Origin of the sequence: Flavobacterium sp. Leaf82, from assembly GCF_001422725.1 — a bacterium.
Taxonomy (GTDB): Bacteria; Bacteroidota; Bacteroidia; order Flavobacteriales; family Flavobacteriaceae; genus Flavobacterium.
In genome coordinates, this window is the sequence record NZ_LMMA01000001.1 from 576,712 (window position 1) to 692,054 (window position 115,343).

Consider the following 115,343-nt stretch of genomic DNA (forward strand, 5'->3'; position numbering starts at 1 on the left):
GAAAGGGAAAGAAAGAGATTATGAGTGCGATTATACAATCATTATTAGATAAAACAAAAGATTTTTCGCTGCAGGAAACATTGGTTTTTTTAGCAAATGAATATCCGGAAAAAGTAATTTTTTCAACTTCTTTTGGTCAGGAAGATCAGGTAATTACAGATTTTATTGCAAAAAGTAATACTGATATTACCATTTTTACCTTAGACACAGGAAGATTATTTCAGGAAACGTATGATGTTTTTCATAAGACATTAAAAAAGTATAAAAAACCAATCGAAGTTTATTTTCCGGAAGCAACTGCAGTAGAAAGTTTACTACAACAAAAAGGGCCAAACAGCTTTTATGATTCGGTAGAAAATAGAAAAGAGTGCTGTTTTATTCGAAAAGTAGTTCCGTTACGAAAAGCTTTGGCAGGAAATTCAGTTTGGATTACAGGTTTAAGAGCCGAACAATCTGAAAATAGAAACGATTTACAATTGTTTGAATACGATGGAGGTTTCGAAATTATAAAGTTCAACCCTTTATTGAAGTGGACCTTAGAAGAAGTTGAAACGTATTTGTCAGAAAATAATGTTCCTCAAAATGCCCTACACAAACAAGGTTTCGTAAGTATAGGATGTGCACCATGTACAAGAGCAATTTTCCCTGGTGAAGATATTAGAGCTGGAAGATGGTGGTGGGAATCAAGCCATAAAGAATGTGGTTTGCATAGTGCGAAGAAAGACTAGAGAAGCTAGAGTATAGAGAATAGAATAAAGAGGCAAGAACAAAGAATATAGATTCAAGACAATAGATTAAAGTTCCGGAGGAACGATTTATATTGTAGCGTCGGGTTTTAACCCGATGGACGAGGATGAACGATTTATATTGTAGCGCCGGATTTTAATCCGGGGATAATGAAGATTCATATTTTAGGATAGGGTTTTAACCCGATGGAGATTGAAGAATCTAGCGTCTCGAAACAACGAATTGAAATTCGTTGAAAAAAACAAAACAAAAAACACAGAATAACGATAGTTTATAGGTTTTAGATTAAACTCACAACAATCTAAAATTGAAAAACTATCAAGCATTAAACAAAATATCAAATGAGTTCAAGTTCAGTATTAAAAACAAACGCTTTAGAGAGTGAAGCGATATACATTTTCAGAGAAGTAATTTCACAATTTGACAAACCTGTTTTACTTTTTTCTGGAGGAAAAGATTCTATAACATTAGTGCGTTTGGCACAGAAAGCATTTTTTCCTGCTAAGATTCCGTTTCCTCTATTGCACGTTGATACAGGACACAATTTTCCTGAAACAATTGCTTTCAGAGATAAATTGGTAGAAGAATTAGGATTGGAATTAATCGTTCGCAATGTTCAGGATGCTATTGATGAAGGAAAAGTAGTTGAAGAAACTGGAAAATATTCTAGTAGAAACAGCTTACAGACAATCACACTTTTAGATGCAATCGAAGAATTTAAATTCGATGCTTGTATTGGTGGAGCGCGTCGTGATGAAGAAAAAGCAAGAGCTAAGGAACGTATTTTTTCAGTTCGTGATGATTTCGGTCAATGGGATGAAAAAAATCAAAGACCTGAGTTATTTGATATTTTGAACGGAAAAATAGAAAACGGACAAAACGTTCGTGTTTTCCCAATTTCAAACTGGACAGAATTAGATGTTTGGAGTTATATCGAAAAAGAACACATCGAAATTCCATCGATCTATTTTTCACATAAAAGAAAAGTTTTTTTGAGAGACGGTTTAATTTGGTCGCATTCTCCTTTTGTGTATCAGGAAGAAGACGAACAAATCGAAGAAAGAATTGTTCGTTTTAGAACCGTTGGAGATATGAGTTGTACAGCCGCTGTTGAATCTTATGCAGCAACAATCCAGGAAGTAGTTGGAGAAATTAGAGAATCTACTATTTCTGAAAGAGGAGCCAGAATCGATGACAAACGTTCTGAAGCCGCAATGGAGAAAAGAAAACAACAAGGATATTTTTAATTATTAATTGTGAATTATAAATTATTAATTAAAAACACGGTAAAGTAAAATTCAAAAAAACATACAGATTTAAACTTTAGTAAAAGCATTTCAAAAACTTGAAACATTAAACTTGAAACTAAATTTTTTAAACCTGAAACAAAATAAGAAATGGAAGTTTTAAAAATAGCAACAGCAGGAAGTGTAGATGACGGAAAAAGTACTTTGATCGGGAGATTATTGTATGATACAAAATCATTGACGACTGACAAAATAGAAGCAATCGAAAAAAGCAGCAAACAAAAAGGATATGATTATCTTGATTTTTCATTGGCAACTGACGGTTTAGTGGCCGAAAGAGAACAGGGAATCACGATTGATGTGGCGCACATTTATTTTTCTACGGCAAAGAAAAGTTACATTATTGCTGATACTCCGGGACACGTAGAATATACCAGAAACATGGTTACAGGAGCTTCGACTTCTCAGGTTTCTATTATTTTAATTGATGCCAGAAAAGGAGTAATTGAGCAAACATACCGTCACTTTTTTATCAATAATTTATTGAGAGTAAAAGAGGTAATTGTTGCGATTAACAAAATGGATTTAGTAGATTATTCTGAAGAAGTTTTCAATAAAATCAAAGCCGATTTTCAGGCATTAAACGCTAAAAGTACATTCAAGGAACAAAACGTAAGTTACATTCCGTTAAGTGCAATCAATGGCGGAAATGTTGTAGATCAGTCAAAAGATATGCCTTGGTACACTGGTCAAACCGTTCTGGAACATTTAGAAGGATTACATTCTTCAGATGTTTTTGAAGAAGGAAAAGCACGTTTTCCGGTTCAGACTGTTATTCGTCCAAAGACAGAAGAATATCATGATTTTAGAGGATACGCTGGAAAATTATACGGAAACTCTATTAAAGTTGGAGATGCGGTTACGGTTCTTCCTTCTTTAACGGAATCAAAAGTTTCTAAAATTCACTTTTTCGATAAACAATACGATGAAGCCGTTGCTGGTTCTTCGATTACAATCGAATTAGAAAACGACATCAATGTTACAAGAGGAGATATGATTGTAAAATCATCAGAACTTCCAAAAATTGAAAAAGAAATCACAACAACAGTTTGTTGGATGGACAGTAAAAAGCTGGTTGCAGGAACAAAATATATCGTTCAGCATAATACAAACTCCGTTTTAGCAAAAGTAGAAAGTATCAAAAATACAATCTCTACAGACTATTCTGGAACAAAAGAAGCGTCACAATTAGCGATAAACGAAATTGGAGAAGTAAGCATTAAATTAAGCAAACCATTATATTTTGATGCCTACAATGATAATAAATCAAACGGTGCTTTTATCTTAATTGATACAGCAACAAATACAACAGCAGGAGTAGCATTCATTAGGTAAACCTGCTATAAGCTTTAGGCGGTAAGCTTTAAGCGAAAATGTGTAACAAATTATTTTAAAAGCTTATGGCATATAGCCTAAAGCTTAAAGCTAAAAAAAAGCCTAAAGCGTAAAAAGAATGGAAAGTTTTAGAACAGAAATAGAAAATCCGATTGTTCAGAAAGAGATCATCGATTTAGAAAAAAAGATTCATTTATTCCGTGGAGGGAAAATTGATGATGAGCGTTTTCGTAGTCTTCGTTTAGCGCGTGGAATTTACGGACAACGTCAGGAAGGTGTTCAAATGATTCGTATCAAATTGCCTTACGGTAAAGTTACGAGCGAACAATTAGTGCGTATTACTAAGGTTTCTGATGAATATTCTACAGGACGTTTGCACATTACAACACGTCAGGATATCCAGATTCACTACGTAAGTTTAGACAGAACTCCGGAACTTTGGGCAAATTTGGCTAAAGACGATATTACATTGCGTGAAGCTTGCGGAAATACTGTTCGAAATATTACCGGAAGCGAATTGGCTGGTGTTGATGTAAACGAACCTTTTGATGTTTCGCCTTATGCACACGGACTTTTTCAATATTTGTTAAGAAACCCAATTTGTCAGGAAATGGGACGTAAATTCAAAATTTCGTTCTCTTCTTCAGACGAAGATACTGCTTTGAGTTATTTACACGATTTAGGATTTATTCCGAAAATTAAAGACGGACAAAAAGGTTTCAAAATTATGTTTGGAGGAGGTTTAGGATCTCAGCCAGCACATGCAGAATTGCTTTCGGAATTTGTTCCGGTTAACGAAATCATTCCAACGGCAGAAGGAATCATCCGTATTTTTGACAGATATGGTGAACGTGCAAAAAGAATGAAAGCGCGTATGAAATTCCTAATCAAAGAAATGGGAAGAGATGTTTTCCTTGATTTGGTTGAAAAAGAGAAAAAAGCAATCGCTTTCGAAACATACGAAATAGACACAACTGCTTTTGAAGGTTCAATTCCGGAACCATTATTAGAAGTGCCGCAAGTTACAATCGAAGATACAAAAGCTTATGAAGCGTGGAAAAAATCGAATGTAATTGCACAAAAACAAGAAGGATATTATGCTATTGGAATTAAAGTTTTATTAGGAGATTTTTATACTGATAAAGCTAGATTATTAGCCAATTTAATTAAAAATTACGCAGCAAATGAATTACGTTTTTCATTGCGTCAAAATATTGTAATACGTCATGTAAAAGAGGCAAATTTGCCTTTCTTTTATCAGGAATTAGCCAAACTGAACTTTGTTGATTTAGGTTATAATTCTACTGCAGATATTACAGCATGTCCGGGTACTGATACTTGTAATTTGGGGATTGCAAGTAGTACCGGAATTGCAGAAGAACTTGAAAAAGTGCTGAATGCAGAATATCCACAATATTTAAACAATCAGGAAATTGAGATTAAAATTTCGGGTTGTATGAATGCTTGCGGACAACACAATATGTCGGCAATTGGATTTCAGGGAATGTCTATAAACTCAGGAAAATTAGTTGCTCCGGCTTTACAAGTTTTATTAGGCGGAGGAAGATTAGGAAACGGATCAGGACGTTTTGCTGATAAAGTAATTAAAATTCCAAGCCGTAGAGGACCAGATGCTTTGCGTACGATCTTAAATGATTTTGATGCGAATGCAAATGGAGAAAAATTTCTAAACTATTATGATCTGAAAGGAGAGAAATATTTCTATGAAATTTTAAAACCTTTTGCAGACGTAACCAATTTAACCGAAGCTGATTTTATAGACTGGGGTAACGCAGATAACTACGTAAAAGCCGTTGGAGTTGGAGAATGTGCCGGAGTTGTGATCGATTTAGTTGCTACTTTATTATTAGAGGCAAAAGACAAATTAACTTTCGCTCAGGAATCATTCGACGAAGGAAAATGGTCAGATGCAATTTATCATGCTTATGCTGGATTTGTAAATGGAGCAAAAGCATTATTGCTTGCAGAAAATGAAAAAACTAATAATCACGCTGGAATTGTAGACTTATTTGATACTGTTTTTGTAACAACTTCTAAAATAGAATTACCAACAACATTTAGAGAATTAGTATATCAAATCAATCAAAATGAACCGTTAGAAGCATTTGCCAAAGCATATATTCAACAAGGGATTTCATTTTTTGATACAATAGAAAAATACAGAGCTCAAGAATTAGCAAATGCTTAATATTAAACCAAAAGTAACTTTAGTTGGCGCTGGTCCAGGCGATCCGGATTTGCTTACGCTCAAAGGTGTAAAAGCACTGGCTGAAGCAAATGTGGTTTTGTATGATGCATTGGCAAATGACAAAATATTAGCACATGCACCTAAAAATGCCATCAAAATTTTTGTTGGAAAAAAGATAGGAAATCACGCTTACACGCAAGACCAAATCAATCAGTTAGTTGTAGATAATGCATTAACGTACGGAAATGTAGTGCGTTTAAAAGGTGGAGATCCGTTTATTTTTGGGCGCGGAAGCGAAGAAATCGAGTTTGCAGAAAGCTTCGGAATCGAGACAATTGTAGTTCCGGGAATCTCTTCGGTAGTTGCTGTTCCTGCAAGTCAGGGAATTTCGATCACTAAAAGAGGTGTTTCAGAAAGTTTTTGGGCGATTACCGGAACAACTTCTGATAGAAAATTATCTTCAGATGTAGCATTGGCGGCTCAATCCTCTGCAACAGTTGTTATTTTGATGGGAATGCACAAATTGCCTCAAATTATCGATTTGTTTCAAAAAGAAGACAAAGGAAATCTACCCGTAGCGATCATTCAAAATGGAACAACTTCTGATGAAAAAGTAGGAGTTGGAACGGTAGATTCGATTTTGCAAATTGTAAAAGAGCAACAATTAAGTTCACCAGCAATTATTGTTCTGGGAAACGTTGTTCGCGAAAGCAATAAACTAAAAGGATTTTACGAAGAGTTTCTATCAAAAGAAGTTGTACGATAAAGTTCCGAAGGAACGATTCATATTGTAGCGTCGGGTTTTAACCCGATGTACGCATGAAAATAACGGAGTTGATCAACCCAATGTTACCAAACAAAAATGCTCCGTTAGGAACATTTCATTGGTAAATCATCTAATTTTGTTTAGATGAAATTAAATTAAAATGGAACAAAATGAATTATATCCAATATTCTTAAAACTTCACAATTTGAACGTTTTGATTGTTGGAGGAGGAAATGTAGGATTAGAAAAGCTTTCTTTTTTACTAAAGTCGAGTCCTAATGCAAATGTTGAGATCGTAGCGCCAAATTTCCATTTAGAAATAAAGGTTTTGGCAGAGAAACATCCTTCGATTACATTAACAAAATCGAAGTTTAAAAAGAAAATGCTCAAAAAGCGTCATATGGTAATCGCTTGTACCGATGATTTAGAAGTTAATAAAAAGGTATACGATTTATCCCGAAAGCGTTATTTGATTTGCAATATTGCCGATACGCCAGATTTATGTGATTACTATTTAGGCGGAATCGTAACAAAAGGAAATGTAAAAATCGCGATTTCAACTAACGGAAAATCACCAACAACAGCCAAAAGATTACGGGAGTTTTTCGAAGAAGTTATTCCGGAGGATATCAACAAAATGGTTGAGAATCTTAATGAATACAGAAGAACCTTGAAAGGCGATTTTGAAGATAAGGTAAAAAGAATGAACGAGATTACAGCTTCATTAAAAAATAAGCAATAGTAAGAGTTCCGAAGGAACGACAAATTTTGTAGCGTCGGGTTTTAACCCGATGATTCCGAAGGAACGGTTGATATTGTAGCTTCGGGATTAACCCGATGGATGAACGAAATTACCGCTTCGTTAAAAAACAGAGAGTAAAAAATCCCCCAAAGAAATCAATGATAAAAATCATTGAAATTAGAATAAATTATTCGTTTCTTTGTGTTATTAAGAATGATTATAAACAAATACCATAATGATTAAAACAGATATACTTATAATTGGAGCAGGACCAACAGGTTTATTTGCCGTTTTCGAGGCAGGATTATTAAAATTAAAATGTCATATTTTAGATGCTTTACCACAAGCAGGAGGACAACTTTCTGAATTGTATCCTAAAAAGCCTATTTATGATATTCCTGGTTTCCCGGAAGTTTTAGCAGGAGATTTAATAGATAACTTACAAGAACAAATTAAGCAATTTGAACCAGGTTATACATTAGGAGAACGCGCTGAAACAATCGAAAAACAAGAAGACGGAAGTTTCATTGTAACATCAAATAAAGGAACTAAATTTCACGCGCCGGTTATTGCTATCGCTGGAGGTCTAGGAAGTTTTGAGCCTCGTAAACCACTTATAGAAGATATCGATTTTTATGAAGATAAAGGGGTAAAATACTTTATCAAAAATCCGGAGAAATTCAGAGATAAAAGAGTTGTAATTGCCGGAGGAGGAGATTCAGCATTAGACTGGAGTATTTTCTTAGCAAATGTAGCTTCAGAAGTAACCTTAATTCACCGTAGAAATGAATTTAGAGGAGCTCTGGATTCTGTAGAAAAAGTGCAGGAATTAAAAACAGCCGGAAAAATTAAATTAATTACTCCTGCAGAAGTAATCGGAATCAATGGTGCTGAGCACGTTGAATCATTAGATATCGAAGAAAACGGAGCACACCGTAAAATCGAAACCGATTTCTTTATTCCGCTTTTTGGATTAACACCAAAATTAGGTCCAATTGGAGATTGGGGATTAGATATCGAGAAGAATGCTATTAAAGTAAACAACGCATTAGATTACCAAACCAATATTCCTGGAATCTTTGCTATTGGAGACGTAAATACATATCCTGGAAAATTAAAATTGATTCTTTGCGGATTCCACGAAGCGACTTTAATGTGTCAGGCAGCATACGCAATCATCAATCCGGGTAAAAAATACGTATTGAAATATACAACAGTTTCTGGTGTAGACGGTTTCGACGGAACTCGTAAAGAAGCTCCAAAAGCAGTTGTTAAGGCGATAGTTTAGTCTAAGATGCTAAGGTTCTAAGTAACTAAGACTCTAAGATTTTTATATATAAAGCTCAAACTTTTAGTTTGGGCTTTTTTATTCACTATTATGTAAGATATGTAAGAATCCCAGAGGGATGGAATATTTATAGAATTACGATATTTGTTAGTAGCAGCCTCAGCGGGGTGACATATCAATAATTACGATAAAAATCAAGATGTCGCTCCGCTGGAGCTTTATTTTGCGGGGAATAATTTTTCTGTAAATATTACGCTCCGATGGAGCTTGCTATAGAATGATGTTTTTTTTGCTATAAACATTACGCTCCGCTGGAGCTTTTAATTAGGAAAGCATTAAACTTAAACTCTTAGTATCTTAGGCACTCAGCATCTTTTTAAAAAAACTTAGACCCTCAGAATCTTAGCCACTTAGAAACTTTAAAAAACACTTGCAATTGTTCAGGTTATGTCTTTACTTTGCACTGTTCTTAAAATTACTGAAAGTTATCACGAAAGGCGGAGGGAAAGACCCAATGAAACCTTAGCAACCCTTTATCATAAAGAAGGTGCTACATTCTACTTTATACTAATTCTTAGTATTAAAGATAGATAACACAAATACATAAAAGTATTTCTCAAAACTCTTCCTGACAACTTACAATATAATTTTACCGAATTCACTTTGGTATCATGAGCGAATCATTGGCGCATTTTTGCCATCAATCGTTCCCGCTTTTCGTTGCAATCTTTTACTTTTTAAAGAAAAAAGCAAAAGGATTTCCACTTCAATCGGGGCTAATGAGCCAACAAAGTGAATTTTTGGAATTAATGTGAATCAAAATATCGTGCTAAACCTCGTGAGGTTTATTAAACGTTAGAATTATAATTAAATAAAAACTTAGCAACTAGAACCTTAGTGTCTTAGTAGCTAAAAGCCAAAAGCTATGTCAATAACAATTCAGGAAGCAATAAAAAAAAATATCCTAATCCTTGATGGAGCAATGGGAACAATGTTGCAGCGCTATAATTTCTCCGAAGAGGATTTTCGTGGAGAGCGTTTCAAAGATTTTCCGCATCCATTAAAAGGAAACAACGATTTACTATCCATAACACAACCACAAGCAATTCGCGATGTCCACGCCGCTTATTACGAAGCTGGCGCAGACATCGTAGAAACCAACACTTTTTCAGGAACGACAATTGGTATGGCCGATTACTTCCTGGAAGATTTGGTTTACGAATTAAACTACGAATCGGCTAAACTTGCCCGAGAAGTAGCTGATGAATTTACAGCCAAAAATCCGAACAAACCACGTTTTGTAGCCGGTTCAATTGGACCAACAAACCGTACAGCAAGTATGTCACCAGATGTAAACGATCCGGGTTACAGAGCCGTAACTTTTGATGATTTGCGTATTGCGTACAAACAACAAGTAGAAGCGTTAATGGATGGAGGTTGCGACTTACTTTTGGTAGAAACAATCTTCGATACTTTAAATGCTAAAGCGGCGCTTTTTGCTATTGAAGAAGTAAAAGACGAACGTAATCTGGATATTCCAATCATGGTTTCAGGAACGATTACAGATGCGTCTGGAAGAACACTTTCCGGGCAAACGGTAGAAGCATTTTTGATTTCAGTATCGCATATTCCGTTATTGAGTGTAGGATTCAATTGCGCTCTTGGTGCCGATTTGTTGAAACCATATTTAAAAACATTAGCACAACATACAAGTTTTAATGTTTCGGCACATCCAAATGCAGGTTTACCAAATGCTTTCGGACAATATGATGAAACACCAGAACAAACTCAGGCATTAATTAAAGAATATTTAGACGATAATTTAATCAATATCATTGGCGGTTGTTGCGGAACAACTCCGGATCACATCAGATTAATTGCTGAAGTTGCGAAGGATTATAAGCCACGTATAGCGCCTGTATTGGTCTAAAAATTTTATATAATAAAAATATAGTTGTCTTTGAAGTTAATTAATATGAAATTAAAATATTTAGGTTTATTAGTCTTTCTTTCAATTTTTCTTACGCAATGTGCTTCGTCAGCAAGTATTGAAGGGATGACGGTTAAAGATTATAAAGCAGAAAAGAAAATTGGAGATAAAATTTACATAAAATCTGTTACAGGCGGAAAAAAAACAAATCCATTATGGACGTCTAAGATTTCTAATGAAAATTTTGGAGAGGCATTTAAAAAGTCTGTTATTGAATCTGAAGTATTTTCGAAAATAGATTCTATTACAAATGATGACGACTGGGTTCTTGAAATTAATTTAATCTCTGTAGATCAACCTTTTTTTGGTACGACTTTTACGGTCAAAACTACAATAGAGTATAAGTTGTATTACAAAAATGAATTAAAGTTTAGTAAGAATATTAAACAATCGGGTAGCGCTAAAATGTCAGATGCACTTATTGGGGCAAAAAGGTTACGATTAGCTAATGAAGTTTCGGCAAAAAATAATATAAATGAGTTACTTCGATCATTAAACGAAATAGCTTTGGATATTACAGCTAGCGCAAGCATCTCACCAGTGCCTGCAAAATAAAGTTTTTTTTGAAAATTTATTTTTAATATAGATTTCTATAAATACAAGCAATATCAAAAATGGATGGAGACCATATTGTTTATTCAGAAGATGGAGAGGTTTTTAAAGCATTTCTAAATTCAAATTGGTACGATACAACGAGTCCATATTTGTATTGTGTTTCTGAACTAAAAAGTATTAGAAGCAAGATTAATAATAACGAAAAATTCAAAATAGAAAGTAACGGTAAAATATATCACATTACGACAAATTTAGAATTTAAGACATGGATAGAAAATGTGTTTTACGGAGGATTCGAAAAACATGTTTTTATTGATTAAGAGTTTAATTGGAAATAAATGTTCCGTAGGAACAAGAGATTGGTAGCAACGGAATTTATTCCGTTGAAATAATAAAAGCCCAAAAAAACAATAGTTCCGTAGGAACAACAGATCGGTAGTAAAAGAGAAATTGTTTCAAAAACGATAATTGAAATCGTGAGGAATATAAAGTTATTTTGAAACCGAGATTTGCGTGAGGGATAGAAGTGGCTAGCCCAAAGCCTGACGAAGGAAGTGCGAGGACTAATAGCGGATAGCCCGACCCAGAGGGACACGCCCAAAATAAGATATTGAAAAGTAGAATGAGATTGCTTCGTTCCTCGCAAAGACAAGCAAGACGTTGAAATAAAAGTTCCAGAGGAACGAAACATATTGTAGCAATGGAATTTATTCCGTTGAAAATTGAAAAAAAGAAATGGCAGAAAATAGAAGAGACCTTGTATTAGCAGGATTAGAACCGTTGATTATTACGCCAACCAGTGTTTTTGTAAACATTGGGGAACGTACGAATGTTACGGGTTCAAGAAAATTCCTTCGCTTAATCAAGGAAGAGAAGTATGACGAGGCACTTGATATTGCAAGACAACAGGTAGAAGGAGGAGCGCAAATCATCGATATTAATATGGATGAGGGAATGCTTGATGGGGTTCAGGCAATGACTAAATTTTTGAATTTAATTGCATCTGAACCAGATATTTCGAGAGTGCCGATTATGATCGACAGTTCGAAATGGGAAATCATTGAAGCAGGTCTAAAAGTAGTACAAGGAAAAAGCGTTGTAAACTCCATTTCGTTGAAAGAAGGCGAGGAAGCCTTTATTCACCACGCTAAATTAATCAAACGATATGGAGCGGCAGCTATTATTATGGCTTTTGACGAAGTTGGTCAGGCAGATAATTTTGACCGAAGAGTGGAGATCTGTCAGCGTTCGTATGATATTTTGGTTAACAAAGTTGGTTTTCCGCCACAGGATATTATTTTCGATTTGAATATTTTCCCAGTTGCAACCGGAATGGAAGAACATCGCTTAAATGCTTTGGACTTTTTTAGAGGGACAAAATGGGTTCGTGATAACTTGCCTCACGCGCATATTAGTGGTGGTGTAAGTAACGTTTCGTTTTCTTTTAGAGGAAACGATACGGTTCGTGAAGCGATGCACTCGGTGTTTTTATACCACGCGATCAAGAACGGAATGACAATGGGAATTGTAAATCCGGAGATGCTTTCGATTTATGATGATATTCCTAAAGATTTATTAGAACACGTTGAAGATGTAATTCTTGACCGACGCGACGACGCAACAGAAAGACTTTTGGATTTTGCTGAGAACGTAAAAGGTGAAGTAAAAAGTGATGAAAAAGCGATTCAGGAATGGCGTTTAGGAACGGTTCAGGAACGTATTACGCATTCATTGGTAAAAGGAGTTGATGCTTTTATTGAAGAAGATGTTGAAGAAGCTCGTTTGGCAGCAACAAAACCTATTGAAGTTATCGAAATCAATTTGATGACGGGAATGAATGTCGTTGGAGATTTATTCGGAAGCGGAAAAATGTTCTTGCCTCAGGTAGTAAAATCGGCACGTGTAATGAAAAAAGCCGTTGCATATTTATTGCCTTATATCGAAGCAAGTAAACAAGCGGGAGACAAACAAGGAAACGGAAAAATATTGATGGCAACCGTAAAAGGTGACGTTCACGATATTGGTAAAAATATTGTTTCGGTGGTTTTGGCGTGTAACAACTACGAGATTGTAGATCTTGGTGTTATGGTGCCTCCGGAAAAAATTATTGCTGCGGCGATTGAACATAATGTTGATATTATTGGTTTAAGCGGATTGATTACTCCTTCGCTTGACGAAATGGTGTACTTGGCAAAAGAATTAGACAAACAAGGAATTAAAATTCCGATTATGATTGGTGGAGCAACGACTTCGCGCGCGCACACAGCCGTGAAAATCGCTCCGCAATATAGAGAAACTGTAATTCACGTAAACGATGCTTCGAGAGCTGTTACCGTTGCAGGAAATCTATTAGATCATAACCGTAAAATATATGCAAGCGATATTCGTGCAGATTATGATGCGTTTAGAGAAACGTTTTTGAATCGTTCGAGAGACAAAAACTTCCTGACGATTGAACAAGCACGTAAAAATAAATTACAACTAGATTGGGCAGAATATACGCCAACCAAACCAAAAGTAATTGGAAAACAAATTGTCGAAGTAGAACTAGATGTCTTGGTTCCGTATATCGACTGGACACCATTTTTTAGAACATGGGAATTGTTTGGGAAATATCCTGCGATTTTAACGGATGAGGTTGTAGGAGTAGAAGCAACTTCTCTTTTTGCAGATGCTCAGGCAATGCTGAAAGTAATTCTGGCTGAGAAAAAATTATCAGCAAAAGGAATTTATGGAATTTACCCTGCGAATCAAATTGACGATGACGATATCGAATTGCGTGATGAAAACGGAAAAATTCTGGAAAAATTCTTAACGCTTCGTCAGCAATCACAAAAAACCAAAGGTGCACCAAACATCGCTTTGTCTGATTTTATATTGCCAAAAGATTCAGGAATTACAGATTATATAGGAGCTTTTTGTGTAACAACCGGTTTTGGTGTTGACGAATGGGCAGCCGAATTTGAAAAAGATCTGGATGATTATAATTCGATTATGGTAAAAGCATTAGCGGATCGTTTTGCTGAGGCTTTCGCCGAATATCTTCACGAAAAAGTACGTCAGGATTTCTGGGGTTATGATGCTGAAGAATCACTTTCGACAGAAGATTTGATCGAAGAAAATTATAAAGGTATTCGTCCTGCACCAGGATATCCGGCTTGTCCGGATCACTTAGAGAAACCAACAATCTGGAAACTCTTAAACGTAGCCGACGAAATTGGAGTAACCTTAACCGAAAGTATGGCAATGTGGCCAGCTTCATCAGTATCCGGATATTACTTTGGGAATCCGAAAAGTAAATACTTCGGACTCGGAAAAATAAAAGAAGATCAGGTAGTAGATTACGCCAAACGACGCAATGTACCAACAGATTACGCAATGAAATGGTTAAACCCTAATATAGCAGATTAAATTAGTCTAAAGTCAAAAGTCTTAAAGTCCGAAAGGAAAGACTTTTGACTTTAGACTTTACAACTTTAAGACTTAATAATGAAAGTAACAGAACATATAGAAAACGCCAAAGGAAATACATTATTCTCATTTGAAATTATTCCGCCTCAAAAGGGGAAAAGCATTCAGGAATTATACGATAATATTGATCCGTTGATGGAATTTAATCCACCATTTATTGATGTAACAACTTCTCGCGAAGAGTATATTTATATTGATAAAGGCAACGGACTTTTAGACAAAAAACTGACTCGTATGCGTCCGGGAACGCTTGGAATTTGCGCTTCTATAAAACATAAATATAATGTCGATACCGTTCCTCACGTACTTTGCGGAGGATTTACAAAAGAAGAAACCGAATATCTTTTGGTAGATTGTAACTATTTAGGAATCGACAATGTGATGGCTTTGCGTGGTGATGCCATGAAAGACGAGCAATATTTTATGCCAAAAGCAGGAGGAAACGATTACGCAATTGATTTAGTAAAACAAATTAGTTTACTTAATCAGGGAAAATACCTTCATGAAGTAATGGATGCTGATAACAGAGCCAATTTCTGTATTGGAGTTGCTGGTTATCCGGAGAAACATTTAGAATCTCCATCATTGCAATCTGACTTAAAAAGACTAAAAGAAAAGGTAGATGCCGGAGCTGATTATGTGGTAACACAGATGTTTTTTGACAACTCAAAATATTTCAGTTTTGTAGAAAAAGCCAGAGAAATGGGAATCACAATTCCTATTATTCCGGGAATCAAACCAATTGCTGTACAAAGACATTTACAGGTTTTACCACAGATTTTTCGTATTGATTTGCCTGAAGATTTAATTCATGCCGTCGATTCATGCAAGAACAATGCAGAAATCAGACAAGTAGGTATCGAATGGGCAATTCAGCAATCGTTAGAATTAAAAGCTGCGGGAGTTCCTGTTTTGCATTACTATTCTATGGGGAAATCTGAGAATATTCGCCAGATTGCGAGTCATCTTTTTTAATGTCATTGCGAGGAACGAAGCAATCTCATGTTGCTTATTTTTTGTGCTTTTGTTAGTGTGGTTGCTTCGTTCCTCGCAATGACCCAGCGGCTTGGAATTTGGAATTTTTAAATTTGGATTTTAATCTTTACCATTATGAAACAAGAAGAATTACAGGCAATAGCTTCTCAGCTTAAACATCCAACAGGAGAAAAAGGGATCGAAATGGGCAACATGATGAATGAAACTAACATTAACATGACGCGCCATTCGATTCAAAATCTACATATAGAATCGGGAAATGCAATTCTTGAATTAGGTCACGGAAATGCGGGACATGTAGAATTCATCTTTGAGCAAGCTGAAAACCTTAAATATTATGGACTTGAAATGTCTGAATTAATGTTTCAGGAAGCACGCCAGATCAACAGAAATTATGTTTATCAGAAACAAGCTTTTTTTTCGGTTTATGACGGAAATGTAATTCCGTTTCAAGATCTGTTTTTCAATAAAGTATTTACAGTAAATACAATTTATTTCTGGCAGGAACCTGAAAAATTGCTTTTAGAAATTTACAGGGTTTTACAGCCAAAAGGAATTCTGTGCATTACTTTTGCCGAAGAAAGTTTTATGAAACAACTTCCTTTTACTCAATTCGAATTTGACCTTTACAGTACTGAAAAGGCCGAAAAATTAGTTCAGAAATCACCTTTTAAAATCATAAACAAAGAGACTTTAACAGAGAAAGTAAAAAGTAAGACTGGCGAATTGGTCGACAGAGCTTTTACTACTTTAGTTTTAGAAAAATAAGAAAAATAGGTATTCTATATTTCGAGTTCTTTTTTTGATTACTTTAATTGATTTTTATTTCATGTTTCTTTTTTGAATCGTAATACTTTAAATTTATGGAGGTTAAAAAAATCAATTTTCTCAAAAGTTACAGTAGTATTCTTTTACTTCTTGGCGGGATTATACTTGGAAGTATTCTGGGTTTAATTTTCGGAAAAGATGTTGAGGTTATTAAACCACTTGGCGATATTTTCCTGAACTTACTTTTTACAGCAATTATTCCGCTTATTTTCTTTACGATTGCTTCGTCTATTGCTAATTTAGAAAAGACAGAAAAACTAGGAAAGCTTTTTCTGATTATGCTCGCCGTTTTTTTAGGTACAATTCTTATTTCGGCTATTGTAATGATAGTGGCTGTTTATATATTTCCAATTCATCAGAGTATTATAATTTCTAAAGTTCCTATAGAAAATATTCAATCCGGAAGTATTGGAGATCAAATAGCAAGATTGGTTACAGTAAATGATTTTTTCGAATTATTGTCCAGAAAGAGTATGTTAGCGCTTATTATCTTTTCGTTTTTGCTAGGATTTGCCAGTTTACAATCTGGGGAAAAAGGAGCTGGTTTTAGAAATTTTCTCGATTCTGGAAACGAAGTCATGAAGCAGCTTCTGACAATGATTATGAAATTGGCACCAATTGGTTTGGGCGCTTATTTTGCTTATCAGGTTGGCGTTTTTGGACCTCAACTGTTTGGTGCTTATGCAAAACCATTAGGCGTTTATTATGCAGCATGTACTTTTTATTTCTTTGTGTTTTTTAGCTTATACGCTTTATTAGCCGGAGGTAAACGAGCATTTAAGGTGTTTTGGAGTAACAATATTACGCCGTCTTTAACCGCAATAGGAACCTGCAGCAGCATTGCTACAATTCCGGCAAATCTTGATGCTGCCGAAAAAATGAATATTCCAAAACATGTCAGGAATCTCGTTATTCCAATAGGTGGTCCTTTGCATAAAGATGGTTCGAGTATGTCGTCGATTTTAAAAATTACGGTTCTTTTTGCCATGTTTGGAAAAGATTTTACAGATCCGTTAACGATACTTTTAGCTTTAGGAATCACAGTTATTGTATCGATTGTAGAAGGCGGAATTCCAAATGGTGGATATATAGGAGAAGTTTTGGCCATTACAGTTTATGGATTGCCAATGGAACAAGCTTTGCCTGTAGCAATGATATTAGGAACGCTCGTTGACCCAATTGCAACTTTGCTAAATGCAAATGGTGATGTAATTTGTTCTATGATGGTGTCGCGTTTCTCTGAAAAAACCAAGTGGTAATACAAAACTTTCAAGACAAATCCTTTTTATAATAATCAATATTAATCAGCTTAATCTAAAAAGTCTGCGTGTTATTTAATGCAAGATAATTAGAGATAAGTACATAAGTAATATATAATGAATACCATACTGCAACATGATCTCAATGATCTGGAAAACATACTTAATCAGGTAAAACAACAAGGAATAGATTTTTTAAATAACATTGATACTATTCCAACTTCTAATAAAAATACAATCAATCCTACGCGGGATTTAAACGAATTAGGTTTAGGATCATTAGGTGCTCTAAAAGAATTTAAAGAAAGATTAGCGCCTTTGATGGTTGCGTCGCCTGGACCAAGATATTTAGGTTTTGTAACCGGAGGTTCGACACCGGCTTCAATTGCAGGAGATTGGCTGTCTACTGTGTATGATCAAAATACTCAGGCTATAAAGGCACAAGGCGGAACATCTGCTTTAATAGAATTTGAAACGATCAATTTGTTGTTGCAATTGCTAAACTTGCCTAAATCATTTTCAGGCGGATTTGTTACTGGAGCAACAATGTCAAATTTTACTTGTTTGGGAGTTGCAAGACAATGGTTTGGAGCGCAATCCGGAAAAGACTTTGCCAAAAACGGAATATCAGAAACGATCAATATCCTGACGGCTACGCCACATTCTTCGTCAATAAAAACATTATCGATGTTAGGGGTTGGAAGTAGTAATTACACCCCAATTAAAACAATAGAAGGTAATCGTGAAGCAATTGATATTGATGATTTAGAACAGCATATTCAAAATTTAAACGGAAAACCTTTTATTTTAATTTCTAGTGCGGGAACGGTAAATACAGCAGATTTTGATGATTTTGAAGCTATTTCAAAACTAAAAGGAAAGCATAAATTCTGGTGGCACATTGATGCTGCTTTTGGTGGTTTTGCTGCTGTTTCAGATAGATATAAACATCTTACAGAAGGTTGGGAAAGTGCTGATAGTATTACAATTGATTGCCACAAATGGCTGAATGTTCCTTATGAAAGTGCTTTTTATTTAATTAAAAAAGAGCATATGAATCTTCAGGTAGAAACTTTTCAGAATTCTAATGCGCCTTATTTAGGAAATCCGCTGGATAATTTTAATTATCTTAATGTATTGCCTGAAAATTCACGTCGTTTAAGAGCTTTGCCGGTTTGGTTTTCTTTGGTAGCTTATGGAAAAGAAGGTTTTCAGGATATTATAGAAAATAGTGCTGCTTTGGCTTTGCATTTTGCAAATGCACTTATCGAAAATGATAATTTTGAACTTTTGGCTCCAATTCGTCTTAATAATGTTTGTTTTACTTTGAAGGGAGAAAATAATCAGGAAAAAGTTTCTGCTTTTTTGACTCAATTAAACGATAAGGGAAAAGTATTTATGACGCCAACTGTTTATCAAAATAAAAAAGGTATAAGGGCTTCTTTTGTAAATTGGAGAACAACTGAAAAAGATATAAAAATAATTATAGAAGAATTAATCGCAACACTTTCTGATCTGGATTTGTAGTATAATTTTTAAACTTTCTAAAAGCCTGCTGACAGTGTTAGCGGGCTTTTTTATGTTTAAAATCTAAATTTTAGTTGAATTTTACCTTTAATTTTTAACTTTTTAAATACTGTTTCTTAAGCAAATCTTAAGATAGAATTAATTTAATCTTAAAAATCATTTCTTTTTTTACTAATAAAGCATTTAAAAAGTTAATTAGTATTCTTATTTAGAATAATTAAATATAAGTTGCAAAAACTGTTAATAGAAGTTAATTTTGTGCCAAATTAATTTCAACTTCAGGTAATGCAAATCAAAAGAATATTTCTCTTACTCTTAGTTCTTGTAACTTCAATTCAAGGTTTTTCTTAAAATAAAAAATTAATCTTATCGGGAATCATTTTAGAAAATAATGGTAAACCTGCTGAAGGTGTTTCTGTAGCATTAAAAGGAACGGCATATTCTACTTTAACAAATGAAAAAGGAGAATATGAAATAGCAGCAGAACCAGGAAATTATGTGTTATCTGTTAGTTCAGTTGGTTTTAAATCCAGACAAACAAAGATTAATCTTCAGTCAGACCAAACTGCACCAAGTATAACTATAGAAGAAGATATGGCTGCTCTGAATGAAGTTCAGGTAACAGGAAAGTCTAAAGTAGAACGTGTTCGTGAACAAGCTTTTAATGTTGCTGCTGTTGATTTGAAAATGGTTCATAATAGTTCTCAGGATTTAAATCAGGTATTAAACAGAACTACCGGTGTTCGTGTTAGGGAATCGGGTGGAATGGGATCTGATTTTAAATTTTCATTAAATGGATTTTCAGGTAATCAGGTTAAGTTTTTTATGGATGGAATTCCAATAGACAGTTACGGATCTTCTTTTACACTAAACAATATTCCGGTTAATCTGGCAGAACGTATTGAGGTTTACAAAGGCGTTGTTCCGGTAGAATTAGGTAGTGATGCTCTTGGAGGAGCTGTAAATATAATTACAAACCAATCTGTAAAACGTTATGTTGATGCATCTTATAGTTTTGGTTCATTTAATACACATAAGTTAGCAATTAACACTCGTTTTAGTGGTAAAAATGGTTTGGTTGCCAATATAAATGCTTTTGGTAATTATTCTGACAACAGTTATAAGGTTTATGCCAGTGTAGCGGATAAAAACGGAAATTTTGGTCCTGAACAGGCTTATAAACAGTTTCATGATGGTTATCAATCAGCAGGAATTATGGCTGAAATAGGAGTGAAGAATAAATCATATGCTGATTATCTTTTATTTGGAATGATGGTGTCTGGCAATAAAAAAGAAATACAAACCGGAAGCACAATGCAAAGGGTTGTAGGTGATGCTTTTAAGGATAGTAAGGCCTTTGTTCCTTCTGTTAAATATAAAAAAGACAGTCTTTTTACTAAAAACTTGTCTGTTAATTTAGCAGCATCTTACAGTATCGTAAATAGCCGATCTGTAGATACGTCTTCTTACAGATACAAATGGGATGGAAGCCGTACTATAGAAAACTTAAACAGTGGGGGAGAAATAACCCGTGAAAAAACACTTTATGTTTATGACAATCATTCGCTTCAGACAAATACCAATTTTAAATATGATTTAAATGAACAGCAGTATTTTGTGTTGAATCACTCTCTTGTTGATTTAACGCGTAAAGAAGACGATGAGTACAGAACAATTACTAAACCTGGTTCTCCTACTTTAAATAAAAACATTTTAGGTCTTTCTTATAATCTGGCAGCATTTGATCGAAAATTATCTTTTATAGCTTTTACTAAAAAATACTTCTTAAAAAGCAGTATGATGGTCGTAAAAGATGACTATGCAGAAACCAAGCAATACGACGTCTTAAAAAATTCATTTGATGATTTGGGTTATGGATCAGCTTTAGGTTATTTTATTACGGGCGACATACAGGTAAAAGCATCTTATGAACATGCTTTTCGTTTACCTGCAGCCGAAGAAATGTTAGGTGATGGTTTGCTTGTTTTGCCAACACCGGGATTAAAACCAGAGTCCAGTGATAATTTTAATGCAGGATTTGCTTTTAAGAAAGCATATGAAAAACACTCGTTTGGCTTTCAGGGGAATTTTATTTATAGAAATGCAAAAGATTACATACGAATAAAAGCACAAGGAGCTCAATCTCAGTTTGAAAACATTGCAGACGTAAGAGTTACCGGTTTCGACGGCGCTTTTCAATATGGTTATATGAACTGGTTGACTTTTGAAATAAACGCTACGCATCAAAAAACTATTGATACCAGAAAATTTGATCCGGCGGGATCTAATATCCCAAATGCTTTAAAAGGTGCTCAAATAGCAAATGAACCAATTTTTTATGGTAATGCTAATTTAGGGTTCAACTTTAGAAAAATCAGAACTTCTGATGATAATCTAACGGTTAATTTATTCTCTAACTATATAGCTGAATACTATTTAGTATCAACAAAAAACGGATCGCCAGACAGTAGAAGAACAATACCGGAACAATTTACACAAAGTATTGCTACGGCTTATGTGTTTGGGCAAGGAAAATACAATGTGGGTTTAGAATGCAATAATATTACCGACACAAAAGTATATGACTACTTCAAAGTACAAAAACCAGGAAGGTCATTTACAATCAAATTCAGATACTTTATAAACTAATTAATAATTTTTTAAATTTAAAACAATGATAACCAGAACTAAAACACTTTTAGCTTTATTCATACTATCAGCAGTTACATTTTCATGTAGCAATGATGATTCAGCACCTGTAGAAGATCCGGCTGACGTAAGTTATGTACTTGCCTACCAAACAACTGATTTTGACACCTACATTTGGCAGTTTGAATCTACAGATGAACTTTTGACCGGAACAATCAATATGGTTGGAAAAGGAATCGAGCAACCAGCGAGTGCAGGTGTACCTGTAGCGAATACATTTTTTGCCCTTTCTGGAGAAAATGAAGGTTCTGTTGGTTATTTCCTAAATACTGATGGTAAATTAGCAACAAGTAATCATGTTTTTACAGGAGATACTTATGCTTACGGAACTACAGATGATAATAAATTAATTTTGGTAAATTCTCCTTGGGATGCCAGTTCAACACAAAACGAATTAATTTTATATGATCCGGCTACAACAAGTATTACAAATCGTGTATTTGATGATTTCGTTTTACCTAACGGGCATTTTTTATGGCCTACAAGTGTAAATGTATCAGGAAACAGAGTTTTTGTATCTACATTTGAGCGTGATGCCAACTGGAAATTGTATCAGGAAAATGCAGTTGTAAAAGTTTATGAATATCCTTCTTTAAAATATGTAAAAACTATTACAGATACTCGTACAACCGCTATTGGGCAATATTATACTAATACAGGAATGGTTCAGACAGAATCTGGAGACATTTATACATTCTCTTCAAATTCACGTACGGCAGGTTATACTGCAACAGCTTCTCACTCTGGAGTTCTTAGAATTAAAAAAGGACAATCAGAATTTGATACTACTTATTTCCTAGATATGGAAGTAAGCAGTCTTAAAGGAAAAGTTGTATCTGCTTATCCTGTAGGAGGCGAAAAAGTATTAATCAATTACATTCCTTCGGATATTGATGCGGCACAAGGAAACTGGAGTTTCTTAAACTATGGTACCTTCAAATTTAAATCTGCTATAGTAGATCTTAGTACAAAAGCAATTACGGCAGTTACAGGATTGCCTGATCATGCGGGAGATAACTATTATGGTTTTGGAAGTGCTTTTACAGAAAACGGAAAAACATACAAAAGTTTTGTAACAAACGATGAAGGACGTGTTTACCAAATCGATGTTAACTCAGGTGTTGCTGTAAAAGGAGCTCTTATTACCGGAGGTGTAAACTTACCTGCAATTACAAAATTAACGAAGAAAAAATAAGAAGATAACTTCTGATTTTTCTATCAAAAACTACCATATAGTCAGTGCTGTTAAGACGCTGATTATATGGTTTTTTAATAACAGCTGGATTTGTCAGCACGCCATTAATTCGAAATAAATATGAGCCTAATCAAAAAACAAAATCCCAAACCTCCAAACAAACAAAAATCACGTTTTAGTAAAATCAATGCCTGGCTGCATTTATGGCTTGGACTTGCTTCTGGGATAATTGTATTTATCATGGGAATTACAGGCTGTCTTTTGGTTTTTGAACAAGAGATCAAAACGTTGACAGCACCGTATTTGAACGTCGAAGCACAAAGTCCGGATAAATTATTGCCACCTTCTCAAATTTACGCAGCTGTTCATAAAGCATTACCCAATAAAGAAATTCACGGTGTTTGGTATAATGGTTTAGATAAATCAATTAAAGTCGATATCGAATCGGATTCGTTGATTTATGTAAATCCGTATAATGGTAAAATTACCGGAATGGTACATCATGAAGATTTCTTTCATTTTATGGATGAAGGTCATCGCAATCTTTGGCTGGATCGCGAGATTGGTTCACAAATAACGGCTTGGGCAACTTTTATTTTCTTCTTTTTACTGATAAGCGGACTTATACTCTGGTTTCCTAAAAAATGGAATAAGACGACAAAAAACGCAAGTTTTAAAATAAAATGGGATGCGAAGTTCAAACGTCTCAATTATGATTTGCATAATGTCATGGGCTTTTATACGCTTATTTTAGCAATGCTTATTGCTTTTACAGGAATGTTAATGAGTTTTCACTGGTTACGCGAAAGCACATACTGGATAAGCGGCGGCTGGGCAGATGAAAAAGACAAAAAAGAACAAGTTGTATCGATCAAGGATACTTTATCTAAACCGCAATTAGAGAAGTTGGCTGCTGCCGATTTTATCTGGAAAAAGGTTCGTAGAGAAATTGCAAAGGAAAATAAAGAAGCCGTTATTATTCATTTTCCTGATGATCCCAAAGAAGATTTTTATGCCTGTACAGATATGAATAAGGGAGTTTGGAGAGATTTATACTTTGATTCTAAATCACTTGAATTACTTTCTAAATCTCAAAACTATATCAATGACGAACGTTTTTCAAAATGGTTAATGCGATCTAATTATAGTCTTCATATTGGCGCAATAGGAGGATTGCCTACAAAGATCATTTATTTTACAGCCAGTTTAATATGCGCCAGTTTACCCATTACTGGATTTTATATCTGGTGGGGAAGAAAGAAAAAGCAAAAAACGAGAGTTTAAAACCTCGTTTAATTTTACTCATTTATTATTAGTTAGTTTCTTAAAGTCTTTTGTGAGAAGTAATATTCTTCAAAAGACTTTTTCGTTTTTAAAAACTAAAGAAAGACTTCTAAATTATTACGTTTGTGAAACTGAGTGAAACTCAATTGTCAGACTGAGCGAAGTAAAAGTCCCGTATGCTGAATCACTTTTCTGGACTTCGACTTCGCTTAGTCTGACATATGCTCAGTCTGACATTGTATAAACATTAGAATAAAATAAAAGACAGCGTAAATCTGTTTAAATCTGTGTTATCCGCGTGCAATTCAACCAAAAACAGAAAGAGCCTGCTAACTACAAACAGACTCTTTTCCATCAAAAAAAAAACAAAAAACAAGGAAACTAAAGATCCAAATATTATATTCTATACGTAAAGGCTATGGTGGCAATTCGGTTATCAAGATCATATCTTTTATTGATACTGGTTTGAGCAATAACTGAATTGATCTGGAAATTATTAGTATTGAAAATATCAGTAACATTCAGTTTGATATTCCCTTTTTTAGCAAGCACTTGTTTCGATATTCCGATACTAAAATCAAAGAAAGCATCTCGTTCATAAATACCAAGATTTGATTTAGATTGGTATTGCGCATTTGCTTCGGCCTTCCAGCTTTCGGTTATTGTAAAGGAGTTTTGAACACTTAAATTCAAAGTAACAATTGGATCAATTTTGTCAGCATTCACAACATTTCCCATAAATTTATTTTCGAAAATATTAAAAAGCGTATTTACAGACCACCATTTATAAATTTCATTTGTATTGGTAATGTTTGCTCCGTAATTGTATGATTTGTCAACATTAATCTGTGAAGTTACTGTTGTATTATTGTCAGGATTATAGACGTAGACTTCCGTAAAAACATCTTTGGTTTTGCTGAAATATAACGAAGCCATAAAAGCACTTTTCCACGAATATCCAATTTCTGCAGAATGTGTGATTTCAGGAACTAAATTTGGATTTCCCTGAGAGTAATTAAAAGAGTCATCATAAAAGCGGAACGGATTTAAATCGAACTGACTTGGCCTGTTGATTCTTTTACTATATGAGGCGTGTAAGGAGTGATTGCTGCTCAATTCATATTTCATAGAAACACTTGGAAACCATTTTAAATAATCATCTTTATGCTCTTCGTTTAAGGTTTTCTGCAAAATGTTTATCGCCGTATATTCGGAACGTAAACCACCCTGAATATTTAATTTTTCCAGTTGATATTTATAGTTGGCATAAGCAGCATAAATTTGCTCTTTGTACTCAAAATGATTCGTCGAGTTCCCGTCAACAATCCACTGGTTATTATCATTATATTCATAAACCGATGGATTATCATTGTTTTTTAGACTGGCTTTAAATCCCCACTCAATAGATTGTTTTTCTTTTAATGGGTTTGTGAAATCAACTTTTCCGGTAAAAACCCTTAATTGAGACGGGATAAAACCTCTTCTGTCATTGATGTTATTTGTACTTAAAGGATCTATATTTCGGGCACTTTGAAACTGATTCGATCTGAATTTTGAAGTCTCGTATTCAAAGTCAAAAGACATATTTTTTCCCTCTGTATTAAATTTATGAACGCCGGAAAGAGCATAGGTATAATCATTCCAGTTCTCTTTGCTATCATTGTAGGTAAAAGCATCAAATTGCACCTGATCTAAAGCATTAAGTAAGGTATTTCTACCGTTGGCAATATTTTGATAGCGACCAATTTTTGCATCAACATAAAGCTCTAAATTAGTTTTGGGAGAAACCTCATAAGTTGTTCCTATCTTAAAATTATTAGATGTCAATGGTTCATCAGTAGTTGCCGTTTGATGATTTTTTGTAGAAATGGTTTGACGTGTTGCATCTGTATATTGATTTTGATCAAATTCTTTACGCTCTTCTTCGCCTCTAAAAGTATAACTGTAGTTTCCGTAAACCCCAAACTTTTCTTTGTTGTAACTTAAGTTTACACCAGAGTTGGTCCTGTTTTTTCTACCTCTGGCATAGTTTGTAAAAATAGTTCCTTTAAGTCCGCCTGCATTTGGTTTTTTTAAAACAATATTAATAATTCCGGCTTTTCCGGTTGCATCATATTTAGAAGATGGATTTGTGATTACTTCTATTTGTTTGATATTAGATGAGGTTGTCGATTTTAAATAATTCGCCAGTTCTTTTTGCGAAAGCTGGGTTAGTTTTCCATTAATCATAACGCCAACACCTTGTTGTCCTCTAATAGACAATTCGCCGTCCTGAGAAACAACAACTCCCGGAGCACGCGATAAAACATCTAAAGCAGTTCCACCTTCAGAAACAATACTGTTTTCGACATTAAAAACCAATCTGTCTGATTTTTGAGTATATAAAACTTTCTTTTTTGTGATTACTATCTCATCTAAAACATTGATAGAAGTTTCGACAATACTGTCGGTTTCTTTTTCAGTCTGCGAATACCCGTAGACCGAAAATGCAAGCATAATAGATGTTATAAAATTCTTCATGATATTTGGATTTGATTTTTTTTGGAGTGGAGGATTTAACTTAAAACAGAATTCTAACTTATTAAGATGCTGAATTTTATTTTAAAACAATATTTTCCAGTTTATCAGAAAGTCTTTTTCGAAGAAGTAAAAAGCGGTTTAATAGCTTAGAAAGATAGAGTTTGATAATGCTTAGTGCGGAAAACATTGCAATGGTATTTGAAGTTTCAGTTTTCAAATATAACACTATTTATATCAAGTCTAAATAAAAATAGTTAAAAATTACAAAGAGAAATTATAACGAATTGATAATTAACCTTTCGCGATTTAGTAAAAAATAGAAAATTGAATATTAAAGCAAGATTTTGAAGTTAAAACTCAAAGAAGGCAAGGTTTGCATTTCCAAAAGAAATAAAGGTATTAAATAAAAAAACCAATTCTTTCCAGAGAAACGAATTGGTTTTTTTATTGAGACTATAAACTGAGACTGTAAACTTATTTAGTAATTTCTCTAAAAACAGCTTCCAGATTTTTATTCTTTTGGTTTAACTGTAATGTCTTTAAACCATTTTCGTTGGCAAAATCAAAAATTGCCGGACGCATATCTTTTTCAGCAACAAAAGTTAATTCCCAAGTCATATCATGAATGTTTCTATAAGAAGTAATGTTTTCAAGTCTTGCTAAAAGTTGTTCTTCGATTTGATAGTCAAATTCTACCTCGATTACTTGTTCTTTATCTTCAGATACCAAATGGTCTAATTTTTTGTCAGCAACAATTTGCCCTTTGTCAATAATTATGACACGATCACAAATTGCTTCTACTTCCTGCATAATGTGAGTCGATAAAAAGACCGTTTTATCTTTCCCTACATTTTTAATTACATTTCGAATTTCCATTAACTGGTTAGGATCCAATCCGGTAGTTGGTTCATCCAGAATCAAAACATCAGGATTGTGCAATAAAGCATTCGCAAGTCCCACACGCTGGCGATAACCTTTCGACAACTGTCCAATTTTTTTATGACTTTCCGGTGTCAGTCCTGTCAGTTGGATAACTTCTTCAATTCTTGATTTGGCAACCTTATAAACATCGGCATTAAAAGCCAAATACTCACGAACATACAAATCCAAATACAACGGATTATGCTCCGGTAAATAACCAATAGAACGTTGTACTGATTTTGCATTTGTCATGACATCGTGACTATTTACAAGGGCTGAGCCACTATCTGCCAATAAATATGTGGTCAAAATTTTCATCAAAGTAGATTTTCCTGCTCCGTTTGGACCAAGAAATCCAACGATTTCTCCTTTTTGAATAGAGAAAGAAATTGAATTTAGAGCTTTTTGAGTTCCGTAACTTTTTGATATGTTGTTTACTTCTATCGACATGACTATTTATTTGTTACAAAAGTAAACAGAAATAAGCTTGATAACTAAATTTTTTATCTTTTAAGAAATCATAAAAAAAACTTAAAAGCCAGTAGCTACGGCACCGTTATTGTTAAAGGAGTATTAAATTAAAAAATAATTTATAATGAAAAAAATTTTACTTATTCTTGCTTTAGCTACTTTTGGCTTTGCAAATGCACAAAAAGGAACAATCTTAGTTGGTGGTAACATCGCATTTACTTCTGAAAAATCTGAATTTAGATTTAGTGAAGAAAAAACAAATACATTTAGCTTTTCTCCTAAAGTTGGTTACCAATTTACTGATAACTGGACTATTGGTGGTGAATTTACAGTAGCATCTTCTAATGTTGATAACGGAACTATCGAAGAAAAAACTAATGCATTCAAATTAGGAGCATTTGCACGTTACTCTGTGCCATTAAGCCAGACTTTTGCTGTTTTTGCTGATATGGGTGTAGGTTTTCAAAACCAAAAATATAAAGAGTACGGTCCTGGAAATGCTTACGCAAAATCTACTGCAGATGGTATGTATATTGGTGTAACTCCAGCTCTTTTTATCAACATGAAAAAAGGTTTTGGTCTTAACTTCAGTATTGGTGGTTTAGGATACGAAACATTAAGTTATGATAATAACGGTGCTGATTACAGTAAATTCTACTTCAATTTTGGACAAACACTTAACATTGGAATTTCTAAAAACTTCTAATCTTAGTTTATATTCAATTTCAGAAAAGCATCAGCCGGGGCTGATGCTTTTTTTGTTTTAGTATTGATAGTTCAGTAAAAGGCTGGGTGATCTTTGCTTAATTTACCTGAATCTTAAAAGAAATTGTATCATTAATAACTGTTTTTTCTTTATCATTAAACTCATATTTAACAACAGCTCTTATTGTATTAATTCCTTTTTTGATTAATACTTCTTTTACTTCAATACCTGTTTGAGATGTTTTTTTGAATGTTCGTTTCGCTTTTGAGTTATCTATATCTAAATTTTCAATCTTAATATTACGTTTGGCATTAGGAATATTAGCTATTAAATATTGCTGTTTTAAAGTATCTCCAACTTTAAGATGTTGCTCAATTTTTGTTTTAAACTCTTCTGGATTTGCGATTTTATATTGATAAATTTCTATTATCGGTAACCCTTCGTAGCTTTTTATATTTCCAAGTTCATCATAACGAATTAAGAAATCAAGGATTCCAAAATCATCGTACATGAGGTATTTTATAACCTTGCCATTTGGATAATTATAAATGCTTTCTTCTGTAATCTTACTATTTTTTCTGTAATGAATTGATTCTATAATACCATTATCAAAGTAATAAATGCTTTTTCCTTTTATGTGTCCATTCACAAAATTCCCTTCAGCTATTTTTTTTCCTTTTTTATTATATTGAGTAAACTTACCCTCAAAAATAGTGTCTCCATTTCTAATAATATATTCAGATATATCTGTTTGTTTTGTATCAGGATAATATTCTTTTAAGGAATATACTTTTTCATCTTTAAAATAAAAACACACCAATAGCCAACTAATTACTATAATAGCTAATATTAATATTATTTTGTGTTTTTTATTCATTCTCTTTTCTAGTTAGATCATTTTAATTCACGTCAACTTCGAAAGAAATTGTATCCTTAAGTGTTGGAGTAATTTTATCCTCAAATTCGTATTTAACGATTGCTATAATTTTGTTTTTCCCCTTTTTTGTTATAATTTCTTCTACATCAATTCCTATTGGTGGTTTCTTTGTGATAATTCTTTTAACTTTTTCATTGTCAATACTTGTATTTTGTATTTTAAGACTACGTTTTGCTTTTGGGATATTTGCTAATAAATATTTATATTTTAATGTATCGCCGACTTTTAAGACTTGCTCATTTTTAATATTGTGTTGCTTATTATGAGTTAATTTACGTTGATACACTTCTAACATTGGATAACCACTATACTTTTTTACACCTTTTTCATCATAGCTGATAATAAAAGAAGATTTACCAAAATCATCATAAATAGCATATTTTTCAAGTAAGCCTTTAGGATTATAAAAAAAGCTTTCTTCAGTGATTTTGCTATTTTTTCTGTAATGAACACATTCTATTTTGCCACTATCATAGTAGTATGAGCAAATACCATTTGGTTCATTATTTAAAAATTGTCCTTCTGCTATTTTAATTCCCTTCTCGTTATAATTAATAAATTTTCCATTAAAAATTGTATCTCCATTTCTAAGAACATATTCATTTGTGCCTAATAATTTTCCCTCTGGGCTATATTCTTTTAAAACATGATTTTTTTTATCTTTAAAATAGAAAAACACTACTAAACTTAGTATTATAATAGTTAACAGTAATATTATTTTGTGCCTTTTATTCATTATACTTTTCTAAATCAATCATTTTAATTTACATTTATATCAAAAGAAATTGTTCTATTAAGAGTTGGAGTGACTTTGTCTTTAAATTTATATTGAGCTACTATTTCGATTCTATTAAGTCCTTTTTGAGTTAAAACTTCCTCAATAATTATTTCTGTTGGTTCTTTACTTTTTATAATTCGTTTAGCTTTTGAGTTATCAATACCAATATTTTCTATTTTAAAAGTTCTTTTAGTATGGGGTATATTAGCAAGTAAATAATAATGTTTTATAACATCCCCGACATTTAGAGTATCTCCTTTTTTAATTTTATACTGTTTTTTATTTACAATTTTATACAGACCTATAGGCAAAATTGAATAACCTTCGTATCTTTTAACTTCAGCTTTCTCATCAAACTTAATGAGGAAGCGAGTGTTACCAAGACTATCACACATAATGTATTTATAAACTAAGCCATTTTGGTTGTAGTAAGTACTTTCCAAATTAATTTTACTGTTTTTTCGATAAAAAACGGATTCTATTTTACCACTATCATAATAGTATGAGCAAATACCATTTGGCTCATTATTTAAAAATTGTCCTTCAGATGTTTTTATGCCTTTTTCACTGTAATTTATAAATTTGCCTTGTAAAATTGTATCTCCCTTTATAATTACATATTCATTTGTTCCTAATAACTTTCCCTCTGGACTATATTCTTTTAAAACATGAATTTTTTTATCATTAGAAAAAATATTGAATAATATCATTACTGTAACTGTAATAAATAGTATGGCAAATGTTATTTTATATTTCTTTTTCATTATTTCTTTTTTTTACTTTTTTGTTGTGCTTCATAAATGTCGCGTCTTGTTTGTGTATACATTTCTGTTTGTGGGTTATATTCAGTAATATATTCACTCGAATTTACTTTTTTTTCTTTTTTTGCACTTTGTTGGTTCATGCCATCTTTAATCGTTTTAGCAGCATTCGCAGCATTATCAGTAGCATTTACAAGATCTTCAGCTTTGTCTTCCTTTGTTGGTTTTCCTCCGTTTGTTCCTTTTCCTTTTGGCTTATTACCTTTTACTTCAAATCCCAATATTATGATAAGCGCTTCAAATGCACCTCCAAAATCAATCCAGGTAACATTTCTTCCGCCTTTAGGTAATGCGCCTGGATTTTGAAAACTTCCTCCGTCAGAAAATGCAGTTCCTCCATTAAAAAATGATGCCTTTGTTTTTTTAAGATTATAAAGAACTTCTCCGTTATAATATATTTTTTTGGTCTCTCCATCTAATAATATTCTGTTACCGTTACCAAAGGTTTTTCCCCAGCTGTGTCCTAAATTAGAATAGTGGTCAATTTCAGCTTTTCCGTCAAGCCAAATTATTTCTCCTGTTATTTTATTTCTATACCAATCAAATGGAGTTCGTCCGTAGAAATCAACCAAACGCAATAGATCACTGTTATAAGCTGCATAAGATGTATATTGTCCGAGGTCGTCATCTTTCGTAAAATTACTATAATTACTAAAATCATTAAAATTTTTAAACATGGCTTGTATTTTTTATAAGTTATTACTTATTTTTTTTAGCAATAGTAATTATGAAATAATTCTTACACAATGTTACTTGAGATATTAACACAATTGATATTCAATAAAAAAGAGACCCTGAAGTCTCTTTTTGTAATTAATTTATATCTTATAAATGTTGTTTTTCTTTTATGAAATTTTCTAAATATTCAATTTTATCTTTATCTGCTTGTAATAAACGTTCGTAAAGCTTTTTGTTTTCGTCGTAAGCTTCAATTAATTTATCAAGAGGATTAAAGTTGCAAATATTTTGAGCACCTATTGGTCCCTGATTAATACTATTATCGTTAAAACTGTTGAAATAATTTATTACTCCTTCATCACTATAATTTTTAATTGCTTCAATAGAAACACCTAAAACTTCAGCAATTGCATTTAGTTTTTCGTCATCAACATTTTCGCTTCCTTCAATGTTAGAAACAGATTGCTGGCTTACACCAATTGCAATTGCAAGTGCTTCTTGTTTCATTCCTCGAAGCTCTCTGATTCGGCTAATGTTTCCTTTGGATGAATTTGAGCTATTAAGTAAAATCAATCAATTGCTTATTACAGATTCGCAAAATCCTGTTATTAATGTGAGAAGTTTTTAATTTGTCTGTTTTGTTTTCTTTTAAAAGTCTTTTGAAAACAAAATTTCTAGATTAGCCCCGATAGAAGCGATATCCTTTTTCTGTCTGCCGTGGCGGAAGAAAAAGATTTAGCGGATAGCGGGACAAAAGGTGTTTTGAAAACTGAATTTTATGCTTCAAAAGAAATTCCAAAAGAAGCAAACCCCAAAACATAAAAATGCCAACAAAGTGAAGTCGAAACTAATTCATAACTACAAGAACTTCGACCTCACCAGTTGACATAAAAGATATCGTTGCACTTCCTGAAATTATAGAATGCTATAATATTGCCGGTGATTATGATTTTATGCTTCTCTGGAGTTTTAATTTTTTTTGCCACGAATTTCACCAATTTTCACGAATTAATTTAAGCACAATGATTTGTGTAAATTTGTGAAATTCGTGGCGAACAAACCGTTTAATCTTTAAATCAAAATTAATGCGAAGCCTAATTTTATTGAATATTATCCTAAAATAAAATGTATTTTTGACCTTTTAGATCCTTAATCTAAAAGCTACAATCACAAATCTAAAATTAAATGAACTGGGAACAACTTTTATCACTAAAACGCCAAGGCGATACGAGCAAGAGATTACGTGTAGAACAAGATGATACGCGATTGGGTTTTGAGGTTGATTATGATAGGATTATCTTTTCGGCAGCATTTAGATCATTACAGGATAAAACACAGGTTATTCCGCTTTCTAAAACAGATTTTGTGCATACCAGACTTACGCATAGTTTAGAAGTTTCGGTTGTTGGTCGTTCGTTAGGTCGTTTAGTAGGTAAAAAAATTATAGAAAAATATCCGCATCTAAAAGAAGTTCACGGTTATCATATGAATGATTTTGGAGCCATTGTCGCTGCGGCTTCTTTGGCGCACGATATTGGTAATCCGCCCTTTGGACATTCTGGCGAAAAAGCCATTGGAGAATATTTTTCGATAGGAAAAGGATTAAAATATAAAGATCACTTAACCGCAAAACAATGGCAGGATTTAATTGATTTTGAAGGTAATGCAAACGGATTTTCGGTACTTACAGCGAGTCGTCCGGGAATCGAAGGCGGACTTCGAATTTCATACGCAACTTTAGGTGCTTTTATGAAATATCCAAAAGAGAGTTTGCCAAAAAGACCAACAAATGATATTGCAGATAAAAAATACGGTTTCTTTCAGACTGATAAAACGTTTTTTGAAGAAGTAGCAAAAGATATGGGAATGATCGCCAATAAATCAGGAGATGATATTGGTTACGAAAGACATCCTTTAGCCTATCTTGTTGAAGCTGCAGATGATATTTGCTATACAATTATAGATTTTGAGGACGGAATAAATTTAGGTCTTGTATCCGAAGATTATGCTTTAGAATATCTTATTAAGCTGGTAAAAGATAATATTGGCGTTTCTAAATATAAATTATTAGAAACAAAAGAAGACAGAATTAGTTATTTGCGTGCTTTGGCAATTGGCGCTTTAATTAATGATGCTGTTGACGTTTTTATTGAAAATGAAGAAGCTATTCTGGCAGGAAAATTTCCTTTTGCTTTAACAGATAAGAGTAAATATAAAGCACAGATGAATGATATCATCAATTTAAGTGTTGAAAAAATCTATCAAAGCCGTGAAGTTATTGAGAAAGAAATTGTGGGTTATGAAATCATCCAGACTTTATTAGACAAATTTATAACTGCGTTTAATAATAAAAATGAAGGAACGGCATCAAACTACGATAAGTTAATTTTGAAAATGTTGCCGGAAAAGCATCAATTAGAAAAAGAAAATTTATACGAACGTTTACTTCATATTTGTCATTATGTTTCGTTACTAACAGACGGAAATGCATTAGAATTATTTGAAACAATCAACGGAAGAAAGAAAAACTAATTTGGGTTTTCTGAATAAAAAAATAACACATAAAAACATTGTTTCTATGTGTTATTTTTTTGCTCCTATCGAGCCAAAATATATTTTTGTTATTGGAAAGCGTAAACCAAACCTACACCTAAAACTTGTCTTAATTGCGCTCTTGGTCCGTCATTTACCTGAGACGTTGAGCCGGTAACCGGGTCAACAACATCTACTTTTGTTTTGATATCATCATCATAAACCAGATGAATCCCAATATTTGCTTTTACATAAGCATTTACGACCAGATCTAAACGAGTATCATAATCAACATCGACATTACCAAACTTATTCAGGTAATCTGTATATAAACTTAACCTGTTTTCGTAGAAAATGTTCTTATAAATCTCACTTTTCATGTATCCGGTTAACAAAATACCAAATTCGGCCTTTACTTTCTGTCCGTTTTCAACTATAATTTGATTAGTTGGATCTAAAGGATCAGTCATATAAACCGCTTTTTTAACACCAAAAGATCCCTGATCTGCTAAGGTTTGATCTAAAACCAAAGTAGTTTTTAACGTAATAGGAGAGAAATAAAATGTTTGATTTTTCTTTTTATCAGAGTATTCAGCTCCCGCTCCTAAAAACACATATGCCGGAGCAAAAGGTTTAGAAATCGCAATATCTCTGTTAGGATAATTATAACCGTCTGTAAATTGTGTATTGAAGTTGAATTTCGCCGAATAATACCAATTTGAGAGCGAATCTTTCCTGAATCCGTAAGTAGAATTCAGCAAAACAGCATCATCTGTTTTTCTAAGTTCAGTACCATCTTGCTTATTTAAACCATATTTTACAATAAGTTCATTTACCCATTTATGATTTCCTTTGATAAAAGTTCTTGTAAATTCGCCTTTAAACAAACCTGAAATCGAACTTGTTCCCCCGGCACTCCAATTGACAAAAGCAATTTCTGAAATGTCAAAACCTACCTGGTTTTTCTTAGTCCAGTTAGAAGGCGGTGGAGGTAATTCGTTTGGTGCTAACGTCGTTTGTATAATTTGGGCAAAGTTATGTGAGGTACACAAAAGCAATAGAAGCAAAAGGGTAGAACGCAATAAATTCATTATGATTTCAGTTTTTTTGGTAGTGCAAAATAATTATTTTGTATCGTTTGAAAAAAGATTTACCAAACTTTTAACGTCAATGTTGCATAATTGTTGTAACTGACTTACCGTTCCATGTTCAATAAACAGGTCTGGAACACCCAAAATTCTTACTTTATTTTTAAAATTATTTAACGCTGCAAACTCTAAAATGGCGCTTCCAAAACCGCCATTTATGGTTCCGTCTTCGATCGTTATTATACTTTCAAATTTAGAAAATATGCCGCTTAATAATTTGATATCTAATGGTTTAATAAAAGAAAAGTCGTAATGTGCAATCGCTTCAGGATTATGAGATTCTGCGATTGCTAAAGTCACATTATTACCAATAGTTCCGGTAGATAAAACAGCAGTCTTTGTTCCGGATTTTAGGCACTTTCCTTCACCAATAATTATTTTATCATAATGTCCGAAATTTTCTACTTCCCATTTTGGCAGAACGCCGCGACCTCTTGGATATCGAATCGCGATTGGGTGATTTAATCCTAATTGAGCCGTATATAAAATGTTTTGTAAGGCAATTTCGTTGATTGGTGCATAAATAATCATATTAGGAATTGCCCGCAAATAAGCAATGTCAAAAACGCCATGATGCGTTGCACCGTCTTCGCCAACTAAACCAGCTCTGTCTAAACAAAAAATAACGGGTAAATTTTGCAGCGCCACATCATGTATAACCTGATCATAGGCACGTTGCAAAAAAGTCGAATAAATGTTGCAGTACACGATCATGCCTTGCGTTGCCATTCCGGCAGCAAGTGTTACAGCGTGTTGTTCAGCAATACCAACATCAAAAGCACGTTCCGGAATTTCATCCATCATGAATTTTAATGAACTTCCAGATGGCATTGCGGGTGTAATACCAATGATTTTATCGTTCTTTCTGGCTAAATCTAATATGGTTAACCCAAAGACATCCTGATATTTAGGAGGTGAATTTTCTTCAGATTTTAAAATAATTTCTCCGGTTGAAGCATCAAATTTCCCAGGTGCATGATATTTTACCTGATTTTCTTCAGCCTGTTGCAATCCTTTTCCTTTTGTGGTGACAATATGAAGGAATTTAGGACCTTTTATATCTTTTAAACGTTTTAATTCTTTTATTAAAGCAAAAATATCATTACCGTCGATTGGACCTGAATAATCAAAATTCAGAGATTTGATCATATTATTCTTCTTCGGATTTTTACCTTCTTTTACAGCAGTAAGATATTTTTTTAGAGCACCAACACTAGGGTCAATTCCAATAGCATTATCATTTAGAATAACCAATAAGTTGGCATCTGTAACTCCGGCATGATTTAAACCTTCAAATGCCATTCCGGAAGCAATCGATGCATCGCCAATAACTGCAATATGTTGTTTGTCGAAATCACCTTTTAACTGAGATGCAATTGCCATTCCCAGTGCGGCAGAAATAGAAGTAGATGAATGACCAACGCCAAAAGTATCATAAATACTTTCGCTTCTTTTTGGGAAACCAGAGATACCATCGATTTGCCTGTTGGTATGAAATATTTCTCTTCTTTCGGTCAGGATTTTATGTCCGTAAGCCTGATGTCCAACATCCCAAACCAATAAATCTTCAGGAGTATTAAAAACATAATGCAAAGCAATCGTCAATTCGATTACGCCTAAACTCGAACCTAAATGCCCTTCCTTGACAGAAACAACATCTATAATAAACTGACGTAATTCTTGGGCAATTTGAGGAAGTTGCGCTTCTGAAAATGAGCGTATATCTGTTGGATTGTATATGTTTGAAAGTAAATTGCTTTTCATTGTAAGGTAAAAAGCAAATTTACGGTTTTAAATTTAATTATCGTTTTTTAGAATAAAGAGCTAAATTAAATCTCAATATGAAACTTTAGAAAATGATATAATAAAAATGAGGCAATTATTCGTGCTAATCGCCTCAAAAAATAACTATATTTGAGGCAATTAATTTAATTAATTGCCTCATGAAATACAATTGGCAACTATCAGATTGGCAAAAATTCGTATATGATGATTCTGTAATTGATTCATTATGTATTGAATTTGCATTTGAAACCGGAGAAGTAAAAGGACTTGTAGATTCTTTATCTGCTAAAATTAAGCAAGAAACTATTTTGCAATTTATGATTTCGGAGGCTATTAAAACTTCTGAAATCGAAGGCGAATTTTTAAGTCGACAGGATATTATGTCTTCGATTAAAAAAAATTTAGGTATAGGCGAAGTCGTAGATAAGATCAGGGACAAAAATGCCATAGGAGTTGGAAAGCTGATGGTAGTGGTCAGAAATTCTTATTCAGATAGATTAACTGAATTGATAATAAAACAATGGCACTATATTCTAATGGAATATTCAAAACGCATTCTTCCGGGTTATTATAGAGCTGGAGAAGAACCCATGCAAATTGTTTCAGGTTCTTATGGTAGAGAAATTATTCATTTTGAAGCCCCACCGTCAAAACAAGTTTCTGTCGAAATGAAGAAATTTATTAAATGGTACAATGATTTTGAAGTTAAAGCTACAGATATAAAAAAAGCATTAATTAAAACTTCGATAGCTCATCTATATTTTGAGAGTATTCATCCTTTTGAAGATGGAAATGGTAGAATTGGCAGAGCTATTGCTGAAAAATGCCTTTCAGAATCTTTGAATAGACCCGTTTTAATGAGTATTTCAAGTACTATTGAACAAAATAAAAAAAAGTATTATCAATCTTTAAAACAAGCACAGCGAACCCTTGAAATTACGGATTGGATTCTTTATTTTTCTACTTTGATTCTGGAATCTCAAAAGAATGCCAAACAGATTGTACTTTTTACATTGAACAAAACCAGATTTATAGATCAGTTTAAAAATATCATGAATGAAAGACAGATAAAAGTCGTTTTGAAAATGTTTGAAAATGGTGTTTCTGGTTTTATAGGCGGAATGACAGCAATAAAATATATTTCTATTACTAAAACTTCAAGGGCAACAGCAACAAGAGATTTGCAGGATTTAGCAGAAAAAAGTATTTTGATATCGAAAGGAGAGGGTAGAAGTCGATCTTATGATTTAAACTTGGCAGTAGAAGATGAAAATTAATATTTTATTGGTAGTATCTTATTTTTAAGCCAAAGAAAATTACAAAAACCTTATTTTTGCAACTATGATAAATCCTTTCACCGACGAATATTTTATGAAAAAAGCTTTGCAGGAAGCTGAAATAGCTTTTGAGAAAGGTGAAATTCCTGTTGGAGCCATAATTGTTGTTGCTGATAGAGTAATTGCAAGCAGTCATAATTTAACCGAATTATTAAATGATGTTACGGCCCATGCCGAAATGCAGTCAATAACAGCTGCTGCAAACTTTCTAGGCGGAAAATATTTGAAGGATTGTACCCTTTATGTTACACTCGAACCTTGCCAAATGTGTGCAGGAGCTTTGTATTGGAGTCAGATTTCGAAAATTGTTTTTGGCGCCCGAGACGAACAACGCGGTTTTATGACAATGGGAACAAAATTGCATCCCAAAACAACAGTAGTTTCTGGAATTATGGCAAATGAAGCTGCAGATTTGATGAAACGTTTTTTTGTTGAGAGACGTAAATAATGACTCAGATAGCATGACAGATTTTTCAGTAATAAAAAAGCTTTTTGGTGTAACTGAACCTAACGGTTTTACCGAAAATGAAATTCAGGTTGTAAAAGATATTTTTGGAGAACTCCCTAAAGTATTTACGGATTATTATACTGAATTGGGTAAAATTCAAAATCTGAATCACACTCAGGATTTATTAATTGTACCGGAACGTTTTCAGTATTATAAGCATAATGATTATTTAATATTCTATTCTGAGAATCAGAAAGCTTGCGTTTGGGGAATCCATAAAAATGATTTGTCGAAACCTGATCCGCCGGTTTATATTAGCGAAGATGAAAAAGACTGGTATCTCGAAACAGAATCCTTAACGGAGTTTTTTACTGCAATGGCTTTTCTCCAGGATGGTTTTGGATTGAAATTTCCAAGTAATACATTTTATGAATTAGAGCAGCACGATCTTGATTTTATGATCAAAAATTTCTCAGACAAAGCAGTGTCATTTAAACAATGGCTTGAGGGAATTAAATTTTATGGAAACCATGATGATGATGTCATTGTAATTATGGGTGGTAACCAAATGTTTTACGCGGCAAATTCTCAAGAACATTTTACTGAGCTGGATGAGATGTTATCTAAACTTGGAGAGGTACTTTAATAATTCTGCTTTTGTTGTATTAGAATAAATACGCCATGTAAAGGCATATAAATAAGATGAATCCGTTAAAACAGATAATATTATAAAATGTATTTTCAGAACAACCTTTTTTTAACAGCAGTATTTTTAGACTTATTGCTATTGAAAGAAGAAGTACAGTACAAGAATAAATGTGGATTCCTTTAGGATTTAAACCATTAACTAGATATTTCGAATAATCTTCATCTTTTGATTTAACTTCTGAAACACTTTTTAATAAAAATGAATATTGAATTTCAATTTCATTTTCCTCTATAAGGAAATTTTTGGTTGAAAAAGAGTGTCCTTTTTTAGTGTAGTAGTTATATGAAACGATTTCCTTGTCTTTTCCTTGTCTGCTTTTTCTTGCTCTATTAGTTGAATAAGAAATAAGAATGTCTTTGGTTTTAGTCTTTGGTAGTAAATAAAAATCTATAAATAATAAAGAAATTAAAAAGGTTAATACCAATATACTATTGATTACAATTTTTTTATTTCTTATAATAAATTCATTTTTGGAGGAATATTTTTGTGAATTATTTGTCATTATATAAAAATTAAATAGTACGAAATATAATACATTTCTTGTTTGATTTCCTGCAAAACTTCAACAAAAGTTAAATAATTATTGTTAGAGAATTTTCTTCTTAAAGGAATAAGAAAATATTTTACATTTATCATAGTTTAATTTGTAATTTGCTATTATCGCTTACAACGGTAAATCGAACTAAAATTGTAATTTGCTAACCATTAACTCTAAATAAAATTGAAAAAAAAAGGATTAATTCTCGTGTTTTGTGTGTTTTTTATTTTTCAATCTTGCGGTAGAAAATCAGCTGCCGATTTCAATTCCGATTTTTCATTATTTAAAGAGTATATAGTCAGTTTTACGGGGGGAATTGTCTCTTCAGAATCTGATATTCGGGTAGTTTTGGCTTTCGATAAAAAAGATTGGAAAGTCAATCAGGTTTTAGACAGCGATTTGCTTGATATTTCGCCAAGTGTCGACGGAAAAGTGGTTGCGCTTTCGAGCAATACTCTTGCCTTTATTCCGGAGAAAAAATTAAAACCCGGAACAGAATATCAAGTTACTTTAAACTTAGATAAACTTACCGCAATTCCGAAAGAGAAAAAAAAAGAACTTTCTAAATTCAACTTTACAGTAAAAACAATCAAACAGGATTTTACAGTAAACACGGCAGATATTCAGTCGTATAGTAAACAATATCAATATTTAAATTGTGTTTTAAAAACCGCAGATAATATTGATATCGAAACCGCTATAAAATTGGTTTCCGCCAGTCAAAAAGGAAATGATCTTAAAATTAAATTCGAAAAAAAATCAGGCACAGCCAAAGAATTTAATTTCATAATTGATAGTATTCAGCGTTATGATGAGGCAACAAACCTTGAAATCGAGTATGATGGAAATGATTTTGATATTGATCAAAAAGGGCAATTAGACTATGCAATTTCGAGCATAAATGAATTTAAAATCGTAAAAGTCGATGTTCCCGAAGGAAGTAATCAGTCAGTTTTAATTAATTTTTCAGAACCGTTAGAAAAAGGACAGGATTTTAAAGGTTTAGTTTCGATTCAGAACACCAATAATTTGAAATTTTCTACACAAGGAAATGTACTAAAAGTCTATTTTACGAATGAAGCTGCTGCTAAAAAAGAAGTTTCTGCTCCGGTCGAAGTAGTTGTCGAAGAGACAGCATCTATTACGCCATATTCTACAACTGTTGTAGTTGATTCAGCAGCTGTTGCTGTTGATACGATTAGTGAAGAAGTAGTTGAAGTTGTTCCTGATGAAGAGCCGGAACCTGTTATAACCGGAGAATTGCTTTTAGAAGTTTTTGAAGGTATCGAAAGTCAGTACGGCAAAAAAATGGATTCGAATTATACCGAGAAAATTACTTTTGACCAAATAAAACCAAGCGTTCGTTTTATTAAAAACGGAACAATTTTGCCAAGTTCAAATAATCTAAAATTGAATTTTGAAGCCGTAAATTTAAGTGCCGTTGATGTAAAAGTATATAAAATTTACAAGAACAATATTCTTCAATTTCTTCAATATAACGAATTAAACGGAAGTCAAAACCTTAAGAAAGTAGCACAGCCCGTCGCAAAAACTACCCTGAAATTAAATGAAAGCAGTTTAATAAATCCAAGTAGATGGAACACGTTTGCCCTGGATTTATCTAAAATAATTACGCCGGAACCCGGAGCAATTTACAGAGTAGAGTTTCAATACAAAAAGAAATATTCGCTGTATAAATGTGAAACATCAGATGGAGATCAAAATGAAGAAGAGGAAGAAGAAGTAGATGAAAATGATGTAAACTACAGCGGAAACTCCTATGACGATTATTACTATGATGATTATGAATGGAGAGAAAGCCAGGATCCTTGTTCAGGTTCATACTATTACAATGCAAAAATAGCAACCAATATTTTAGCAACAGATTTAGGTGTAATTGCCAAAAGAGGCGAGAATAAATCGTATTTATTTGCCGTAAATAATATTGTTACAACAGAACCTGTTTCAAACGCGCGAGTTGATTTATATACGTATCAACAACAAAAAATAACAACTGGAGCAACTAACAGTGAAGGAATCGCTTCGTTTCAGCTAGATAAATTCGCATATTTTGCGATCGTGACTTTGGGTGATCAATCGACTTATGTAAAGCTTGATGATGGACTCTCATTATCAGTAAGTAATTTTGATGTTGCCGGTGAGACTTTACAAAAAGGATTAAAAGGTTTTATATATGGAGAACGTGGCGTTTGGCGTCCGGGTGATAATTTGTATTTATCTTTTATTTTAAATGATGCTGCGAATAAACTTCCGAAATCGCATCCTATAAAATTCAGATTGAATGATCCGAACGGGAAAACAACGTATCAAACTATTCAGAAAACAAATGAATTAAACCATTATTCCTTTGTGGTTCCTACAAGTTCAGAGGCACCAACAGGAAATTGGGAAGCCATGATAAGTGTTGGTGGTGCTAAGTTTTATAAGAGTATTAAAATTGAGACAATTAAACCAAATCGTTTAAAAATAAAAAATAACTTCTCCAGAAAGACACTTTCATCTTCTTATCCAAACACCAGTAATCTGGAAGTAACCTGGCTTCATGGTGCAATTGCGAAGAACCTGAATGTAGAAATGCAGGCTAAGTTTTCGCAACAAGCAACAACATTTAAAGGATATGAGAAATTTACTTTTGATGATTTAGTACGCCAATTTAGTACAGAAGAAATTAATGTTTTCTCCGGAAAATTAAATGAAAGCGGAAAAGCAACCGTTAACATCGAACCTAAATTACAAGGTCAGGCGCCGGGAATGCTTCGTGCATCATTTATTACAAAAGTTTATGAAGAAGGAGGAGATTTTAGCACAGATGTTATCTCGACAACTTATTCACCATACAAAACATATGTAGGTATAAAAGCGCCAGAGCCTAATAAATACAATATGTTAGAAACCAGAGCGAATAACCGTTTTGAGATTGTAACTGTTGATGAAAACGGAAGACCAAAATCAGTAAGAAATCTTGAAGTAAAAGTATTTAAAGTCGATTGGCGTTGGTGGTGGGATGCTTCAAATGATAATTTATCAAATTATAATTCTTCGAATGCAACCACTTCATATAAAACTTTTGTAATCAATACAGATTCAAACGGAAAAGGAAGTATTTCGTTTTCTTTAACTGATGAAGAATGGGGACGTTATTTAATTCGCGTTTCAGATGATACAAACGGTCATGCGACAGCTTTGACTGTAAATATAGATTGGCCAATTTGGTCTGGAAAAACGCGTAACAGAGACGCCTCTACAGCCAATATGCTAGTATTCTCGACCGATAAGAAAAATTATGCTGTAGGCGAAAAAGCACAAATATCTTTCCCTTCCAGTGAAGGTGGCCGTGCTTTAATTTCGATCGAAAATGGTTCAAGAGTAGTACAAACACTTTGGGCTAAAACAAAACAAGGAGAAACAAAAGTTGAAATTCCGATCACGGCGGAAATGGCTCCAAACGTATATTTTAATATTACGCTTTTGCAACCACATGCTTCAACTAAAAACGATTCTCCAATTCGCATGTACGGTATTGTACCTATCGAAGTTGTCGATAAAAACACCATTTTGGCACCAACACTTTCGATGCCTGATGTTCTAAAACCAGAGCAGACATTTACTGTAAAAGTAGGAGAAAAAACAGGTAAAGAAATGACGTATACGATTGCAGTCGTAGACGAAGGTTTGCTAGATTTAACTCGTTTTAAAACACCAAATGCTTGGGATAGTTTCTATGTTCGTGAAGCTTTGGGAGTAAAAACCTGGGATATTTATGATGATGTAATTGGCGCTTATGGCGGAAAAATAAATCAAATTTTCAGTATTGGTGGAGATCAGGATTTAGGCGGCGGAAAAGCCAAAAAAGCCAATCGTTTTAAACCGGTTGTTTTGTATTATGGTCCATTTAAATTAGAAAAAGGACAGACAAAATCACATCAATTAAAATTACCAAAATATATTGGTTCCGTTAGAACTATGATTGTTGCAGGTGATGCAAATACAAGTGCCTACGGAAGTGTTGAAAAAGCAACTCCCGTTCGTAGTCCGTTGATGGTTTTGGCTTCATTACCAAGAAAAATTTCTCCATCAGAGAAAGTAACGATTCCTGTAACAGTTTTTGCAACCGAAAATAAGATTAAAAACGTTTCGATTCAGCTAAAAACAAGTGCCGGACTTAAAGTAGTGGGAAGCGCAACTCAAAGATTGACTTTTGCACAACCTGACGAAAAAATGGCATATTTTAATTTAGTAGTAGGTTCAGCAACCGGAATTGCAAAAGTTCAGGTTATTGCGACTTCAGGAAGTGAGAAATCAGTTTATGATGTTGAGATTGATATGACAAACCCAAATCCTGTTACGAGTACTTTTACAGATGTTGTTTTGTCTCCAAACAGTACAAAAACAATTTCATGGAAAACTTTTGGAGTTTCCGGAAGTAATAAAGCAAGATTGGAAGTTTCGTCAATGCCAACCATTAATTTAAATGGAAGATTGCAATATCTTATTCAATACCCGCATGGATGTGTAGAACAAACAACTTCATCCGTTTTTCCTCAATTGTTCCTTAATGATGTAGTTGATTTAGATGTAATTCGAAAAGAACTTATCCAGAAAAATATTGCTGCAGGAATTGCGAGATTAGGAACTTTTCAGCTTTCAAATGGCGGATTACCATATTGGCAAGGAAATACAATTGCTGATGATTGGGGAACTTCATATGCCGGACATTTCTTGATTGAAGCGGAGAAAAAAGGATATGTATTACCAATAAACTTCAAATCAAAATGGACTTCGTATCAACAAAAAGAAGCGAAGCAATGGCGTTTTGAAGTTAAATATGGTAATGATTTAGCGCAAGCTTATAGATTATATACGCTGGCTTTGGCTGGATATGCAGATTTATCTTCAATGAACAGATTGCGTGAAACAAAAGGAATTTCGAACGAAAGTAAGCTTCGTTTAGCCGCAGCATATGTATTAGCAGGTCAAAAATCAGCAGGACAAAATCTATTTTTAAGAACCAGTATTGACAACGAATCGAGTGATTATAATTATTACTATTATGGTTCAGGCGAAAGAAACCGAGCAATGGCTTTAGAGACGATGTTGCTTTTAGGTCAAAAACAAAAAGCATTCTCGATGGCTTCAAAATTAGCCAAAGAAATGTCAAATAATCAATGGATGAGTACGCAAACAACAGCTTATTGTTTGTATGCGATGTCGAAATTTGCAGCTGGTAATGGTCCTAAAGGAATTAATATTCAGTTTAGTAAAAACGGAAAAGCAGAAACAATAAATACTCAGAAAACAATTGCAGACAGAAGTCTGGTTGTTCAAACGGGTTATAATAGTATTACTTTAAAAAACAATAAAAACAATACAATTTATGTTCGCGTTTTAAATACCGGAATATTGCCAATTGGACAAGAAAATGTGATTCAGAGTGATGTTTCGGCTGCTATCGTTTTCAAAGACAGAAAAGGAAGTATTATCAATGTTTCTAAAATAAATCAGGGAACTGAATTTGTTGCCGAGGTTACGGTTAAAAACCAAAGAAATGAAAGCGTTCAAAATGTAGCTTTATCGCAAATTCTGCCTTCAGGATTCGAAATTGTAAATACGCGTTTCACAGATTATGGAGATGCCACAAACAATATTGCTGATTATATAGATATTCGAGATGACAGAACGAATTTCTATTTTGGATTAAAATCCAGAGAAACCAAAGTCTTTAGGATTCTGCTAAACGCATCATATTTAGGAAATTATTATTTACCCGGATTACAATGCGAAGCAATGTATGATAATACATTTCTTGCCAGAACAAAAGGATTCTGGGTTGAGGTGGTGAAGTAGAAAATAAAAAGGCCCACGGGTTTTACGGATTAAACGGATTTGCACGGGTCTTTATATTAGATCATATTAATTTTAATCTGTGAAAATCCGTTTAATCCGTAAAATCTGCGGGCTAAAACTAAAAGCTTTGAAAAATAAATTAATAGCGTTTTCACAACGCATTATAAATTGGGTTAAAAAGAATAAAATAAAATCAGCAATTGCATTTCTGCTCTTGCTGATTTATTATTTCTCTATACCACGAACATTGTTTCAGGAACCATATTCTACTGTTATAGAAAGCAAAGAAGGTGAGTTGCTTGGAGCTAAAATTGCTCGTGACGGGCAATGGCGTTTTCCTGCGCAGGATAGTGTTCCGGATAAATTCAAGAAATGTATCATTTATTTTGAAGATGAATACTTTTATAAACATCCCGGTTTTAATCCCGTTGCGATGGTCAATGCAATTAAACAAAACAGAAAAGCCGGAAAAGTAGTCAGAGGCGGAAGTACATTGACACAGCAAGTTATCCGATTATCCCGAAAAGGAAAAGGAAGAACCTATTTTGAAAAATTCATAGAAATTATTCTGGCAACGAGGTTAGAATTAGGGTATTCTAAAAACGAAATTCTGGAATTATATGCCGCTCATGCTCCTTTTGGCGGAAATGTTGTAGGACTAGAAATGGCTTCATGGCGATATTTTGGCGTACAATCGAATCAATTATCGTGGGCAGAAAATGCGACATTGGCGGTTCTGCCTAATGCACCAAGTTTGATTTATCCGGGTAAAAATCAGATTAAGTTATTAAACAAGCGAAACCGACTTTTACTAAAACTTCAGCAAGAAGGAATTATTGATAAACAAACATATGAGCTTGCTATCGAAGAACCATTACCACAGAAACCGTATAATTTACCTCAAATTGCGCCACATTTATTGCAAAGAGTAGCAAAAGAAGATGAAGGAACACGCGTAAAAACAACAATTGATTATGCTTTACAGAATAGAGTCAATCAAATTGCGAAGTATTATTACAATCAGTACAAGCAAAACGAAGTGAACAATTTGGCGATTTTGGTAATCGATGTTTCAAATCGAAATGTAATGAGTTATGTGGGAAATGCACCAACAGATAAAGACCATCAAAAAGATGTTGATATTATCGACGCACCAAGAAGTACCGGAAGTATTTTAAAACCACTTTTGTATGCTGCAATGTTAGATGATGGCGAATTATTGCCCAATACGCTGATTGCGGATATTCCAACGCAAATTACGGGTTATACACCTCAAAATTTTAATCTTACGTTTGATGGAGCAGTGCCTGCGCACAGGGCTTTGTCAAGATCCTTGAATATTCCTGCCGTTTTGATGTTGCAGGACTTTGGAGTAAACAAATTTTATGAAGAACTGCAAAAATTCAAATTAAGAGATATTAATAAAACTCCCGATCATTACGGATTATCTCTTATTCTGGGCGGTGCCGAAAGTAATTTATGGGATTTGTGCAGAACTTATGCAAATTTATCTTCTACGGTAAATTATTATACTAAAAACAAAGAGAAATACAGAACCAAAGAATTTACGGAACTCAATTACAGAAATGATTTCGAGTCCGATTTTGGCTCAGATACGGATCAGAAGAATGTCTTAGGTGCCGGATCGATTTGGTTGACGTATAATGCAATGGAAGAAGTAAACAGGCCGGAAGGAGATGAAGCCTGGAAGTTTTATGACAGTTCGCTGAAAATTGCTTGGAAAACCGGAACCAGTTTTGGAAACAGGGATGCTTGGGCAATTGGAACAAATTCTAAATATGTTGTGGGAATATGGGTGGGAAATGCAACAGGAGAGGGAAGACCAACTTTAACGGGAGTTACAAGTGCTGCGCCAATTTTATTTGATATTTTTAATTTATTGCCAAGACAAAGATGGTTTCAAACACCTTATAAAGATCTGGATGAAGTTGAGGTTTGTCGTTTAAGCGGTTATTTGGCAAAAGATGGTTGTCCAAAAATCAAGCAATGGGTTTCTAAAAAAGGAAAATCTACTGCAGTTTGTCCGTATCACAAAACCGTTCATTTAGATAAAACCGAAAAATTTCAAGTCAATAGCAGTTGCGAAAGTATTGATAATATAGTAAATAAAAATTGGTTTGTTTTGCCACCAGTAATGGCTTGGTATTACAAAAGTCAGCATATTGAGTATTTGCCTTTACCGCCTTTTAAAGAAGACTGCCAGGGAACTCAAACCACAACAATGGATTTTATTTATCCAAAAACCAATAGTAAAATCTACTTAACTAAGAATTTTAATAGTGAAGTTCAGCCTGTGATTCTTAAAGTGGCTTATTCAGAAAGGGACAAAGAATTATTTTGGTATGTAGATGATGTTTATAAAGCAACTACAAAAACATTTCATGAATTGCCTATTACACCTACTTCAGGAATACATTATATTACGGTTGTAGATGCTTTTGGAAATGAAATTAGGAGAAAAATAGAGATTGTGAGAGAATAAAATGTTAAAAGTAAATTCCAAAACGGGTACTTATTGTGATAATCTTTGTCAAAGTTTTAAACTTTGATAAAGATGGCGCGTGATCTTGTCATTTCGACCGAAGGGAGAAATCACACAAGAAATTCATCATAAAATGTCGATAATCTTTGTCGATCATCTAGTGTGATTTCTCCCTTCGGTCGAAATGACAAAATAAAAAAAATCTTCTTATAAAAACTGAAACCCTAGCCCGGATAGAAGTGGAAATCCTTTTATTTTTTTCTTTAGAAAAATAAAAGATTGAAACGAATAGCTGGAAATTGCTCCAAATAAAAAATATTTTACCACGAATTACACAAATTAGCACAAATTAATTCGTGTTCATTCGTGCAATTCGTGGCGAAAAAAAAATAAAGCGCATAAAAAAACCGCCAGTCTTTCGAGAGGCGGTTTTGTTTTTATTCTGAAATAACATTTCCTTTTTTATCATAGAAATGGTATTCTAAGTACGTGTAAGCGTCACGAGGTATGATTTTCACCCATTTCTTATGTTCAAAAAACCATTTTGAACGTAATGATGGAAAACCTTTACTGAGGTATGCAGCCACAAATGGGTGTACATTAAGTACAACACCCTTGTGGGTTTTTAAGATTCTGTCTAAATCAGATGCGATTTTATCAATGATTAAAATTGGCGCTTCAATTTCGCCATGTTCATTGTTTGGATCTTCTTCTCTAGTTTTAATATTAACTTCTGGTCTTACGCGTTGTCTTGTAATTTGAACTAAACCAAATTTACTAGGCGGTAAGATTTTATGCTTTGCTTTATCGTCGCTCATTTCTTCTCGCAAGAAGTCGAACAAGACTTTCCTGTTTTCAGGATTAGACATATCGATAAAATCAACTACGATTATCCCACCCATATCACGCAAACGAAGTTGTCTGGCAATTTCGGCAGCGGCGATCATATTTACTTCCATGGCGGTGTCTTCCTGATTAGTCGCCTTATTCGAACGGTTTCCGCTATTTACGTCTATAACGTGAAGAGCTTCAGTATGTTCTATAATAAGATATGCGCCTTTACTCATGGAGACTGTTCGTCCAAATGAAGTTTTGATTTGTCTCTCTATATTGTATTTCTCGAAAATTGGAGTGTCATTTGATTGATAAAACTTAACAATCGATTGTTTTGAAGGTGCAATTTCTTGCAGATATTCCTTCGTTTGATGGTACAACTCTTCGTCATCTATCTGAATACCGCTAAAGGTATCATTGAATACATCTCTTAATATTGAAGAAGCTCTGTTGAGCTCTCCTAATACTTTTGAAGGATGATGAGCAGTTGGTAATTTTTTACACATTGCAGTCCATCTGCCAAGCAGGTTCTGCAAATCTTTTTCTAATTCGGCTACGTTTTTGCCTTCGGCTACTGTGCGAACAATAACACCAAATCCTTTTGGTTTGATAGATAGTACAAGTTTTTTTAGACGATCCTTTTCCTTTTTGTCTTCTATTTTTTGAGAAATAGAAACGCGGTCAGAAAACGGAACGAGAACAATAAATCTTCCTGCCAATGAAAGCTCAGCGCTTATCCTTGGACCTTTGGTAGATATAGGTTCTTTTACAACTTGAACTAAAACAGATTGATTGGCACTTAAAATATCAGTAATGATGCCATCTTTGTCAATCTCTTTTTCAAACTGAAAGGTTTTTAGGGAGAAATCTTTTATTTTACCTGCGCTTACAAGTTTTATGAATTTCAGCTGGGAAGCCAAGTTAGGTCCTAAATCGTGATAATGTAAAAAAGCATCTTTTTCGAAGCCTACATTTACAAAAGCAGCATTAAGTCCAGCAACGGGTTTTCGTATTTTGGCAATAAAAATATCACCAACCTGAAAGTTGCTTTTCTCTTCTTCCTTGTGTAATTCAATTAGTTTTCCATCTTTTAATAAGGCAAAATCTACGGCTTCAGAACTAGATCTAATGATTAATTCTTTATTCACACTGTAAATTTTTATCTGTTTTTTCAGAAAATAGAAAATAGAGTATAGAAAATAGATTTAAAAAAATCTAAAATCTATCCCGAAATTTCGGAACTAAATCTAAAATCTTATCTACAGATGGATTAAACAATATTTTTAACAGGTATTGAACCCGGGGGAATGTTAGCAAGCAGTTTGCAGTAGCAGTAAACAGTTTTAAGCTACAGACTGTGACAGTGTACTGAGACTAAATTCCAATTTCAATGAACGTTTAAAAAGAAAAAAGTAGTTTAAAACTACTTTTTCTTTTTGTGACGGTTAGCTCTCGCTCTTTTTTTTCTTTTGTGCGTAGCTACCTTATGTCTCTTTCTTTTTTTACCACTTGGCATATCGTGTCGATTTTATGATTAATTAATAGTATTATTTTGCTTCGTTATTCGTTTTTACTCCTTCCACAAAAACTTTTGCAGGTTTAAAAGCAGGAATGTTGTGTGCTGGAATTTTGATAGTAGTGTTTTTAGAAATGTTTCTACCTGTTTTTTCAGCTCTTGTTTTTACGATAAAACTTCCGAAACCTCTTAGGTAAACATTGTCCCCAGTTTCTAATGAAGTTTTAACTTCTTCCATAAAAGTTTCTACTGTTGCTTGAACATCTCCTTTTTCAAGACCTAGTTTCTCTGAAATTTTCGCTACGATATCTGCTTTCGTCATTTTCTTTCCTATTTTATTTTTATAAATGGTGTACTATTTTTTTGAGTTTGCAAATATAGGAATTAAAAAAATAATTAATCAAGCTAATTCGTTAAATTTTAATTACATAAACATTTACTTTTGTATTCTAAGTATTTTGCAATGAATTTTTCTAACATATTGATAAAATGGTATTTACAAAACAAACGTGATTTGCCATGGCGAAAAACGGCCAATCCATACCATATTTGGCTCTCAGAAATTATGTTGCAACAGACTAGAGTTGCGCAAGGAACGCCGTATTTTTTTGCTTTTACAAAGGAATTTCCTACCGTTTTTGATTTAGCAAATGCCTCAGAAGAGCAAGTTTTGAAACTTTGGCAGGGATTAGGGTATTATTCCCGCGCCAGAAATTTGCATAAAACGGCTCAATATGTCGCAAATGAGTTAAATGGAATTTTTCCGGAGAACTATAAAGAGTTATTAAAATTAAAAGGTGTTGGCGAATATACCGCAGCAGCAATTGCCTCTTTTTCTTATAATGAAGCAGTTCCTGTTGTCGACGGAAATGTATTTAGAGTGCTTTCCCGCTATTTTGATATAGAATCTGATATTGCTGTACCGGCAACTAAAAAAGAATTTACAGAGCTGGCACATCAATTAATGCCAAAAGACAATCCTGCAATGTTTAATCAAGCGATTATGGAGTTTGGTGCTTTGCAATGTGTGCCCAAAAGTCCGGATTGTTCTGTTTGTGTTTTTAATGATAGCTGCGCCGCTTTGCAAAAAAAGAAAGTTTCAGTCTTGCCGGTAAAATTTAAAAAAATAAAAGTGACAAATCGTTTCTTTAATTATTTGATTTTAGAAGATGTCTTGGGAAACACCTTAATTCAAAAAAGAACTGCTAAAGGTATCTGGCATAATTTATATGAGTTTCCTTTATTTGAAACTACTGAAATTGTGGAATTTGATGTTGTTTCAAAAGCAGCTCAAAACGATTTTTTCACTTCTTATACTATATTAAGTATAGAGGAATGTAGTGAAACAACTGTAATTCATAAACTTTCACACCAACATCTTCATATTCAGTTTTGGAAAGTCAAAATTAAAGAAATAATCGAAAACGGATTGAATACCAGTAAATTAAAAACATTTCCTTTTCCTATTGTGATTTATAATTTTATAGAAAAGCAGGAAATAAATTGCTAAAAAAAATGTATCTTTGGGGTAAATACCACTAAATAATTATGAACGGAACATTAAATAAAGTGATGCTAATTGGCCATTTGGGTGATGATGTGAAAATGCATTATTTTGATGGAGGGAATTGCATTGGACGTTTTCAACTTGCCACAAATGAGGTTTATATCAATAAAACGACCAACGAAAAAATAACTTCAACAGAGTGGCATAATTTAGTTGTACGTAATAAAGCCGCCGAAATTTGCGAAAAATACCTTTCTAAAGGAGATAAAATCTATATAGAAGGGCGTATAAAATCGCGCCAATGGCAAGCAGAAGATGGTACAACAAAATATACAACTGAGATTCAGGTAACAGAGTTTACTTTCTTGACTACCAAAAAAGAAACTGGAAATCATAAACCGCATCAGGAATCAGAATCAGCAAAAAACACTAACTTTGATGCGACAAATGAAGGTTTACCAGTAAATGATTTACCTTTTTGATTGTTTAACTAATCTTTTTTAATTTGGACCCGGAGCCCAGTTTATTTTTTAATACCACATTAGACACCAATTTGATAATTGGTTTTGTCGGAATATTTATTTTGCTGTTTCTCTCGGCAATTGTTTCAGGTGCCGAAGTTGCGCTTTTTTCTTTATCTCAAAAAGACATTGACGAAACACTACAGGATAATAATCCGAAAGGAAAAATTATTTCCAATCTTTTAGATAAACCCAAAAAACTTCTTGCAACCTTATTAGTCGCCAATAATTTTTTTAATATTGGAGTCGTGATCTTATTCTCTTTTATAGGACAAAATATCTTTGCGGGTGTAAGCTCACCAGTTTTCAAATTTATTCTTGAAATTATTCTCGTCACTTTTCTTATTTTGTTGTTTGGAGAAGTTTTACCAAAAGTTTATGCCAGTCGAAACAATATAAAATTCGCGAAACGCGTTGCATATCCAATCGTGATTTTAGATAGATTACTCTCGCCAATTAGTTTGCCTATGCGTAGTGTTACGCTATATTTGCACAACAAATTGGGGAAACAAAAGAATAGTTTTTCGATAAATCAGCTTTCACAAGCCCTGGAACTTACAGATTCTGAGGGAACATCGAGCGAAGAACAAAAAATTCTGGAAGGAATTGTTTCTTTTGGCAACACAGATACAAAGCAGGTTATGAGCCCGAGGATTGATATTTTTGCGTTAGAAATATCAGAACCATTTTCAGTCATTTGTCCAAAAATAATTGAAAAGGGATTTTCAAGAATTCCGGTTTACAGAGATAATATCGACCAGATTGAAGGTGTTTTATTCGTAAAAGATTTATTGCCGCATATAGATAAGGAAGAGTTTGACTGGTCATCCTTAATAAGAGAAGCATTTTTTGTTCCTGAGAATAAAAAACTCGATAACTTATTAAAGGACTTTCAAAGCCTTAAAAGCCATTTGGCAATTGTAGTTGATGAATATGGCGGAACATCAGGATTAGTATCTCTTGAAGATGTTATCGAAGAAATAGTAGGCGATATTAGCGACGAGTTTGATGATGAAAATTTAAACTTTTCTCAAATCGATGAAAAGAATTTTCTCTTTGAAGGAAAAATCAACATGAAAGATTTTTACCGAATTGTTGATGTTAATGAAGATATTTTCGAATCGCATAAAGGAGAAGCCGAGACATTAGCAGGATTTATTTTAGAAATTCTGGGTAATTTCCCTAAAAAAGATCAAAAAGTAGCTTTCGAAAACTGTGTTTTTACCATAGAAACGGTTGATAAAAAGCGCGTAAAACAAATAAAAGTAACAATAGATTAAATGTTAAAAAAAACAATTTCAATAGCAACAATTTTACTGGCATTGACTGTTTTAAGTTGTAAAAATGATGTGGTGCCTAAGCCTTCAGGTTATTTGCGTTTAGATTATCCGGAAGCAAAATATGTTAGTTTTGAAAACAATTGTCCTTTTGCTTTTGATATGAATGAAGCAGCGGTAATAAAAGGAGAAAAAGATTGCGGATTTGCGATTACATATCCCAAAATGAAAGCCACTATTTACCTGACTTATAAACCGGTAAATGGTAATATTGAAAAATTGCTTAAAGATGCTCAAAAACTAACTTATGAGCATGTTATTAAAGCAGATGATATATTAGAACAACCATATTTAAACCCTCAAAAAAAGGTTTACGGAATGTTTTATCAAGTTGACGGAAATGCGGCTACAAACTCTCAATTTTACGTCACAGACAGTACAAAGCATTTTATAACCGGATCCGTTTATTTTTATGCAAAACCCAACTTTGATTCGATTATGCCTGCGGCGAGTTATATCAAAAATGACATGCAAAGATTAATGGAAACTTTAAAGTGGAAATAAAACAATTACAGCATAAAAAAAGGGCATTTAGTTTATAAATGCCCTTTTTTATGTCTTAAAAATAGATTCAATTTAAGGGAAATACCTAATTTTAAATAAGAAAACAGCCTGCTTAGCTAAGTCCAACCTTACTTTGTACGCACTTCAATAATCCACAAAGAAAAATAAAATTATTAAAAAGGGTGGGGTAAAAAGTAAAGAGACTTCCTAGTGTAATGAACTTCGTGTAGCATTAGTAGGTTATATTTTTCTAGAATAGCTTTTGTAAAGCGATATCAAAAGTATTTCGGATCTGTCATCCAGGTTATTCCATTATCTTCATGAAATATTGGACAAAGAATTATCTTTTTTTCACCTTTCTCATTAATGATATACCAATCGGTGGTGTCAATTATTAAATCAAGAAATTTTGTTTCTTCTTCAGATAAATTCATATCAGCTTCTTCAACTCCTTCGCCTAGTAAAAGGCTATATCTTATAGAAAATTGTATATAGTCTGCCAAATGTTTATTTTGAGATGGCTCAGCCAAATAATCAAACTTAAACAAAATATCCCCAGAACTTCTCATATCCCAGTTGGTTTCAACAATTGATCCGATATTGAGCTCTTTCCAATACAATTCGAATTTCTTCATTTCTTTTATTTTCTAACAAATATAAATAAAAAAGCACCCAAAATTGAGCGCCTTTTTTATTCTTAAAATCGTTTAATTACGATTTAAAATTTGAAACCTTATATGTTTTTCCGTCTCCCGTTGCCTGAACAACTTTTGTTAGATTATCTGGGTTTTGAACTGTTTTGTCAAATACAACAGTAGCCGTTTTTTTATCAAAATCAACAGTTGCTTTTTCTACTCCGTCAAGATTAGATAATTCTTTTTCGATAGTTTTTGCACATCCCATTGCACAAGTCATTCCTTCGATCTCGAAACTTGCCGTTTGTACATTTTCAGCAGCAATTGCTTTGTGTTCTTTTACAGCTGTGGTTTCTGATTTTATGTTTGCCAAATTTTTATCTTCTTCTTTTTTGCAGCTTACCAATACTAAACCTGCTATGGCAAAAGTGGCTATAATCTTTGTAAATTTCATTGTATGTGATTTTTAATTTGATAGTGATGTTCTTTTGCAAAATTAATAAAAATGAAGAGGTCAGTTCATAAATTTATTACAAATTTGTATCAAAATGGTATTTATGGATGCAAAGCAATTAAAGTGGGCGTATTTATTTGTTCTTTCGCTTATTTGGGGAAGTTCTTTTATTTTAATAAAAAGAGGTTTAGTTGGTTTAACGGCAATTCAGGTTGGTTCGTTCCGCATTATTTTTGCAGCGCTCTTTTTATTGATTTTTGGCTTTAATAGTCTAAAGAAAATTTCGCGTCGTCAATGGAAATTTGTTGCCATAACATCACTTTTTGGAACCTTTACGCCAGCTTATCTTTTTGCTATTGCAGAAACCGAAGTTGATAGTTCAATCGTTGCTATTTTAAATTCGCTTACGCCATTAAATACATTAGTATTAGGAATAATTGCTTTTGGAATCCAGTTTCAAAAACGACAGGTTTTAGGTGTTTTTGTAGGTTTGGTTGGTTGTATGTTATTGGTTTTAAGCGGAGCATCTGCTCATCCCGGACAAAATTATTATTATGTGGTTCTCGTTGTAATTGCAACCTTATGTTATGCGATCAATGTTAATTTAATCAAGAAATATTTGTCTGATTTAAATTCTGTAAGTATTACAACCGGAAACTTTACCGTTTTACTTATACCAGCTTTGATCATTTTAAGCACAACAGATATTTCTCAAAGAATAAGTCTTGATGTTACACAACATTCTATCTTTTTCGTGATGATTCTGGGTGTTTTAGGAACCGGAATCGCAAATGTCCTTTTCTTTAAATTAATACAAATGTCTTCGCCTGTATTTGCAACATCAGTAACCTATTTAATCCCGATCGTAGCTTTCTTTTGGGGATTATTAGATAACGAAATGCTGACTCCAATTCAGTTTTTTGGTGCTTTTATTATTTTAATTGGAGTTTATTTATCGGCAAAAAAGTAACGTTTAATGTTGAGATATTTTTTGTGAAATGTAAAGTTTAAACGATTCCAAGCTGTCACCCTGAGCGAAGTCGAAGGGCGCGCCAATAAGAATAGGCTTCAACTACTCAACCTGACAAAACCGAAGATAATTTATCGATCAAAAATTAATATTTTTCAGGAGCTAATCCCGCTATACATTCCAATCTTTTGTGGCGAACCCCGCCACAAAAGGATTTCCACTTCTATCGGGGCTAGGAGAATCATTTTTATATGAATATTTTTGTTAAGTTTGCTGTTTGGTATTCATTAATTAATATTGTCTAAGCATTTTCAAAATCTTATCGCAAAGTTTATTGATCGAAATCACATACTTCTTGAATAAAAAATTACCCGTATAGTATGGTGGCGGTGTTGGAAACAACCGTAACGCTTTGACGGCGTAGGACATCTAAGTTACGCGGGTTTTATTTTAAATATGAAAATTCTTACTTATTTGGAATTTTTTGGGTATCTTTGAAACCCTGACCTTTAAGGATTATGAATTCAAAAAAAATTTACCCGTGTGGTATGCTGACGGTATTGGAAACAACCGTAACGTTCTTAAAGGCGTAGGACAGCTAAGCTATACGGGTTTTATATTTCCCTAACCTTTAAGCTTATGAGTACAAACACCCTTTCAAAAGAAACAGAATTGAAATTAGCTCATTTTTTCAACAATTCAATTGATCCACAATTCATGGCAAAAACAATCCGACAAGTAAATCATATGCTTGCCTTAAGCTTAATGCGCGATTGTGAAACACTCGAAAACGAGAAAACAAATCTTGAAAACGGTTTTTATTGGTTGAATGAATTAGCAGAAATTCTAAATCCCTATCTGGATGTTGAATGATTAAACAAGAAAGGCTGTCGTAATTGACAGCCTTTCTTGCTTTAAAAAATAATACCTAAATTATGTAGTCCCTCTGGGACATTTTTTTCGTTTTTGCTTTTATTTTTTTTCTACCAATATTAAACTCCTAGCGGAGTAAAAATCATGATTTATTCAATATTAATTTATGTTTATATCTCTTAGAGGTTGTCTCGGTAAAACTGCTAAAGCATTAGATATCATGGTTTACCAAATATTAATTATATTGTTATATTTCGTAGAGCCTCTGAAAAATTGTAAATTGATATTTTTTGTTTTGTAAAGTATTTAATTCAGCTTTTCTATCTCGGATAGATTATATGTTGGTAGAAATAGTATTAAACCGCCCAACATTTTATCCCGTAGGAATTACATTTCTGCGATCGAATTAGATTGCCCTTTGATTCTGCTCAGTTTGATAACAAAAAATGCATAAAAAAAGCTTTGTCAAAGTTCTAAACTTTGACAAAGCTTCTAAAATAATAATCCTAAAGCTTCGGGATAACGACCTAGAACCTTTGCAACTCTGAGTCTTTGAACCTTTTTTATAAAAAATCTTTGTCAGAAACTCCTTCGTTGATCTTAATATCGGTCATTTTAATATCCAATTCAAAACCTACATTCTGTACCAGATTAAAAGGAACTTTGATACCTTTTACTTCTCTATAATCGTTAAAGTTGGTTATTTGAGAAGATGATTTTCCGTCTTGTTCACGAAGTTTACCTTTTGCTGTTTTCAAACCAGATTTTACATCGTAGTAATACGTTGTTTTGCCATCTTTAATTACATAAGCATCGCTGCCATTTATAGGCTCGATTGAGTCAACTTTTAAGTCAGTTCTTTTTTGTAATTGTAATTCTTCAAAAGGAGCAGCGCTGGCTTTCATGTCGGCAAGATCTGCGCCTTCAAGGTTTTTGCGTTGTCCTTGTTGTTCGATATATGCACCTTTTTCGTTTACAACCTGTTTCATTAAATTCATGGTTCCCATTGCAAGAGAAACCATCATTTTGCCTTTAGAATCTAATTTAGAAGTAAAAGTCAAAGGTCCCGGAGCTTGCGGTACAGTTGTAGTTCCGGTCATTGCCAGCGTTTTTGCAGCAGCAACTGCTTTTTCTCCACCAATTGCTTTTAGGTAATTCTCGAAAACAGTTTTAGCCGTAATTCCTGTTGGAGCTTCTTTTTTAGTAACAGGTTTTTCAACCGGATTTCCGTATTTGTCAAAATAGAAAATCGGAATTTGAAGTTTTTCCAGACCAGTAATTACATCAGAACCTTTTCCTGCAATTACAATTCGCATATTGTCTAACAAGAAATACTTGTTGGCAACGCGGTAAATATCATCGGCAGTAACATCGTTTATGGTTTGAATGTATTTTTCGTAAAAGTCTGCCGGTAATTTTTCTGTTTCAATATTCAAAGCATATCGGGCAACAGTTTGTGGTTTTTCGACCTGCATTACAAATCGGCCAATATATCCCGCTTTTACGTTTCTTAAAACTTCCTGAGGAACTCGCTCGGTTCTGATTCTTTTAATTTCTTTTATAAACTGAACTACTGCGCTATCTGTAACCGTGTTTCTTACGGCAGATGAAGCCTTGAACTTGGTTACATATTTTCCTGCTCCAATGCTTGAACTTGCGCCATATGTCCATGCGTTTTCCTCACGCAAATTCATGTTAAGATAACTATTAAAATCGCCTCCTAAAATTTGATTTGCAATTACTGCAGGGAAAAAATCAGGATCACTCATTTTTAGATTTACAGTATTTACTAATGAAATTTCTGATTGCACTGCATTTGGAACATCTACAAAATCAATTTGAAGTTTAGAAACATTCTCCGGATTTGGATATGTGTTTTTTGGTGCGTTTTGTTTTTTCCATCCGCCAAAAAGTTTTTCAACAGCAGCTTTTGTTTCTTTAAATTTAACATCACCAATTACTACTAAGTAAGCATTTTCAGGAACAAAATAAGTTGCATAATTTGTCTGAACATCTGCTAGAGTTACATTTTTCACTGTTTCTTCTGAAAGAAATTCTCCTGAAGGATGATTTTTTCCAAATGCTAAAACATCAACAACTCTGCTTGCAATTGCCGGAACACTTTTTTCATCGGCTTTAAGGCCTTCAATTAATTTTGCTTTTTCCTTGTCAAATTCTGTTTGAGTAAAATTGGGTTGTAAAGCGCCTTCGGCTAAAAGCTCCAGAACACGTACTGAGTATTTAGAAAGTGAACTCGCATAAGCGCCGGATGACGAAAAATTGATGCTTGCTCCGTAAAAATCAATTTCTTCGTTAAAGGCTTCTTTAGTTGTTTTTTTGGTTCCGTTACCAATCAGGCTGCTTGTTAATTCATCAACACCTTTTTTGTTTCCTTCGGTAAAAGGAGCATTATCAAGGGTTAGATTAAAGCTTACTCTGGGTAATTTATGATTTTCAACAACCAAAACTTTCATACCGTTTGCCAAAACAAAGGTTTGAGGTTTTTTGATATTGACTACTGGCGAAGCGCCTGGCTTTGGTTGTGGACGATTTTGTGCTTGCATAATTCCAGTGAGGAATAAAAGGATTAAAATTGTATGTATTTTTTTCATGATTCAATAAGCTTAGTTTTGAACTTTAGTTGAAGGAATGTAGTCTAAAATCAAACGCTGATTTGGGTTTAGATACTTTTTAGCAACTTCTCTAATTTCTTCTCTTGTAATTGAGTGATACAGATCAATTTCTGTATTAATTAAATTAACGTCTCCGTAAAGAAGGTAATAAGAAGCAAGATTTTCAGCAATTCCTTCTACGCTTGCATTGGCATTCACAAAATTATTATCGAATTTGTTTTGTAATTTTTCGTAATCTTTTTCAGAGATCAGATCCGTTTGAATTTTTACAATCTCTTCATCCATTTCTTTCAGGATGTCGGCTGTTGTATTTGGCGCCATTGGCAAACCGTATAAAATGTACATTCCGTAATCTTCCTGACTAAATCCAACAGCTCCAATTTGAAGTGCCATTTTTTTATCGTCGACTATTTTTTTATACAATTTAGAACTTTTTCCATCACTTAAATAAGAAGAGATTAAATCTAAAACTCTCGCATCTCTTGTTTTCATTGATGGCGTTCTGTAAGAAGCAACGATCATTGGGATCTGAATATTAGGATCTTCGTAAGTCGCTTTTATAGTCTGATTGATTGGTTCTTCGACAAAAGTTTGTTTTTTTACTTCTTCACCTCTCGGAATAGGAGCAAAATATTTTTGAATCCATTCTTTGGTTTTAGTTTTGTCAAAATCACCGGCTACGACCAAAACGGCATTATTTGGCGTGTAGAATTTTTTATTAAAAGCCTGAAATTCTTCCAGCGTTGCCGCGTCAAGATCTTTCATGGATCCTATAGTTGTCCAGCGATACGGATGATTTTTGAACATGTTTTTTTTAACCTCCGGAAGAATATTTCCGTAGGGCTGATTGTCGTAACGCATTCTTTTCTCTTCTTTTACGACTTCATTTTGCGTGTCTACACCAATTTTGTTGATAATAGGGTGCATCAGCCTTTCTGATTCCATCCATAAACCAAGTTCTAAGCTGTTTGATGGAAAAACTTCGTAGTAATATGTTCTGTCATCAGACGTATTTGCATTATTTACTCCGCCGTTTGCCGTGACGATTTTCATCCATTCGCCACGTTTTATATTTTGTGTTCCTTCAAATAATAAATGTTCAAAGAAATGTGCAAAACCAGTTCTGTCCGGACGCTCGTCTTTTGATCCTACGTGATACATTACTGAGGTTATGACAACCGGAGCAGATGGATCGTTATGTAAGATAACATGCATGCCATTATCCAGATTATATTCTTCAAAAGCTACCTTTTGAGCATGAGCCACTCCGCCGAGCATTAGTGCTGCACTTAACATCATTATTGAATTTTTCATAAAGATTAATAATTTTTATTTACCTATATTATGTAGGTAGCCAAGAGTTGATTATCGTTACATCAAAATTAACTTTTTTTAATTATCAAATAAGGGTTAAGTCTTATTTTGGTGATACTTTAACAATCATTCCCGTCAGGATATTGTTTTTTGAGAGTTGAAATCCCTTGAAAAACAGACTTTAAAGTGAAATAAATATTTTTAGAATAAGAAATTGCACAGTAAATTATTAATTGTATATTTGCAACCTTAAAAATCAATAAATCAATTTGGTATGTATGCAATCGTAGAGATAGCAGGGCAACAATTTAAAGTAAGCAAAGACTTAAAGGTTTATGTTAACCGTTTGACTAATGAAGAAGGTTCAAAAGTTTCTTTTGACAAAGTTCTTTTATTAGATGATAATGGTAGCGTAACTTTAGGCGCCCCAGCTATAGAAGGTGCTTCAGTAGAAGCTAAAGTGTTACAACACTTAAAAGGAGATAAAGTTATCGTTTTCAAAAAGAAAAGAAGAAAAGGATACAAAAAGAGAAATGGTCACAGACAATATCTTACTCAAATTGTAATTGAAGGTATTACTGCAGCTGGAGGAACTAAAAAAGCAGCAGCTAAGAAAGCAGTTGTAGCTGAAGAAGTATCTACTGAAGAAGTAGAAGCTCCTAAAGTAAAAAAAGCAGCAGCTCCAAAAGCAAAAAAAGAAGCTACTAAAGAATAATAACAATATTTAAACTCATACGTCATGGCTCACAAGAAAGGTGTCGGTAGTTCGAAGAATGGTAGAGAATCAGAATCAAAACGTTTAGGCGTTAAGATTTTTGGAGGTCAAGCTGCTATTGCTGGGAACATCATCGTTAGACAAAGAGGTTCAAAACATAATCCAGGTGAAAATGTTTACATCAGTAAAGATCACACACTACACGCAAGAGTAGCTGGAGTTGTTAAGTTCCAAAAGAAAAGAGATAACAAATCTTATGTATCTATTCTTCCATTCGAAGCATAATCATTAGATTACTTATTACAAAACCCGTTCTGAAAAGAGCGGGTTTTTTGTTTTAAATCAATACTGATTTATAAAATAGTGTAACAATTTCTATAATAATGCAACATATGTTCTAAAGGAATTAACATTCAGTTGAAAGAATAAGGGCATTATGAAATTAACTATTTAAATCAGGATCTATGAATGAAAAAAGATTTTTCAAAATACGAGTATACTTTACAAGTATAATAGCAATTTCTATTTGGGCGCTATTAATCTGGAATCATTATCATGGAGGAGTGCCAAGTCATCATATTCTGAATGATAAAAATTTACCTGAAATTTCGAATTGGTGGGGAGCGCTTTTGCTTCCTTTGCTTTCATGGATTTTGTTTTACCGGATAAAAAAGAGAGCTGTAGAAAATATCGATAATGAATCGAAAGAATCAGATTCTCAGATAAATATTATTTATGGATTTATTGGCGCCTTATTTTCAGGAATACTTCTTTCGGTCTTTTTTACTTTAGGATATGCAAATTTTCCAGCTTATGTACTTTTATTGATTCTGATGTCTGGCTTATTTTTTCCTATTTACAGAGCAGAATATATTCTTGGATTTGTTCTGGGCATGACTTTTACATTTGGTGCTGTTCTTCCAACAGTAATTGCATTTATACTGGCATTAATTGGTGCATTCTTATATCTGTGCATTCGGACATTAATTTTGTATGTTGTGTCGAGGATTCTGTTTGTTTTGGTTTCAAGCGATCAAAAAGAGGCTAAATAGTATTTTGATATTTGATACTACTAAAATATTTATCAGATTATTTATTGGGCTTATTATTTGTATTTTTGATTGAACAAATCTCCAAATTTTGAAAAAAATAGTTTTTCTTATCTTTCTTTTCTGCACCAGTTTGTTTGCAAAAGAAATTCATCCTACTGAACAAATCGTATCATTAAACGAGGATCAAAAAAAGATTTTATACGAATTTGTAATTCTTCAAAAAAACGGTTCTAATGCTAATGAATATTGGCAGCAACACAAGAATCAGTTTTCTGCAATTAATGATACAGTAAGAAATCAATTGGCAAACGAAATTTATGCCCATTCGCATATCTCTTATATTCCTGTAAAAGATTCTGCGGTTCAATTATGGATGCAGACGCAATCACTCACAAATTGGATGTTATATCTGGCGGCGTTTATTGCAATATGTTCTATAATAGGATTGTTGCGCAATTATTGGAGTTTGCTTATCGATATCCTTATAAGGCAATTTGCGCCAATATTCAGGCTTTTATTTTCGGCAATATTGCTTACTTATGAATTGTTGCTGATAGGGATTGCGTGTGTTGTTTTTGGTTGTTATATTGAAGAAATGACTTTAAGAACGGTAGTAATTCATACCGGTTTGTTTTTATTATGGAGTCAGTCAACGGCTATTTTTACCCGCAAATATTTAGTAAAGAAATATATTTTTGAAATAAAGAATAATTTCTGGAGTCGGAATAATTGGGAAACAATAAAAACAATTTGTCTTCCTGCAATAATCGTAACACTGGCACTTTTGTATGTGTTATATAAAAATCCGGATGATACTTTGTATAATTATGAGATCGTGGTTTCTGGTATGGCTGTTATTTGTGCTCTACCGTTTTGGCGTACATTAGAGAAATATATTTCTCCAATACTTGTTCCTTTCGAAGACAGTTATATCGAAAGAAGTATTGATTCGCTTGCGGCTTGTGTTATTGTGGCTTTAATTATCGATGGTTTTTTGATAGCACAACAAAATCCGGTTTTTTCTTATGTGATAATAGCCTTGACAAGTTTACTGATTATATCATTTTTGCTTTTATCGCTGAAACATAATTTCAAATACAATTACAAGAATTATTATTATTTGCAATTGATTACCGTTCTTTTTCTTTTGTTCACTTTGTTTTATAGCTTTTATATTCATTCTGCCGAAATGATTTGGGCATCTTTAATAGGGACAAGCATCTACATTATTATCAAATATTGGGAAATTCCAACCTTTTTTATTAGCTGGAAAAGAAGCAGAACATCAGCTTGGGGATTTTTAGGAATGGCGTTATTATTGTGGTTATTGGCAAAAGGTATTTTGTATGTTTCCGGAATGTTATATGTTTAATTCTACATGTTTTGTCATTTTGACCGAAAGGAGAAGTAATAGAAATTCGATTGGGAATTTCATAAAAAAACCTGTTCGTAATGAACAGGTTTTTTATTTATTCGGTGTCTTTTGTTTCTTCTAAATCTTCTGTTTTGCGTCCTACTTTTACTTTAGGGCTATTTTGTGTTCCGGTAACGGTTAGCGGAATTCCGAATATACCAAGCGGAGGTAATCCTAAACGCATTTTTAAGTTCAGTTTTCCGTCTAAACTTGTTGTGCCTTCAATTCTTGGTCTAAAGCCTGCAAACTTAAATTTAAAGCGTTCTACTGTTATGATATTATTTTTAACTGTAGTTTTAATGTCAACTTTAGAAACATCAGGATTTTTCATCGATTCTGAACTTGTTTTCTGGCTTACGGCATTAAACATTTTTAACCCGCGTACTTTTACATCTTTTACAGAAAGTATTCCACCACCTGCAAGCGATGGATAAACCGGATCCATGTTTCCGTTTAAACGACCTTTTAACTGGTAATCTACAGACACAATTCCCTGAGCTTTTTCAGCGGCACTTGCCATTTTTCTAAAAACTTCGATTTCATTATAAGCCCTTTTAATATCAAAATCAGATGCTTTGATACTAAAGTCAAAATTTGCTTTTTGTGTAGTTACCGCTTGATAATTGGCGTTCATGCCAACATTACAGCCAATTAAATTAAAACCGGTATTCTGCATGCTCAATTTACCTTTGTACATGTTTAAATTTCCAACAGCATTTTGAAGGTTTAATTTATCAAAATTTACTTTTTGGGCATTAGCTGTAAAATTCAAATTCAGGTTTGTCGGAATAATAATAACTCCGGTTTGTTTCGTTTCGGCAGGAGCAGGGCTTTGCGTTTTTGTTTGCGTTACAGATGTGTTTACCGGCGTACTTGACATAAATTCATCGACATTGATGTATCTTGAAGTAACTTTAAAAGAACCTTTTAAAACCCCTGTATTCGTTGTGATATAATTAAAAACGTTCTGTAAATAACCATTCAGTTTAAAATCTGATTCGCCATAAGCAGCCAGAAAGTTATTAAACGACATTTTATCCTGATTGATTTTGAAAATCCCTTCCTTGATAATGAATTTCTTTGGCAAATATTCTGATGCAATTCCTATATTTCTTAGTTCAAGAGTTCCCTTATTATAAAGTTTACTGTAATTACCTTTTTCGGCATCGCTTTGTTTGCCTTTCAAAACCAAATCAGCTTTTACAAAACCATCTAAATCGAGTCCTTTTTGAGAAAAAACTTTGTAGATTTTATTAACGTCAAGTTCCCCTTTTGCTTTAATGTCATAAGTTAAGTCATTAAAATTGCTCAAATCGGCTTCTACAAAAACAGGTTTTCCTTCAAAAGTAAATTGAGTTGGTTTTAAACTTATTTTCAAATCATCAAATGTTCCTTTTTGATTTTCAATTTTAGATTTTATCTTAATATTGGTGATTGGATTTGGATAATATTTGGTTTTTAAATAACCATTTTCCAAATCAATACTTCCGTTTGTAACAGGGAAAAGTTTGTTTTTCTGGTCAAATTTCCCGTTTGCTTTTACATCTCCGGCTAAACTTCCTTTTAAAACAATATCCGGAATTCCGAGTGCTTTTGTTAGTTTTTCAAGATCAATTTTAGCTTTAAAATCCGCATTTATTTCCGGAGTATTGGCACCTTTTATATAAAATTTAGATTTTAAATAATCCTTATTTATATTTAAGGACAAATTTTTTGCATCAACAGTTAAAAGATCCGGATTTAAAGAAGGAACTGTCGTTTTAACTTCCAGGTTTAAATTAGAAACCGGGAAAGCACTTTTGTTATAATTTACAAAACCATTGTCTATTTTTATGTCTAAATTTAAATCAGGAGCAATGTTTTGCGATGCGATATAATTTCCTTTTAAGGTAAAAAGTAAATTAGTTTTACCTTTTAATTCTGTTTTAGAAAGCCAGGTAATATATTTTGGAGGGAAAGCAGTAAAAAGATCATCTAAGTTGCTGTTGTCAGATTTTATGATGAAATCCATATTGTAACCGTCTTTCAGGAAATCAAATTTACCTTTAAAATCTACTAAAAGCTGATTGATTTTAAGATTGTTCTGCTCAAAGAAAAAAGATAAAGAGTTAACATTTACTTTAGTAATTAAATCTGCATCAATTTTTTTATTCATTAAATACGGTTCACCTTCGTAAACAATATTTAATTTTTCAATTTTTGCTTTTGAGTATAAATCAAAGACAGCTTTGTTTAAATCTCCTTTTCCTAAATAATCAAATCCAAAAGCATCAAAATGAACTTTTGTCGACAGATCGTCATAAATAATTTTGCTGTTTATAATCTCAATTTTTTCCAGTTTTAGCGATGCATCAGCGTCAGTACTATCTTTAGGGTCTGATGGTTTTGATGATTTGTAAACATTATAATTCGCTTCTCCTTTGTCGTTTACTTTTACATTAATAAAGGAATCAGATAAATAAATCTGATCAATTTTTACCTCTTTGCTAAAAATTAAACTGGCTACGTTTATTCCAAAAGAGACTTCTTTTGCGGTAATAAATTTTTCGTTTTTGTATGGAGCTGATCCGTTAAGGCTTAAATCATTTAAGGTTAAAGTCAAGGAAGGAAAATGGTGAAAAAATGAAACCGATACATCAGAATAATTCAGTTCTGCGCTCAGTTTTTCATTAGCCGTCTTTTTGATTTGCTCCTTTATTTTATCGGCAAAAACTATAGGCGTCAAGAACAACAATCCAATAATAACAACAAAAGTTATTCCCAGATATTTTGCCGTTTTTAGTAAAACGGACTTGGTTTTATTTGTAGACATAACAAATTGAGTTGTTTACAGGTAAGATTTGTATTGTATAAAAGGTTTATCCGTGAACAGTTTCGCTTTTTCCGTAATTTGTAATAATAGAACCTTCATATTCAATCCATTCTTTCCATCGTTTATCGATATCTATATTGTCTGTATATTTTCTGGCAAATCCTAAAAATGTAGTATAATGTCCGGCTTCAGAAATCATTAAATCACGGTAGAATTTAGCCAATTCCTCGTCTTTAATATTTTCTGAAAGTACCTTGAAACGCTCACAACTTCTGGCTTCGATCATAGCCGAAAATAATAAACGATCACAAAGTGCGTCTTTTCGGCTTCCGTCTTTTTTCATGAATTTAAAAAGTTCATTTACATAATGATCTTTTCTTTCACGACCCAAAGTCAAACCTCTTTTTTTGATAATATCATGTACCATTTGTAAATGCTCTAATTCTTCTCGTGCAATTACAAGCATTTCAGTTACTAACTCTTCTAATTCAGAATTATAAGTAACTAAACTTATAGCGTTTGATGCTGCTTTTTGCTCGCACCAGGCATGATCCGTAAGAATTTCTTCGATATTTGACTCTACTATATTTACCCAACGAGGGTCTGTGGCTAATTTTAATCCTAACATAACTATATTGAAAAAAGTTAACTGCAAAATTAGTCTTTTTTATTGCCGAAAGTCAGTAAATAGCGTGCAAATGCGCTCAAAAAAGCATTATTTTGTAAGTTCAAAGAACTCAAATGAATCAAACAAAAAAACTTCTGATTATTGGTTTTGTCTGGCCTGAGCCAAATTCGTCTGCAGCGGGTGGCAGAATGATGCAATTGATTTCTATTTTTAAGGAAAACAGCTTCGAAATTACATTTGCAAGCCCTGCTTTAGATAGCGATTTTATGGTCGATTTGTCTGAATTTGGAGTTGATAAAACATCAATTGAACTCAATAATTCCAGTTTTGATGATTTTATAATCAAACTTAATCCTGATGTGGTTTTGTTTGATCGTTTCATGATCGAAGAACAATTTGGCTGGCGGGTTTCAGAGAATTGTCCAAAAGCGATTAGATTATTAGACACTGAAGATTTGCATTGTTTGAGAACGGCAAGACAAAAAGCATTTAAAGAAAACAGGACTTTTGAGTTGAATGATTTATTGTCTGAAGAAGTTGCAAAGCGAGAAATTGCCAGTATTCTAAGATGTGATTTGTCTTTCATGATTTCAGAATTTGAAATGAAAATTTTGAAAGATGTTTTTAAAATCGATTTCAGTTTATTGCACTATTTGCCTTTTCTGGTTCATGGAATGCAGGAATTGGATTTGCAGAAATTACCATCATTTCAAGAACGAAAGAATTTTGTTTTCATAGGGAATTTTCTTCATGAACCCAATTGGAATACGGTTCAATATTTAAAAGAAGCCATTTGGCCAATAATTAAAGAGCAATTTCCGGAAGCTGTTTTGGAAGTTTATGGTGCATATCCTTCGCAAAAAGTGTTACAATTGCATCATTCAAAAAATGGTTTTTTGATTATGGGAAGAGCTGAAGACGCTAATGAAATTGTAAAAAAAGCCAGAATTGTTTTGGCGCCAATTCGGTTTGGAGCAGGATTAAAAGGTAAATTATTAGAAGCCATGCAATGCGGAACTCCAAGTATAACAACTACAATTGGATCCGAAGCCATGCACGCCAATTTACCTTGGAATGGTTTTATTACAGATGATCTTGAGTTATTTGCAAAGAAAGCAGTCGAGTTATATCATGATGAAAATCTTTGGAAACAATCTCAAAAAAATGGAATCGAAATTGTAAATGAATGTTATCAATTAAGCAAATATTCTACTGCCTTGATGACTCAGATTAATTTGCTGTTGAATGATTCCGAGAGTCATCGTTTGCATAATTTTATGGGAAACCTATTGCAGCATCACACTTTAAAAAGTACTAAATACATGGCAAAATGGATTGAGGTGAAGAATAAAAACTAAGCTTCCATTTTTCCAAATCCTACAGTTTCACGGTACAATTGTGGCGAAACATCTGCATTGGTTTTAAAGAAGCGGCTAAAATAATGTTCGTCATCATAACCCAGTTCGTAGGCAATTTCTTTTACCGTTTTATTGGTCATATATAATTCTCTTTTAGCTTCGATTATAATTCTTTCAGCAATTAAATCAGTAAGGGTTTTGTTGAAATAATTCTTAGATAATTTAGCTAAGGCTTTCGCCGAAATATTGAGCATTTCTGCATAATGACCGGCAGAATGTTTAATTTTAAAATTAAGCTCTATCGCATCTTTCAGGTTTTGAAGAATAAAAGGTTCTTTAGAATCCGGAGCAGATTTCATTTCTTCCAGTTGTTGATTCTTTAATCTTGAAGCCGTGATTAAAAATATCTTTAAATAAGAAATCAATAAGTCATATTGTGCTAATCCGGTATTTTGAATTTCAGTTTTCATCTGATCTAAAACCATTTTAAAAGTCGATGCAGCTTCTTCTGTAATTATAGTAAACGGTGGTTGATAAACGTTATTGAATAACACTCCATTGCATGAAACCTCTTTTTGGTGATAATGTATGCAGTAAAAATCAGGATGAAAATGAATCGCAATTCCTTCAATTGGTTCATTTACACAAAGCATAAACGGTTGGTAAGGAGAAAAGGCGAGGAGTGAATTTTCTTCAAATTGATGTTCGGCAAAATCAGCTTTTACTTTGCCTTTTCCTTTGGTTACCCAAATTAAAGAGAAATAATTGTTACGCTGTAAATGATCAAAATGGCTATTATCGTCAAACGGAAGAATTTTGAATGCCAGATTGCCATCCTGAGGATTAATTAAAGTGTATACATTTTGATTGCTCATAAAAAATGCTGCTTTTTTTAAAAATGTAAAGATAGTCATGAAAAAGACTTCACGACTATCTATATAAATTGTTTTTTGTCAAATTATTTTTGTAATTCTAAACTTGGTACTGCTGGAAAATCGATTTGAGTATTTGCAGTATTATTGAAATAGTTTGTTAAAACATTTAAGGCTACGTGAGCTACAGTTTCTGCAATTTCTGCCTCTGAAACTCCTGCATTTTTAATTGTATTTACATCTTCATCGCTTACTAAACCATTTTTGCTAACCAATGTTTTAGCAAATTTAAGAATAGCGTTAGTTTTTGCATCAGTAGAATTTCCTGTTCTTGCATCATGTAAAACCTGCGCATCTGCTTTTAATAATTTTTCACCAATAAAAGTATGAGCCGCTACACAATAATCACAAGAATTACTTTCTGAAATTGTCAAGGCTAATAATTCGCCGGTTTTTGCACTCAATTTTCCGTGGCTTAATGCGCCGCTTAAGTTTAAATATCCTTCAAGAACTGCCGGAGAATTTCCCATTGTTCTCATCATATTAGGAACAACTCCTAATTTTGCTTGTACAGCGTTGAATAAATCTTTAGTTTTTCCTGTTACTTCTTCTGGGTTTAATGCTGTTAATCGTGTCATTGTATTTAATTTTTATGTTAATTATTAGTTGTTGTCTTTTGACATTACAAAGGTGCGATGATTACAGAGTTTAGAACATGGAGGATTTACGCTATGTGATGGACAATTTTCCCTCTTCTTTATTTATTAGTAAATAAGAATGTTTTTTAGGAGCTAATCCCGCTCCCGAAGCCTCGGGACGTTACAATCTTTTGTCTGCCGCGGCGGACAAAAGGATTTTTAATTCTATCGGGGCTAGGGCAGTCGTTTTCATAATAATGTTTTTCGTTTGTTAGGTCATTGCGAGGAACGAAGCAATCACATCTGGTGCTTTGGTTGTTATTGATGATTGCGTTTATTGTTAGTGTGGTTGCTTCGTTCCTCGCAATGACAAATAAGAATAAAAAAATCCCCGGTTACAAGTTGTAACTGGGGATTTTTTAGTTTGCACTCTCAATCTCCGGTCAGATTGTAAGCTGAAAGACTGAGACTGTAAACTGGGACTGTAAATGAGACTAAAAACTATTTCAACAAATCTCCAACCGCCTGAACAGTAGTAGCATGATAACCTGATTTTGCTTTGTTGAAAATTTTGTTTGCCCAAACTTTTCCTTCCGGAGTTTTTGCCATTTCTTTATAAAGCATCATTACAGATCCAGTTCTGCTAGTTGAAATTAAAAATTGTTCAATTGCAGGATACGCAGCTGTATATTTATAACGAATAGACGGAACAAACCATTGACGTTTGATGATGAAATTACCACCTTTTGTAAAGTTGAATTCTGCATCAATTGCTTCCATTTCTTTTGGTGTAATATCCGTTGGAAGATGATCTATAAAATACTGTTTTTCGCTCGTTGTTGTAATTTTTTGACTTAATCCTTTTACGCCCGTTTCTCTCCAGCTTTTTTGGAATTTATCAATTGCATCAAAATCAGCAGAACTTACAGGTGTAATATTTGATGGAATTCCAGGTTTGTAGATCCAGTCTTCGGCTTTTATTTTATCTGCAAGTGCTTTGTCTCCTTTTATAAGATTCTCGTTATAGTATTTAAGAAAATCTTCTGTTGTGATAGATTTAAAAGCGTGTGCATCGAAATAATTTTTAATAAATACGTCAAACTTTTCACGTCCAACAGCATTTTCGATTACTCTTAAAAAAGCATATCCTTTTACATACGGAATCATGCTGATTCCGTCATCAGGGTTTCTTCCCGTAAGACTAACTTTTAATCTTGTATCTGGACTTGTATCTCCGTATTCTGCTACGTTATCAACTAATTCTTTGCGCGTAATAACGTTTTGCATTTCAAATTCTTTCTCTCCAAAAATTGCTTCGCCAATGCGGTGTTCTACATAAGTTGTAAAACCTTCGTTTAACCAGATATCGTCCCAGGTTGCATTGGTAACTAAATTTCCGCTCCAGCTGTGTCCTAATTCGTGTGCTAATAAACTAGTCAATGAACGATCTCCTGCAATTACTCCCGGAGTAAGGAAAGTTAAGTTAGGATTTTCCATTCCGCCATAAGGGAAACTTGGAGGTAAAACCAAAACATCATAACGTCCCCAACGGTAAGGTCCGTAAAGTTTTTCAGCAGCTACAACCATTTTTCCAAGTTCAGCAAATTCCCAGGCCGATTTTTTCAGCATCGATGGTTCTGCATAAACTCCGGTTCTGTTATCAATAGATTGAAATTCGATATCTCCAACTGCAATTGCCATTAAATAAGACGGAATCGCTTTGTCTTGTTTAAAAGTATAAACTCCGGTATCATTTTTCTTTTGAGGATTTACAGCGCTCATTACAGCTAATAAATCTTTAGGAACGGTAACTTTTGCATTATAAGTAAAACGAATTCCCGGAGAATCCTGACACGGAATCCAGGTGCGTGACCAAACGCTTTCGCCTTGCGAGAAAACAAAAGGTTTCTTTTTGTCAGCAGTTTGCTCAGGAGTTAGCCATTGTAATGCAACAGCATCTTTAGTCGTGCTGTAGTAAATATTTACTTTTGTGGTGTTAGGTTCGATGGTAATATGAAGTGGTTTTCCGTGAAATTCAACGTCTTTTCCAAGTTCGAATTTGGTTTCTTTTTCATCATCACCTAAAGTTACTTTTGTAATGTTAAGCGTGTTTTCGTCAAAGATAATTTCGTTTCCTTTGCTTATGTTGTCAATTAACCAGGAAGCTTTTCCTGAAATAGTTTGAGTATCAAAGTCAACTTTTATATCCAGATCTAAATGTTTTACAACAGCAAGTTCTGGTTTAGAATAACTGTGTTCATCTGTAACAGCAGCTGCTTTTTCTGTTTGTTCCTTTTTCTGACAGGCAATTACGGTCAGGAATAAAGTGGCAAGGATTAGTTTTTTCATTTTTATGAAGAATTGAATTAGTGGAGGAAAATTAAACAAAAAATCCCGTTTTGAATAAACAAAACGGGATTTTATTATAAATAACCTTAAGCTTGTGGCTCAAGATGACATAAATAAATTATGCCAACATTGTAACCGGGCTTTCGATGTATTGTTTTAATGTTTGTAAGAATTGTGCGCCAGTTGCACCGTCAATTGTTCTGTGGTCACACGCTAATGATAACATCATTGTGTTTCCTACTACAATCTGACCATTTTTAACTACTGGTTTCTCAACAATTGCACCTACAGAAAGGATAGCAGAGTTTGGTTGGTTGATAATTGAATTGAATTCAGTAATACCAAACATTCCAAGGTTAGATACTGTAAAAGTACTTCCTTCCATTTCTTGTGGTCCAAGTTTTTTGTTTTTAGCTCTTCCGGCAAGATCTCTTACAGCAGCACCAATTTGAGATAAACTCATAGCATCTGTAAATTTCAATACAGGAACTACTAATCCGTCTTCAACCGCTACGGCAACACCAATGTTAACGTGGTGGTTGATGATGATAGCATCTTCTTTCCACTGAGAATTGATTTTTGGGTGTTTTTTCAATGCTAAAGCACAAGCTTTAATTACCATATCGTTAAAAGATACTTTTGTATCCGGAACAGTATTGATTGTCGCTCTTGAAGCCATTGCATCATCCATGCTTACTTCGATCACTAAGTTGTAGTGAGGTGCAGTAAATAATGATTCAGCAAGACGTTTAGCGATAATTTTACGCATTTGAGAGTTTTTGATCTCTTCGGTGAAAACTTCTCCTGCAGGAACAAATACTTTTGGTGCAGCAGGAGCAGCAGTTTCAGCTTTTGGCGCAGCAGCAGTTGTATTTGCAGCTGGTTGTGCCTGAGCAGATGGAGTAAAGTTTTCGATATCGCTTTTTACGATACGTCCGTTTTCTCCAGACCCTTTAACCTGATTTAATTGGATTCCTTTATCAGAAGCGATTTTCTTCGCTAATGGCGAAGCTAAAATTCTTCCGTTTGAAGTTTCAGCAACGGCTTCTGTAGCTTTTTCAGCAGCAGGAGCAGCTTTTTCTTCAGTTGCAGGAGCACTTGCAGTTGCAGTTCCTCCGGCAGTATAGTTGTCAGCAATTCCAGAAATATCAGTTCCGGCAGGTCCGATAATAGCTAATAAGCTATCAACAGGTGCAGTGTTTCCTTCCTGAATACCAATGTATAATAATGTTCCTTCATTGAAAGACTCAAACTCCATAGTTGCTTTGTCAGTTTCAATTTCAGCAAGGATATCACCTTCGGCAACAGCATCACCTACTTTTTTCAACCATGTTGCTACAGTTCCTTCTGTCATTGTATCACTCAAACGTGGCATAGTTACTACTACAACACCTTTTGGTAATTCAGTTGCAGCTTTTGCAGGAGCAGCAGTTTCTGTTTTTGCTTCAGCAGCAGGAGCAGCATCCGCTTTTGGTTCCGAAGCTTCGGAACTAGCAGCAGGAGCATCACCACCAGCTAAAAGAGCAGAAATATCTTCTCCTTCGTTACCAATGATTGCTAATAATGAATCAACAGGAGCAGTTTCTCCAGCCTGAATTCCGATATGTAAAAGAGTTCCTTCGTTGAAAGACTCAAATTCCATTGTTGCTTTATCTGTTTCAATTTCAGCAAGGATATCTCCTTCGCTAATTTTGTCGCCTACTTTTTTTAACCAAGTCGCTACCGTTCCTTCCGTCATAGTATCGCTCAAACGAGGCATTGTTACTTTTATCGCCATAATATGTTATAGTTTATGAGGTGTAAATGGATAGTCTTCTTGTGCGTATACTACATCATATAATTGTTGTAATTCAGGATATGGAGATTCTTCAGCGAATTTCACACATTCTTCAACCAAGTCTTTAACTTTTTGGTCAATTGCTTCAATTTCTTCTTCTGTAGCATACTTTTGATCCATAATTACATCTAAAACCTGAGTAATCGGGTCAATCTTTTTGTACTCTTCAACCTCTTCTTTAGAACGGTAAAGTTGTGCATCAGACATAGAGTGTCCTCTGTAACGGTACGTTTTCATTTCAAGGAAAGTTGGTCCGTCACCACGACGAGCTCTGTCAATTGCTTCTGTCATTGCTTCAGCAACTTTTACAGGATTCATTCCGTCAACAGGTCCGCAAGGCATTTCGTATCCTAAACCAAGTTTCCAGATATCAGTGTGGTTTGCAGTTCTTTCTACAGAAGTTCCCATTGCATAACCGTTGTTTTCAACGATAAATACAACTGGTAATTTCCATAACATAGCCATGTTGAAAGCTTCGTGTAGAGAACCTTGTCTAGCTGCACCATCACCAAAATAGGTCATAGTAACTCCGCCAGTTTCAAAATATTTATCAGCAAAAGCTAAACCTGCTCCTACCGGAATTTGTCCACCTACGATTCCGTGTCCTCCGTAAAAACGGTGTTCTTTAGAGAAAATGTGCATAGAACCTCCCATACCTTTAGAAGTTCCTGTTGCTTTTCCTAAAAGCTCAGCCATTACACGTCTGGGATCAACTCCCATACCAATTGGTTGTACGTGGTTTCTGTAAGCGGTAATCATTTTATCTTTAGTCAGGTCCATAGCGTGCAAAGCACCCGCTAATACAGCTTCCTGACCATTATATAGGTGTAGAAAACCTCTAACTTTTTGTTGAATGTATAATGCTGCAAGTTTGTCTTCAAACTTTCTCCAAAGTAGCATGTCTTCGTACCACTTTAAATATACTTCTTTTGTAACTTCTTTCATCTGAATTCTTTCTTTTGCTAAAGTTTGTTTGTGTTATCAATTGTTGCCTATAACGCAAAATAGTTTCCTCCCACAAATTTGCGCCCGAAAGGTCGGGATGCAAAAATAAGACATTCCTATTAAGAAGTAAAATTTAAAAGGTACTTTTTGGCTTTTTTTTACAAGAACTTTTTATCAAACATAAAAGGAAGCAAATTTTTTAGGGATGCTGATTTGTAAACTTCGCCAATTTCTCCCATAAAAAAGATTTCTATAGGTGTGTCTTGCCTGATTTCATATTCTGCAATAGATTGTCTGCATGAACCACATGGCGGAATTGGTGCTGTTGTTTGATTCGTGTCTGAAGCTGCTGTAATAGCCATTTTTAAGATTTTAGCTTCAGGATATATACTTCCGGCATGAAAAATAGCTACTCGCTCTGCGCATAATCCAGACGGATAAGCTGCATTTTCCTGATTTGATCCTAAAATTATTTTTCCGTTATCTAATAATAAAGCTGCTCCAACTCTAAATTGAGAATATGGGGCATACGCTTTTTTGCGAACTTCAACGGCCTGATTCATTAAGTCCTGAATGTCTTGTGAAAGTTCTTGTAAAGTATCGTAAACTATAAAGGATGATGTTATGCTAATTTCTTTCATTTGTTTTTAAGGGAAAAAAAATCCAAATTCCTAAAAAATAGAAATTTGGATTGTTATTGTATTATTGTTTTATCGGTTTAATAAACTTCGTATTTGTCGCCAAAGTTAAAGGTTAAAGAAAAGCGAAGTGTGTTTTCTAAAGGATTTTTAATTTTTGATGTCGAAAATAAATAAGAAACATCAACTTTTACGATGTTATATTTAAATCCTGCTCCTAAAGAGAAAAATTGTCTTGCTCCTTTTTCAGGGCTTTCGTGAAAATATCCGGCTCTTAATGCAAAAGCATCCTGATACATATATTCTGCACCTACACTGTAAGTTATTTCTTTTAATTCTTCGCTGAATCCGCCTGGAGCATCTCCAAAAGATTTAAAAATTCCTGAAACCCAACCAATGTCGTTGTAGTTTTTAAAGTTTGTAGCATCTGCCTGTTCTTGAGAAATATCTCCAACATCATTATAATCTCCATCTCCGTTTGCATCTACTGGTGTTCCTGGTCCCGGAGGAGTTGGAACTAAAAGTTTTGTAAATTCAACACTAAGGGCTACTTTATTATAGTCATCTAAAATAAAATCAAAACCTCCACCTAATCTAAGATTAGCCGGCAAAAAGTTTGAACTTAAATCATCATTGTCATAGCTTATTTTCTGACCAAGATTTTGCATGTTAAAACCACCTCTCCATCTTCCGTTGAAGTCTGAATAAGCAATTTCTTCAGATTGATAGAATCCGGCGATATCTACTGCAAAAGTACTTGCTGGTGAAGCATCAACATCTTCTGAAGCAATTTTCAGGTTTGAACGAATGTATCTTGCAGCAACTGCCATCGAGAATTTTTCACTTAATTTCAAAGAATAAGAACCATCAAGGGCAAATTCATTTGGAGAGACAATTCTTGCGGCTTCATTTGGGTCTCCGGTTGTTCTTAACTCAATATCTCCAAAACCAAAATAACGGAAAGTACCTGCAAAGGCGCTTCGATCATTGATCTTGTTGTAGTAAGTAACTTGTCCAAGAGAAATGTCATTGGCTAAGTCTGTTAAATAAGGAGTGTAGCTTAGAGAGAAGCCTTGCTTGTCTACTGAAAAAGCATATTTTGCAGGATTCCATTGCTGAGAATAAGCATCTGCTGATGTTGCGACACCCTGATCAGCTAAACCTGCTGCTCTGGCATCTGCTGCAACTAATAAAAATGGAACTCCTGTGGTAATAGGACGGTTTTCCTGGGCCTGTACTTTAAAAAGAATAAAAGAACAAATTAAAAGTAGTGATATTTTTTTCATTTAGGGAACTTAATGGTATTTAGATTACAAATATATATATAATTATAATATGACAAGCTTTTCGTATTTTTCTGCCTTTTTATTTGTCAAATTAGATTTGACTGTGAGTTTATAAATATAAACTCCTTTACCAATTCTGTCGCCAAAATCGTCTTTTCCGTCCCAGGTTATTTCTCTGGATAAAAAACCTTCTGTTGTAACAACCTGATTTTTTGTCCAGACTACTTTTCCGGTAATTGTCATAACCTGAACCTGAACATCTAAGGGTTCATAAGGTCTGTTGTGCGAAAACCAAAATTGTGTATAAGTCGAAAACGGATTAGGGTAATTAAGAACGTGTGTTAATGTTAGTGACTCATCTCCAACAACTATAAATTGTATCTCACTTGTAACAGGATTGTTGTAAACATCCCATGCCGTGAAAGTTATTGTATGCATTCCTGCAGCTAAATTTCTTAACGGAAAACGTAAATTTCCATTGGTGTAATCGTCTAATTTTGTTTGATAATAATCATTTAAAATATACGGATTACTCACATCTCCATCTAGAATTGCTACTATATCATGCCCGATTCCGCTTGCTGTATTGATTCCGTTTTCGTCTTCAAGAAATGCTAATAAAAATGGGGATTCATTAGTAATTCCACCAGACACAAAAGTTTCATCATTCATATATAACTTAACTTTTGGATTTATATTGTCCTGAGGTGCATTTTCATTTATTCCTCCAATTTTAATAGCTGTATTATAGCCTGACTGATTCTCTGAAAGCTGATTTTTTTTAGAATAAAAGCTAATTCGACCATAGTCAACAGGTACACGAATATCACGAGGAACAACAAAGCTAAATTCAAACTGACCGTTGGTTACAGACGCATTTCCTCTAAAGATAGTTTCGCCCAGAATTTTGAATGACATTGCAGGGCTATAACCATCATTATTTAGCGTGGTAGTTGTAATTAACTTGTCGAAAATTGCAGTTGCCAATTCACCATTATAATTGCTTAAAAGGGTATTGTTCTCATCTGTGATCTCACCGGTAATTTTAATTTTAGATAAAGATTTAAAATCCGGTATCGACTGAGAAATCACAATATCGTTTACTTTTGTTAAATTAATTCTTGGTTTAGGAATTGCTAACATTAAGGCAGGATCTCCAAGATAAAAAATAACATTACTGGCAGAACTCGGATTTTCGTTTTTAGAAATTCGCAGTGCTTCAGCAATCGTAGTATATTGATTGGATCCGTATGCGAATAAATTTCTACTCAGACTATTATTAAAATCTTCTGCATTGTATTGACCTATCGCGCGAATAGTGGTTAACATCGAAATTGCACCACCTTTTGGATTCCAAAATGTATATTCTCCCGCTGTTGGTCTTGTGGGATCATCAAATCTGGAAAATTCGCAGGTAATAGTAATAAATAAAGGGTACTTGTATTGATTGTTTAAGTTTTGTCCGTCTGATTTTTCCCAAATTCGCTCACTTGCCAATCCATCTTCACCACCGTGTCCCAAATAATTAAAAACTAATGCTCCTTTTTCGAAAGCATTAAATAAATCGGTTCTGGCTTTAGGATATCTTGATCCTCCGGCAGAAGCTTCCTGCGTATAAGAATCCAGAATTATTTTATCCATATTGAAAAATGACTTTTCAGTAGATATTTTATCTGCAAGATTGTTTTGATTCGATTGAAGGGTTGTATCTGAAGCTTTGTCAGAATCATCGCTGACCATAACAATATTATTTCTCCAATTTCCGTAAGATTTCTGATCGTGATATTCTAATACTTTGTTTACGATTTCAGCAGCTTGAGCATTATCTGAGACCAACATTCGTCCAACAGCAATGTCGATTCCTCCAAACGGAAAAACAACAACGCCTTCATTCGCATCCATTAATCCGTAAAAGTCATCTGAGGCAAATGAAGCTTCTCCGGTCGTGTTGCTAATTACGGATTGATATATAGGTACAATATTATTATTGTTTGTAATTCGGTTTTTATAATCAAATGAAGCATCTCCAAATAAATTCAAATATTTTATTCTTTTATCAGGCGTAGATGCGTTTTCGTAAATGTATTTTATGCAGTTTCTGATTGCGGCGATGTCTTGTTTTCCTGAAGAGAATTCCTGATAGATATTCTCTAACGTAATTACTTTTACATTTAAATTAGAATAGCTGCGATGAAAACTCGCTAATTTTTCGGCCTGAGAAACCAGGAATTTTGGAGTCACAATTACATAATCAATATCCTGAAAGCTGTTTTGGCTATTTTTAAAGAGACTTCCCTTTAAGTTTTGATTAGTGATTTTTGGCTGACTTTCTTTTAAAGGAGTAAAATAATCTGAGGGATCAATAGCTATATATTTTCTAATTTCTCCTAAAGATGCTTTAAAACTAAAATTTGCCTGATTGTTGTTTTCTATTTTTGATACATTATATAGGTCTGTAACATCCCAAATTTGCGAAATGCCTGTAGCGCTGCCAATAGTATAATTTACAATTCCTCCGGTTGAACCTGCTAAGTCATATTGAAATTTAAATTGTTTGCCTATTCCCAGAAGTTTTCTTTTTGCAGTTAAATTAATGTAATCCAAATATCCTTTTGATCCCGGAACACCATTATTATTATAGGTAAGCTTGATTTTTATATTTGCTGCTCCGGTAAATGTTGCGTTCGAAGGAAGTTTTTGGGTGTAGAATTTTTCATCAGAATTAACTACTAAAGTTTGAAAATTAATATTACCAATACTTTGACCATTTGCAGAAACGGTAAAAGAGGTTGGGGTATAGGCGGCAGAAGCGGCGCTCAATTCTATTTTTACAGGAACTGAAGTTTCAATGTTTGGAAAGTTGAATTCAAATTCCTGTTCCTGATTAATATCAAATGATTCTCCAAACCATTGACGCCCTAAATGTGCAATGTTTGTTTTGTCGATTTCATGAAATTGATAGTCGTCAAAAGTGGTAAGGTCTAAAGTTGAGTTTCCTGTTGGCTGATTTATATTTGAAATTCTTTTTCCTTCAATTCCGTTAACGGTAATATAATAATACGATTTTGTATCATATAAGTTGAGATTAGTCTGATTTTCAGGGCTCCAATTCTCAATTCCTTCGGCATAAAAAAGAATATAATCTTCATTATTAAAGATTCCGTCGCTTTCTCCTATAATCTGAATAGCGTTTTCGGTTAAATCTTCAGGATAGTAAGTGTTATTTGCCAAAGGAAGCATTTTTCCTCCATTTCCATAAATTTTGATTCTTCTTGGGTCAGCTTTTGAAGGATCGAATCCTAAACTTTGCAGGAAAGACTTTGAAATTTTATAAACTCCGGATTTTTCTACATAAAAACGGTACCAATCGCCAGTTGCTAAAACCGAATTGTAAACTGAATTTGATTTTTGAAAAGATGATGTATTGCTGTTATTTGATGCAGAAGCGGTTGTAGAGTAAGAAAATGATTTAATTCGTTTAAAACTATTTCCTTCCTTTATTATAGGCGATAAAAATAAAAAGTTTTGCCTTTTATCTCTTGCATTAGTTGTTTTTAATGTCTCATTTGGCTTTTCAGGAATGTTTTCGATTGCTAAATCACCTAATTCTGCAATTGAAATTGATTCGTATGCAATGTTGGTAATTTGAATAGAATTACTGTTCGAATAACCGGATTCGTTCAGGTTAAGCAGTAATGTTATGCTTTTTTTTGTAGTATCGTATCTAAAACTGCTTCCGGAGAAGTATGGAATTTTTATTTTCAAATCTCCATAACTCATTTCTTTTTTATTTTGCCAATCTATTGTGAAGTCGCCATTTATCTGGGAAAAAGAGATAAATGGGATCAAAAAAAGATATAAGATTAGGGCTTGTTTCATTGGTTAATAAATGAGATTTAAGTTAAAAATATTTTAGTAAGTAAAAATATAGTATTTCATGTTATAGTAAATAATAAAAAGTATATTTTTGCGTTCGTAACTATAGGTTATTTTCTGGTAAAAAACAGCTAAATAAAATTATTAGAACAGATGTTGCTAATTAAATGTTAATTATTATATTGCAGCACCTAAATTTATCACCTAAGAATGAGTATGAAAGTAAACAAAATTGTAGTCTTGCAATTAATGATGTCAATGGTATTGATGTTGGGCACGGCTAGTTGTAGCAAAAAATCGAGTTCCAGTCACGCTTCCAGAGCAACTGGTTGGGATGTAGATAGTCAGAATGGAACTGCTGCCAGAAATGCAGGGAAAAAACAACAGGCTGGTCCTGGTTTAGTTTTTGTTGAAGGAGGTACATTTACTATGGGTAAAGTACAGGATGATGTTATGCACGATTGGAATAACACACCCACTCAACAACACGTTCAATCATTCTATATGGATGAAACTGAAGTTACGAATGGTATGTACTTAGAATACCTGGAGTGGTTAAAGAAAGTTTTCCCTCCAACAGAAGAAAATTACAAAAATATTTATGAAGGTGCATCTCCGGATACCTTAGTATGGAGAAATCGTTTAGGATATAACGAAACGATGACTAATAACTATTTAAGACACCCATCTTATGCTAACTATCCTGTAGTAGGTGTAAACTGGATTCAGGCAGTTGAATTTAGTAAATGGAGAACTGACCGTGTGAACGAAGCAGTCTTAGAGAAAAATGGTTACCTTAAAAAAGGTGCTAAAACACAAGACGTTAGCGCTGAAAGTTTGTTTAACACAGAAGCTTATGTTGCATCTCCAAGTACTACTTATGGTGGTAATGAAGAACTTGTGTTAAAGAAAAACCCTAACGGCAGAAAACCAAAAGCAGGTAAAGACGGTGTAGTTCCGGAAGAAAAGAATGTGTACGCACAACGTTCTTCAGGAGTTATCTTGCCAGAATACAGACTTCCTACTGAAGCAGAATGGGAGTATGCTGCAGCTGCAGATGTTGGACAAAGAGAATACAATATATATAAAGGACAAAAGAAATATCCTTGGTCCGGAGATTATACACGTTCATCTAAACGTAAAAACAAAGGAGATCAATTGGCTAACTTTAAACAAGGAAACGGTGATTACGGTGGAATTGCAGGTTGGTCTGATGATGGTGCAGATATTACAAACGCTGTAAAAAGTTATGCTCCTAATGATTTTGGATTATACGATATGGCTGGAAACGTAGCCGAATGGGTTGCCGATGTTTACAGACCTATTATTGATAATGAAGCAAATGATTTTAACTACTTTAGAGGAAATCAATATGCTAAAAACAAAATTGGTAAAGACGGTAAAATTGAAATTATCACTAAAGATAATATTCAATACAAAACGTTAAGTAACGGTAAAAAAGTTGCAACAAACTTACCAGGAGAAATTGCTCAGGTTCCAGTTGACGAAAACGAAACTTATTTGAGACAAAACTTCAGTACAAGTGATAACATCAACTATAGAGATGGTGATAAACAATCATCTAAATATTTTGATTTTGGAGACGAGTCAGAATCTAAAGCGGATCATTCAATGTACAACGCTCCTAAACATAATGTAACAACAGACAGTTTAGGTCAAATGGTTAGAAAATATGATAACTCTAGTAAACGTACAACGTTTATCGATGATAACGTAAGAGTTTACAAAGGTGGTTCTTGGAGAGATAGAGCTTATTGGTTAGATCCTGCTCAAAGAAGATATTTCCCTCAAGATATGGCAACAGATTATATCGGATTTAGATGTGCAATGTCTAGAGTAGGTGCTAAAGCTGAAAAAAGAAAATCGCCTAGAAACTAAGTCTTAGAAAATTTATTATAAAAAGTTCCAAATTCCAAAAGCTGAATATTCAGTATGGAATTTGGAACTTTTTTATTGTTTTTTTTCTACTTTTATGACTAATAAAAATTTTTATAAATGAATATTCAAGACATTCATAACTTGTTTTTGCAGTGTAAATCAGTTTCAATAGATACAAGAAAAATTGAAAAGGATTCTATGTTTTTTGCTATTAAAGGCGAAAATTTTGACGCTAATACTTTTGCTGCTAAAGCAATAGAATTAGGCGCTTTGTATGTTATTATTGATAATGCATCTTATGCTATTGACGAAAGAACTATTCTTGTAGAAAACAGCTTGGAAACCTTGCAGGAACTGGCAAAATTTCATCGTTCTTATCTAAAGCTGCTCATAATTGCCTTAACAGGAAGTAATGGTAAAACGACAACGAAAGAATTAATTAATGTAGTTGTAGCTAAAAAATATAAAACTAAAGCCACTGTAGGTAATTTAAACAATCATATTGGAGTTCCGCTGACTTTGTTGTCTTTTACAAAAGAAACTGAAATAGGAATTGTTGAAATGGGAGCAAATCACAAAAAAGAAATTGAATTTTTATGTGAAATTGCCCAACCGGATTACGGTTATATTACCAATTTTGGAAAAGCACATTTAGAAGGTTTTGGAGGAGTTGAAGGTGTAATTGAAGGTAAAAGCGAGATGTATAAATATCTTGCAAAGAATGATAAAGTAGTTTTTGTAAATCTTGAAGATTCAATTCAGATTGAAAAATCGGTTGGGATAAAGTCATTTACTTTTGGAGTAAATAATGATGCTGCGGATCTGAATATCAAAAACATTTCGGCGAATCCTTTCGTTATTATTAAGTATGATAATTTTAGTGTAGAATCACATTTAATTGGATTATACAATGCAAATAATATAAATGCGGCAGTTGCAATTGGGTATTATTTTAAAGTAGATGAAAACGATATAAAAGAAGCTATCGAAAACTATATACCAGAGAATAACAGATCACAATTATTAAGAATTGGTTCTAATCAGATTATTCTGGATGCCTACAACGCAAATCCTAGTAGCATGGCAGTTGCGATAACTAATTTTCTGCAACTCGAAAATCAGAATAAAATAATGATTTTAGGAGATATGTTTGAGCTTGGTAATGAAAGTTCCAAAGAACATAAATTGATTGTTGATTCTTTAGTAAACCAAAATAAAGCGGGTTGTTATTTAATAGGTAAATCATTTTATGAAAATAAAACAGATAAAAACAACATACAGTTTTTTGAAACCTTTGATGATTTTGTAGCATTCGTTAAAACAATACACTTTAATGAAAATACAATTCTGATAAAAGGTTCAAGAGGAATGGCTCTTGAACGTACATTAGAATTTATTGCATAAATAGTTTTCAAAATAATAAAACGCCAAAGCCATTCAAGTGAATGGCTTTGGCGTTTTATTTAAATACTCATTAAGAAACCAATCAGGTTTTCTTTTTTGTTTAAGCCTAGTTTTTTTCTTAAACGATAGCGGGCTAATTCGACACCTCCGGTTGAAATATTCATAATTTCGGCGATTTCTTTTGTAGACATATTCATCAATAAATAAGTTGATAAATCGAGTTCACGAGGAGAAATTGTTGGGTATTTTTCTTTTAATCTCTTAAGGAACTCAAAATGAACGTTTTTGATGTGTTTTTCCAGATCTTTCCAGCTTTTATCTGTGTTTACCTCCTTTACAATACTTTTATGCAATTTGTTGAATTCAAATTTGGTCGAATCGTCTAGAATATTAGTATCAATATCTTTTAACTTATGAATGATTCCGTTTAGAATCTTATTTTTCTTAACTACTTGCAAAGAATTGTTTACTAATTCTTTGTCTTTGGCGAGGATTTTTATTTGAAGTTTATCACTTTTTAACTTCTCTATTTCTTTTTCAAGTTCATGCTGTTCATGTCTGATTTTTGATTCTTTTTCCAGATATAATCTTCTTTGTTCGATGGTTTCATAATATCTGTTTTTTCTGATTTTTAATTTAATCCTGTTAGAAATGATGTAAACTGCAGTAATTAGAAAAATGATATAAATTAGATACGCTAAAAAATGTCTGTACCACGGCGGCGAAACGATAAAGGTGATTTCAGATACATCTGATTCTATACCATAACTATTTTTAGCTTTAAGCTTCATGATATAGGTGCCTTCACGCAAATTTGTATATTCTTTTATTGAAAGCGCTGACCAATTGCGCCAGTTCTCCTCAAAAGGCTCTAATTTGTATGAATACGTTACGTTTTCCTGATTTTCATACGTTGGTGAAGAAAACGTGAATTTAACGTGATTTGAGCTGTAAGGAACTGTATATGATTGTTGATTGCCTGGTATATTGCCTGTTAATATCGTATCTCCCGGAAACGAAAAACTTTCTATAAATACTTTAGGCTTCGTTATAAAAGTATTCGAAATTTTAGAGTCATAATGAGTTAATCCATCTGTTAGGCCAATGAAAATATTTTCCGGATCAATAGTATTTACAGAAATATAGTTGTTTACCAAATTCCCTGATAAGTTTGAAAACGGCGCTTGTTTTTTTATAAAATTTCCGTTTTTATTCTTTGTTAATACACCCAAAGACTCATTATATGCATACCATAAACTACCTTGAGAATCTTCGATTAATGTATTAATAGTTGGGATATCTTTAAAAAGTGCTGTTATTTTCTTGTCTTCAAAAAATGTTCCCTGCTCTTTGGAAAATCTGTAGAAATGATTTTTTGACTGAAAATAAACTTTATTATTTATGTTTTGCAAACTGCCAATTCCGGAATATAAAGGACTAATGTCTTTGTGCTTTTTTATATAAACAAATTTCTTTAAATCCTCAGATAAAGTCATTTGATAAAGAAAAGGATCTTTTTTTAACCATAAATAATTTTCGTCCAGTTCTATCGAAAATGTATTTGTGGTTTCGTCAAATCCTGAAACCTGATGGGAATATTCAAATCCTGAAGCAGTTCTTTTAAAAATAGTAAATCCGTTGTAGCTTTCTCCTATAATATAATTATCATGATTTGGTATTTTCTTGAAACCAAAATATCCTTTTGTATCGAGTTTTTTAGAAACTTTATTTTGATCAATAACCAACGCCCCACTATTACTGGCGCAAATAAGTACACCATTTAATACCTGAATATTCCAGGCTTGTGAGATGGTTCCTTCTACTCTTATAAACGGACTGTCTTTAAAGGGATTATTCCAGGAATGGTAAAATAAGCCCTGATTTGTGGCTACATATAAATTCCCGTTAAAAATAGTAGAAGCATATACAGTACCTATATTATAACTGTAATCAAAATAAGAGAAAGGGGAGTTCTCATTAATAAAAGTAATACCGTTGTCTAATCCTAGCCAGATATTGTTTTTGTTGTCTATAAAGGAGGTTAATATAGTATTGTTCTGTAGCCCTTTTTGACGATTTAGATGTTGGATTATTTTTCCATTTAAATCACAAATTATGACCCCGTCCAAAACTGAATTAAGGACAATAAATCTGCCTTTTATTATAGAACCGCCAAGAGATGTGTTTTTCTTGATAAAAGCATTTGCTTCCGTTTCCCATGGCTGCACAGATTTACCATCAGATATAAATAAACCTTTTTCTAAGGTTGCAAGCAACATTTTATTATTTGGAAGCGGGAATACAGACCAGATTTCTTTGTCATTAAATACAGTTGTCCCTTCTATTTGTTTTAATTTATGATTTTTGTATTCCAGAATTCCAAGTGATTTATCTTGAAAATAAAGATGATTATTTACTAAAAATGAAAACTGAAATTTCGTAGGAGCATTTATAACGGTTAATTTATTATTTTTTAGAAAGAATACTTTTGTAAAGGATTGAAAAATTACCTCACCATTAAAGATGTGTATTCTCCAGATCAGGTTTATATTTTGTTTGTCCTTTTTTTCTACCAAATCAGAAAGAGAATGGTATTTTAAATTCCCTTTTTCATCATTTTTAAAATAACCAAATTCATTGTTACCTCCCACATAAATTTTTCCTGCAGCATCTATTTTTAAACTTCTAATTTCTGTTTGAGTAGGGAGAGAAAATTTATGCCAGCTCGAACCGTCAAATTGTATAAGACCATTATTGTTTGCAAAGTACATATTGCCTTTTCTATCCTGATCTATACTCCAGTTTTGAGTTCCACCTCTGTAATCAGCTCTTTTATAATTTTTAATTCCTGGTAAACCTATATCTTTTACCTGAGCTGCAGTATTTGTGTGTAAGAAAAAAATTATAATTAGTGTAAAAATTGTATTTATGAATTTCATAAAATTTATAATGTATTTTTATTAGAAATGTTTTATAAAGGGTTTTATTTTTTAATTATTTATTTGCATTCTTGCCTTTTCATAGAATTATTTTGAATATATCATGAAAATGTCTTTATTTTATAAATGTAGTGTTTATTTTTTTACTTAACATTTTTATAACAATATATTATTTCATTTAAATATTTATAAATCAATGTTTTAAAAATAATTTGATGTGTTTTTGTAGCGTATTAAAATAAGCTTTGATGTGTTTTTGTAATGAAATTTTATTGTTGATAGTAAAAATTTAACTTTATTATTGCATCAAATTACTAATTAATTAACCAAAATTTTTAGAAAAATGAAATTAACAAAATTACTTATTTTTTGTATTTCGTCTCTACTGTTTTCAGTTATCGCAATGGCACAGGATGTTACGGTAAGCGGAACAATTAATGATGAAAGTGGATTACCCGTCCCTGGGGCAACAATTTTAATTAAGGGTACAAGTAAAGCAACAGCTTCTGACTTTGATGGAAAATTTCAAATTACTGTTCCTTCAAACGGAACTTTAAGTGTTAGCTTCGTAGGATATGTAACTGTTCAGGAACCAGTAAACGGACGAACAAAACTTGAAATTAAATTGCGTCCTGAATCTCAATCATTAAATGAGGTTGTAGTAGTAGGATACGGTACTCAAAAGAAAAGTGTTGTTACAGGCGCAATATCTAGTGTAAAAGCAAAAGATTTAGAAAGTTTACCTATAACAAGAGTAGAACAAGCTTTACAAGGTAGAGTTTCAGGAGTTTCTATTGCTGCAAATGCAGGTCAGCCAGGATCAGCTTCTACAATACGTATTCGTGGTTTTACTACGTTAAACAATAACGATCCGTTATGGGTTGTTGATGGTGTTGTTGTTGATAATGGTGGAATTGGATATTTGAACCAATCAGATATTGAATCTATCGAGGTATTAAAAGATGGTGCTTCAGGAGCTATCTACGGTTCTCGTGCTGCTGCAGGGGTTATTTTAGTAACAACTAAAAAAGGTAAAGCAGGTAAAATTTCTGTAAATTATACAGGATATGCAGGAACATCTCAGGCGGCTAAAAAATTAGATTTACTTGACGCTTCTCAGTATGTAACAATCATGAATGAGGCTTATGTAAATGGTGGAAAACCAGCTCCTTTTGCTACAAACACTAATTACGGTAAAGGAACTGACTGGCAGGATGCTATTTTTAACAATCATGCGCAACGTATTTCTCACGAATTAAGTTTTAGTGGTGGTAACGATGTTTCTACATTCTATATGTCATTTGGTCTAACAGATCAGGAAGGTATCATTACTACTGATATTTCTAATTATAATAGAAAAAACATCCGATTGAACTCTAATCATAAAATTGGAAAATACATTAAAATTGGTCAGACTTTAGGATATTCTAACGAGAAAACTGTTGGTATTGGTAACACAAATGACGAATTTGGAGGACCATTGGCATCAGCAATAAACTTAGATCCATTGACTCCAATTATCGAAACTGATCCTTCTAAAACAGGAGCGGGTTCTATATATGCAAATCCAAATACGCTTAAAGATCCAAACGGAAACTATTATGGTATTTCGACTATTGTAACTCAGGAAAACACAAATCCATTAGCATACACTCAGACAAGATTAGGAAATAATGATTTTTCTGAAAACTTTGTAGGTAATATTTTTGTTGAAGCTGAAATCTTGCCAGGTTTGAAATTCAGATCTACTGCAGGTGCTAAATTAGCTTATTATGGTTCTGATAACTTTACTCCGGTATACTTCTTAAACGGAGCTACAAAAAGAGATAAAAACGAATTGTTCAGATCATACAAAAAATCATTCAGCTGGAACTGGGAGAATACTTTAAATTATACTAAGAAATTTGGAGACCACAACTTCAGTATTTTATTAGGTAAAGGTACTTATGTAGATAACATTACATCAGGTAATGATGCTACTTACCAGGGTATTCCTGCAACTACTCACGCAGAGGCTTCTTTTAACGTAGATATTCCTCTTACTGACAAATTTGTTAATGCTTACAATTCATTAGCTGTTGAGCACAGAGTTGAGTCTATCTTTTCAAGATTAAATTACGATTACAAAGAGAAATACATTTTTACAGGTATTCTTCGTCGTGATGGTTCTACAAGATTTGGACCTAACAATAAATATGGAACTTTCCCTTCAGTATCTCTTGGATGGGTACCTTCTAAAGAAGGATTCTGGAAAGAAAACAATGTTGTAAACAACTTAAAAATTAGAGGAGGTTACGGAGTTACAGGAAACGATTCATCTCCGGATTTCTTATACCTTTCTACTATTGGAAATAAAAGAAATTATACAATTGGAGGAACTCCTGCTACAGGACAAAGTCCAAACGCAATTGCAAATCCTGATTTGAAATGGGAAGAAACAAAACAAGTAAACATTGGTTTTGAAAGTACACTTTTCCATGACTTTAATTTCAGTATCGATTTATTCAACAAAAAAACATCAGGTATCTTGATGAAAGTGCCAATTCCTGGATTTGTTGGAGCAAGTGGAGACACTTATGCGAATTTAGCTGATATGCAAAATAAAGGTATTGATGTTGAATTAGGATACCGTAAAAAAATTGGAGCATTGAACCTTTCTGTAAACGGAAACTTCTCTTACATCAAAAATGAAATTACTTACATAGACAAAGGAGTAAACTTTATTGCAGGTGATGAAACTGTACAATCGACTTCTTATGAAATCAACAGAACTCAGGTTGGTCAGGCTTATAACTCATTCTACGGATTTAAAACTGCTGGTGTTTTCCAATCAGTTGATGAAGTAAATGCTTATAAAAATGCATCAGGAGGATTAATTCAGCCAAATGCTAAACCAGGAGATTTCCGTTGGCAAGATATCAACGGAGATGGTAAAATTGATGGTAACGATAGAGATTTCTTAGGAACTTCATTACCTAAATTTACTTACGGTTTAACTTTAAACTTAGACTATAAAGGATTTGACTTATTAGTTTTTGGTCAGGGTGCAGGCGGAAACATGATTTATCAGGGATTAAGAAGACTTGATATTACTAATGCAAATTATCAGACTGAAGTATTAGGTCGTTGGACAGGACCAGGATCTACAAATTCTTATCCTAGAGTTACTGTAGATGATACTAACAAAAACTTTAGCAATCCATCTAATTTCAATTTAGAGAAAGGTGATTTCTTCAGATTCAAAACAATTCAGGTTGGATATTCATTTCCACAAGATTGGATAGACAGCATTTCGTTAACAAAAGTAAGACTTTACCTAACTGGAGAGAACTTATTTACAATCACGAAATATACTGGATTTGATCCTGAAATTGGAGGACCTACAACAGCTGGGATGAACAATGTACAAGGTGTTGACAGAGGTTTTTATCCTCAGGCAAAATCGTACATGTTAGGAGTTAATTTGCAATTTTAATTAAAAAAATAAAATATTATGAAACTTATAAGTTTTAAACAATCATTTATCGCTTTTGGAGTGTTATTGACACTTGCATCGTGCGATACCGATGAAAAGTTAGAGGTAAAAGGAGATGGCGTAGTACTTGAAGATAATTTTTACAGAAACGAAACAGAAGCTTATTCTGGATTAGTAGCTGCTTATGATAAATTGGGTAAATACGCCGGAGCGATGGAAAACGCACCGTTATTGTTCTTAAATTCTGCATCTGATGATTTCTTTGCAGGAGGAGGAGGAGCCGGTGACCAGCCAGGTCTTCAGGTAGCGTCAAATTATTCGATTACACCAACTAATATTCCGCCGGCAATCTGGGCAAATTATTACAAAGGTGTTGCAAGATGTAATATCATGATCGTAAAGCTTCCTGCAATTCCTATGGATGAGGCTAAAAAAGCAAGATTCATGGCAGAAGTAAAAGCATTACGTGCTTACTACTACCTTGATTTAGTGAGAATGTTTAAGAATGTACCTTTAATATTAAAACCATTAGGAAGAAATGAAATTCCTGAAGTTTTACAGGCTAAGCCAGAGGAAGTATATGCTCAGATTGAAAAAGATTTGAATGAAGCAATTCCAAACTTGCCAATTACATTGCCAGTTAACGAATTAGGACGTTTGACAAAAGGAGCTGCAACTGCACTTTTAGGAAAAGCATACTTATACGATAACAAAAAACCAGAAGCTGCTGCACAATTCGCTTTAGTAAATGGTGCTCCGGGAGGAACAAGTAGTTTTGGCTATAAGTTGTTGACTAATTTTGCTCAATTGTGGGATAAACAACATGAGTTTAATTCAGAATCAATTCTTGAAATTAGTTATTCAGATAAATCAAATGCTGATTGGGGTAATTTTGAAGTAAATGGTGATGACGAAGGTAACGTAGCAGCTCAGTTAATGGGTATTAGAGATTACTCAAGAAAAACAGCCGGAGTTACAGCCGGATTACCAGACTATATTAATGGTTGGGGATTCATGGTAGTTACTAAAGATCTTGAAGCTACTATGAAAGGTGATCCTCGTTATGCTTCTACTATTTTTGATGCAGGTGCTGCAAGAGGCACTGGAAATGATGATCCAAACGGACTTTTAAAATATACGGACAGTTATAACGAAACAGGATTTCATTTTATAAAATATGCACCGGTTAACGAAGATATTAAAGCTGCAAACCCATTCCTGAACTTTGGTATTAATACATACGTAATTCGTTTGGCTGATACTTATTTGATGGAAGCAGAAGCTTTAGGAGGAACAGGAGCAAGAGCTCAGGCACTTTTAGATGCAGTTAGAGGAAGAGTTGGTTTGTCGCCGGTAACAGTTTCTTTAGCAGCGATATATGCTGAAAGAAGATTAGAACTTGCAGGAGAAGGACACCGTTGGTATGACTTAATAAGAACAGGTCAGGCAGCAACAAAACTTGCTTTTAAAGGATTTGCTGCTAACAAAAATGAAGCTTTCCCAATTCCTTACAGTGAATTCAATAACACTAAAATGGTTCAAAACCAAGGATATAATTAATCTATAAGAATAAAAAGATAGCATTTAAATATAGAAAGGCTGAGATGAAAACTTCAGTCTTTCTAAACAAATGCATACGAAAGTAAGTTTAAGTTAAGTTAAGTTTGGTTGCCAAAATAGCCCATGTTCACTGTGATTATGGGCTATTTTTAAATCATTTTGAATGGATTTGCAAAAAAGTTTTAATTCTTAAAACAGATACAATGAAAAAAAACGGCTTTATTATTACTTGTTTATGTCTTTCTTTAGCTGTTTTTTCACAGCAAAAAAATCAAAAACAGCAACAAGCATTTACTACAAATAACAAAAAGATCACAGTGTATACCACTGCTGATAATACAAAATTAAGGTTAACCCCTACAGATAATTTATCTTTTACAGCATCAAAACAACCAATAGAAACTGAGATTTCAGTTTTTGTTGAACCATCAAAAAAATTCCAGACTTTTATGGGAATCGGTGGTGCAATTACAGATGCAAGTGCCGAAATTTTCGCAAAACTTTCAAAAGAAAAACAAACAGAATTTTTAAACGCTTATTACGATACCCAAAAAGGAATAGGCTACACATTACTAAGAACCACGATCCAAAGTTCAGATTTTAGTAGTGCGAGTTATTCTTATATACAAGAAGGCGATAAGGATTTAAAAACTTTTTCTATAGAACATGACAGGCAATATCGCATTCCGTTAATAAAGCAAGCGATAAAAACAGCCGGAGGAAAATTAGTTACTTATGCTACTCCATGGTCGCCAAATGCTTTTATGAAAAGCAATAAAAATGTACTAAAAGGCGGAACATTGCTTCCTGAATTTTATCAGCCGTGGGCAAATTTTTATGCCAAATTTATCAAAGCTTACGAAAAAGAAGGAATACCAATTTGGGGAACTTCTGTTCAAAACGAGCCAATGGCAACGCAAACCTGGGAATCTTGTTTGTACACTGCAGAAGATGAAAGAGATTTTCTAAAAAATTATTTAGGGCCAACACTTAAAAAAGAAGGTCTTGAAAGAATAAAAATTATTGCCTGGGATCACAATCGTGATTTAATGGTACAAAGAGCAAACGTAATTTTTTCAGATCCTGAAGCTTCAAAATATGTTTGGGGAATTGGATTTCACTGGTATGAAACCTGGACAGGGGCACAACCTATGTTCGATAATGTAGCCAGAGTTCACGAAGCATATCCGGACAAAAAACTAATGTTTACAGAAGGTTGTGTAGAAAGATTTGATGCTGCCAAATATCAATTTTGGGCAAATGCAGAAAGATATGGAACATCAATGATAAACGATTTTAATAACGGAACCGTTGGCTGGACAGATTGGAATATTCTTTTAGACCAGTTTGGAGGACCAAATCATGTGGGTAATTTTTGTTTTGCCCCAATTCATGCCGATACTACAACCGGAGAATTAATATACACACCGTCGTATTATTATATAGGGCATTTTTCAAAATTCATTCGTCCGGATGCAGTACGTGTTAGTACTGCGGTAAGCAGAAGTTACTTACAAAGCACATCATTTTTAAATAAAGACGGAAAAATAGCAACAGTAGTTATGAATCATACGGATAATGAAATCACGTATAATTTAATAATTGCTACTCAAAAAACAGTGGTAAAAATACCAGCGCACGCAATACAAACCTTAGTGTATTAATTTATTTTTTTTAGTAGTTAAGGGCTATTTATTTAGCCCTTATTTTTTTAATAGCATTTAAAAATACAATGAAATCTACCCATAAAATTTTACTAATTCCAATATTAATTCTGCAATTAAGTTGTTTATCAAAAGTTGCAGCTCAATCTGGGATTGCTAAATCGAGATCGAATTCAAAAATTAATGTTTACACTACTGCTGAAAACACTAATTTAAGATTGTCATTATCAAATGATTTAATCTCCACTTCGCCACAAACAAATTCAACGGTTTCTATAACCGTAGATTCAGGAAAAACATTTCAGACCTTTCTGGGAATTGGTGGCGCAATAACAGATGCAAGCGCAGAAGTTTTTGCTAAATTAACTCCAAAAAAACAACAGGAATTCTTAACAGCTTATTACGATAAAAACAAAGGAATTGGTTATTCATTAGCCAGAACCAATATTCATAGTTGCGATTTTAGCAGCGAGAGTTATACTTATATTCAAGAAGGAGACAAAGACCTAAAAACCTTTACTATCGATCACGACAGAAAATACAGAATTCCATTAATCAAAAAAGCAATAGAAACAGCCGGCGGGAAATTAACATTATTTGTTAGCCCATGGAGTCCCCCAGCTTTTATGAAAGATAATAATGATATTTTGCACGGCGGCGTTTTATTGCCGGAATTTGCACAATCTTGGGCAAATTATTATGCAAAATTTATAAAAGCATATGAAAAAGAAGGAATTCCGGTTTGGGGATTAACCATCCAAAATGAGCCAATGGCAAGCCAAAGGTGGGAATCCTGCATTTATACGCCTGAAGCCGAAAGAGATTTCCTGAAAAACTTTCTAGGTCCAACTTTAGAAAAAGAAGGACTTGGTTCTAAAAAAATAATTATTTGGGATCACAACCGCGGAGACATGCTGGTAAAAAGAGCCAACCTTGTTTTCTCAGATCCTGAAGTGTCAAAATACGCATGGGGAATTGGTTTTCACTGGTATGAAACCTGGAATGGAGGAACACCAAAATTCGAATCTGTAGCAGAAGTTCATAAAGCCTTTCCAAACAAAAATTTGATTTTTACCGAAGGATGTATCGAAAAATTTGATGCTTCAAAATTTCAGTTTTGGGGAAATGCAGAACGTTACGGACTTAACATGATCAATGATTTTAACAACGGAACCGTTGCATGGACAGATTGGAATATTCTTTTAGATCAAAACGGAGGACCAAATCATGTAGGCAATTTTTGCTTTGCACCCATTCACGCAGACACTGTAAAAGACGAATTGATCTACACGCCAATGTATTTCTACATAGGTCATTTGTCAAAATTTATACGACCAAATGCCAAACGAATCCAAGCCACTCTTAGCGATAAAAATTTACTAAGCACTTCGTTTAAAAATACCGATGGAAAAATCGCCACAATTATCATGAACTCATCTGATAAAGAAGTGATTTATACCATAACAAACAACAAGCTAAAAACAACCATTACTATACCTGCTCATGCCATGCAGACGCTGGAATATTAGTATTAATTATGAAATATTAATTTAAAAAATTAAAATGAAAAAGACCAAGTTGCTAATGCTGGCTTTCCTAATTTGTGGAGCAGCATCGAGTCAGGAAACAAAGAATAAGAAATCAGATATTGATGGTAAAGTTTATGAACTGTTATCTAAAATGACCCTTGAAGAAAAAGTAGGTCAGATGACTCAGATTACCGTAACTATATTTGAAGATCCGGCAAAACCAGGTTATTTTGATGCTGCAAAGCTAAAGCAGGGAATTCAGGATTATCACATAGGTTCTATCCTGAATGTGCCAAATCCCGGAGCACCAACACTAAAAAGATGGCAGGAAACATTGACAGCAATTTCTAACGAAGCCAATAAATCCAGACTTAAAATTCCGGTTTTATACGGCATAGATGCCATTCATGGTGCAAGTTATACAGCCGGAGCAACTTTGTTTCCGCAGCAAATAGGTTTAGCAGCAACATTTAATACTGACTTAGTAAAACGCGGAGCCGAAATCTCTGCATACGAAACCAGAGCATCCTCAATTCCATGGGTTTTTTCTCCTGATTTAGATTTTCCAAGAAATCCGGCATGGTCAAGAATGTGGGAATCTTTTGGAGAAGATGCTTATTTGTCTTCAAAAATGGCCGTTGCATTAGTAGATGGTTTTGAAGGAAATAATAATGTAGGTTCAAAATACAGCGTGGCTTCTTGCATGAAACATTACATAGGTTACGGAAGCACCACAACAGGAAAAGACAGGACACCAAGTATCATTCCTGAGCGTGTTTTAAGACAATATGACCTTACCATTTATCAGGCAGCAATAAAAGCCGGAGCAAAAAGTGTAATGGTAAGTTCTGGTGAAATAAACGGAACTCCCGTACACGCAAGCAAACACTTAATTACCGATATCCTTAAAAAAGAACTGGGTTTTAAAGGAGTTGTAGTAACAGACTGGAAAGATATTATCTATTTAAATACGAGACATAAAGTAGCCGAAACAAAAAGAGACGCCGTTCGTATAGCAGTTATGGCAGGAATTGACATGAGTATGGTTCCCGAAGAATTTTCTTTTTATACTGATTTAGTAGATTTAGTTCAAAAAGGCGAAGTACCAATGTCCAGAATTGATGATGCGGTAACGAGAATTTTGAGAATGAAATTTGAGTTGAATTTATTCCAGAATACAGTAGCAGATTTAAAAGATTATCCAAAATTTGGTTCTGCAGAACACATTCAGGAAGCTTATAATACAGCTGCTGAATCCATCACTTTATTAAAAAATAAAGACGCAGTTTTACCTTTAAACAAAACAGATAAAATTCTGGTTACAGGCGCGACTGCAAATAGCATGAAATACCTAAACGGAGGCTGGTCTTATAACTGGCAAGGAGAAAACTCAGATACTTATGCCGCAAATAAATCGACAATTCTTGAAGCTTTTCAAAATAAATTAGGCAAAGAAAATGTATTGTATACTGCCGGAGCCGATTTAGAAAAAGAAGATGATGCCGAAATTCAGAAAGCAGTTGATCTGGCAAAAGATGCCTCAAAAATTGTTTTGTGTTTAGGAGAGAAAAATTATACCGAAACTCCCGGAGATATCAGCAATCTTTACATGAGTCCGTCTCAAATAAAATTAGCTTTGGCTTTATCAAAATTAAATAAGCCTATTATTCTAGTTTTAAATGAAGGAAGACCAAGATTAATTAGCGATTTTGAAGATAAAATGAGCGCTGTTGTACAATGCTATTTACCAGGAAATGAAGGTGGAAGAGCATTAGTAGATATTTTGTACGGAGATGTAAACCCAAGCGGAAGATTGCCTTATAATTATCCAAGATATCCAAATTCATTAGAAAAATACAATAGAAAATATACCGAAAGTATTTCTGAAGGAGAACAAAATAACGATGCAACTTACGAGAAAAGTTATTTACCGCAATTTGAGTTCGGAACCGGATTATCATACACCACTTTTTCTTATTCCAATCTAAAAATTGATAAAACAGAAATCAACAACACAGATGAAATAAACGTTTCTGTAGATGTTACAAATTCAGGAAAAAGAGCCGGAAAAGAATCTGTTTTGTTATATCTGTCAGACAATTTCGCTTCAATAACACCGGAATTTAAATCTTTAAAAAGATTCGAAAAAATCAGTTTAGAGCCAAACCAAACCAAAACAGTAAAATTTACTTTAAACCAAAAAGACCTTCAATTTGTAAACGAAGATCTAAAATGGATTTCTGAAAAAGGAACATTCACAATTCAGATAGCAAATCAAAAGAAAGATTTTCTATTAAGATAAACAGTACTCATTCCTGCAAGGCTTTGAAAACCTTGCAGGAATTTTTAGTTTAGTAAAGTTGATTAAGTTTAGAAAAAACAGCATGAAAAAATTAGTAATTATATTCCAATTGTTGCTTTCAATAGCCGCTTCTGCACAAGGGTTTCTGCACAGGGACGGACAAAATATTGTTGAAGGCAACGGAAAAAACGTAATATTAAGAGGATTAGGCGTTGGCGGCTGGATGGTTCAGGAAGGATATATGTTGCAAACACAACCTTTTGCAAGTCCGCAATATATTATTAAACAAAAAATCCAGGAAGTAATTGGCGAAGAAGGAACAAAGGAATTTTATGCTGCTTATAAAGCAAACGGAATCACAAAACGTGATGTCGATTCATTAGCAAAATGGGGATTTAATTCCATTCGTTTACCAATGCATTATAATCTCTACACACCAGCAATTCAGGAAGAAAAAAATGGAGAAATTACCTGGATAGAAGAAGGTTTTACCATGACAGATAATTTGCTGAAATGGTGTGCCGAAAACAAAATGTATCTTATTCTGGATTTGCATGCTGCGCCGGGCGGACAAGGAAACGATGCTGCAATCTCTGACTACGATACCACAAAACCATCGCTTTGGGAAAGCGAAGCCAATCAGAAAAAAATGATTGCCTTATGGAAAAAACTCGCTTCTCGTTACCGGGATAATCCATGGATTGGAGCATACGATATTATCAACGAACCAAACTGGAATTTTACCGGAACCAATAAAAATGGCTGCGACGAAAACTCAAACGGACCTTTAAGAGAATTAATGGTTCAGGTTACAAAAGCAATTCGGGAAGTCGATACCAACCATTTAATTTTTATAGAAGGAAATTGTTGGGGAAATAATTACAACGGAATTTTTCCTTTATGGGATGAAAATATGGCGTTGAGCTTTCATAAATACTGGAACTACAATACCAAAGAATCGATCCAGAAAATGCTCGATTACAGAACAAAATACAAGGTGCCAATCTGGTTAGGAGAAAGCGGAGAAAACTCTAATGTTTGGTTTAAAGATGCACTGACATTAGTAGAAAACAACAATATTGGGTGGGCTTTCTGGCCAATGAAAAAAATCGAAAATATTGCCGGAGTAACATCCGTAACAAAAATTCCTGAATACGATGTTTTATTGAAATACTGGAAAGATGGCGGTCAAAAACCATCTGCTGATTTTGCAAAAAAAGCTTTAATGAAAATGGCAGACAATTACAAAATGGAAAATGTAACCGTTAAGCCGGACGTAATTGATGCAATGTTCAGACAAGTACAAACTAATGATACAAAACCGTATAAAAAGCATATAATTCCGGGAAAAATTCCCGCAACCCAATATGATTTAGGGACAAATGGTTATGCTTATCTCGATAAGGATTTTATAAACTATAGAGTAGAAACCGGAAAATTTGACGAATGGAATAAAGGAAACACGATGCGAAATGATGGTGTTGACATTTTACCTTGTAAAGATGACGGATCAAACGGGTATCAGGTTTCATTTATCGAAGATGGAGAATGGTTACAGTTTACTGCCAAAGTTGTGAAACAAAACCTATACAAAGTCGCAATTCGTTATTCAAGCGAAAATTTAGAAGGAAAACTATATCTGGAAACAGAAAACGGAAAGAAGTCAGAAACAATTACACTTCCTGTAACGGGAGGAAATGAAAAATGGAAAACCATTATTTTATCTGGTCTTGAATTAAATGCAGGAACAAATAAAATCAAAGTGGTTTTTGAAAAAGGAGGATTCAATTTGAATTATTTAGATTTTTCAGAAGGTAAAAAAGTAAATAAAAAATAGTAAACATTGTTATTGGGCGAATGCATAATGTAGTTCCCTACAGGAAAATGTCATTAAGGTAAACGTAAAACACAATATTGTCATTTTGATTCAGAAGCTTCGGGATCGAAATGACGAATCTTTGCGGTTTTTGCAAGGAAATAACATAATTATAATGAACCTGTTACATTGCTTTTAGATTATATTTTTATTTCTAAAAATAGCGGATTATCAGTTCAGAAACAGGAAGTTTTAAGTGATTCTAAAGATTTAAAATATTCATCAGACCACTTACCGGTTTATATAGAAATTAATTAAATAAGAATGAAAAAATTAACCACATTTACCTTGTTGATGGTGTCCCTTTTTGCGGTCGCCCAACAAGAAACAATAGATCAGAAAGTAAATGCTCTGTTGAAAAAAATGACCATCGAAGAGAAGATAGGTCAGCTAAATCAATATACAGGAGATAATTCTGCAACAGGACCAATTACGATTAATCCTAACAAACAAGCCGAAATAAAGGCGGGAATTGTGGGCTCAATGCTTAATGTTGTCGGGACAAAATATACCAGACAATATCAGGAACTGGCCATGCAATCCCGACTTAAAATTCCGCTATTATTTGGTCAGGACGTAATTCACGGTTACAAAACAACATTCCCAATTCCGTTAGCCGAAGCTGCAAGTTGGGATTTGGCAGCAATTGAATTAGCAGCCAGAGTTGCCGCTACAGAAGCATCTGCAAGCGGAATTCACTGGACATTTGCACCAATGGTAGATATAGGTCGTGACCCGCGTTGGGGACGTGTTATGGAAGGCGCCGGAGAAGATACATATCTGGGATCTAAAATTGCATATGCAAGAGTAAAAGGTTTTCAGGGAAACAAACTGGGCGATTTAAACTCGGTTATGGCTTGCGTAAAACACTTTGCAGCTTATGGCGCAGCAGTTGGAGGTAGAGATTATAACTCTGTAGATATGAGCGAAAGAATGTTGTGGGAAACGTATTTGCCGCCTTTCAAAGCAGCGCTGGATGCCGGAGCAGCAACTTTTATGAATTCATTCAACGATTTAAACGGAATTCCCGCTACAGGAAATGCACATTTGCAACGCGATATCTTAAAAGGAAAATGGAACTTTCAGGGTTTTGTAGTTTCAGATTGGGGTTCGATTGGCGAAATGGTAGCACACGGTTATTCAAAAGATTTAAAAGCTGCCGCACTTTCTGCAATTACCGCCGGAAGCGATATGGATATGGAAAGTAATGCTTACCGATATAATTTAGCCCAATTAGTAAAAGAAGGCAAAGTATCTGTTGAACTAATTGATGACGCTGTAAAAAGAATTCTTCGTAAGAAATATGAATTAGGATTATTTGATGACCCTTACAGATATTCAGATCAAAAAAGAGCTGATAAAGCCTTAAATGATCCTGAAAACAGAAAAGCAGCTCTTGATGTGGCGCAAAAAAGTATTGTTTTATTAAAGAATGAAAAGGAAACTTTACCACTTTCTAAAAACCTGAAAACAATCGCTTTTATTGGACCAATGGTAAAAGAGTACAAAGAAAACATGGGATTTTGGTCTGTAGAATTACCTGAAGTTGATTACACAAAATGGATCGTTTCGCAATGGGACGGTTTACAAAATAAAGTAGGCAAAAACACTAAGTTGCTTTACGCCAAAGGTTGTGAAGTGGATGGAGACAACAAAGACGGTTTTGCAGAAGCTGTTGCAACTGCCAAACAAGCTGATGTAGTTATTTTAAGTATTGGAGAAAAACGTGACATGAGCGGTGAAGCAAAAAGCCGAAGCGACCTTCATTTACCGGGCGTTCAGGAAGATTTGGTAAAAGCAATTCAGGCTACAGGAAAACCAGTTGTAGTTTTGGTAAATGCAGGAAGACCATTAATTTTTAACTGGACAGCAGATAATGTTCCTGCAATTGTTTATACGTGGTGGCTGGGTACAGAAGCAGGAAATGCAATTGCCAATGTATTATTTGGAGATTATAATCCGTCTGGAAAATTACCAATGACTTTTCCAAGAGAAGTAGGGCAAGTGCCTATTTATTACAATCATTACAGTACAGGAAGACCGGCAAAAACCGAAACTGAAAGCAATTATGTTTCAGCTTATATTGACTTGAAAAACTCTCCTAAATTTCCGTTTGGATACGGTTTGAGTTATACTAAATTCAACTATTCAGATTTAAAATTATCTTCGGTAAAAATGAAGAATAATGAAACGATCAAAGTTTCTTTTCAATTAGCTAATGTTGGAAAAGTAGCCGGAGAAGAAGTTGTACAATTATACTTAAAAGATAAATTTGGCTCAGTTGTAAGACCGGTTTTAGAATTAAGAGATTTCCAGAAAGTAAAATTAAATGCCCGAGAAACTAAGACAATCGAATTTACAATCGATAAAGAGAAGCTTTCTTTTTATAATAATAAATTAGAATGGACAGCAGAACCAGGTGATTTTGAAGTAATGATTGGAACTTCTTCAGCAGATATTAAATTAAAGTCTGATTTTGAATTGCTTTAATTTTTAAACAAATAAAAACGGGACTAATTTTAGTCCCGTTTTTTTATTATAAATTATTTTACCAGTTTCTTGAAATTAAATTTCATTAAATTCATGAAACCCTGCTCTATAATATCAATTCCAAGTCCAAAATTGCTGTCAGCAACTTCATGGTGCGCATTTCTGAATTCTTCAAAATCTGCTGTCGGAATTTCTAAATTTACGAGTGGAGTGTAATCAATATTTATTGTTGCACCATTTTTTGTGACTTTTTTACGGCTCGTATAATCAAAATAAGGGTTTTTAATTGTGCTTTCCTGTGTAGTAAATTTTTCTTCAACATCTATTCTTTGATCCGTATAAAGATTGATTTCATATTTTTCATTGTCAAAATTATGCCAGAAAGCAATATCAGTATGCAAAAAATCCCTTGCATTATTTTTGATTACATTTCGATCAAAATACATCAGAAAACGATTTTTTTGCGAGTCTGTAAAATAAGGTTCTTCAACAGTAGCTTTATACTGAATAGTGTATTCGTTTAGTTTTTTGTCATCGCTTAAAGTTTCAATTGTTGCCTCTTTGAATATATTTCTAACATCAGTTCCGTTCCTGTCATTATTATAATTCAGTGTATAAAAAAAGAAATTATTCCAGCTGTCTATGATTTCTCTTTTGTTCGTGTTTTTAAAATATTTACGCATATAATTGGCACGATTTCCTTTGTAAGTAGTCGTCAAAGAAAGTTTTCCGATGTTGTTTTCAACATTAAAATCAGCTTTTTCATTTATACCGTAATAAGGAAATTTATGTGATTTTTTTAATTGTAAATCCTGATTTGGTTTAACCTCTAAATAATGCATGAAATAAATAAATCCACGATTTTCAATCAATCCAAATTCATCACGGCTTGTAGCATCAATAAAATAAGATTCACCTTTATAATCGATTTTTACAATTACATGATTAAAAGTAAGTAATGAAGGCAAATAATATTTCAGGTAATGATCTGTATTAAAATTAACCAAAACCACCGAAGCATCTACCTTAATATAATCTAAAACCACTTTTAATAACACCGATTTTGCTTTGCAATCTCCTTGTTTATTTTGATACGTCAAAGAAGGTTCCTGCGGCTTGTGACCGTTCATTTCATCTGCATTAAAAACATAATAAACATGATTTTGAACATAATCTATTGCAAACTGCAATTGCTCATCTTTGTTGGTAATGGCATCCAGTTTTTCGACCAGATTTGGAGCAAAATCCTGTAGCGAAGCTTTTTTATACACATCTTCATATAGAGGAGAAATATAATTAGACAAATCGATCCAGTTGCTATCAGTCGCAAAATCAATAAAAGGAGCAACCTCACGATTGCTATCAACAAAATTGATGTAATTCTCTCTTTCGATTGTAAATTTTTGCCCTTTTTCTAAAGAACTGATTTCCGGCGCTAATACATTTCCGTCTTCATCCCTGAAAAAAGTCTTTTTATACGCGATAGGTTTCTTACGGTCATTGATAAACGTAAATTTATAACTTCCGTAAGCCCAATATGTACTTGGGCTGACCCAGACAAATTTCAAAAATTCCTTGCGCAAAAAGTCACGTTCCGTAAATACCTTTACTCTCGAATCTTCCATTATCAAAACATCATAAAGGCGTAAATCCTTAATGGTAATGTTGATTTTTTTATTGCTGCTCAAAACACCTCCGTCACTTTGGTTTTCGCTGTCAAGTACTTTAATTTTAGTGTCAGCAATTTTATCTACTAAAACACCTTCTCTTAAAACGCTTATTCTGTGTATGATATAAGTTTCGTTCTCTTCGACCACAACATCCATTACAGAAGCATTTTCGAGATTTGATGGTTCGTTAAGCGTATAAGCTACACAAGCATATTCGCTGTTCTCTTCATCATTTGTATAATATATTTTATCTAAAAAATAGCAATAATCTCTTCCTTCATCTATTTGTTTACTTGCAAAATCTGATTCTTTAATGTAATCAATAAGTTGATTGTCATTAATATTAGCAGCCCATTCTGCCGGTTTTTGAATTTTGTAATTCTCTGATTGAATAAGATTTTCCATTGTTATATTTTTATATTTTCAAATAATTAATGTAAGCATCATCCTGTATTTTGTTCAGTCGCCAAAGCGTAGAATTTCAAGAAATACTTACTGATTGTTAAAATTAATTTTATCTAATTTTCTTAATAAATTTGCATCATTTTATTGACATTGACAATTGAAATTAAAAAAAACATCTGTTTTTATTAGTGCTGAACTTGAAATTTAAGCGGAAACAAAAGATTTTTTAATACTTAAGTTTTGACTTTTAGGCATTTGTACAAAGTGTGTTTATGTAAAATAAAACTGATATTTTTTTTAGTTCCATAAAAAAACCTTGCTTTTTTGGCAAGGTTCAGTAACTTTTAGATCAGTAATTTTGTGTAATCTATATCAAATAAAATTGAATATGGATTTTTTCCTTCGAAATTATTTCAAAACAGTATGGATAAAATCCATAGCGCCTATTCCTTTATAAGATGCAAAAAGAGCTTTATCAAATGCTTCACGTTTTGCTTTCTTATCTTTTGCTTCAGTTTCAACAATCATCTGATTGAAAATTCTTTCCTGCTCCTCGCTATATTTTAAGGAAGCTTCTAAAAGATAAGTCTTAGAAACGAACCCGAACGAAGTCCAGATTTTTGTTCTAATTTTTTCATTTAAATTTTTTAACGGATTGGTACTCATATCTCCTGCATTAACTTTCGACTTTTTTAATTGAATTAAATAAATTACAAATACAAAATATTATGTAATATTATTCTTTCTGTAAAATAAAATAATAACAAATTATTTTTTAATTGTGTTATAATGACGCAATGTAATTATTTTTTTGATTCGATTTTAATTTTAAGTCAAAATTGTGATTGATAGACTTTTGAAATTTCATCTTTTTTTTGCTGACATAAAAAACTCAATTGTGAGAAAATGTTCCTCATTTATAAAAATGCCTTAAATTGCATCTTCATTTAAGGATGAAACACAGATTTAAGAAAAATGGAATGGCGAAAGGAATAATAGAAAATAACGAAAATTATCAACCAGGACTTTCTATCGATTGTGTCATTTTTGGTTTTCATGATAATCAATTAAAAGTTTTATTGATTAAAACTCCCTATGAAGACAAATGGTCTTTACCTGGCGGATTTATTCCTATTGATCAGGATATAGATACCGCAGCGGTGACGGTTTTAAATGTTCGAACAGGAATAGAAGGTGTTTTCCTGCGACAATTTGCAACCTTTGGACGCGTAAAACGTAATGATCAACATTTTAACAACGCTGTATTAGAATATTATAAAATCCCTAAAGAAGCCGGAAAATGGTTTACACAACGATTTGTTACAATTGGATATTATGCCTTAATTGACTTTTTGAAAGTAGTTCCGCAACAAGAAAACAATCAGCAAATTATAGAATGGATTGATCATAAGGAAGTTCCTGAACTTATTTTAGATCATAAAGAGATTCTGGATAAAGCCCTGAATACCCTTAGAATAGAGCTGAATTTAATGCCGATTGGTTATAACTTATTGCCTGAAAAATTCACTATTCCGGAGCTTCAGAAATTGTATGAAACCATTCTGGATAAAAAACTCGACAGAAGGAACTTTCTGCGTAAAATAACCAACATTGGAATCTTAAATAAACTGGACGAAAAGAAAAGTAATGTTGCGCATAAAGCGCCTAATCTATATAGTTTTGATAAAGATAAATACGAAGAAATTCTTAAAAACGGATTGAGTCAAGGTTGGTAAAATACAATTAATAAATAAATTAGATTATCAGGATTTTTATTGCTCAATTGTTCTAAAAGTCAAATTTACTCTGGGTTTTGATGTTGTTTTAGTTGGTGGTAATCGATGCAGCCAATGTGTTTGCGTTGTGTCTTTCATCACCAATAAACTCCCATGTTCTAAGATTAACGAAACCGTTTCTTTTGATTCTTTATGTTTGAAGGCAAACTTTCTTTCAGCTCCAAAACTTACCGAACCAATTGCACCATTTTTCTTTAAATCCTTTTCGGCATCACTGTGCCAAGCCATTCCTTCATCGCCGGAATGATATAAATTAAGCAAACATGAATTGAATGTTTCTCCTGTTTCCTGTTCAATTACTGCTTTTAACTCCAGAAGTTCCTTCGTCCACGGAAGTGCTTTTTTTGTGGTATTCGAATAAGTATATTCAAAACCAGAATCTCCGTACCACGCTACTTTTCGTTTCGTAACAATTAATTTTCCAAAGATTATGGCTTCGTCATTTTTCCATTCAATATTGTTTAGTAAAACGTCCAGATAATGATTTGACTCTTCTCGAGAAAATAGTTTACCATAATAATTTACAGTCCCGTCTTTAGGAAGCAAATTTGTCGTTTCGTCAGTTTCGGGATTAAACAAGTCCATTTTTCCAGTTTTTATATTCAGTTTTCATACAATGTCCGCAAGGTCTGAAACCATTTTGTTTGGCTTCATTTTCAGATAAAAAAAAGACACGATTTTCGCGTTTCATTCTTTTGCCCGACGAACATTTTAACGTTCCGTAGATTTTTAATTTTTGGTTTCCACCAAAGCAAATTTCCGCATTTTTAATTTTAATTCAAAGATTTGAATCTGAAATTTTATTGTGTTCGATCATTTGTTTGTTTTTTTTTGCCACAGATTAAAGGATTAAAATGATTAAAAAATCTGCTCAATCTGCGTGAAAAAATTATCGGTTTTTATATTGTAGAGACGCACAGCAGTGCGTCTAACTTTTTGGTTTTTTTTGCCACAAATTCACGAATTATTTTTAAAATCTATGCGAATAGAATTACCTTAATTCGTGAATTTGTGGCGAAAAAAAATCAAGAAAGGGCATCATGAAAAATAATTCCTAACGTATGTCGTTCTCCGGAATGTATTTCGCTAACACCATGTTTCATGTTTACACGATAATATCCTTTTGTGCCTTTTACAGGTCTAAAATTAGTTGTAAAAACCAGAATATCTCCTTTTTTAGGTTTCAGGACAATGGCTTTTGATTGTGCTCTGGGCGTTTGTTGCGTTAAAACAAATTCACCGCCCGTAAAATCCTTATCAGGATCATTTAGAAAAAGCACGATTTGAATGGGGAAATAAACATCGCCATATAAATCCTGATGCAAAGTATTGAATCCGCTTTTACCATATTTTAAAATTAAAACAGTTGCTTTAAGTTGATTATTGGCGTGGCATTTTTCTAATAGTTTTTCATGAGTATCCGGAAAAACGGTATTTATATTTAACGCTTTCATCCAGGCATTTGCAATTGGCGCTAATTTAGGATAAATCGAAGATCGAATATCTTGAATTAAATCAGGCAACGGATAATTAAAATATTTGTATTCGCCTAAACCAAAACGATAGCGCTCCATAACCACTGTTTTTCGATATAAAGCAGGATTATCATAATCGAATTTTAAATCTTCACATTGTTCGTTATTAAGCACGTTTGAGATAATGGCAAATCCATTTTCGTGCATAGATTCAGTGATGCTTTCCCAATTAAGAGAAGCAATTTTTGATTGTATATTTTGCATAATAATTTTAGATTGAGATTTTTTTCGCCACTACCCGAGCGATAGCGAACGGACGAAGTAACTCACGAATTATTTTTTTACATTTAAAAAAAAATATACACGGCAGAATTAGTTTAATTCGTGAATTCGTGGCAAAAAAATATGGATTTATTTATGGATTTATCTGTGCGCCTTCCCAGCCAATTATAGCCGTTTTTCGGGTATTTCCCCACATATAACCGCCAAAGGTTCCTGAAGACTGAATTACGCGATGACACGGAATCAAAAAGGCTACAGGATTACTGCCAATCGCAGTTCCAACAGCCCGAGATGCATTTGGTTTCTCGATTTGTTGTGCAATAGAACCATAAGTAGAAAGTTGTCCCATTGGAATTTTAAGCAAGGTTTCCCAAACTTTCAATTGAAAATCAGTTCCTTTTAAGTGCAGTTTTATTTCAGATAATTTACTCCAGTCGTTCTGAAAAATAAACAAGGCATTTTGTTGTGCTAAATCTAATTTTCTGGAGAAACCTGCATTTGGAAATTTATTTTTTAGATCCTGAAATCCAGTTTCTTCATTTTCAGCGAAAGCCATAAAACAAACCCCTTTATTGGTCGAAGCTACAATAATATTCCCAAACGGACTTTCAGCAAAACTGAAATTAATTTCTAAATTTTTACCGCCGTTTTTATATTCTGCCGGAGTCATTCCTTCGATGTTTACAAATAAATCATGAAGCCGGCTTGTTCCTGATAATCCGGTATCATAAGCGGCATCAAATAAAGTGGCGTGATTGTTTTCTTTAAGGATTTTTTTGGCGTGTTCAACACTTATATATTGCAAGAATTTCTTCGGACTGGTTCCTGCCCATTCTGTAAACAAGCGTTGAAAGTGAAACGGACTTAAATGTACTTTTTCAGCAACCTCATCTAAGTTAGGTTGTTCATTAAAGTTGACTTTTATATAATCGATCGCATCTGCAATTCGATTATAATTGATAGTTTCCTGTGTGTTCATTTTTCTTTCAATTTTATAATACAAAGATCGATTGGATTCCGCAGGTATAAAATCCGAAACTTGCGGTGTTTTCTTTAACCACAAAGTACGCTAAGATTTACGCAAAGTACGCAATAGTTTTGCTCGCAAAGACAGGGCAAAGTTTTTTTTCAACATTGTCACCCAGAGCGAAGTCGAAGGGCACAAAGTATGTCGACAAAGATTTGCATAAACTTGAAACCTGGAACTTGAAACAATCTATTTATTAACAATTTAATGCGCGGTAGTTTTCGAGAAAACATTAATAACCACAACACCAATCATAATCAAAGCCAATCCTATTATTGCAGGTAAATCCGGAATCTGTTTAAAGAATATAGCACCAATTATGGTAATCAAAACAATACCAACTCCAGACCAAATTGCATAAGCAATCCCAACCGGAATAGTTCTAATAGCAAAGCTCAAAAAGTAAAACGCAGCAAAATAACCCACAATCGTAACAATGCTTGGAATTAGCTGTGTAAACTGTTCTGATTTTTTTAATGCCGATGTTGCAATGATTTCGAATATAATGGCAATGCCTAAAAAGAAGAAGTTTTTCATATTTGCGTTTTTGCAAAGTTAAGTTTGATTATCTAAGATTGTCTTTGGCTAAAGAAACACTTATTAGCCTATATCCATTTTCAGTTCTTAAAAACTCAAAATGATCTTGTTTTCCATTTTTATTAGAGATCACAATATTTTTTACAGGATATTTCCATTCTTTAGATTGATTGCAATTATTAAAATATTCTTCAAATTCTTTTCCTTCATAAATAAATTGATTTAAGCTTTCAGCGAAAACATTATAATCGCAATTTTTAGTATTAAGTTCCGCTAATTTGGCTTTTATAACTTTATAATTTTTATCGAGAAATGTAGCTTTTGGTTCACTTATCCATCCGTTTGGTTCTTTCCAATAGGTGATTTTATCATAAGAGAATTTCAGCAAATTGCTTTTTGATAAATCAGTAAGTACGTTGGTCTTCAGCCAGAATTTAAATTCCTTGTCAAAATTTATAAACGAATAATATTGTCCGTCAATACCGGCAAAATTTTCTCTTATTTCATCTTTACTTGGCTCTTTTGATTTTTGTAGAGAATAAAAGTTGAGTTCATCGTTATATCCAAAATTTTCGATTAGGATTTTATTATTGGTATCAAGAAGATATTCTTTACCACCAGACCAATAATAATGTCCATCTCCGCCTGGTTCCACTATTTTTTTCGCATCTTTTAATGCGATGATCATTCCGTTTCTTACTCTGGTTAAATCGCTGTATTCAGCAGGAATTACAATTTTTCCGTCACCGTTAAACAATCCCATTTTGTCTGTTTTATAATCCTTAAAACGAATAAAACCTTCGTTCTCGCAATCTGGGCCATTATCAAAAACGTACAAACTATCACGGCCTGTTATTTTGCCGGATTTAGTTAAATAGTAACTTTTCCAGCTTTCATTTACTTCTTCAGAAACTACAATAATATCATCAAATTTATTGGCAGAAGTGAGTCCCATAAATTTGGGTTCTATTTTTACTTTACCGCTTTTATCCTTAAAACCTATATGTGTGGTGTCTTTGTCCCAAAATGAAACCCAGGTATCTTTATTTTGTGCAAACAAAAAAGAGGTTGTAAAAAACAGTGTGTAAAGAATAATACTTTTTTTCATGAGATTTATTTATCGAATATGAATTTCTGCTTCATTGTTTTTGGCTTCATCAAAACAATCAGCACATAATATTTTAAAGTCGGCGTTGGTTTGAAAAACATCAGTCCATTCTTCGCCATTGTCAAGAAGCCATTGTTCGCATTCTCCGCACCAGGCAATTTGCGGAAGATTTTCTTCGGCTTCAGAATAAAAAAAGCCAACCTTTTCTTTTTTATCTATTGCCATCGCAATATGAATACAGGCAAAAGACATATCTTTTGAACCATGTTGTTCACATAAAACTTTTTCAATCATATTTTATTGTTGTCTGTTTAATGAGATTTAATAATAATTTCAAAGATAAGATATAAAAGAAAAACCTTACTATAAATTGATATAGTAAGGGTTTGTTATATTGAAATGTGAAGTTTTTAATTTTTTGCAGCTTTCTTTTGTTGTTCTTTTTCCTCTTTCTCTTTTTGTTTCTTTTCTTTCTCTGCTTCTTTAGTCTTTTTTTCCTCTTCCTGCTTTTTGGTTAGTTCTTCTTTTTCTGCTTTAGAGGTTTCTATTTCTTTTTTGAAATCTTCTATTTTTTTGGCACTCGATTCTAGTTTAGCTTTGCTTTTGTTTAGTTTCTCTTCAGACTTTGCTATCTTTTGTTCCGATTTTTCGATGTTTTTTTGAAGATCAGAATTGTTTTCAGAGTTATTTTTAAGATTAGCCAATTGATCCTGATTTGTCTTTAGATCCGTATTGAGTTCGGCTGTTTTCTTTTCTAGTTTTTGTTTGTTTTTTTCTTCTTTGGCTAATTTATTCTCAGCACTCTGAATTTTATCTGTCTGAGATTTCATGTTGTTTCTCATTTGCCATTGCTGATCTGATGCTCTGCGCTCACTTGCCCATTTTTGATTCTGGTTGTTCATTTGCTGATGCATCGCTCTTGCCTGATTGTTGAATTGTGCAGAAGCAAAAAAAGGTAACATTATTAATAGCATTAAAATAAAACGTGTTCTCATAATTTGGTTTTAGGTTTTTTTTGAATCCAAATGTAAATTATAATTTAAAAAATTATTCAAAAATATCTGATTAATTTTAAGCGTTTTTGAATAATATTTGCCTAGTAAACCCTTAAATAGTGGCACGCTCGGATAATTGTAGATTTTAGATTTCTGATTTTAGATTGAAAAACAAAACCCGATAAGTTTTTAAAACTTATCGGGTTTGATATATGATTTGAAGAAATCTAAAATCTAAAATCTAAAATCAGAAATCTTCAATCTAAAATTATTTAGTATCTGTAGTATTCTGGTTTGAAAGGACCTTCAACCGGAACACCAATATAAGCAGCCTGATCGTCACGTAAAGTTTCCAATTCAACTCCTAATTTAGCTAAGTGCAAAGCAGCAACTTTTTCATCTAAATGTTTAGGTAACATATAAACGTCATTGTTGTAAGCAGCGCTGTTTTTCCATAATTCGATTTGTGCCAGAGTTTGGTTTGTAAATGAGTTACTCATTACAAAACTTGGGTGACCTGTAGCACAACCAAGGTTTACTAAACGACCTTCAGCAAGAATGATGATATCTTTTCCAGCGATAGTATATTTGTCAACCTGAGGTTTGATTTCGATTTTAGATGCACCGTGGTTTTTGTTCAACCAAGCCATATCAATTTCGTTATCAAAGTGTCCGATGTTACAAACAACAGTTTTGTCTTTCATTTGCTCGAAGTGCTCTCCAAGAACGATATCTTTATTTCCAGTAGTTGTAATGATGATATCAGCATTAGCAATTACAGTATTTAATTTTTTAACTTCGTAACCGTCCATTGCAGCTTGTAAAGCACAAATTGGGTCAATTTCAGTGACAGTTACAATAGATCCTGCACCTCTGAAAGAAGCAGCAGTTCCTTTTCCAACATCACCATATCCACAAACGATAACTCTTTTTCCAGCTAACATTAAGTCAGTTGCACGACGTACAGCATCTACAGCAGATTCTTTACAACCGTATTTGTTATCAAATTTAGATTTAGTAACAGAGTCATTAATGTTGATTGCAGGCATTGGTAAAGTTCCGGCTTTTACTCTTTCGTAAAGTCTGTGAACTCCAGTTGTAGTTTCTTCAGACAATCCTTTGATTCCAGGAACCAATTCAGGGAAACGGTCAATAACCATATTTGTTAAATCTCCACCATCATCAAGAATCATGTTCAATGGTTTTCTGTCTTCACCAAAGAATAAAGTTTGCTCAATACACCAGTCAAATGATTGCTCATCTAAACCTTTCCAGGCATAAACCTGAATTCCTGCAGCAGCAATAGCAGCAGCAGCCTGATCCTGAGTAGAGAAAATGTTACAAGAAGACCAGGTAACCTCTGCACCAAGAGCGATTAAAGTTTCGATTAAAACTGCAGTCTGGATCGTCATGTGTAAACATCCAGCGATACGAGCACCTGCAAGAGGTTGTTCGTCTTTATATTCAGCGCGAAGAGCCATTAAACCTGGCATTTCAGCTTCAGCTAATTCAATTTCTTTTCTTCCCCAAGCCGCTAGAGAGATGTCTTTTACTTTGAAAGCCACAAAAGGCGTAGTTGTAGTACTCATTTATAGTATATTTGTAATTGTAAAATTTTTGCAAATTTACGGAATAGGTTTTTAATTTTGACTACTTTCTATAAGATTTGTGAAATGTTTAATTTCTTAATCTTTAGAATATTAGTTGATTACTGCAGCTGTCATATTGCGTATAGTCAAAATAAGAAGCTAATCCTGCTGTCCACTATATCTTTTCCTTGCTAAAGGAGCAAGAAAAAGGATGCCGTTTCCATCAGGGCTAAAAAGACCAGACTTTATATTTGAAACATATAAGCGATATAAGTTCATTTAAAAAGATTTTTAATATTTTAAATTGCTTCTTTAAATATACTTAATTGCGTAAATTTATAATACCAGTTTTCAAACAGCCATATTATATTTACTTATATCACTTATATGGTTTAAAATAACTCATAATTCATAATTAAAAAAGCATGCCTTTATTCCAGACCATACAATTCAATGAAACTACCAAAATCTTAGTTTGGCACATAACCGAATCTTTTGAAGAGTTATTAAGTAAAGTAGTTTTAAAAGAAAAAACACAACTTCGTCTAAACGGAATGAAGTCACAAATGCATCAGCGCGCTTTTTTGAGTGTACGTATGTTGATTCAGGAAATGGGTTTTACAGATAATGATTTGCATTATGACGAATTTGGAAAACCTTATTTTGATTGTCATAATTATATTTCTATTACACATTCGCACAATTTTGCAGCGATAATTGTAAGCCATGAAACAGTAGGTATCGATATGGAATTACAGCGTGAAAAAATCCTTCGTATCGCTGATAAATTTGTCGATGGCGAATTTGATTATTTAAACCCGGATATTTTAGAAGAATACATTAAAAAACTCACCATTATCTGGGGCGCAAAAGAAGCCATATTTAAAATCAGAAACGA

The 115,343-nt window shown here is 33.5% G+C and carries 86 protein-coding genes and 1 riboswitch (1 of these 87 running past the window's edge); of the genes, 48 read left to right on the forward strand and 38 right to left on the reverse strand.

Annotated elements, in window-relative coordinates; genetic code table 11:
* Window positions 1–20 precede the first annotated feature (20 nt).
* The 18 genes from ASF10_RS02460 (at window position 21) to ASF10_RS02545 (ending at window position 24,208) form a co-directional block, all read left to right on the forward strand.
* On the forward strand, window positions 21–728 hold the full coding sequence (locus ASF10_RS02460) for a phosphoadenylyl-sulfate reductase (RefSeq protein WP_056244949.1): 708 nt from the start codon (window positions 21–23) through the stop codon (window positions 726–728).
* 360 nt (window positions 729–1,088) lie between these two features.
* Window positions 1,089–1,994 carry a sulfate adenylyltransferase subunit CysD gene (cysD, locus tag ASF10_RS02465; protein WP_056244950.1) on the forward strand — a complete coding sequence of 302 codons (906 nt, stop codon included), beginning with the start codon at window positions 1,089–1,091 and terminating at the stop codon, window positions 1,992–1,994.
* A 150-nt stretch (window positions 1,995–2,144) separates the two neighbouring features.
* Complete coding sequence (locus ASF10_RS02470) at window positions 2,145–3,389, forward strand: sulfate adenylyltransferase subunit 1 (protein ID WP_056244952.1); 1,245 nt, start codon at window positions 2,145–2,147, stop codon at window positions 3,387–3,389.
* Between the two features lie 118 nt (window positions 3,390–3,507).
* The gene (locus ASF10_RS02475) at window positions 3,508–5,598 is read left to right on the forward strand and encodes a HEPN domain-containing protein (RefSeq protein ID WP_056244955.1); all 2,091 of its coding nucleotides are present in this window, start codon (window positions 3,508–3,510) and stop codon (window positions 5,596–5,598) included.
* Complete coding sequence (gene cobA, locus ASF10_RS02480; protein WP_056244957.1) at window positions 5,591–6,364, forward strand: uroporphyrinogen-III C-methyltransferase; 774 nt, start codon at window positions 5,591–5,593, stop codon at window positions 6,362–6,364. The genes ASF10_RS02475 and cobA overlap by 8 nt, the downstream gene beginning before the upstream one ends.
* 160 nt (window positions 6,365–6,524) lie before the next feature.
* Entirely contained in the window at window positions 6,525–7,106 is a 582-nt protein-coding gene (locus tag ASF10_RS02485) for a bifunctional precorrin-2 dehydrogenase/sirohydrochlorin ferrochelatase (RefSeq protein ID WP_056244960.1), read from the forward strand.
* A gap of 235 nt (window positions 7,107–7,341) precedes the next feature.
* On the forward strand, window positions 7,342–8,394 hold the full coding sequence (locus tag ASF10_RS02490; RefSeq protein ID WP_056244961.1) for an NAD(P)/FAD-dependent oxidoreductase: 1,053 nt from the start codon (window positions 7,342–7,344) through the stop codon (window positions 8,392–8,394).
* Between the two features lie 482 nt (window positions 8,395–8,876).
* A riboswitch (SAM riboswitch) is annotated at window positions 8,877–8,991 on the forward strand.
* A gap of 328 nt (window positions 8,992–9,319) precedes the next feature.
* Window positions 9,320–10,324 (forward strand): homocysteine S-methyltransferase family protein, encoded by a 1,005-nt coding sequence (locus ASF10_RS02495; protein WP_056244966.1) that lies wholly within the window; start codon window positions 9,320–9,322, stop codon window positions 10,322–10,324.
* 45 nt (window positions 10,325–10,369) lie between these two features.
* A complete protein-coding gene (locus ASF10_RS02500) occupies window positions 10,370–10,939 on the forward strand; it encodes a hypothetical protein (RefSeq protein WP_056244968.1) in 570 nt (189 codons plus the stop codon).
* Between the two features lie 59 nt (window positions 10,940–10,998).
* Window positions 10,999–11,259: a hypothetical protein gene (locus tag ASF10_RS02505; RefSeq protein WP_056244971.1), complete on the forward strand. Its 261-nt coding sequence runs from the start codon at window positions 10,999–11,001 to the stop codon at window positions 11,257–11,259.
* Window positions 11,260–11,674: 415 nt separating this feature from the next.
* Window positions 11,675–14,350: a methionine synthase gene (gene metH / locus ASF10_RS02510; protein WP_056244974.1), complete on the forward strand. Its 2,676-nt coding sequence runs from the start codon at window positions 11,675–11,677 to the stop codon at window positions 14,348–14,350.
* 78 nt (window positions 14,351–14,428) lie between these two features.
* The gene (metF, locus tag ASF10_RS02515; RefSeq protein WP_056244977.1) at window positions 14,429–15,385 is read left to right on the forward strand and encodes a methylenetetrahydrofolate reductase [NAD(P)H]; all 957 of its coding nucleotides are present in this window, start codon (window positions 14,429–14,431) and stop codon (window positions 15,383–15,385) included.
* 135 nt (window positions 15,386–15,520) lie between these two features.
* The gene (locus ASF10_RS02520; protein ID WP_056244981.1) at window positions 15,521–16,174 is read left to right on the forward strand and encodes a class I SAM-dependent methyltransferase; all 654 of its coding nucleotides are present in this window, start codon (window positions 15,521–15,523) and stop codon (window positions 16,172–16,174) included.
* Between the two features lie 95 nt (window positions 16,175–16,269).
* Window positions 16,270–17,493: a dicarboxylate/amino acid:cation symporter gene (locus ASF10_RS02525; RefSeq protein WP_056244984.1), complete on the forward strand. Its 1,224-nt coding sequence runs from the start codon at window positions 16,270–16,272 to the stop codon at window positions 17,491–17,493.
* 117 nt (window positions 17,494–17,610) lie between these two features.
* Window positions 17,611–19,020, forward strand: coding sequence for a pyridoxal phosphate-dependent decarboxylase family protein (locus ASF10_RS02530; RefSeq protein WP_056244988.1), 1,410 nt, complete (start codon window positions 17,611–17,613; stop codon window positions 19,018–19,020).
* 378 nt (window positions 19,021–19,398) lie between these two features.
* Entirely contained in the window at window positions 19,399–21,669 is a 2,271-nt protein-coding gene (locus tag ASF10_RS02535) for a TonB-dependent receptor (RefSeq protein ID WP_241774896.1), read from the forward strand.
* A 25-nt stretch (window positions 21,670–21,694) separates the two neighbouring features.
* On the forward strand, window positions 21,695–22,924 hold the full coding sequence (locus ASF10_RS02540; protein WP_056244991.1) for a DUF4374 domain-containing protein: 1,230 nt from the start codon (window positions 21,695–21,697) through the stop codon (window positions 22,922–22,924).
* 120 nt (window positions 22,925–23,044) lie between these two features.
* Window positions 23,045–24,208: a PepSY-associated TM helix domain-containing protein gene (locus tag ASF10_RS02545; protein ID WP_056244993.1), complete on the forward strand. Its 1,164-nt coding sequence runs from the start codon at window positions 23,045–23,047 to the stop codon at window positions 24,206–24,208.
* A 396-nt stretch (window positions 24,209–24,604) separates the two neighbouring features.
* Here ASF10_RS02545 and ASF10_RS02550 read toward each other — a convergent pair whose 3' ends face one another.
* Entirely contained in the window at window positions 24,605–26,728 is a 2,124-nt protein-coding gene (locus tag ASF10_RS02550) for a TonB-dependent receptor domain-containing protein (RefSeq protein WP_056244995.1), read from the reverse strand.
* Between the two features lie 474 nt (window positions 26,729–27,202).
* Complete coding sequence (gene gldA / locus ASF10_RS02555) at window positions 27,203–28,099, reverse strand: gliding motility-associated ABC transporter ATP-binding subunit GldA (protein ID WP_056244998.1); 897 nt, start codon at window positions 28,097–28,099, stop codon at window positions 27,203–27,205.
* A gap of 145 nt (window positions 28,100–28,244) precedes the next feature.
* Between gldA and ASF10_RS02560 the strand changes: the two genes are divergently transcribed.
* Window positions 28,245–28,826, forward strand: coding sequence for an outer membrane beta-barrel protein (locus tag ASF10_RS02560; protein WP_056245001.1), 582 nt, complete (start codon window positions 28,245–28,247; stop codon window positions 28,824–28,826).
* Between the two features lie 97 nt (window positions 28,827–28,923).
* On the opposite strand, the gene ASF10_RS02565 is transcribed toward ASF10_RS02560, so the two are convergent.
* The 5 genes from ASF10_RS02565 to ASF10_RS02585 form a co-directional block, all read right to left on the reverse strand.
* Window positions 28,924–29,703: a hypothetical protein gene (locus tag ASF10_RS02565; RefSeq protein ID WP_056245004.1), complete on the reverse strand. Its 780-nt coding sequence runs from the start codon at window positions 29,701–29,703 to the stop codon at window positions 28,924–28,926.
* Window positions 29,704–29,725: 22 nt separating this feature from the next.
* Window positions 29,726–30,499 carry a hypothetical protein gene (locus ASF10_RS02570; RefSeq protein ID WP_056245008.1) on the reverse strand — a complete coding sequence of 258 codons (774 nt, stop codon included), beginning with the start codon at window positions 30,497–30,499 and terminating at the stop codon, window positions 29,726–29,728.
* A gap of 23 nt (window positions 30,500–30,522) precedes the next feature.
* Window positions 30,523–31,305 (reverse strand): hypothetical protein, encoded by a 783-nt coding sequence (locus ASF10_RS02575; protein WP_056245011.1) that lies wholly within the window; start codon window positions 31,303–31,305, stop codon window positions 30,523–30,525.
* Window positions 31,305–32,039: a hypothetical protein gene (locus tag ASF10_RS02580; protein ID WP_056245013.1), complete on the reverse strand. Its 735-nt coding sequence runs from the start codon at window positions 32,037–32,039 to the stop codon at window positions 31,305–31,307. The genes ASF10_RS02575 and ASF10_RS02580 overlap by 1 nt, the downstream gene beginning before the upstream one ends.
* Window positions 32,040–32,187: 148 nt before the next feature.
* On the reverse strand, window positions 32,188–32,613 hold the full coding sequence (locus ASF10_RS02585; protein ID WP_056245016.1) for a helix-turn-helix domain-containing protein: 426 nt from the start codon (window positions 32,611–32,613) through the stop codon (window positions 32,188–32,190).
* Between the two features lie 323 nt (window positions 32,614–32,936).
* On the opposite strand from ASF10_RS02585, the gene ASF10_RS24470 reads away from it, so the two are divergent.
* Both ASF10_RS24470 and ASF10_RS02590 read left to right on the forward strand, forming a co-directional pair.
* Complete coding sequence (locus ASF10_RS24470) at window positions 32,937–33,083, forward strand: Lrp/AsnC ligand binding domain-containing protein (RefSeq protein ID WP_262487315.1); 147 nt, start codon at window positions 32,937–32,939, stop codon at window positions 33,081–33,083.
* 142 nt (window positions 33,084–33,225) lie between these two features.
* Window positions 33,226–34,572 (forward strand): deoxyguanosinetriphosphate triphosphohydrolase, encoded by a 1,347-nt coding sequence (locus ASF10_RS02590; protein WP_056245018.1) that lies wholly within the window; start codon window positions 33,226–33,228, stop codon window positions 34,570–34,572.
* A gap of 89 nt (window positions 34,573–34,661) precedes the next feature.
* Here the strand turns inward: ASF10_RS02590 and ASF10_RS02595 are convergent, their stop codons facing one another.
* Window positions 34,662–35,663, reverse strand: a complete 1,002-nt coding sequence (locus tag ASF10_RS02595) for a DUF3078 domain-containing protein (protein ID WP_056245021.1) — start codon at window positions 35,661–35,663, stop codon at window positions 34,662–34,664.
* A gap of 33 nt (window positions 35,664–35,696) precedes the next feature.
* A complete protein-coding gene (locus tag ASF10_RS02600; protein WP_056245025.1) occupies window positions 35,697–37,484 on the reverse strand; it encodes a 1-deoxy-D-xylulose-5-phosphate synthase in 1,788 nt (595 codons plus the stop codon).
* Window positions 37,485–37,663: 179 nt separating this feature from the next.
* Between ASF10_RS02600 and ASF10_RS02605 the strand changes: the two genes are divergently transcribed.
* The 3 genes from ASF10_RS02605 (at window position 37,664) to ASF10_RS02615 (ending at window position 39,936) form a co-directional block, all read left to right on the forward strand.
* Window positions 37,664–38,782, forward strand: a complete 1,119-nt coding sequence (locus tag ASF10_RS02605; protein ID WP_056245027.1) for a Fic family protein — start codon at window positions 37,664–37,666, stop codon at window positions 38,780–38,782.
* A 64-nt stretch (window positions 38,783–38,846) separates the two neighbouring features.
* Window positions 38,847–39,290, forward strand: coding sequence for a nucleoside deaminase (locus ASF10_RS02610; protein WP_056245030.1), 444 nt, complete (start codon window positions 38,847–38,849; stop codon window positions 39,288–39,290).
* Window positions 39,291–39,303: 13 nt separating this feature from the next.
* Complete coding sequence (locus ASF10_RS02615) at window positions 39,304–39,936, forward strand: hypothetical protein (RefSeq protein WP_056245033.1); 633 nt, start codon at window positions 39,304–39,306, stop codon at window positions 39,934–39,936.
* A gap of 19 nt (window positions 39,937–39,955) precedes the next feature.
* Here the strand turns inward: ASF10_RS02615 and ASF10_RS02620 are convergent, their stop codons facing one another.
* Window positions 39,956–40,501 (reverse strand): hypothetical protein, encoded by a 546-nt coding sequence (locus tag ASF10_RS02620; RefSeq protein WP_056245036.1) that lies wholly within the window; start codon window positions 40,499–40,501, stop codon window positions 39,956–39,958.
* 219 nt (window positions 40,502–40,720) lie between these two features.
* On the opposite strand from ASF10_RS02620, the gene ASF10_RS02625 reads away from it, so the two are divergent.
* Window positions 40,721–46,402, forward strand: a complete 5,682-nt coding sequence (locus tag ASF10_RS02625) for an alpha-2-macroglobulin family protein (RefSeq protein WP_056245040.1) — start codon at window positions 40,721–40,723, stop codon at window positions 46,400–46,402.
* Between the two features lie 127 nt (window positions 46,403–46,529).
* On the forward strand, window positions 46,530–48,905 hold the full coding sequence (pbpC, locus tag ASF10_RS02630) for a penicillin-binding protein 1C (RefSeq protein WP_056245578.1): 2,376 nt from the start codon (window positions 46,530–46,532) through the stop codon (window positions 48,903–48,905).
* A 437-nt stretch (window positions 48,906–49,342) separates the two neighbouring features.
* Here the strand turns inward: pbpC and ASF10_RS02635 are convergent, their stop codons facing one another.
* Together ASF10_RS02635 and ASF10_RS02640 are read right to left on the reverse strand one after the other, a co-directional pair.
* Window positions 49,343–50,887: a ribonuclease E/G gene (locus ASF10_RS02635; protein ID WP_055097045.1), complete on the reverse strand. Its 1,545-nt coding sequence runs from the start codon at window positions 50,885–50,887 to the stop codon at window positions 49,343–49,345.
* A 399-nt stretch (window positions 50,888–51,286) separates the two neighbouring features.
* A complete protein-coding gene (locus ASF10_RS02640) occupies window positions 51,287–51,577 on the reverse strand; it encodes an HU family DNA-binding protein (protein ID WP_007805026.1) in 291 nt (96 codons plus the stop codon).
* Between the two features lie 141 nt (window positions 51,578–51,718).
* On the opposite strand from ASF10_RS02640, the gene mutY reads away from it, so the two are divergent.
* From mutY to gldD, 4 genes are read left to right on the forward strand one after another with little or no spacing between them, the layout of a single operon-like run.
* The gene (gene mutY / locus ASF10_RS02645; protein ID WP_056245043.1) at window positions 51,719–52,765 is read left to right on the forward strand and encodes an A/G-specific adenine glycosylase; all 1,047 of its coding nucleotides are present in this window, start codon (window positions 51,719–51,721) and stop codon (window positions 52,763–52,765) included.
* A 38-nt stretch (window positions 52,766–52,803) separates the two neighbouring features.
* Window positions 52,804–53,244: a single-stranded DNA-binding protein gene (locus ASF10_RS02650; RefSeq protein WP_055097040.1), complete on the forward strand. Its 441-nt coding sequence runs from the start codon at window positions 52,804–52,806 to the stop codon at window positions 53,242–53,244.
* A gap of 23 nt (window positions 53,245–53,267) precedes the next feature.
* Entirely contained in the window at window positions 53,268–54,563 is a 1,296-nt protein-coding gene (locus ASF10_RS02655; RefSeq protein WP_056245046.1) for a gliding motility-associated protein GldE, read from the forward strand.
* Window positions 54,564–55,124 carry a gliding motility lipoprotein GldD gene (gene gldD / locus ASF10_RS02660; protein ID WP_056245050.1) on the forward strand — a complete coding sequence of 187 codons (561 nt, stop codon included), beginning with the start codon at window positions 54,564–54,566 and terminating at the stop codon, window positions 55,122–55,124.
* 275 nt (window positions 55,125–55,399) lie between these two features.
* Here gldD and ASF10_RS02665 read toward each other — a convergent pair whose 3' ends face one another.
* A complete protein-coding gene (locus tag ASF10_RS02665) occupies window positions 55,400–55,759 on the reverse strand; it encodes a hypothetical protein (RefSeq protein WP_056245053.1) in 360 nt (119 codons plus the stop codon).
* A 76-nt stretch (window positions 55,760–55,835) separates the two neighbouring features.
* Complete coding sequence (locus ASF10_RS02670; RefSeq protein WP_056245057.1) at window positions 55,836–56,213, reverse strand: heavy-metal-associated domain-containing protein; 378 nt, start codon at window positions 56,211–56,213, stop codon at window positions 55,836–55,838.
* Between the two features lie 103 nt (window positions 56,214–56,316).
* On the opposite strand from ASF10_RS02670, the gene ASF10_RS02675 reads away from it, so the two are divergent.
* Both ASF10_RS02675 and ASF10_RS02680 read left to right on the forward strand, forming a co-directional pair.
* On the forward strand, window positions 56,317–57,183 hold the full coding sequence (locus ASF10_RS02675) for a DMT family transporter (RefSeq protein ID WP_056245059.1): 867 nt from the start codon (window positions 56,317–56,319) through the stop codon (window positions 57,181–57,183).
* Between the two features lie 639 nt (window positions 57,184–57,822).
* Window positions 57,823–58,056: a hypothetical protein gene (locus ASF10_RS02680; RefSeq protein WP_056245062.1), complete on the forward strand. Its 234-nt coding sequence runs from the start codon at window positions 57,823–57,825 to the stop codon at window positions 58,054–58,056.
* Window positions 58,057–58,619: 563 nt separating this feature from the next.
* Here ASF10_RS02680 and ASF10_RS02685 read toward each other — a convergent pair.
* Together ASF10_RS02685 and ASF10_RS02690 are read right to left on the reverse strand one after the other, a co-directional pair.
* On the reverse strand, window positions 58,620–60,668 hold the full coding sequence (locus tag ASF10_RS02685; protein ID WP_056245065.1) for a M16 family metallopeptidase: 2,049 nt from the start codon (window positions 60,666–60,668) through the stop codon (window positions 58,620–58,622).
* Window positions 60,669–60,680: 12 nt separating this feature from the next.
* On the reverse strand, window positions 60,681–62,003 hold the full coding sequence (locus ASF10_RS02690; protein WP_056245068.1) for a M16 family metallopeptidase: 1,323 nt from the start codon (window positions 62,001–62,003) through the stop codon (window positions 60,681–60,683).
* A 274-nt stretch (window positions 62,004–62,277) separates the two neighbouring features.
* Here ASF10_RS02690 and rplU point away from each other — a divergent pair, with 274 nt between their 5' ends.
* From rplU to ASF10_RS02710, 4 genes are all read left to right on the forward strand, one after another.
* Entirely contained in the window at window positions 62,278–62,718 is a 441-nt protein-coding gene (gene rplU, locus ASF10_RS02695) for a 50S ribosomal protein L21 (RefSeq protein ID WP_055097022.1), read from the forward strand.
* A 24-nt stretch (window positions 62,719–62,742) separates the two neighbouring features.
* Window positions 62,743–63,003, forward strand: a complete 261-nt coding sequence (rpmA, locus tag ASF10_RS02700) for a 50S ribosomal protein L27 (protein ID WP_035685981.1) — start codon at window positions 62,743–62,745, stop codon at window positions 63,001–63,003.
* 179 nt (window positions 63,004–63,182) lie between these two features.
* The gene (locus tag ASF10_RS24045) at window positions 63,183–63,770 is read left to right on the forward strand and encodes a hypothetical protein (protein ID WP_056245071.1); all 588 of its coding nucleotides are present in this window, start codon (window positions 63,183–63,185) and stop codon (window positions 63,768–63,770) included.
* A gap of 88 nt (window positions 63,771–63,858) precedes the next feature.
* Complete coding sequence (locus tag ASF10_RS02710) at window positions 63,859–65,142, forward strand: hypothetical protein (protein ID WP_241774886.1); 1,284 nt, start codon at window positions 63,859–63,861, stop codon at window positions 65,140–65,142.
* Between the two features lie 97 nt (window positions 65,143–65,239).
* Here ASF10_RS02710 and ASF10_RS02715 read toward each other — a convergent pair whose 3' ends face one another.
* Window positions 65,240–67,996, reverse strand: coding sequence for an AsmA-like C-terminal region-containing protein (locus ASF10_RS02715; RefSeq protein ID WP_056245072.1), 2,757 nt, complete (start codon window positions 67,994–67,996; stop codon window positions 65,240–65,242).
* A gap of 46 nt (window positions 67,997–68,042) precedes the next feature.
* Complete coding sequence (locus ASF10_RS02720; RefSeq protein ID WP_035685975.1) at window positions 68,043–68,624, reverse strand: tRNA-(ms[2]io[6]A)-hydroxylase; 582 nt, start codon at window positions 68,622–68,624, stop codon at window positions 68,043–68,045.
* Between the two features lie 113 nt (window positions 68,625–68,737).
* Here ASF10_RS02720 and ASF10_RS02725 point away from each other — a divergent pair, with 113 nt between their 5' ends.
* Entirely contained in the window at window positions 68,738–69,982 is a 1,245-nt protein-coding gene (locus tag ASF10_RS02725) for a glycosyltransferase (RefSeq protein ID WP_056245075.1), read from the forward strand.
* Here the strand turns inward: ASF10_RS02725 and ASF10_RS02730 are convergent.
* From ASF10_RS02730 to porU, 8 genes are all read right to left on the reverse strand, one after another.
* Window positions 69,979–70,857: a helix-turn-helix domain-containing protein gene (locus ASF10_RS02730; RefSeq protein WP_056245583.1), complete on the reverse strand. Its 879-nt coding sequence runs from the start codon at window positions 70,855–70,857 to the stop codon at window positions 69,979–69,981. The two genes, ASF10_RS02725 and ASF10_RS02730, sit on opposite strands and share 4 nt — an antisense overlap.
* An 83-nt stretch (window positions 70,858–70,940) precedes the next feature.
* Window positions 70,941–71,492 carry a carboxymuconolactone decarboxylase family protein gene (locus tag ASF10_RS02735; RefSeq protein ID WP_056245078.1) on the reverse strand — a complete coding sequence of 184 codons (552 nt, stop codon included), beginning with the start codon at window positions 71,490–71,492 and terminating at the stop codon, window positions 70,941–70,943.
* Between the two features lie 501 nt (window positions 71,493–71,993).
* Window positions 71,994–73,841, reverse strand: coding sequence for a hydrolase/aminopeptidase (locus ASF10_RS02740; RefSeq protein WP_056245080.1), 1,848 nt, complete (start codon window positions 73,839–73,841; stop codon window positions 71,994–71,996).
* A gap of 118 nt (window positions 73,842–73,959) precedes the next feature.
* Window positions 73,960–75,618 (reverse strand): pyruvate dehydrogenase complex dihydrolipoamide acetyltransferase, encoded by a 1,659-nt coding sequence (locus ASF10_RS02745; protein ID WP_056245083.1) that lies wholly within the window; start codon window positions 75,616–75,618, stop codon window positions 73,960–73,962.
* 6 nt (window positions 75,619–75,624) lie between these two features.
* Window positions 75,625–76,623: a pyruvate dehydrogenase (acetyl-transferring) E1 component subunit alpha gene (pdhA, locus tag ASF10_RS02750; RefSeq protein ID WP_056245086.1), complete on the reverse strand. Its 999-nt coding sequence runs from the start codon at window positions 76,621–76,623 to the stop codon at window positions 75,625–75,627.
* 158 nt (window positions 76,624–76,781) lie between these two features.
* Complete coding sequence (cdd, locus tag ASF10_RS02755; protein ID WP_056245089.1) at window positions 76,782–77,264, reverse strand: cytidine deaminase; 483 nt, start codon at window positions 77,262–77,264, stop codon at window positions 76,782–76,784.
* Between the two features lie 77 nt (window positions 77,265–77,341).
* Window positions 77,342–78,547: a type IX secretion system outer membrane channel protein PorV gene (gene porV, locus ASF10_RS02760; protein ID WP_056245092.1), complete on the reverse strand. Its 1,206-nt coding sequence runs from the start codon at window positions 78,545–78,547 to the stop codon at window positions 77,342–77,344.
* 42 nt (window positions 78,548–78,589) lie between these two features.
* Entirely contained in the window at window positions 78,590–82,426 is a 3,837-nt protein-coding gene (gene porU / locus ASF10_RS02765; protein ID WP_056245095.1) for a type IX secretion system sortase PorU, read from the reverse strand.
* A 213-nt stretch (window positions 82,427–82,639) separates the two neighbouring features.
* Here porU and gldJ point away from each other — a divergent pair, with 213 nt between their 5' ends.
* Both gldJ and ASF10_RS02775 read left to right on the forward strand, forming a co-directional pair.
* Window positions 82,640–84,322 (forward strand): gliding motility lipoprotein GldJ, encoded by a 1,683-nt coding sequence (gldJ, locus tag ASF10_RS02770; protein WP_055097001.1) that lies wholly within the window; start codon window positions 82,640–82,642, stop codon window positions 84,320–84,322.
* A gap of 117 nt (window positions 84,323–84,439) precedes the next feature.
* Window positions 84,440–85,726, forward strand: coding sequence for a UDP-N-acetylmuramoyl-tripeptide--D-alanyl-D-alanine ligase (locus ASF10_RS02775; protein ID WP_056245098.1), 1,287 nt, complete (start codon window positions 84,440–84,442; stop codon window positions 85,724–85,726).
* Window positions 85,727–85,785: 59 nt separating this feature from the next.
* Here ASF10_RS02775 and ASF10_RS02780 read toward each other — a convergent pair whose 3' ends face one another.
* Complete coding sequence (locus tag ASF10_RS02780) at window positions 85,786–88,665, reverse strand: triple tyrosine motif-containing protein (RefSeq protein ID WP_056245101.1); 2,880 nt, start codon at window positions 88,663–88,665, stop codon at window positions 85,786–85,788.
* A 343-nt stretch (window positions 88,666–89,008) separates the two neighbouring features.
* On the opposite strand from ASF10_RS02780, the gene ASF10_RS02785 reads away from it, so the two are divergent.
* The 7 genes from ASF10_RS02785 to ASF10_RS02815 all read left to right on the forward strand — a co-directional run bounded on the left by ASF10_RS02785 (window position 89,009) and on the right by ASF10_RS02815 (window position 103,561).
* On the forward strand, window positions 89,009–92,140 hold the full coding sequence (locus ASF10_RS02785; RefSeq protein WP_056245108.1) for a SusC/RagA family TonB-linked outer membrane protein: 3,132 nt from the start codon (window positions 89,009–89,011) through the stop codon (window positions 92,138–92,140).
* Between the two features lie 18 nt (window positions 92,141–92,158).
* Window positions 92,159–93,700, forward strand: coding sequence for a RagB/SusD family nutrient uptake outer membrane protein (locus tag ASF10_RS02790; RefSeq protein WP_056245111.1), 1,542 nt, complete (start codon window positions 92,159–92,161; stop codon window positions 93,698–93,700).
* Between the two features lie 203 nt (window positions 93,701–93,903).
* Window positions 93,904–95,364 (forward strand): glycoside hydrolase family 30 protein, encoded by a 1,461-nt coding sequence (locus ASF10_RS02795; protein WP_056245114.1) that lies wholly within the window; start codon window positions 93,904–93,906, stop codon window positions 95,362–95,364.
* A 68-nt stretch (window positions 95,365–95,432) separates the two neighbouring features.
* Entirely contained in the window at window positions 95,433–96,893 is a 1,461-nt protein-coding gene (locus ASF10_RS02800; protein ID WP_056245117.1) for a glycoside hydrolase family 30 protein, read from the forward strand.
* Window positions 96,894–96,927: 34 nt separating this feature from the next.
* Window positions 96,928–99,195 carry a glycoside hydrolase family 3 N-terminal domain-containing protein gene (locus ASF10_RS02805; RefSeq protein ID WP_056245119.1) on the forward strand — a complete coding sequence of 756 codons (2,268 nt, stop codon included), beginning with the start codon at window positions 96,928–96,930 and terminating at the stop codon, window positions 99,193–99,195.
* A gap of 82 nt (window positions 99,196–99,277) precedes the next feature.
* Entirely contained in the window at window positions 99,278–101,032 is a 1,755-nt protein-coding gene (locus tag ASF10_RS02810; protein ID WP_056245122.1) for a cellulase family glycosylhydrolase, read from the forward strand.
* Window positions 101,033–101,335: 303 nt separating this feature from the next.
* Window positions 101,336–103,561: a glycoside hydrolase family 3 N-terminal domain-containing protein gene (locus ASF10_RS02815; protein WP_056245125.1), complete on the forward strand. Its 2,226-nt coding sequence runs from the start codon at window positions 101,336–101,338 to the stop codon at window positions 103,559–103,561.
* 53 nt (window positions 103,562–103,614) lie between these two features.
* Here the strand turns inward: ASF10_RS02815 and ASF10_RS02820 are convergent, their stop codons facing one another.
* Together ASF10_RS02820 and ASF10_RS02825 are read right to left on the reverse strand one after the other, a co-directional pair.
* A complete protein-coding gene (locus tag ASF10_RS02820) occupies window positions 103,615–105,636 on the reverse strand; it encodes a DUF3857 domain-containing protein (RefSeq protein WP_056245128.1) in 2,022 nt (673 codons plus the stop codon).
* A gap of 408 nt (window positions 105,637–106,044) precedes the next feature.
* Window positions 106,045–106,302, reverse strand: coding sequence for a hypothetical protein (locus tag ASF10_RS02825; RefSeq protein WP_056245131.1), 258 nt, complete (start codon window positions 106,300–106,302; stop codon window positions 106,045–106,047).
* 314 nt (window positions 106,303–106,616) lie between these two features.
* Here ASF10_RS02825 and ASF10_RS02830 point away from each other — a divergent pair, with 314 nt between their 5' ends.
* Complete coding sequence (locus ASF10_RS02830) at window positions 106,617–107,372, forward strand: NUDIX hydrolase (RefSeq protein WP_056245586.1); 756 nt, start codon at window positions 106,617–106,619, stop codon at window positions 107,370–107,372.
* Between the two features lie 36 nt (window positions 107,373–107,408).
* Here ASF10_RS02830 and ASF10_RS02835 read toward each other — a convergent pair whose 3' ends face one another.
* The 9 genes from ASF10_RS02835 to ahcY form a co-directional block, all read right to left on the reverse strand.
* Complete coding sequence (locus ASF10_RS02835; protein ID WP_056245134.1) at window positions 107,409–108,017, reverse strand: alpha-ketoglutarate-dependent dioxygenase AlkB family protein; 609 nt, start codon at window positions 108,015–108,017, stop codon at window positions 107,409–107,411.
* Window positions 108,004–108,210 carry an Ada metal-binding domain-containing protein gene (locus ASF10_RS02840; RefSeq protein ID WP_241774898.1) on the reverse strand — a complete coding sequence of 69 codons (207 nt, stop codon included), beginning with the start codon at window positions 108,208–108,210 and terminating at the stop codon, window positions 108,004–108,006. The genes ASF10_RS02835 and ASF10_RS02840 overlap by 14 nt, the downstream gene beginning before the upstream one ends.
* A gap of 247 nt (window positions 108,211–108,457) precedes the next feature.
* Window positions 108,458–109,171, reverse strand: coding sequence for a 2OG-Fe(II) oxygenase (locus tag ASF10_RS02845; RefSeq protein WP_056245137.1), 714 nt, complete (start codon window positions 109,169–109,171; stop codon window positions 108,458–108,460).
* Window positions 109,172–109,322: 151 nt separating this feature from the next.
* On the reverse strand, window positions 109,323–110,168 hold the full coding sequence (locus ASF10_RS02850; RefSeq protein ID WP_056245589.1) for a bifunctional helix-turn-helix domain-containing protein/methylated-DNA--[protein]-cysteine S-methyltransferase: 846 nt from the start codon (window positions 110,166–110,168) through the stop codon (window positions 109,323–109,325).
* 252 nt (window positions 110,169–110,420) lie between these two features.
* Window positions 110,421–110,753 (reverse strand): DMT family transporter, encoded by a 333-nt coding sequence (locus tag ASF10_RS02855; protein ID WP_056245140.1) that lies wholly within the window; start codon window positions 110,751–110,753, stop codon window positions 110,421–110,423.
* A 28-nt stretch (window positions 110,754–110,781) separates the two neighbouring features.
* Window positions 110,782–111,861, reverse strand: a complete 1,080-nt coding sequence (locus ASF10_RS02860; protein ID WP_056245142.1) for a WG repeat-containing protein — start codon at window positions 111,859–111,861, stop codon at window positions 110,782–110,784.
* Between the two features lie 9 nt (window positions 111,862–111,870).
* Window positions 111,871–112,155 carry a hypothetical protein gene (locus ASF10_RS02865; protein ID WP_056245145.1) on the reverse strand — a complete coding sequence of 95 codons (285 nt, stop codon included), beginning with the start codon at window positions 112,153–112,155 and terminating at the stop codon, window positions 111,871–111,873.
* A gap of 116 nt (window positions 112,156–112,271) precedes the next feature.
* A complete protein-coding gene (locus tag ASF10_RS02870) occupies window positions 112,272–112,856 on the reverse strand; it encodes a hypothetical protein (protein ID WP_056245148.1) in 585 nt (194 codons plus the stop codon).
* Window positions 112,857–113,128: 272 nt separating this feature from the next.
* The gene (ahcY, locus tag ASF10_RS02875; RefSeq protein ID WP_056245149.1) at window positions 113,129–114,445 is read right to left on the reverse strand and encodes an adenosylhomocysteinase; all 1,317 of its coding nucleotides are present in this window, start codon (window positions 114,443–114,445) and stop codon (window positions 113,129–113,131) included.
* A 425-nt stretch (window positions 114,446–114,870) separates the two neighbouring features.
* Here ahcY and ASF10_RS02880 point away from each other — a divergent pair, with 425 nt between their 5' ends.
* A protein-coding gene (locus ASF10_RS02880) for a 4'-phosphopantetheinyl transferase family protein (RefSeq protein ID WP_056245152.1) crosses the window boundary here: on the forward strand, window positions 114,871–115,343 show its 5' portion. Its footprint extends 178 nt past the window's final position; only the first 473 of its 651 coding nucleotides appear in the window; it begins with the start codon at window positions 114,871–114,873; the stop codon falls past the right edge of the window.

Coding starts and splice junctions, on each gene's coding strand:
- ASF10_RS02590 (WP_056245018.1), top strand. CDS start 33,226: ATGAACTGGGAACAACTTTTATCACTAAAACGCCAAGGCGATACGAGC.
- ASF10_RS24045 (WP_056245071.1), top strand. CDS start 63,183: ATGAATGAAAAAAGATTTTTCAAAATACGAGTATACTTTACAAGTATA.
- ASF10_RS02800 (WP_056245117.1), top strand. CDS start 95,433: ATGAAATCTACCCATAAAATTTTACTAATTCCAATATTAATTCTGCAA.
- ASF10_RS02735 (WP_056245078.1), bottom strand. CDS start 71,492: ATGACACGATTAACAGCATTAAACCCAGAAGAAGTAACAGGAAAAACT.
- ASF10_RS02505 (WP_056244971.1), top strand. CDS start 10,999: ATGGATGGAGACCATATTGTTTATTCAGAAGATGGAGAGGTTTTTAAA.
- cysD (WP_056244950.1), top strand. CDS start 1,089: ATGAGTTCAAGTTCAGTATTAAAAACAAACGCTTTAGAGAGTGAAGCG.
- ASF10_RS02780 (WP_056245101.1), bottom strand. CDS start 88,665: ATGAAATTCATAAATACAATTTTTACACTAATTATAATTTTTTTCTTA.
- ASF10_RS02745 (WP_056245083.1), bottom strand. CDS start 75,618: ATGGCGATAAAAGTAACAATGCCTCGTTTGAGCGATACTATGACGGAA.
- ASF10_RS02790 (WP_056245111.1), top strand. CDS start 92,159: ATGAAACTTATAAGTTTTAAACAATCATTTATCGCTTTTGGAGTGTTA.
- ASF10_RS02825 (WP_056245131.1), bottom strand. CDS start 106,302: ATGAGTACCAATCCGTTAAAAAATTTAAATGAAAAAATTAGAACAAAA.
- ASF10_RS02525 (WP_056244984.1), top strand. CDS start 16,270: ATGGAGGTTAAAAAAATCAATTTTCTCAAAAGTTACAGTAGTATTCTT.
- ahcY (WP_056245149.1), bottom strand. CDS start 114,445: ATGAGTACTACAACTACGCCTTTTGTGGCTTTCAAAGTAAAAGACATC.
- rplU (WP_055097022.1), top strand. CDS start 62,278: ATGTATGCAATCGTAGAGATAGCAGGGCAACAATTTAAAGTAAGCAAA.
- ASF10_RS02720 (WP_035685975.1), bottom strand. CDS start 68,624: ATGTTAGGATTAAAATTAGCCACAGACCCTCGTTGGGTAAATATAGTA.
- ASF10_RS02495 (WP_056244966.1), top strand. CDS start 9,320: ATGTCAATAACAATTCAGGAAGCAATAAAAAAAAATATCCTAATCCTT.
- ASF10_RS02540 (WP_056244991.1), top strand. CDS start 21,695: ATGATAACCAGAACTAAAACACTTTTAGCTTTATTCATACTATCAGCA.
- ASF10_RS02810 (WP_056245122.1), top strand. CDS start 99,278: ATGAAAAAATTAGTAATTATATTCCAATTGTTGCTTTCAATAGCCGCT.
- ASF10_RS02870 (WP_056245148.1), bottom strand. CDS start 112,856: ATGAGAACACGTTTTATTTTAATGCTATTAATAATGTTACCTTTTTTT.
- ASF10_RS02520 (WP_056244981.1), top strand. CDS start 15,521: ATGAAACAAGAAGAATTACAGGCAATAGCTTCTCAGCTTAAACATCCA.
- ASF10_RS02475 (WP_056244955.1), top strand. CDS start 3,508: ATGGAAAGTTTTAGAACAGAAATAGAAAATCCGATTGTTCAGAAAGAG.
- gldA (WP_056244998.1), bottom strand. CDS start 28,099: ATGTCGATAGAAGTAAACAACATATCAAAAAGTTACGGAACTCAAAAA.
- ASF10_RS02550 (WP_056244995.1), bottom strand. CDS start 26,728: ATGAAGAATTTTATAACATCTATTATGCTTGCATTTTCGGTCTACGGG.
- mutY (WP_056245043.1), top strand. CDS start 51,719: ATGAATTTTTCTAACATATTGATAAAATGGTATTTACAAAACAAACGT.
- ASF10_RS02620 (WP_056245036.1), bottom strand. CDS start 40,501: ATGACAAATAATTCACAAAAATATTCCTCCAAAAATGAATTTATTATA.
- ASF10_RS02860 (WP_056245142.1), bottom strand. CDS start 111,861: ATGAAAAAAAGTATTATTCTTTACACACTGTTTTTTACAACCTCTTTT.
- ASF10_RS02490 (WP_056244961.1), top strand. CDS start 7,342: ATGATTAAAACAGATATACTTATAATTGGAGCAGGACCAACAGGTTTA.
- pdhA (WP_056245086.1), bottom strand. CDS start 76,623: ATGAAAGAAGTTACAAAAGAAGTATATTTAAAGTGGTACGAAGACATG.
- ASF10_RS02865 (WP_056245145.1), bottom strand. CDS start 112,155: ATGATTGAAAAAGTTTTATGTGAACAACATGGTTCAAAAGATATGTCT.
- ASF10_RS02845 (WP_056245137.1), bottom strand. CDS start 109,171: ATGCAAAATATACAATCAAAAATTGCTTCTCTTAATTGGGAAAGCATC.
- ASF10_RS02830 (WP_056245586.1), top strand. CDS start 106,617: ATGGCGAAAGGAATAATAGAAAATAACGAAAATTATCAACCAGGACTT.
- cobA (WP_056244957.1), top strand. CDS start 5,591: ATGCTTAATATTAAACCAAAAGTAACTTTAGTTGGCGCTGGTCCAGGC.
- ASF10_RS02610 (WP_056245030.1), top strand. CDS start 38,847: ATGATAAATCCTTTCACCGACGAATATTTTATGAAAAAAGCTTTGCAG.
- ASF10_RS02680 (WP_056245062.1), top strand. CDS start 57,823: ATGAGTACAAACACCCTTTCAAAAGAAACAGAATTGAAATTAGCTCAT.
- ASF10_RS02670 (WP_056245057.1), bottom strand. CDS start 56,213: ATGAAATTTACAAAGATTATAGCCACTTTTGCCATAGCAGGTTTAGTA.
- ASF10_RS02575 (WP_056245011.1), bottom strand. CDS start 31,305: ATGAAAAAGAAATATAAAATAACATTTGCCATACTATTTATTACAGTT.
- gldJ (WP_055097001.1), top strand. CDS start 82,640: ATGAAAGTAAACAAAATTGTAGTCTTGCAATTAATGATGTCAATGGTA.
- porV (WP_056245092.1), bottom strand. CDS start 78,547: ATGAAAAAAATATCACTACTTTTAATTTGTTCTTTTATTCTTTTTAAA.
- ASF10_RS02605 (WP_056245027.1), top strand. CDS start 37,664: ATGAAATACAATTGGCAACTATCAGATTGGCAAAAATTCGTATATGAT.
- ASF10_RS02470 (WP_056244952.1), top strand. CDS start 2,145: ATGGAAGTTTTAAAAATAGCAACAGCAGGAAGTGTAGATGACGGAAAA.
- ASF10_RS02715 (WP_056245072.1), bottom strand. CDS start 67,996: ATGTCTACAAATAAAACCAAGTCCGTTTTACTAAAAACGGCAAAATAT.
- ASF10_RS02725 (WP_056245075.1), top strand. CDS start 68,738: ATGAATCAAACAAAAAAACTTCTGATTATTGGTTTTGTCTGGCCTGAG.
- ASF10_RS02730 (WP_056245583.1), bottom strand. CDS start 70,857: ATGAGCAATCAAAATGTATACACTTTAATTAATCCTCAGGATGGCAAT.
- ASF10_RS02690 (WP_056245068.1), bottom strand. CDS start 62,003: ATGAAAAATTCAATAATGATGTTAAGTGCAGCACTAATGCTCGGCGGA.
- porU (WP_056245095.1), bottom strand. CDS start 82,426: ATGAAACAAGCCCTAATCTTATATCTTTTTTTGATCCCATTTATCTCT.
- ASF10_RS02740 (WP_056245080.1), bottom strand. CDS start 73,841: ATGAAAAAACTAATCCTTGCCACTTTATTCCTGACCGTAATTGCCTGT.
- ASF10_RS02835 (WP_056245134.1), bottom strand. CDS start 108,017: ATGGACTTGTTTAATCCCGAAACTGACGAAACGACAAATTTGCTTCCT.
- ASF10_RS02595 (WP_056245021.1), bottom strand. CDS start 35,663: ATGAATTTATTGCGTTCTACCCTTTTGCTTCTATTGCTTTTGTGTACC.
- ASF10_RS02675 (WP_056245059.1), top strand. CDS start 56,317: ATGGATGCAAAGCAATTAAAGTGGGCGTATTTATTTGTTCTTTCGCTT.
- ASF10_RS02530 (WP_056244988.1), top strand. CDS start 17,611: ATGAATACCATACTGCAACATGATCTCAATGATCTGGAAAACATACTT.
- ASF10_RS02855 (WP_056245140.1), bottom strand. CDS start 110,753: ATGAAAAACTTCTTCTTTTTAGGCATTGCCATTATATTCGAAATCATT.
- ASF10_RS02805 (WP_056245119.1), top strand. CDS start 96,928: ATGAAAAAGACCAAGTTGCTAATGCTGGCTTTCCTAATTTGTGGAGCA.
- ASF10_RS02850 (WP_056245589.1), bottom strand. CDS start 110,168: ATGAACACACAGGAAACTATCAATTATAATCGAATTGCAGATGCGATC.
- gldD (WP_056245050.1), top strand. CDS start 54,564: ATGTTAAAAAAAACAATTTCAATAGCAACAATTTTACTGGCATTGACT.
- ASF10_RS02600 (WP_056245025.1), bottom strand. CDS start 37,484: ATGAAAAGCAATTTACTTTCAAACATATACAATCCAACAGATATACGC.
- ASF10_RS02570 (WP_056245008.1), bottom strand. CDS start 30,499: ATGAATAAAAGGCACAAAATAATATTACTGTTAACTATTATAATACTA.
- ASF10_RS02565 (WP_056245004.1), bottom strand. CDS start 29,703: ATGAATAAAAAACACAAAATAATATTAATATTAGCTATTATAGTAATT.
- ASF10_RS02615 (WP_056245033.1), top strand. CDS start 39,304: ATGACAGATTTTTCAGTAATAAAAAAGCTTTTTGGTGTAACTGAACCT.
- ASF10_RS02785 (WP_056245108.1), top strand. CDS start 89,009: ATGAAATTAACAAAATTACTTATTTTTTGTATTTCGTCTCTACTGTTT.
- ASF10_RS02685 (WP_056245065.1), bottom strand. CDS start 60,668: ATGAAAAAAATACATACAATTTTAATCCTTTTATTCCTCACTGGAATT.
- ASF10_RS02640 (WP_007805026.1), bottom strand. CDS start 51,577: ATGACGAAAGCAGATATCGTAGCGAAAATTTCAGAGAAACTAGGTCTT.
- rpmA (WP_035685981.1), top strand. CDS start 62,743: ATGGCTCACAAGAAAGGTGTCGGTAGTTCGAAGAATGGTAGAGAATCA.
- ASF10_RS02500 (WP_056244968.1), top strand. CDS start 10,370: ATGAAATTAAAATATTTAGGTTTATTAGTCTTTCTTTCAATTTTTCTT.
- ASF10_RS02650 (WP_055097040.1), top strand. CDS start 52,804: ATGAACGGAACATTAAATAAAGTGATGCTAATTGGCCATTTGGGTGAT.
- cdd (WP_056245089.1), bottom strand. CDS start 77,264: ATGAAAGAAATTAGCATAACATCATCCTTTATAGTTTACGATACTTTA.
- metF (WP_056244977.1), top strand. CDS start 14,429: ATGAAAGTAACAGAACATATAGAAAACGCCAAAGGAAATACATTATTC.
- ASF10_RS02580 (WP_056245013.1), bottom strand. CDS start 32,039: ATGTTTAAAAATTTTAATGATTTTAGTAATTATAGTAATTTTACGAAA.
- ASF10_RS02460 (WP_056244949.1), top strand. CDS start 21: ATGAGTGCGATTATACAATCATTATTAGATAAAACAAAAGATTTTTCG.
- ASF10_RS02560 (WP_056245001.1), top strand. CDS start 28,245: ATGAAAAAAATTTTACTTATTCTTGCTTTAGCTACTTTTGGCTTTGCA.
- ASF10_RS02795 (WP_056245114.1), top strand. CDS start 93,904: ATGAAAAAAAACGGCTTTATTATTACTTGTTTATGTCTTTCTTTAGCT.
- ASF10_RS02775 (WP_056245098.1), top strand. CDS start 84,440: ATGAATATTCAAGACATTCATAACTTGTTTTTGCAGTGTAAATCAGTT.
- ASF10_RS02485 (WP_056244960.1), top strand. CDS start 6,525: ATGGAACAAAATGAATTATATCCAATATTCTTAAAACTTCACAATTTG.
- ASF10_RS02815 (WP_056245125.1), top strand. CDS start 101,336: ATGAAAAAATTAACCACATTTACCTTGTTGATGGTGTCCCTTTTTGCG.
- ASF10_RS02545 (WP_056244993.1), top strand. CDS start 23,045: ATGAGCCTAATCAAAAAACAAAATCCCAAACCTCCAAACAAACAAAAA.
- metH (WP_056244974.1), top strand. CDS start 11,675: ATGGCAGAAAATAGAAGAGACCTTGTATTAGCAGGATTAGAACCGTTG.
- ASF10_RS02820 (WP_056245128.1), bottom strand. CDS start 105,636: ATGGAAAATCTTATTCAATCAGAGAATTACAAAATTCAAAAACCGGCA.
- ASF10_RS02665 (WP_056245053.1), bottom strand. CDS start 55,759: ATGAAGAAATTCGAATTGTATTGGAAAGAGCTCAATATCGGATCAATT.